The sequence below is a fragment of the Arthrobacter sp. PGP41 genome (assembly GCF_002953935.1).
In the GTDB taxonomy this organism is placed as follows: domain Bacteria; phylum Actinomycetota; class Actinomycetes; order Actinomycetales; family Micrococcaceae; genus Arthrobacter.
Genome location: NZ_CP026514.1, coordinates 3311750 through 3426651 on the forward strand (window position 1 = coordinate 3311750; position 114902 = coordinate 3426651).

Annotated in this window: 109 protein-coding genes and 1 pseudogene (2 of these 110 running past the window's edge); 44 read left to right on the forward strand and 66 right to left on the reverse strand. The window is 62.7% G+C overall.

The annotated features are described in order from the left end of the window. The 4 genes from C3B78_RS15180 to C3B78_RS15195 form a co-directional block, all read right to left on the reverse strand. Positions 1–461: the 5' portion of an MBL fold metallo-hydrolase gene (locus C3B78_RS15180; protein WP_104998792.1), read on the reverse strand. 355 nt of this gene lie to the left of the window's left edge; 461 of the gene's 816 nt are visible here — the first part of the coding sequence; its start codon is at positions 459–461; its stop codon lies off the left edge, out of view. A gap of 132 nt (positions 462–593) precedes the next feature. Next, complete coding sequence (locus C3B78_RS15185; RefSeq protein WP_234005412.1) at positions 594–1688, reverse strand: glycoside hydrolase family 16 protein; 1095 nt, start codon at positions 1686–1688, stop codon at positions 594–596. 150 nt (positions 1689–1838) lie between these two features. Beyond that, the gene (locus C3B78_RS15190; protein WP_104998793.1) at positions 1839–2759 is read right to left on the reverse strand and encodes a siderophore-interacting protein; all 921 of its coding nucleotides are present in this window, start codon (positions 2757–2759) and stop codon (positions 1839–1841) included. After that, positions 2759–3766, reverse strand: a complete 1008-nt coding sequence (locus C3B78_RS15195) for an ABC transporter substrate-binding protein (RefSeq protein WP_234005413.1) — start codon at positions 3764–3766, stop codon at positions 2759–2761. The genes C3B78_RS15190 and C3B78_RS15195 overlap by 1 nt, the downstream gene beginning before the upstream one ends. A gap of 125 nt (positions 3767–3891) precedes the next feature. Here C3B78_RS15195 and C3B78_RS15200 point away from each other — a divergent pair, with 125 nt between their 5' ends. From C3B78_RS15200 to C3B78_RS15210, 3 genes are read left to right on the forward strand one after another with little or no spacing between them, the layout of a single operon-like run. Then, entirely contained in the window at positions 3892–4977 is a 1086-nt protein-coding gene (locus tag C3B78_RS15200) for a FecCD family ABC transporter permease (RefSeq protein WP_234005414.1), read from the forward strand. Then, a complete protein-coding gene (locus C3B78_RS15205) occupies positions 4974–6077 on the forward strand; it encodes a FecCD family ABC transporter permease (RefSeq protein WP_234005415.1) in 1104 nt (367 codons plus the stop codon). Before C3B78_RS15200 ends, C3B78_RS15205 begins: the two co-directional genes overlap by 4 nt. Continuing rightward, positions 6074–6913 carry an ABC transporter ATP-binding protein gene (locus tag C3B78_RS15210; RefSeq protein WP_104998795.1) on the forward strand — a complete coding sequence of 280 codons (840 nt, stop codon included), beginning with the start codon at positions 6074–6076 and terminating at the stop codon, positions 6911–6913. Before C3B78_RS15205 ends, C3B78_RS15210 begins: the two co-directional genes overlap by 4 nt. Before the next feature lie 255 nt (positions 6914–7168). On the opposite strand, the gene C3B78_RS15215 is transcribed toward C3B78_RS15210, so the two are convergent. Then, positions 7169–7684: a hypothetical protein gene (locus C3B78_RS15215; RefSeq protein WP_158677258.1), complete on the reverse strand. Its 516-nt coding sequence runs from the start codon at positions 7682–7684 to the stop codon at positions 7169–7171. A 440-nt stretch (positions 7685–8124) separates the two neighbouring features. On the opposite strand from C3B78_RS15215, the gene C3B78_RS15220 reads away from it, so the two are divergent. Next, entirely contained in the window at positions 8125–9363 is a 1239-nt protein-coding gene (locus C3B78_RS15220; protein WP_104998797.1) for a S1C family serine protease, read from the forward strand. A gap of 169 nt (positions 9364–9532) precedes the next feature. Here the strand turns inward: C3B78_RS15220 and C3B78_RS15225 are convergent, their stop codons facing one another. The 3 genes from C3B78_RS15225 to C3B78_RS15235 are packed head-to-tail and all read right to left on the reverse strand — an operon-like array spanning position 9533 to position 13376. Continuing rightward, the gene (locus C3B78_RS15225) at positions 9533–11002 is read right to left on the reverse strand and encodes a dihydrolipoamide acetyltransferase family protein (protein WP_104998798.1); all 1470 of its coding nucleotides are present in this window, start codon (positions 11000–11002) and stop codon (positions 9533–9535) included. 2 nt (positions 11003–11004) lie between these two features. Beyond that, positions 11005–12117 (reverse strand): alpha-ketoacid dehydrogenase subunit beta, encoded by a 1113-nt coding sequence (locus tag C3B78_RS15230; RefSeq protein ID WP_104998799.1) that lies wholly within the window; start codon positions 12115–12117, stop codon positions 11005–11007. Then, on the reverse strand, positions 12114–13376 hold the full coding sequence (locus C3B78_RS15235; RefSeq protein WP_104998800.1) for a thiamine pyrophosphate-dependent dehydrogenase E1 component subunit alpha: 1263 nt from the start codon (positions 13374–13376) through the stop codon (positions 12114–12116). The genes C3B78_RS15230 and C3B78_RS15235 overlap by 4 nt, the downstream gene beginning before the upstream one ends. 386 nt (positions 13377–13762) lie before the next feature. Between C3B78_RS15235 and C3B78_RS15240 the strand changes: the two genes are divergently transcribed. Together C3B78_RS15240 and C3B78_RS15245 are read left to right on the forward strand one after the other, a co-directional pair. Next, positions 13763–13993, forward strand: a complete 231-nt coding sequence (locus C3B78_RS15240; protein ID WP_104998801.1) for a hypothetical protein — start codon at positions 13763–13765, stop codon at positions 13991–13993. Positions 13994–14117: 124 nt separating this feature from the next. Next, the gene (locus C3B78_RS15245) at positions 14118–14582 is read left to right on the forward strand and encodes an Lrp/AsnC family transcriptional regulator (protein ID WP_104999828.1); all 465 of its coding nucleotides are present in this window, start codon (positions 14118–14120) and stop codon (positions 14580–14582) included. Between the two features lie 18 nt (positions 14583–14600). On the opposite strand, the gene C3B78_RS15250 is transcribed toward C3B78_RS15245, so the two are convergent. From C3B78_RS15250 to C3B78_RS15280, 7 genes are all read right to left on the reverse strand, one after another. Beyond that, positions 14601–15056: an Hpt domain-containing protein gene (locus C3B78_RS15250; RefSeq protein ID WP_158677259.1), complete on the reverse strand. Its 456-nt coding sequence runs from the start codon at positions 15054–15056 to the stop codon at positions 14601–14603. A gap of 110 nt (positions 15057–15166) precedes the next feature. Beyond that, entirely contained in the window at positions 15167–15913 is a 747-nt protein-coding gene (locus C3B78_RS15255; RefSeq protein WP_234005416.1) for an EAL domain-containing protein, read from the reverse strand. 545 nt (positions 15914–16458) lie between these two features. Further along, complete coding sequence (locus C3B78_RS15260) at positions 16459–16665, reverse strand: hypothetical protein (RefSeq protein WP_158677260.1); 207 nt, start codon at positions 16663–16665, stop codon at positions 16459–16461. Between the two features lie 210 nt (positions 16666–16875). Beyond that, complete coding sequence (locus C3B78_RS15265) at positions 16876–18099, reverse strand: MinD/ParA family ATP-binding protein (RefSeq protein WP_234005417.1); 1224 nt, start codon at positions 18097–18099, stop codon at positions 16876–16878. 491 nt (positions 18100–18590) lie between these two features. Beyond that, entirely contained in the window at positions 18591–19967 is a 1377-nt protein-coding gene (locus C3B78_RS20110; protein ID WP_234005418.1) for a sensor domain-containing phosphodiesterase, read from the reverse strand. Between the two features lie 163 nt (positions 19968–20130). Then, positions 20131–21204 carry a M23 family metallopeptidase gene (locus C3B78_RS15275; RefSeq protein ID WP_158677261.1) on the reverse strand — a complete coding sequence of 358 codons (1074 nt, stop codon included), beginning with the start codon at positions 21202–21204 and terminating at the stop codon, positions 20131–20133. Between the two features lie 234 nt (positions 21205–21438). Beyond that, complete coding sequence (locus C3B78_RS15280; RefSeq protein WP_104998807.1) at positions 21439–21768, reverse strand: sensor histidine kinase; 330 nt, start codon at positions 21766–21768, stop codon at positions 21439–21441. 347 nt (positions 21769–22115) lie between these two features. Here C3B78_RS15280 and C3B78_RS20115 point away from each other — a divergent pair. The 7 genes and pseudogenes from C3B78_RS20115 to C3B78_RS20260 all read left to right on the forward strand — a co-directional run. Further along, positions 22116–22193: pseudogene (locus C3B78_RS20115) on the forward strand (transcriptional regulator); the annotation flags it as partial. Positions 22194–22331: 138 nt separating this feature from the next. Continuing rightward, positions 22332–22877: an alternate-type signal peptide domain-containing protein gene (locus tag C3B78_RS15290; RefSeq protein WP_104999830.1), complete on the forward strand. Its 546-nt coding sequence runs from the start codon at positions 22332–22334 to the stop codon at positions 22875–22877. A gap of 92 nt (positions 22878–22969) precedes the next feature. Next, positions 22970–23578 (forward strand): hypothetical protein, encoded by a 609-nt coding sequence (locus tag C3B78_RS15295; protein WP_104998808.1) that lies wholly within the window; start codon positions 22970–22972, stop codon positions 23576–23578. A 90-nt stretch (positions 23579–23668) separates the two neighbouring features. Next, the gene (locus C3B78_RS15300) at positions 23669–24205 is read left to right on the forward strand and encodes a signal peptidase I (RefSeq protein ID WP_234005419.1); all 537 of its coding nucleotides are present in this window, start codon (positions 23669–23671) and stop codon (positions 24203–24205) included. Next, entirely contained in the window at positions 24202–24933 is a 732-nt protein-coding gene (locus C3B78_RS15305; RefSeq protein ID WP_104998810.1) for a hypothetical protein, read from the forward strand. The genes C3B78_RS15300 and C3B78_RS15305 overlap by 4 nt, the downstream gene beginning before the upstream one ends. Further along, the gene (locus C3B78_RS15310; RefSeq protein ID WP_104998811.1) at positions 24926–25447 is read left to right on the forward strand and encodes a hypothetical protein; all 522 of its coding nucleotides are present in this window, start codon (positions 24926–24928) and stop codon (positions 25445–25447) included. Before C3B78_RS15305 ends, C3B78_RS15310 begins: the two co-directional genes overlap by 8 nt. 46 nt (positions 25448–25493) lie before the next feature. Further along, positions 25494–25619: a hypothetical protein gene (locus tag C3B78_RS20260; RefSeq protein WP_267895216.1), complete on the forward strand. Its 126-nt coding sequence runs from the start codon at positions 25494–25496 to the stop codon at positions 25617–25619. Positions 25620–25647: 28 nt separating this feature from the next. On the opposite strand, the gene C3B78_RS15315 is transcribed toward C3B78_RS20260, so the two are convergent. Further along, entirely contained in the window at positions 25648–26427 is a 780-nt protein-coding gene (locus C3B78_RS15315; RefSeq protein WP_104998812.1) for a response regulator transcription factor, read from the reverse strand. Between the two features lie 508 nt (positions 26428–26935). Here C3B78_RS15315 and C3B78_RS15320 point away from each other — a divergent pair. The 5 genes from C3B78_RS15320 to C3B78_RS15340 all read left to right on the forward strand — a co-directional run bounded on the left by C3B78_RS15320 (position 26936) and on the right by C3B78_RS15340 (position 31557). Beyond that, on the forward strand, positions 26936–27391 hold the full coding sequence (locus C3B78_RS15320) for a hypothetical protein (protein ID WP_104998813.1): 456 nt from the start codon (positions 26936–26938) through the stop codon (positions 27389–27391). A 123-nt stretch (positions 27392–27514) separates the two neighbouring features. Further along, positions 27515–28609, forward strand: coding sequence for a COG1470 family protein (locus tag C3B78_RS15325; protein WP_234005420.1), 1095 nt, complete (start codon positions 27515–27517; stop codon positions 28607–28609). A gap of 1 nt (position 28610) precedes the next feature. After that, positions 28611–29117: a hypothetical protein gene (locus C3B78_RS15330; protein WP_104998815.1), complete on the forward strand. Its 507-nt coding sequence runs from the start codon at positions 28611–28613 to the stop codon at positions 29115–29117. Beyond that, entirely contained in the window at positions 29114–31240 is a 2127-nt protein-coding gene (locus tag C3B78_RS15335; RefSeq protein WP_104998816.1) for a beta strand repeat-containing protein, read from the forward strand. Before C3B78_RS15330 ends, C3B78_RS15335 begins: the two co-directional genes overlap by 4 nt. A 74-nt stretch (positions 31241–31314) precedes the next feature. Next, the gene (locus C3B78_RS15340) at positions 31315–31557 is read left to right on the forward strand and encodes a hypothetical protein (protein ID WP_104998817.1); all 243 of its coding nucleotides are present in this window, start codon (positions 31315–31317) and stop codon (positions 31555–31557) included. On the opposite strand, the gene C3B78_RS19885 is transcribed toward C3B78_RS15340, so the two are convergent. Next, a complete protein-coding gene (locus tag C3B78_RS19885) occupies positions 31551–31694 on the reverse strand; it encodes a hypothetical protein (RefSeq protein WP_199775265.1) in 144 nt (47 codons plus the stop codon). The two genes, C3B78_RS15340 and C3B78_RS19885, sit on opposite strands and share 7 nt — an antisense overlap. Before the next feature lie 292 nt (positions 31695–31986). On the opposite strand from C3B78_RS19885, the gene C3B78_RS19890 reads away from it, so the two are divergent. Continuing rightward, positions 31987–32148 (forward strand): hypothetical protein, encoded by a 162-nt coding sequence (locus tag C3B78_RS19890; protein ID WP_199775266.1) that lies wholly within the window; start codon positions 31987–31989, stop codon positions 32146–32148. Positions 32149–32221: 73 nt separating this feature from the next. Here the strand turns inward: C3B78_RS19890 and C3B78_RS15345 are convergent, their stop codons facing one another. From C3B78_RS15345 to galE, 10 genes are all read right to left on the reverse strand, one after another. Beyond that, on the reverse strand, positions 32222–33913 hold the full coding sequence (locus C3B78_RS15345) for a choice-of-anchor G family protein (RefSeq protein ID WP_104998818.1): 1692 nt from the start codon (positions 33911–33913) through the stop codon (positions 32222–32224). Then, complete coding sequence (locus tag C3B78_RS15350; protein WP_104998819.1) at positions 33910–34614, reverse strand: LPXTG cell wall anchor domain-containing protein; 705 nt, start codon at positions 34612–34614, stop codon at positions 33910–33912. Before C3B78_RS15350 ends, C3B78_RS15345 begins: the two co-directional genes overlap by 4 nt. Next, positions 34611–35171 (reverse strand): S26 family signal peptidase, encoded by a 561-nt coding sequence (locus tag C3B78_RS15355; RefSeq protein ID WP_104998820.1) that lies wholly within the window; start codon positions 35169–35171, stop codon positions 34611–34613. Before C3B78_RS15355 ends, C3B78_RS15350 begins: the two co-directional genes overlap by 4 nt. After that, positions 35158–35850 (reverse strand): SipW-dependent-type signal peptide-containing protein, encoded by a 693-nt coding sequence (locus tag C3B78_RS15360; RefSeq protein WP_234005421.1) that lies wholly within the window; start codon positions 35848–35850, stop codon positions 35158–35160. Before C3B78_RS15360 ends, C3B78_RS15355 begins: the two co-directional genes overlap by 14 nt. A 167-nt stretch (positions 35851–36017) precedes the next feature. Next, positions 36018–36407, reverse strand: coding sequence for a response regulator transcription factor (locus tag C3B78_RS15365; protein ID WP_158677262.1), 390 nt, complete (start codon positions 36405–36407; stop codon positions 36018–36020). A 38-nt stretch (positions 36408–36445) separates the two neighbouring features. After that, the gene (locus tag C3B78_RS15370; RefSeq protein WP_158677263.1) at positions 36446–38020 is read right to left on the reverse strand and encodes a sensor histidine kinase; all 1575 of its coding nucleotides are present in this window, start codon (positions 38018–38020) and stop codon (positions 36446–36448) included. 697 nt (positions 38021–38717) lie between these two features. Then, complete coding sequence (locus tag C3B78_RS20125; RefSeq protein WP_324778179.1) at positions 38718–38807, reverse strand: M23 family metallopeptidase; 90 nt, start codon at positions 38805–38807, stop codon at positions 38718–38720. Positions 38808–38826: 19 nt separating this feature from the next. Then, positions 38827–39261, reverse strand: a complete 435-nt coding sequence (locus C3B78_RS15380; protein WP_234005422.1) for a M23 family metallopeptidase — start codon at positions 39259–39261, stop codon at positions 38827–38829. Positions 39262–39441: 180 nt separating this feature from the next. Then, positions 39442–40650 (reverse strand): acyltransferase family protein, encoded by a 1209-nt coding sequence (locus C3B78_RS15385; protein ID WP_104998824.1) that lies wholly within the window; start codon positions 40648–40650, stop codon positions 39442–39444. After that, the gene (galE, locus tag C3B78_RS15390) at positions 40608–41627 is read right to left on the reverse strand and encodes a UDP-glucose 4-epimerase GalE (protein WP_104998825.1); all 1020 of its coding nucleotides are present in this window, start codon (positions 41625–41627) and stop codon (positions 40608–40610) included. The genes C3B78_RS15385 and galE overlap by 43 nt, the downstream gene beginning before the upstream one ends. 149 nt (positions 41628–41776) lie before the next feature. Here galE and C3B78_RS15395 point away from each other — a divergent pair, with 149 nt between their 5' ends. The 4 genes from C3B78_RS15395 (at position 41777) to C3B78_RS15410 (ending at position 46214) form a co-directional block, all read left to right on the forward strand. Continuing rightward, positions 41777–42766, forward strand: a complete 990-nt coding sequence (locus C3B78_RS15395; protein ID WP_104998826.1) for a GDP-mannose 4,6-dehydratase — start codon at positions 41777–41779, stop codon at positions 42764–42766. A 25-nt stretch (positions 42767–42791) separates the two neighbouring features. Beyond that, entirely contained in the window at positions 42792–43907 is a 1116-nt protein-coding gene (locus C3B78_RS15400) for a glycosyltransferase (protein ID WP_104998827.1), read from the forward strand. Positions 43908–44069: 162 nt separating this feature from the next. Next, the gene (locus C3B78_RS15405) at positions 44070–44819 is read left to right on the forward strand and encodes a glycosyltransferase family 2 protein (protein WP_104999831.1); all 750 of its coding nucleotides are present in this window, start codon (positions 44070–44072) and stop codon (positions 44817–44819) included. A gap of 369 nt (positions 44820–45188) precedes the next feature. Beyond that, the gene (locus tag C3B78_RS15410) at positions 45189–46214 is read left to right on the forward strand and encodes a glycosyltransferase (RefSeq protein ID WP_104998828.1); all 1026 of its coding nucleotides are present in this window, start codon (positions 45189–45191) and stop codon (positions 46212–46214) included. A gap of 33 nt (positions 46215–46247) precedes the next feature. On the opposite strand, the gene C3B78_RS15415 is transcribed toward C3B78_RS15410, so the two are convergent. The 12 genes from C3B78_RS15415 to C3B78_RS20130 all read right to left on the reverse strand — a co-directional run bounded on the left by C3B78_RS15415 (position 46248) and on the right by C3B78_RS20130 (position 60253). Then, on the reverse strand, positions 46248–47051 hold the full coding sequence (locus tag C3B78_RS15415; RefSeq protein ID WP_104998829.1) for a hypothetical protein: 804 nt from the start codon (positions 47049–47051) through the stop codon (positions 46248–46250). Positions 47052–47152: 101 nt separating this feature from the next. Beyond that, positions 47153–48109: a glycosyltransferase family 2 protein gene (locus C3B78_RS15420; RefSeq protein WP_104998830.1), complete on the reverse strand. Its 957-nt coding sequence runs from the start codon at positions 48107–48109 to the stop codon at positions 47153–47155. Beyond that, positions 48109–49359, reverse strand: a complete 1251-nt coding sequence (locus C3B78_RS15425) for a glycosyltransferase (RefSeq protein WP_104998831.1) — start codon at positions 49357–49359, stop codon at positions 48109–48111. Before C3B78_RS15425 ends, C3B78_RS15420 begins: the two co-directional genes overlap by 1 nt. 2 nt (positions 49360–49361) lie before the next feature. Then, a complete protein-coding gene (locus C3B78_RS15430; RefSeq protein ID WP_104998832.1) occupies positions 49362–51203 on the reverse strand; it encodes an ABC transporter ATP-binding protein in 1842 nt (613 codons plus the stop codon). Further along, complete coding sequence (locus C3B78_RS15435) at positions 51200–52369, reverse strand: glycosyltransferase (protein WP_104998833.1); 1170 nt, start codon at positions 52367–52369, stop codon at positions 51200–51202. The genes C3B78_RS15430 and C3B78_RS15435 overlap by 4 nt, the downstream gene beginning before the upstream one ends. A 39-nt stretch (positions 52370–52408) precedes the next feature. After that, the gene (locus C3B78_RS15440; RefSeq protein WP_104998834.1) at positions 52409–53359 is read right to left on the reverse strand and encodes a glycosyltransferase family 2 protein; all 951 of its coding nucleotides are present in this window, start codon (positions 53357–53359) and stop codon (positions 52409–52411) included. Next, positions 53356–54411, reverse strand: a complete 1056-nt coding sequence (locus tag C3B78_RS15445; RefSeq protein ID WP_104998835.1) for a glycosyltransferase family 4 protein — start codon at positions 54409–54411, stop codon at positions 53356–53358. The genes C3B78_RS15440 and C3B78_RS15445 overlap by 4 nt, the downstream gene beginning before the upstream one ends. Continuing rightward, positions 54408–55598, reverse strand: a complete 1191-nt coding sequence (locus C3B78_RS15450; RefSeq protein WP_104998836.1) for an O-antigen ligase family protein — start codon at positions 55596–55598, stop codon at positions 54408–54410. Before C3B78_RS15450 ends, C3B78_RS15445 begins: the two co-directional genes overlap by 4 nt. Then, positions 55595–56680 (reverse strand): glycosyltransferase family 4 protein, encoded by a 1086-nt coding sequence (locus tag C3B78_RS15455; protein ID WP_158677264.1) that lies wholly within the window; start codon positions 56678–56680, stop codon positions 55595–55597. Before C3B78_RS15455 ends, C3B78_RS15450 begins: the two co-directional genes overlap by 4 nt. Before the next feature lie 17 nt (positions 56681–56697). After that, positions 56698–58941, reverse strand: coding sequence for an N-acetylneuraminate synthase family protein (locus tag C3B78_RS15460; protein WP_104998838.1), 2244 nt, complete (start codon positions 58939–58941; stop codon positions 56698–56700). Further along, complete coding sequence (locus tag C3B78_RS15465; protein WP_104998839.1) at positions 58938–59651, reverse strand: acylneuraminate cytidylyltransferase family protein; 714 nt, start codon at positions 59649–59651, stop codon at positions 58938–58940. Before C3B78_RS15465 ends, C3B78_RS15460 begins: the two co-directional genes overlap by 4 nt. Continuing rightward, positions 59648–60253, reverse strand: coding sequence for a hypothetical protein (locus C3B78_RS20130; protein WP_234005423.1), 606 nt, complete (start codon positions 60251–60253; stop codon positions 59648–59650). The genes C3B78_RS15465 and C3B78_RS20130 overlap by 4 nt, the downstream gene beginning before the upstream one ends. Positions 60254–60259: 6 nt before the next feature. Between C3B78_RS20130 and C3B78_RS20135 the strand changes: the two genes are divergently transcribed. Then, a complete protein-coding gene (locus C3B78_RS20135; protein ID WP_234005424.1) occupies positions 60260–60496 on the forward strand; it encodes a hypothetical protein in 237 nt (78 codons plus the stop codon). Positions 60497–60672: 176 nt separating this feature from the next. On the opposite strand, the gene C3B78_RS15475 is transcribed toward C3B78_RS20135, so the two are convergent. The 4 genes from C3B78_RS15475 to C3B78_RS15490 are packed head-to-tail and all read right to left on the reverse strand — an operon-like array spanning position 60673 to position 64215. Next, positions 60673–61614, reverse strand: a complete 942-nt coding sequence (locus C3B78_RS15475) for a CgeB family protein (RefSeq protein ID WP_234005425.1) — start codon at positions 61612–61614, stop codon at positions 60673–60675. A gap of 53 nt (positions 61615–61667) precedes the next feature. Beyond that, positions 61668–62732, reverse strand: a complete 1065-nt coding sequence (locus C3B78_RS15480) for an NAD-dependent epimerase/dehydratase family protein (protein ID WP_104998842.1) — start codon at positions 62730–62732, stop codon at positions 61668–61670. After that, positions 62729–63310 (reverse strand): acyltransferase, encoded by a 582-nt coding sequence (locus C3B78_RS20310; RefSeq protein WP_104998843.1) that lies wholly within the window; start codon positions 63308–63310, stop codon positions 62729–62731. The genes C3B78_RS15480 and C3B78_RS20310 overlap by 4 nt, the downstream gene beginning before the upstream one ends. Further along, entirely contained in the window at positions 63310–64215 is a 906-nt protein-coding gene (locus tag C3B78_RS15490) for a glycosyltransferase family 2 protein (protein WP_104998844.1), read from the reverse strand. The genes C3B78_RS20310 and C3B78_RS15490 overlap by 1 nt, the downstream gene beginning before the upstream one ends. Positions 64216–64523: 308 nt before the next feature. Between C3B78_RS15490 and C3B78_RS15495 the strand changes: the two genes are divergently transcribed. The 5 genes from C3B78_RS15495 to C3B78_RS15515 all read left to right on the forward strand — a co-directional run bounded on the left by C3B78_RS15495 (position 64524) and on the right by C3B78_RS15515 (position 72551). Continuing rightward, positions 64524–65978, forward strand: coding sequence for a polysaccharide biosynthesis tyrosine autokinase (locus C3B78_RS15495; protein ID WP_199775267.1), 1455 nt, complete (start codon positions 64524–64526; stop codon positions 65976–65978). 46 nt (positions 65979–66024) lie between these two features. Continuing rightward, positions 66025–67464, forward strand: a complete 1440-nt coding sequence (locus C3B78_RS15500) for a sugar transferase (RefSeq protein WP_104999832.1) — start codon at positions 66025–66027, stop codon at positions 67462–67464. Between the two features lie 36 nt (positions 67465–67500). Continuing rightward, a complete protein-coding gene (locus tag C3B78_RS20150; protein WP_234005426.1) occupies positions 67501–69399 on the forward strand; it encodes a DUF4012 domain-containing protein in 1899 nt (632 codons plus the stop codon). Between the two features lie 183 nt (positions 69400–69582). Continuing rightward, positions 69583–70185 (forward strand): LPXTG cell wall anchor domain-containing protein, encoded by a 603-nt coding sequence (locus C3B78_RS15510; protein WP_104998846.1) that lies wholly within the window; start codon positions 69583–69585, stop codon positions 70183–70185. Between the two features lie 638 nt (positions 70186–70823). After that, positions 70824–72551, forward strand: coding sequence for a right-handed parallel beta-helix repeat-containing protein (locus C3B78_RS15515; protein ID WP_158677265.1), 1728 nt, complete (start codon positions 70824–70826; stop codon positions 72549–72551). 120 nt (positions 72552–72671) lie between these two features. On the opposite strand, the gene C3B78_RS15520 is transcribed toward C3B78_RS15515, so the two are convergent. The 10 genes from C3B78_RS15520 to C3B78_RS15565 form a co-directional block, all read right to left on the reverse strand. Continuing rightward, on the reverse strand, positions 72672–73961 hold the full coding sequence (locus C3B78_RS15520; protein WP_104998848.1) for a lipopolysaccharide biosynthesis protein: 1290 nt from the start codon (positions 73959–73961) through the stop codon (positions 72672–72674). A 193-nt stretch (positions 73962–74154) separates the two neighbouring features. Next, positions 74155–74832, reverse strand: a complete 678-nt coding sequence (locus tag C3B78_RS15525) for an acetyltransferase (RefSeq protein WP_104998849.1) — start codon at positions 74830–74832, stop codon at positions 74155–74157. Between the two features lie 122 nt (positions 74833–74954). Then, positions 74955–76406 carry an O-antigen polysaccharide polymerase Wzy gene (gene wzy / locus C3B78_RS15530; protein ID WP_104998850.1) on the reverse strand — a complete coding sequence of 484 codons (1452 nt, stop codon included), beginning with the start codon at positions 76404–76406 and terminating at the stop codon, positions 74955–74957. After that, positions 76394–77473, reverse strand: a complete 1080-nt coding sequence (locus C3B78_RS15535; protein ID WP_234005428.1) for a glycosyltransferase — start codon at positions 77471–77473, stop codon at positions 76394–76396. The genes wzy and C3B78_RS15535 overlap by 13 nt, the downstream gene beginning before the upstream one ends. Before the next feature lie 61 nt (positions 77474–77534). Next, positions 77535–78632, reverse strand: coding sequence for a glycosyltransferase (locus C3B78_RS19735; RefSeq protein ID WP_324778441.1), 1098 nt, complete (start codon positions 78630–78632; stop codon positions 77535–77537). A 106-nt stretch (positions 78633–78738) separates the two neighbouring features. Beyond that, on the reverse strand, positions 78739–79677 hold the full coding sequence (locus tag C3B78_RS15545) for an NAD-dependent epimerase/dehydratase family protein (RefSeq protein WP_104998853.1): 939 nt from the start codon (positions 79675–79677) through the stop codon (positions 78739–78741). 37 nt (positions 79678–79714) lie between these two features. Beyond that, entirely contained in the window at positions 79715–80980 is a 1266-nt protein-coding gene (locus tag C3B78_RS15550; protein WP_104998854.1) for a nucleotide sugar dehydrogenase, read from the reverse strand. Positions 80981–81033: 53 nt separating this feature from the next. After that, on the reverse strand, positions 81034–82896 hold the full coding sequence (locus tag C3B78_RS15555; RefSeq protein ID WP_158677269.1) for a sugar transferase: 1863 nt from the start codon (positions 82894–82896) through the stop codon (positions 81034–81036). Between the two features lie 71 nt (positions 82897–82967). After that, on the reverse strand, positions 82968–84089 hold the full coding sequence (locus C3B78_RS15560; RefSeq protein ID WP_324778191.1) for a DegT/DnrJ/EryC1/StrS family aminotransferase: 1122 nt from the start codon (positions 84087–84089) through the stop codon (positions 82968–82970). A gap of 17 nt (positions 84090–84106) precedes the next feature. Next, a complete protein-coding gene (locus tag C3B78_RS15565) occupies positions 84107–85957 on the reverse strand; it encodes a nucleoside-diphosphate sugar epimerase/dehydratase (RefSeq protein WP_234005429.1) in 1851 nt (616 codons plus the stop codon). Between the two features lie 320 nt (positions 85958–86277). On the opposite strand from C3B78_RS15565, the gene C3B78_RS15570 reads away from it, so the two are divergent. From C3B78_RS15570 to C3B78_RS15585, 4 genes are all read left to right on the forward strand, one after another. After that, positions 86278–87768: a polysaccharide biosynthesis tyrosine autokinase gene (locus tag C3B78_RS15570; protein ID WP_104998858.1), complete on the forward strand. Its 1491-nt coding sequence runs from the start codon at positions 86278–86280 to the stop codon at positions 87766–87768. After that, positions 87758–89563, forward strand: coding sequence for a DUF4012 domain-containing protein (locus C3B78_RS15575; protein ID WP_234005430.1), 1806 nt, complete (start codon positions 87758–87760; stop codon positions 89561–89563). The genes C3B78_RS15570 and C3B78_RS15575 overlap by 11 nt, the downstream gene beginning before the upstream one ends. Positions 89564–89734: 171 nt before the next feature. Further along, entirely contained in the window at positions 89735–90316 is a 582-nt protein-coding gene (locus tag C3B78_RS15580; protein ID WP_104998859.1) for an LPXTG cell wall anchor domain-containing protein, read from the forward strand. Between the two features lie 323 nt (positions 90317–90639). Beyond that, positions 90640–91050, forward strand: coding sequence for a VanZ family protein (locus tag C3B78_RS15585; protein WP_104998860.1), 411 nt, complete (start codon positions 90640–90642; stop codon positions 91048–91050). 8 nt (positions 91051–91058) lie between these two features. Here C3B78_RS15585 and galU read toward each other — a convergent pair whose 3' ends face one another. The 8 genes from galU to paaA form a co-directional block, all read right to left on the reverse strand. Next, a complete protein-coding gene (galU, locus tag C3B78_RS15590) occupies positions 91059–91949 on the reverse strand; it encodes a UTP--glucose-1-phosphate uridylyltransferase GalU (RefSeq protein WP_104998861.1) in 891 nt (296 codons plus the stop codon). Positions 91950–92014: 65 nt separating this feature from the next. After that, entirely contained in the window at positions 92015–92179 is a 165-nt protein-coding gene (locus tag C3B78_RS19740) for a hypothetical protein (protein ID WP_158677270.1), read from the reverse strand. A 255-nt stretch (positions 92180–92434) separates the two neighbouring features. Further along, entirely contained in the window at positions 92435–93214 is a 780-nt protein-coding gene (locus C3B78_RS15595; protein WP_104998862.1) for an enoyl-CoA hydratase/isomerase family protein, read from the reverse strand. Between the two features lie 46 nt (positions 93215–93260). After that, complete coding sequence (gene paaE, locus C3B78_RS15600; RefSeq protein ID WP_104998863.1) at positions 93261–94502, reverse strand: 1,2-phenylacetyl-CoA epoxidase subunit PaaE; 1242 nt, start codon at positions 94500–94502, stop codon at positions 93261–93263. Positions 94503–94511: 9 nt separating this feature from the next. Then, complete coding sequence (gene paaD, locus C3B78_RS15605) at positions 94512–95045, reverse strand: 1,2-phenylacetyl-CoA epoxidase subunit PaaD (protein ID WP_104999835.1); 534 nt, start codon at positions 95043–95045, stop codon at positions 94512–94514. An 11-nt stretch (positions 95046–95056) separates the two neighbouring features. Beyond that, complete coding sequence (paaC, locus tag C3B78_RS15610; RefSeq protein WP_104998864.1) at positions 95057–95950, reverse strand: 1,2-phenylacetyl-CoA epoxidase subunit PaaC; 894 nt, start codon at positions 95948–95950, stop codon at positions 95057–95059. Beyond that, positions 95947–96327: a 1,2-phenylacetyl-CoA epoxidase subunit PaaB gene (paaB, locus tag C3B78_RS15615; RefSeq protein ID WP_104998865.1), complete on the reverse strand. Its 381-nt coding sequence runs from the start codon at positions 96325–96327 to the stop codon at positions 95947–95949. Before paaB ends, paaC begins: the two co-directional genes overlap by 4 nt. After that, on the reverse strand, positions 96324–97340 hold the full coding sequence (gene paaA / locus C3B78_RS15620) for a 1,2-phenylacetyl-CoA epoxidase subunit PaaA (RefSeq protein ID WP_104998866.1): 1017 nt from the start codon (positions 97338–97340) through the stop codon (positions 96324–96326). Before paaA ends, paaB begins: the two co-directional genes overlap by 4 nt. Positions 97341–97753: 413 nt before the next feature. Here paaA and C3B78_RS15625 point away from each other — a divergent pair, with 413 nt between their 5' ends. The 10 genes from C3B78_RS15625 (at position 97754) to C3B78_RS15670 (ending at position 108554) form a co-directional block, all read left to right on the forward strand. Then, complete coding sequence (locus tag C3B78_RS15625; RefSeq protein WP_158677271.1) at positions 97754–98773, forward strand: hypothetical protein; 1020 nt, start codon at positions 97754–97756, stop codon at positions 98771–98773. A gap of 230 nt (positions 98774–99003) precedes the next feature. Beyond that, positions 99004–99978: a type IV toxin-antitoxin system AbiEi family antitoxin domain-containing protein gene (locus C3B78_RS15630; RefSeq protein WP_104998868.1), complete on the forward strand. Its 975-nt coding sequence runs from the start codon at positions 99004–99006 to the stop codon at positions 99976–99978. Positions 99979–100157: 179 nt separating this feature from the next. Beyond that, the gene (locus C3B78_RS15635) at positions 100158–101435 is read left to right on the forward strand and encodes an RNA polymerase factor sigma-54 (RefSeq protein ID WP_104998869.1); all 1278 of its coding nucleotides are present in this window, start codon (positions 100158–100160) and stop codon (positions 101433–101435) included. A 201-nt stretch (positions 101436–101636) separates the two neighbouring features. Then, positions 101637–102356, forward strand: a complete 720-nt coding sequence (locus C3B78_RS15640; protein WP_104998870.1) for a hypothetical protein — start codon at positions 101637–101639, stop codon at positions 102354–102356. A 37-nt stretch (positions 102357–102393) separates the two neighbouring features. Then, positions 102394–103155 (forward strand): hypothetical protein, encoded by a 762-nt coding sequence (locus C3B78_RS15645; RefSeq protein WP_104998871.1) that lies wholly within the window; start codon positions 102394–102396, stop codon positions 103153–103155. Positions 103156–103190: 35 nt separating this feature from the next. Beyond that, positions 103191–104516, forward strand: a complete 1326-nt coding sequence (locus C3B78_RS15650; protein ID WP_199775268.1) for a hypothetical protein — start codon at positions 103191–103193, stop codon at positions 104514–104516. Between the two features lie 2 nt (positions 104517–104518). Further along, complete coding sequence (locus C3B78_RS15655) at positions 104519–106084, forward strand: hypothetical protein (RefSeq protein ID WP_104998872.1); 1566 nt, start codon at positions 104519–104521, stop codon at positions 106082–106084. Positions 106085–106093: 9 nt separating this feature from the next. Then, on the forward strand, positions 106094–107161 hold the full coding sequence (locus C3B78_RS15660; RefSeq protein WP_104998873.1) for a hypothetical protein: 1068 nt from the start codon (positions 106094–106096) through the stop codon (positions 107159–107161). Continuing rightward, positions 107161–107955 (forward strand): amidohydrolase family protein, encoded by a 795-nt coding sequence (locus C3B78_RS15665; RefSeq protein WP_104998874.1) that lies wholly within the window; start codon positions 107161–107163, stop codon positions 107953–107955. The genes C3B78_RS15660 and C3B78_RS15665 overlap by 1 nt, the downstream gene beginning before the upstream one ends. Next, positions 107946–108554, forward strand: a complete 609-nt coding sequence (locus C3B78_RS15670; RefSeq protein ID WP_158677273.1) for a hypothetical protein — start codon at positions 107946–107948, stop codon at positions 108552–108554. Before C3B78_RS15665 ends, C3B78_RS15670 begins: the two co-directional genes overlap by 10 nt. Here C3B78_RS15670 and C3B78_RS15675 read toward each other — a convergent pair. From C3B78_RS15675 to C3B78_RS15690, 4 genes are all read right to left on the reverse strand, one after another. Further along, complete coding sequence (locus tag C3B78_RS15675) at positions 108512–109906, reverse strand: sigma-54-dependent transcriptional regulator (RefSeq protein WP_158677274.1); 1395 nt, start codon at positions 109904–109906, stop codon at positions 108512–108514. The two genes, C3B78_RS15670 and C3B78_RS15675, sit on opposite strands and share 43 nt — an antisense overlap. 560 nt (positions 109907–110466) lie before the next feature. Next, on the reverse strand, positions 110467–111324 hold the full coding sequence (locus C3B78_RS15680; RefSeq protein WP_104998877.1) for an alpha/beta fold hydrolase: 858 nt from the start codon (positions 111322–111324) through the stop codon (positions 110467–110469). Beyond that, on the reverse strand, positions 111324–112223 hold the full coding sequence (locus C3B78_RS15685; RefSeq protein ID WP_104998878.1) for a diacylglycerol/lipid kinase family protein: 900 nt from the start codon (positions 112221–112223) through the stop codon (positions 111324–111326). The genes C3B78_RS15680 and C3B78_RS15685 overlap by 1 nt, the downstream gene beginning before the upstream one ends. A 272-nt stretch (positions 112224–112495) precedes the next feature. Continuing rightward, positions 112496–112771, reverse strand: coding sequence for a hypothetical protein (locus tag C3B78_RS15690; RefSeq protein WP_104998879.1), 276 nt, complete (start codon positions 112769–112771; stop codon positions 112496–112498). A gap of 342 nt (positions 112772–113113) precedes the next feature. Here C3B78_RS15690 and C3B78_RS19745 point away from each other — a divergent pair, with 342 nt between their 5' ends. Next, positions 113114–113266 (forward strand): hypothetical protein, encoded by a 153-nt coding sequence (locus tag C3B78_RS19745; RefSeq protein ID WP_158677275.1) that lies wholly within the window; start codon positions 113114–113116, stop codon positions 113264–113266. 143 nt (positions 113267–113409) lie between these two features. Here C3B78_RS19745 and C3B78_RS20155 read toward each other — a convergent pair whose 3' ends face one another. Then, positions 113410–114902: the final stretch of a CBM96 family carbohydrate-binding protein gene (locus C3B78_RS20155; protein ID WP_234005431.1), read on the reverse strand. The gene runs 2509 nt beyond the window's last position; only the last 1493 of its 4002 coding nucleotides appear in the window; its start codon lies off the right edge, out of view; its stop codon occupies positions 113410–113412.

Here is a 114902-nt window from a genome sequence, read left to right on the forward strand (position 1 = left end):
GTGTGGCCCCGGCCCAGGTAGAACAGGGTGGCCGCCAGCCCGCCCAGGTCCACCAGCACAGGTTGGTCCCGCACGATGGCGTTGGGGACCACCAGCTCCACGTTCTGTCCTTCGCCGGTGGACATCTCCGGCTCGATTGTCCCCACGAACCGGCGCTGGAGGTCCCCGCGTTCATCGATCTCGCTGGCGCAGTTCTGGTGCGCCCAGAACTCGGTGACGCCGGCTTCCGCGAACACCGCGTTGCCGAAGAAATGGTCGTAATGTGCGTGGGTGTTGACCACCACGAGAGGCAGCTGGGTCTTTTCCCGCACCGCGTCCAGGATTTCCCGCCCCTGCCGGGGGCCGCAGCCGGTATCGATCACCATGGCCCGCTCGGACCCCACCACCAGTCCGGTGTTCAGCAGCGATCCTTCGGTGACCAGCACGTAGTTGTCCGCGCCGACTTCGAGCCATTCCGACATTGTTTCTCCGTACCTCCGGCAAAGCAGTGTGCGTTCGTCTAGGCGTTGATTGTACCCAGCATGCCTTGAAGTTCCCGGGACGCGCACGCATGCCGGTGGCCGGGCATGCCGGAAAAGCCGGGCAGTCCGTGCCTAGTTCCTGGCCCAGATGGCTACCCAGTCGACGTACACATGGCCGCTGGCGTCGGGTGCCGGGCAGCCTGTCAGGCAGGACTCGGTCTGCAGGAGGTAGCGCATCGGCTTGTCCGGGACCATTGACGTGGCGACGCCGATGGAATTGCCGTCAAGAAAGAATTCGATGCGCCCGGGGCTCCACTCGGTGGTTGCCACATGCCAGGACGTAAACGGAACGTTGGGACGGAAGACGTCGGTATCGTGCCCGTCCGGGCCGATGCCGTGCAACGCAGCATAGATGACTTTGGACAGGTCCCCTTCCGGGAAATCGATCTCCCCGTCCTGCGGCCACTGCTTACTGACGGGCCAGAGCAGCCAGGCCACCTTGAAGCCCGGCAGGGAATCTGCCTTGAAACGCACGGAGTAGCGCCCGTAGAGCTGGCTGTTGTACGGCGGCTGGGTAGTGCCGGCGAATCTCGGGGACGGTGCAGCCCCCATGGAGACTCCGTTTTCCGAGTGCAGGTACATATCCAGGACGCCGTCATGGACGCTCAAAACCTTGGATGGAAAATAGCCGGACGTTCTGGCGCCCTTTTCCTGGCCCTTGGCATGGGTGTCTGGCGTGCCGTCCGTGTAGGTCACGCTCCATCTCGACCCGTAGATGCCGGGAAAACCGCCAAGGGGTACGTCCCCGTCCGTGAAATCCTCCACAAAGACCTGCCTCCAGCCGGGCAGGTCTCCCACCGGCACGGCCTCAAGGGAGGGTGGGGACTCGGTACTGGCAGCCGGCCCGGACCCGCCGTCCTTGGTGGGTTCCGGGGATGCGGTTTCCGCAATGGGTTCCGGAGAGCCGGCCTCGGCAATTGGCTGCGGCGGCCCAGGATCAGCAGTTGGCTGCGGGGAAGAAGCACCCGTAGGGGGCTGCGCCGAGGCAGTCGCCTGGGCCGCTGGCTCTCCGCCTTTCCCTTCTGCAGGCTGGGGCCCCGGGGAATTTGCTGCAACGCTGAGCGAGCCGATTATGAGCGCCAGGAATATTGTCGTCAGGACGGCTCCGACGGTCCGCACAGGCTCCTTGATCGACTCCCCGGGTGAATTGCGGGGGCTGTTTGCCATGTGTCCTCCCAGCGTGGTCCGCAGGGGGAACTCCGGGCAGGAACGGAGCGCCCGGTTCACCCCCTTCAGTTCAGCCTAGGAGCGACGCCGCAGCCCGTCACGAGTACCGAGTACTCATATTTAGGATTCAACTCTCGCCCGGGTACCTGTTTAGGTAGCTGCCAGCGGAATGCCGTTGGCCCCGGAACCGGCCTTGCCGTGGCTCCAGTAGCCGCGGAACTCGGACGTCCGTGCATCGAGCCCGGCGCCAGCAAGGCAGCGGCGGAGGTTCCTCACGGTTCCCGCCTCAGCGCCCACCCATGCGTAGGTGCCCCGCAGGATGCTGTTGCCAGCGACGGCGTGCCCGACCGTCTGCTCCAGGCGCCGGCCGTGGGGGACGGCGCCGCCGTCGCGGTTCAGCCAGATGATCCTGACGCGGCTTCGGGTAGTGATTGGCTGGACGTCTGTTGCATCAGGGACTTCCAGGTAGGCGTTTCCGGAGAGGTGCGCGGGAAGGGCCTCAAGGATCGAGCTGATGGCCGGGACGGCGGTTTCGTCGCCGGCGAGCAGGACGTGCCCGGCATCGCCCGGCTTCCAGTTGATGCCGGCCTCCGGGAGGGGCGTGGCGGCAGTGACCGCTGAGGCGTCGGGTCCAACGAACCATGCCGGCTGCCCGGGCACGGCGTTCCGCGCCCAGTCCGAACCTGGCCCGGCGTGGGCGCCGGGGCCGTCATGGAGCACAAAGTCGATGTCGATGCGCGGCCCGGCGGGAGCCTGGCGGAGGGCACGGACGGTGTAGCTGCGGATGAAACCCCGGCCCGGCTGCTCCTGCCGGAGCCAGGTTTGGTACCAGCCCGCCTGCAGGGTGCCGTCGGGGGCACCGGGGGTTGTGAGGGGGTGCCCGGGGTTGGGCAGGATCAATTTGACGCGGAGGTCCAGGGTGGGCCCCGGCACCCCGAAAGCCCGCAGCGACGGGCCGGCCAGTGTGATGCGGCGGAAGTGCGGGCCCAGGTCCCGCACCTCCGCCACCACTGCCTCGAATACCCGGACAGGGTGCCGGGAAACCGGTGTTGAAGCAGCCGTTCGCAGCATTATGGCAGCTGCGGGTCCACGCCGTAGTGCTTGGCCAGGTCGGTGATCACCGCGTGGGCGCCCTGGATGCTGACCGAGGCCAGGAACGTGGCGTCGTCCACGTCGATGACTTCGCCCTGGAGCCGCTGCCACAGCGGGTTGGACGTGAAGGCCTCCCGCTGGGCGCGGGCCTTGTCACCTTCGGCTCCAGCCGGCGTGAACGCGCTGACCATGACCAGGCCGGCGTCGCCCTGCAGGATCTGCTCCGCGGACAGCGGCACGAAGATTTCCTTCTCGCTGTCCGGCTGGTCCTTGGGCCGCGGGATGTTCATGTCGGCCATGATCTCGCCGATGAACGATTTGGAGGAGTACAGGCGGGCGGTGTCGCCGCCGGTAAACCGGACCAGGGAGTAGGTGGCGTCCGGTTTCTTGGCCAGGATCTCAGCGCCAACCTTTGCGGCACGGTCCTCATAGGCCTTGACCAGCTCTTCCGCCTTTGCCTTCTTGCCCAGGGCCTCGCCGAGGAAGACCACGTTTTCCTTCCACGTGGGTCCGGTGCTCACGGAGAAAATGGTGGGCGCGATCTTGGACAGCTGCGTGTACAGGGCCTCATGGCGGACCTTGGCGGAAACGATCAGGTCCGGCTGCAGTTCGAGGATCTTCTCCAGGTTGGGTTCGGCCAGGGTCCCCACGTTCACCGAGTCCTTGGTGGCCTCGGCGACGTCGCCGAGGTAAGGGGCGAAGGGAGCGGTGGGGTCCTGCCTGTACTGCACGTAGCCCACCAGGTCAGCCTCGAGCAGGAGGGCTGCGTCGATGTAGCTCGGGTCCAGCGCAACGACGCGCTTGGGGGCGGATTCGATGGTGGTGGAGCCCATGGTGTGGTCCATGGTCAGCGGGAAGCCGGCCGCTTCCGCGGCGGTGGAGGTGGTGCTGCTGGTGCTGGCTGCCGGGGAGGCGCAGGCGGCGGTGGCCAGGAGCATCATGCCTGCGGCGGCAGCGGTGAGCTGGCGGGTGATGCGAATTTTCACGGGGATGCCTTCGAAAGATTACGGGGGATGCGAGGCGTTAGGTAAGGCTTACCTGTGCCTGCCGTAGACTGTAGCAGGACTTCGGGGATTAGCTCACAAACCCGTGACGTAATAGAAAGCCGCATGTGAAGACGCTTAATGCTGGACCAGTGCCGGGTCCGTTCGTAGCCCGGACGGCGCATCCCTCCCCTGGTCCCGCAGGCGTCCCCGGCAGGAAGGCGCCCCGAAACCGGACGGCGTGGCTTTTGGCTTCGGCCCTCGCCTTGTTCGCGGCCTGTGTACTCAGCCTGTGCATCGGCGGCCAGCCCTCGTCGCTGCAGGAGGTGTGGCACGCGGTCTTCACCCCCGCCGGGGACGTGATGGACGTGACCATCCGTGAACTGCGGTGGCCCCGGACGGTGCTGGGCGTCTGCGCCGGGATCTGCCTGGGCCTGGCCGGGACCCTGGTGCAGGGACACACCCGTAATCCGGTAGCGGACCCCGGCCTGCTCGGCATCAACCAGGGCGCGGCATTGGCCATCGTTGCGGCGACGGCGGTGGCCGGCGACCTCCCCGCCCTCACCCAGGCGGTGCTGGCCTTCGCCGGAGCGCTGGCGGCGAGTGTCCTGGTGTTCATGATCGGTTCGGCGGCCCGCTACGGCGCCACCCCGGTCACCCTGGTCCTGGCCGGCGCTGCTGTCACGGCCCTGTGTTCCGGGCTGGTGGCGGGAATCGTCCTGCTCAACGACCAGGCCCTGGACACCCTGCGGTTCTGGCAGGTGGGATCCCTGGCGGGGCGATCAGGCGCCCTTGACCTGGTCTGGCCGTTTATCGTTGCCGGGGTGGCGCTTGCCCTGGCGAATATCCGCGCCCTGAACGCCCTCGCCCTGGGATCAGACACCGCCGTTTCCCTAGGCATCTCCGTGCTGCGCGCCCGTGCTGTGGGCATTGGCGCCGTCACCCTGCTGGCCGGAACTGCCGTCACGCTGGCCGGACCCATCGCCTTCGCGGGGCTGCTGGTCCCCCACCTCACCCGTGCCATCACGGGCCCGGACTACCGGTGGCTCGTTCCGTTGTCCCTCTTCACCGGGGCAACCATGGTGCTGCTCGCGGACACCGCCGGCAGGCTCATCGCCCGCCCCGGGGAACTGTCCGTTGCCGTGGTCCTGGCCGTGGTGGGCGCCCCGTTCTTCGTATGCCTGGCCCGGCGCCGGAGGCTGGCAACGCTATGACCGTCCTGCAGGAAACACAGCTCCGAAGGCCTGGCGCGGGCGCCACAAGCATCAGGGCGCTCCGCGCCGGGCCGGTATCGGTCCGCCTCAACGTCCGCGCCATGGTTGTTGCCGGGCTGCTCGTCCTTGGCACCGTGGCCGCCATGGCGCTGCATGTCGCCTTCGGCGGCACCCCCATCGCATACCCGGATGTCCTCCGGGCCCTGCTCGGCGATGACTCCAATCCCCGGATCCACCTCGCGGTGACGGAGTTCCGCGCACCCCGCATGGTTGCCGCCGTCGTCGTCGGTGCCTGCCTCGCCGCGGCAGGCGCCATCACCCAAACCGTGGCACGCAACCCGCTGGCCAGCCCGGACCTGCTGGGCGTGACGGCAGGGGCATCCCTGGGCGCCGTCAGCGTGCTGGTGATCGCCGGCGGCGGGCATGCCGGGCTCAGCGGTGCGGCGGCAACTGTAGGCATGCCGGCGGCGGCGTTCGGCGCCGGCATCCTCAGCGGCCTCGCCGTGTACGTGCTCTCCTACCGGCGGGGCCTGGACAGCTACCGCCTGGTGCTGGCCGGGCTTGGAATTTCCGGCCTGGCGGCAAGCCTCACCACCTGGATCCTGACGCTGGGCGACGTGACAAGTGCCGCCCAGGCCCTCACCTGGATGATGGGTTCCCTGAACGGGAAGGAATGGGAGACCGTGCAGCCCTTGGCGCTTAGCGCGGCCGTGCTGCTCGTGGCGGCCATGGCCAGCGGCAGGTGGCTGCTGCTGACCAGCCTGGGTGAGGACACCGCCGTCGGGCTCGGCGCCCGCATCGGCACCGTGCGGCTGGTTGTCCTCACCATCGCCGTCCTGCTCGCTTCGGTGGCCACGGTGGCAGCCGGGCCGGTGGCATTCGTTGCGCTGGCCAGCCCCCGCATTGCCCGCGCCCTGGCCTCCACAGTGGTTCCCCCTATTGGTGTCTCCGCCCTGGTGGGCGCCATCTTCGTGCTCGCGGCGGACACACTGTCAGCGAACGTCCTTGCTGCTCCCCTGCCCGTGGGCGTGGCTACGGCCGTCGTGGGCGCGCCCTTCCTGATCCACCTGATCCTCAAGTACCAGCGGAGGCTGAGTTGAACACGTCCACAGACCGGCAGGAGGGCCTCCGCGCCAGCGGACTCAGCCTCGGCTACGAGGGTGCCAACATCATCAGCAACCTCTCGCTCGAGATCCCCAACGCGCAGGTCACCTCGATCATCGGCCCCAACGGCTGCGGCAAGTCCACCCTGCTGAGGGGGCTGGGCAGGCTCCTGGCGCCGCGGGCCGGCGAGGTGTTCCTCGACGGCGCCCCGCTGAGGAAGCATTCCACCCGCCATATTGCCACCCGGATCAGCCTGCTGCCGCAGACGCCCACGGCGCCGTCGGGACTCACGGTGGCGGACCTCGTGTCCCGGGGCAGGCACCCCCGGCAGAAGTGGTACCAGCAGTTTTCCGTGTCCGATGAGTCAGTGGTGGAGGCGGCCCTGGCTGCCACCGACATCCTGGAACTGGCCGATACACCGCTGGACGACCTCTCCGGCGGCCAGCGGCAGCGCGCCTGGATCTCCATGACGCTGGCGCAGGAAACGGGGATCCTGCTCCTGGATGAACCCACCACCTACCTGGACCTGGCGCACCAGGTGGACGTGCTGGAACTTGTCCGCAGGCTGAACCGGCAGCACCGGCGCACAGTGGTGATGGTCCTGCACGACATCTCGCTCGCGGCCCGGTACTCGGACCACATCATTGCCATGAAGGACGGTGCCATCATGGCGCAAGGCACCCCCGCGGAGGTCGTCACGCCCGCCCGCTTGCTGGAGGTGTTCGGCCTGGACGCGCACGTGGTGCATGAACCCACGGAAGGCCGCCCGCATGTCATCCCCCTCGGGACCACCGGGGCCGCTGGGACCGTTTCAGTCTTGAGGAATTCTTGACGCAATGCCTGCCTGTTCTTGAGCTGCCGGGTCCAAAGTGTTGAAAACAGACTGGGGCCGATGGCGGAGGCGGCGGATCAGCGTCGATTCGCAAGGAAGCCGTCGGCCCCGGCGCCGCCTTGGTGGCCGTCCCGGGCGGACTGGCGTGCCGGGCGGGCCGCTGTGGCCAGGGTGTTGTGTTGTGCAGACGTAAAGACACCTACAACGGCAGCGGACACCGCCGTTATAGGTATCTCTCACATCTAAGACTCTTTTCTACTTGATGGCCTCGCAAACATCCACGGCGGTACCCGAGGTAGCGTCAACAGACAACACCTTGAAGGTGTCGAACGACTCCAGGGTGAGAACTAGCGTTCCCGTGTATTGGGTTATCCCGGCACCAGGGGCATCGTTCCCGAAGTAAACAAATCCGTTGTGGCCGGTGTAGGTCGCCGTGACCGTTCCGTCCGGGTTCACCTCGTACTTAGCCACTGATCCGGAGGTGTTGACTGAATAGGTGTTGCCGTTTGTGTCGTTGGTATACGTCAACAGCACACCCTTCCCCGCGAAGAAAATGCGCCCGTCGCGAAGTACTATCTGCGTGATTTTCCCGCCGGTGCCCGTGACTGTGACGTCGAAGGAACACCCTTGTTTTTTCTTCGCGTCCAAGTTGAATGAGAAATTCTGCACCTCGGGAGGACGGCTGACTGCTGCGCCCGCGGAGGGGGCTATGAAAAGCACCGCAAGAATCCCGGCAAGCGGCACAAGCCAACGATGGGATTTTCCAAACATAAGAGCCTCCAAATTAAACTGCGAGGGGCATAACTCTCCCGCAGTGGGGCAAAAAATTGCAGATAATATCGGGCAAGCCCTGACAGCGATGTCGCGACCGCGCAGCGTAGGCCGTTGTCATATTCTTGGCCGGAAAAGCGTCGACCCTTCCAAGTTGAGCGTCCGAAGGGGTTGCTATGAGCATGTCGACAACGCGTAAATGAGTCAATGAACTAGCCTCCCCATATTTGGAATGCGGATAGCCGGCTCTCCGTTTTCGCACGCGATCCCCAGAGCAGTTTTGGACTGCATCGCAGATCCAGGAACTCAACATGCAACGGCCACTTGGGGTAGTCCCCGCCGCGTGTCGCGCTTTGTGACACACCTGGGCGTTAGCTAGCGTGGCCCTACTGCATTGGGGCTGGGGCCTGGGCACGACGAACCGTAGATAAGGATGCCCCATGAAGTGCAAAGCTGCCCAGACCAATATCCGCCTCGCCCCCTCTCTCCTGGTTCTGATGCTGGCGACGGCGTGCGTGCCCTCGCCGGCACCTCCACAGGGCGCGCCCCCTTCCACGCCGCCTGCCGCGACTCCCTCGGTAACAGCAACGGCGACCATGACGCCAACGCCAACCGGAACGCCAGCGCCGAAGACCTGGGCCGAGACTTTCCAACTGGTCAACTCCGGAGTGGCCGAACTCGCCGTCACCCTGTGCGACGGCGGCGGCGCGGGTACCGGATTCCTTGTGGCGGACGACCTGATCATGACGGCGGCCCACGTGGCCAAGAACGAAGTGGCCATCAACGTCTCCGTCAACGGCCAGTACACGTCCGCCCGGGTCCTGGGGATCAATGACACGCAGGACCTGGCCCTGTTGAAAACCGCAAAAGCACTCTCCGGCCATCAGTTCGGCTTCGCCCCGGCCGTTCCGGCCCAAGGAGTTGAAGTCGCTGCCCTGGGGTTCCCCCTGGACAGCGGCCTGACCTTTACGTCGGGAAGGGTGAGCGCGCTGAACCAGGAGGTGAACAGCGATGCAGGGACACTGCGCGGGCTGATACAAACGGACACCGCCATCAACCCCGGCAACAGCGGCGGCCCGCTGGTTCTAATGGACGGCAAGGTGGTGGGAGTGGTGAGCGCGAAACGCGCGTGGGTGCTGGGCACTAGAAGCGCGGACGACTTCGGCGCGGAGGGTGTGGGGTACGCCGTGCAGGCGCCGATGGCCGCGGCCTCGGCAGCGGACTGGGGCCAGCGGAGCACTCCGCTTCCGCCGACCAGCTGCAGCAACGAGGCGGAAACGACCAGCAGCAACATCATCACAACAAACAATTCGGACCACGAGCAGGCGTCCGGGGTCATTCAGAGCCTGCTCAGGCATGGCCAGGGAATCAACCGCGCCGCGTACGAAGCCGCTTTCGCTGTCTTGACGCCGGAGCTGCAAGCGGAGGTTCAAGGGTTCGAGACGTGGAAGGCGGGCCTGAGGACCTCATTCTGGCGCGCGCTGACCATCAACTCAATTACAGGGTCCGGGGCCCAGCTCACGGTGGACGCCGTCCTGCGCACCGAGCAGGCATCGGCGGACGGACGGGACGGCCAAACCTGCTCAGACTGGACTATTCAGTACCGGATGTCCTGGGACGGGGCCATCTGGCGCATCGCCGGCGCTGACGATCCCAGCGGACCGCCCCGGGCCTGCTGACCAGACGCCGGGGTAAGGCGAACGACGGCGGCGCGCGGCCGCCGTCGTACGTCCCCTATCCAAAGGGTCAGTTCCGGCATCCAGTGAGAGACGGTTTGGTAAAACCCACATCAAGTGAGAGATGGTTGGGATTAAACCGACATTAAGTGAGAGAGCGTCGGGGGGTGGGTTAGATGTCGGCGAGGAGGGTGGTCGGGTTTTCGATCGCGTCGGCCACGAAGCGGAGGAAGCCGGCTGCCGTGCCGCCGTCGCAGACGCGGTGGTCGAAGGTGAGCGTCAGCTCGGTGACCTTGCGGACCGCGAGCTCGCCGTCCACCACCCACGGCTTGTCGATGATCCGGCCCACGCCCAGGATGGCCACCTCGGGGTGGTTGATGATCGCCGCGGAGCCGTCCACGCCGAACACGCCGTAGTTGTTGAGCGTGAAGGTGCCGCTGCCGAGCTCCGTGGGGGTCGCCTTGCCCTGTCGTGCGACGTCGGTGAGCCGGCGGATCTCGGCGTCCAGTTCGCGTGCGGTCAGCTTCTCGGCTGCCCGGACGGACGGGACCACCAGGCCGCGGTCGGTCTGGGCGGCGATGCCGAGGTTGACGCCGTCGAACGAGACGATCTCCTGGGACCCATCGGACGCGGTCTCGATCCGGGTGTTGAGCTCCGGATACTTTTTTAGCCCAGCTGTGACAAATCGTGCGATGAAGGCGAGCAGGCCCGGCACCTGGGACCCGCCGGCCTTGAGCCCTTCGCGAAGCTCCAGCAGGCCAGTGGCGTCCACGTCCACCCAGACTGTCGCCTCGGGGATCTCCGAACGGCTGCGCGCCATGTTCGCGGCGACGGCCTTGCGAACCCCTTTGACCGGCGTGCGGGAAGCGATGGGCAGCCCGGTCCGGGCGTCGACGCCCTCCGGAGCGCCCGCGGTTTCGACAGGCTGAGTCGCGGCAGGCCTGGTTTCAACGGGCCTGGTTTGGGCAGGCTCAGCCACCGGGGCATGGATGGCCTTTTCCACATCGCGGCGCATGATCAGCCCGCCCTCGCCGGAGCCGGGGAGCTCGCCGAGGTCCACGCCGTGCTCCCGGGCCATGCGCCGGACCAGCGGCGAAATCACGGCACCGAGCCTGCCGGGGACCCGCGTGCGCAGCAGGGAGAGATCGTCCTCGGCAGGCTTGGCATCGGCAGGCTCAGCCACCGCGACGGATGACTTGGGCGCGCGGGTCCGCCGGGCTACGCCGTGGCCGCCCGGAGTGCCATAACCGATCAAGACGTTTCCCGAACCGGCCCGCTCCTCCTCACGGTAAGTTTCAGCAGCAGTCGACGCGGATGATGCCGCCCCGGGAGTGGCATCGGGCCTGTCGGAGCCGGATGACATGCTGCTTGCAGCAATGTCGTCCGGCGAAGGGGCGGAGACGGGCATCACCGAGATCAGCGGCTTCCCCACGTCCAGGGTCTCGCCCGGCTGCCCGTGCAGTTCGGCCACAATCCCGGCGTACGGGGAGGGCACTTCAACGGTGGACTTCGCGGTCTCCACCTCGGCAATGGGCTGGTCAACAGAGATCTCGTCGCCAACGGCAACGTGCCAGGACACCAGCTCGGCCTCGGTGAGGCCCTCGCCCAGGTCCGGCAACAAAAACACACGCGTTTCACTCATGGTCAGTTCTCCCACTGAAGGTCGTCGACGGCGTCGAGGATGCGGTCCACGCCGGGCAGGTAGTACTTCTCAAGCTTGGGCGCCGGGTACGGGATGTCGAACCCGGTCACGCGGCGGATGGGGGCGGCCAGGTGGTGGAAGCAGCGCTCCTGCACCCGGGCCACGATCTCCGAGGACACGGACGCGAATCCGTGGGCTTCGGCAATCACCACGGCCCGGCCGGTCTTCCGCACCGACGCGCTGACCGTCTCGTCGTCGAACGGCACAATGGTCCGCACGTCGATGACTTCCAGCGAACGCCCTTCCAGCGCTGCCGCTTCGGCGGCGGCGAGCGCGGTGGGGACGGACGGCCCGTAGGCGATCAGCGTTGCGTCCGTGCCGGGACGGGCGACGGCGGCGCGGCCCTCGGTGGTGCGTCCCGCCGTCGTGCCTTCCGAGTGAAGGCGACGCAACTCGTCCAGGTCCACCAGGTCCTTGGACCAGTAGAGCTTCTTGGGCTCCATGAACATCACGGGATCGTCCGAGTCGATGGCCTCGCGGAGCATCCGGTACCCGTCCGCCACGGTGGCCGGGGTGAACACCTTCAGGCCGGCGGTGTGGGCGTAGTAGGACTCGGAGGAGTCGCAGTGGTGCTCCACTCCCCCGATGCCGCCGCCGTAGGGAACCCGGATTACCATGGGCAGCTTCACGGCACCCTTGGTGCGGTTGTGCATTTTGGCCACGTGGCTGACGATCTGCTCGAACGCCGGGTAGGCGAACGCGTCGAACTGCATCTCGATCACCGGGCGCATCCCGTTGATGGCCATGCCCACGGCCATGCCCACGATGCCGGACTCGGCCAGCGGGGTGTCGAAGCAGCGCTGCTCCCCGAACGTGGCGGTGAGGCCGTCGGTGATGCGGAAGACCCCGCCGAGCATGCCCACGTCCTCGCCGAAAACCAGGACGGACGGGTCTGCGTGCATGGCGTCGGCCAAAGCAGTGTTCAACGCCTTGGCCATGGTGACCGGCTGCGGGCCGGCGGCTTCCGCGCTGGCTGCGGCGGAGGCGGCTGCCCGTGCGGTGGCAGCAGAAACGTTGCCGTTGGCCTCGGACGAGGTGGTGATGGTGGGGCTCACTTGCCGGCCTCCTGTGCTGCTGAATCCTGAGATGCGGGGTTCTGGGATGATGCTGCGTCGCGGGCGAGCTCGTCGGCGAGCAGGGCGGACTGTTCCTTCAGCTGGGGCGTGGTCGTTTCGAAGACGTGGCGGAAAAGCTCCTGCGGATCCACGGGGACGTCCTCGCTGAGGCCTTCACGCAACTGCGTGGCCACGGCTTCGGCGTGCCCGGAGATCCGCGCCTCCACGGAGGAGTCCAGCAGGCCGCGGTCCGTCAGGTAGGTGCGCATCCGGTTCACGGGATCCTTGGCCCGCCACTCCGCAACCTCGCTGCTTTCGCGGTAGCGGGTGTCGTCGTCGGCGTTGGTGTGGGCCTGCATGCGGTAGGTGTTGGCTTCCACCAGCAGTGGGCCGGAGCCTTCGCGGGCGAGTTTCACGGCGCGGTCCAGGACGGCGAGCAGCGCGACGACGTCGTTCCCGTCCACGCGTTCGCCGGCCATGCCGTAGCCCACGGCCTTGTGCGCGAGCGACGGCGCCACGGACTGGTGCGCCAGCGGCACCGAGATCGCGTACTTGTTGTTCTGGATGAAGAAGACGACGGGCAGGTGGAAGACGGCGGCGAAGTTCAGGGCCTCGTGGAAGTCGCCTTCGCTGGTGGCGCCGTCGCCGCACATAGCCAGCACCACGGTGTCCTCGCCGCGGAGCTTGGCGGCGTGGGCCACGCCCACGGCGTGCAGCAGCTGGGTGGTCAGCGGGGTGCACTGGATGCCCACCTTGTGCTGGAGGGGGTTGAACCCGCTGTGCCAGTCGCCGCGGAAGATGGTCATCACCTGCACGGGGTCCACGCCGCGGGTCATCACGGCCACGGCGTCGCGGTAGGTGGGGAACATCCAGTCGCCGTCGGAGAGGCAGAGGGCTGCCGCCACCTGGCAGGCTTCCTGTCCGTGGCTGGACGGGTACACGGCCATGCGGCCCTGCCGGACCAGTGCGGAGTTCTGGTCATTGACGCGGCGGCCGACGACGAGCTGCTCGTACGCTGCCAGCAGTTCGTCATCGCCGGGCAGGGGGTATTCGTGGCCGGGTTCGGTGCCCTGCTCACTGTCCGGCAGGAGCCGGCCGTCCGGGTCCACCATCTGGATCTGGTGCCGGGCCGGAAGCATGTAGTCCTCGGCACTGATGCCGAACTTCTTGGCCGTTTCCGAGAGGTCATTCCCGGCGGGGGCCTTGCTGTGGTCCGCGGTGGTTTGGTCCGCCGCGGTGTGGTCTGCGGAGATCGTCATTGTTCCGTCCTTCTGTTGCCACTATTCCTTCCCAGTATCCGCCCGGGACAGGTTTCGTATCCAGTACCTCGCAGAATCGTGGAGAAGCTGCGCGATTCCGCCTGTGGCGGGAGACGAATTGCAAGTGTGAGCTGGATTACTGACTGGGTGCGTGGACGAATTGGCGGCCAAGCATGCCAGGGTTCGATGAGCACGCCCCATCCCGGGAGCTCCGCGGGTGCCGGCACCCCCTGCCGAAAGTCCCTTGACCTCTCCTTCATGCAGGACCACACTCGGAAGGTGCACAGGGCGCGGAGGGGACAGCGCAGCCCCTTCCGCCCCGGAACCGCTGTGGGCAAAGCGGCATTTCACACACAGGGGAATTACAAAGAGTGGGGGCAGCTGTAATGGACATTGAGAAGTTGTGGGACCGGCTTGAGCCGGAAACGCGGCAGTGGCTGCTGGATAATCCCGGGTGCAGGATCCTTCCCCGGGCCGTGGTGGCCGCAATCACCAAAGCCACGGGAGCTCAGCTGGAACAGGACAGGCACGGTGAAACTGTCCTCTCCCCCAGCGACTGCGATTTCATCCGCACCGCAGCGCACCTGCAGGATGCTCATAGCCACAAGTCTCCGTAGCCGGGCCCTTGGCTGGGTTTTCGCATCCGGCATCCCACTAACTGCAACGATCCTGCCCGATTCTGCCTACACTGGAAGACGAATTGCAGTGTGAGCCGGATTACTGACGGGGGCCGTGGGCAAAGTGGCAGCCAAGGATGCCGGGACGGAACCCGTCCCGCTGGATGAGATCGACCGCAGGATCATCGCCGAGTTGACCCGGGACGGCCGGATGTCCGTCACGCAGGTGGCGGAGAACGTCCATATCTCCCGCGCGCACGCCTACACGCGGATCGGCCGGCTCACCAGCGAGGGGGTGCTGTCCAGGTTCACGGCGCTCGTGGACCCCATCAAGGCGGGGCTCCGCTCATCCGCCTACGTGACCCTGAAGCTGAAGCAGGACGCCTGGCGCGAGCTGCGCGACCAGCTCGCCGTGATCCCCGAGGTGCACCACGTGGCCCTGGTGGGCGGCGACTTCGACGTGATCCTCCTGGTCCGCGCGGTGGACAACATCGACCTGCGGCGGGTCATCTTCGACCAGCTGCAGTCCATGCCCGGGGTGCTGGATACCCAGACATTTTTGGTGTTTGAGGATCTGGACACGCGGTAGCCACAGATGCTGACGTATCTATGCCCTCTGGCGGAGATAGTCGATTTCGAGTTCAGTGACCGTGGCCCTGCCATGGAGTGAAATCTGGCCCAAGACCGAACATCCGCGGCTCAGGTCGCCTTTGCGCACGGCCCGCTCCAATGCCTGGGCCAGGCCTGCCAGACGACGGGCGCCCACCATCGCGGAAGACACCCTCAGGCTGATGACAGCATCAAGGGCCGCGTCACAATCCTCATCAGCAAGTGATACAGCCAGCCGGCGCTCCCGCTGATCCCACAACGCCGCATAGTCCTTCACAAAATTCGTTGCCAGATCGGCTCGCCCCAGCTGGTCTTCCAGATCCTGCAGGACTCCCGTGTCCACTAAGGGCAGGTTCTGACCGTCGCCCGTCCCGTCGGGCCCCGGCGCGGGAACGCCACGCCCGTCCGGTTCGTCGCCGCCGGACGGCACTGCTGGTTGAGCTGAAATGACCATGCCTTAAGGCTAAGTCCCGTGGAGCCCCAAAGACCCGTTCTTCGGAGTATCCTGCGCAAACCTTAGTGCTGCCTTGAGCGCACAGACGCAATAGTCGGCGCACCGGAACCCTACGGATCCACCGAGGCCGCTGCCACTGGCTGTATGACCCAGGAGGACCAGTTCAGCGGGTGCACCGACGGCCGGCCAAGCAAATAGCCCTGGCCGGACGTCAGGCCAGCGTCAATGACCGCTGCCAGCTCGGCCTCAGTTTCAATTCCTTCACCAGCCAGGACCGCCCCGACCTCGCGGGCAAGCCCTATCACGGCGGGCTCATCGTGGTCGCGGCCCGCCACGATTCCGTCAATAAACGTACGGTCTAGCTTGATGATGTCCGGCCGAAGGCTAAGAATCCGATCGGCAGGCATGAAGCCCGGACCGGAGCCATCCACCGCTACCCGCAGGCCCTGTTGACGTAGCGGTTCCATCGACTGGATGACGCTGTCCCACCGCGCGTCGTCTGCCCGGCCCCGTAGTTCAATGACGATCTTGTCCATCGCCAAGCCGGAGTCCTGGAGCACGTCTCGAACCCGGGCTTCCGTGCAGGCTGCGGGGCTAAGGTTGAATGCGACAAAAAGATGGGAAGGGACCGTTCGCGCCGCGGACACGGCGCACAAGAGCGCCGCCAACTCCAATTCGGTGCCGAGGCCTACGGCTTCGGCTTCCCTGAACCAGGTTTCGGCGTCGGCTCCGTCACTGGTGACGAAGCGCGTGAGCGCTTCAAACCCCGCGGTTCTTCCTTCCGGCAGCTCGTGTATCGGCTGGAACGCCGTGAGCAATAGCCTGCTACCCAGGACCGATTTGATCCTCTTGGTCATTCCGGCACTGCGTGATCGCGGCGCGTCCAGGAGACCCGCAGGCGTAGCCCGCGAGTCGGGCCCACTGGGTGCGGGAAGAGTATGCTGCCCGGCGTCCGGCTTGCGCGTCCCGATCAGATGTTCCAGAAACGCTCGTTCAGGATTGTCCGGATGGGCAGCCAGTCGGTCCTGGAGCTGCTGCCTGGCCCATGTCCCGCCGGGAGCGGGATCAGACAACACGTCATTGATCAGCTCCAGCACCTGCCCGCGCAGAGTGGTGTCTTCCGCCGTCGAAGGCGGCACTGCGGGTCCCCCCGGACCCGGCATGTCCTCTGCACCGATGCCTGCTGGAAACGAAGGCTCGTCCCTTGACATTGGCTATTCCTTTTTGTCCCCAGGCACCGGCTGAGCCCGGCACCGGGTCTTGGCCGCATCACTGACTCATCACAGCGTGCAACCTCCACCTGAACAAAGAGTACAACCGACCCGACCGTAAATGCGCTGTCATTGGGGCAAGAAGTTCAGTCAGTGCTAAACGCGGGCTCGGAACTGCGGCAAAGTTCTTTCTAGATCGCCGATTCCGGGATCCCATCCACGGCGATCTCATTGAGCTTGATCCACATGGCCCTCATGAAGCCTTCGCTGTTCCTGCGGACCACTGCGCACCGCACCCCTCGTCCATCCCATCGCTCCACCAGCACGTCGCCACGAAGGTCGCGGGTGACGAACACATCGTCCGCCACCCACGCCGCGCCCTCCTTGAAGCCAAACATTGCCACCGGCATAGAAACCCACGGACGGCGATCTGCCCGCCTGTCGTCCTCGTATCCACCCATGGGCCGAAATTAGCCCTGCATCCTGGCCGGGGCACCAGTAGCCGGTACCTGAGTTTCACCCGCCGAGTACCTGTAGCACCTATCTCCCTACTTGCCTGCGCGTCCTGCCAAAGCCGGTCAATGCGGAGGGCACTGAGAGGAATCGTTCTACCGGTACCCGTCCACGATTGCAGCGGCGATCTCCTTGTAGGCGCGCCTGGTCTCGGGTTTGAGGACATCGAGGGTGACGAGGTCGCCGTCAGCCACGCCACGGTCGTGCGGAACCGCGATGAGCTCGCGGCAGATCCCGGCCAGGTGTTCTTCGATGGCGTCCTTGTCCACCCGGGAGGAGACCTCGTCCTTGTCCGTAATAACGACGACGGCGTTCCGGGCCAGCTCCTCGTAGCCGTGGCTGGCCAGCCAGTGCAGGGTGCTGCGGGCACGTTTGGCACCGCTCACTGCATAGCCTGCGGCAATCACCAGATTGTCCGCAGACTGCAGGATCCCGCTCATGGCGTTGTGCGTCACACCCGTGCCGCAGTCGGTCAGCGCCACGGAGTAATAGCTGGAAATGAGTTTGCGGATCCGCAGGTACTCAGCCGCCGTGAGTGAATCCGAGACCTCCGGGTCCTGCTCCCCCGCGATCAGGTGCAGCCGGCCGGCGTGGTGCATGTACCGGGCCAGGGCTGTCAGCGAGTCGATGGAGTCGATGTTCTTCAGGAGGTCTGTAATGGTCCGCGGGCTGGACTGCTGGTAAATGCCCTCGCCAAGTGCCCGTTCCACCAGGTCACCGGAGTCGGGGTTCGCATCGATGGCGCAGGGGGCGTCCCCGCGGAATTCAGCCAGCGTCAGGCCCACGCCCACGGTAGTGGAGGTCTTGCCGATGCCGCCCTTGAGGCTGAGCACAGCGGTGTTGTAGCTGCCCTGCAGCTGTCGCGAGATCCGGCGCGCCAGCTCATCCTCCTGGCGCTGCCTGGCGCTCGGGCCCAGGTTCCAGGCACCGCCGGTCACGCTGTAGATGGCTCCGCGGAGGCCGCCCACGGGCCGCGGCTTCTGCTCCTTCACGAACAGCCCGGGCGAGCTGATGAAATCAGGCATGGGGCTCTCAGCAATGCTGTCCGCAACGGTAGGCCGGACGCGGCGGAAGGCGGGAGCTTCAGCAGGGGCGGCCGACGGCGGCGGTGCGCCTTCCCCGGCAGCTGCACCAGGGTCGGAGGTGAGGGTGTCCTGCACGGCCGTCGGGGCGGCTGCAGGTGGCCGGGTGGGAGGCGGGACGGCAGAGGCTGGCTGCGCGGCATCGGCGGCCGCGGCAGCTTCTGCCCACGAGGTCCGGCGTGTCAGCGGCCCTCCGGCTTCAGGCGGGCTGGAAGGGGCGGGCGGTACGGCTGGCATGGTTCCTGTCCGGACATCCGCCGGCTCGCCGTCGACGCGACGGAGGTCGCGGCGTCGGCGCAGTGGCGGCTGCCCTGCATCGTCTGCATTGGCGCGCGCATTCTGATCCGCCGGATCGGACATGTTTATCCCCCAGGACGTTCGGCAAGAAGTTCAGCAGCACTCTGGTTCAAACTGTAAGTCTACGATGCTTTCGAGTGTCAGCCCGGACTCAGCGGTGGGCCAGTGCGGCGGCAACTACGGCTGCGGTCAGTATTAAGAGAACGGCCAGGACAGCGTAACCGTGCCACTTGGGACGACCTTTATGGGGATTGATGTCAATGTACGGCATGGCTGACGGCGGCTACCTCGGGGATTGGCCTGTGACGCGGATGACACGGCGCTTGACAGGACGCTACATGCAAGTATCGGAATTGACAAAATTGGGTCACGCCGCGGATCGCAGGGCATGTGCGGGCTTGGGTGCAGCACTTATGCAAGCGAAACCTTGGCTAAAGCACGCCGCCGATGCGTGCTTCCTTCCACGCTTCCCAGTCGGCAGGATGGAGACTGGGGCGGCCTAGGAAGTATCCTTGACCGGACGTCATGCCAAGCTGGGTAACAGCCGCAAGTTCAGCCAGGGTCTCGATACCTTCGGCCACGATCTGGGCTCCTGTCTCCTGGGCGAAGTCAACCATGGCCGCACCGAGGGCCCACTGGGCACGGTTGCTGTCAAGCCCGGCAACGAGGCTGCGGTCAAGTTTGATGATGTCGGGCCGGAGCCTAAGGATGTGGCGCATTGAGGAGAAGCCGGATCCGGCGTCGTCCACTGCAATTCTCAGGCCGCGCTGCCGCAATGGGTCCAGTGCGGACAGCAGCGGCGCATAGTCCTCTACCGGGAGCCTTTCGGTCAGCTCCAGGACCATTCGGTCAGCGGCGAGGCCGGGCTGCTTCAACAGCGCCGGCAGCTTCGGGTCCAGGCAGGTGTCCGGTGAGAGGTTAAGCGCGACGTAAAGATGCTCCGGCAACTTGGCTGTCCTCCGCAGGGCAGCTTCCAGAGCCGCAAATTCAAGTTGTCCGCCGAGCCCCACGCTTGCGGCTTCGCTGAACCAGTGGTCCGGACTTCGGCCGTCGTCACTGGGGAACCGGGTGAGTGCTTCCACGCCGGTTATTGTTCCGGTGCTGAGTTCGTAGATGGGCTGGAAGGCTGTGAGGATCATTCCGTCTTGGACGGTGCTGTGGATACGCTCCCGGATGCGCCGCTTGAGAAGCTGCGCTGATTCGGCGGACAGGGGCCTGCTGGATCCTTCGTAGCAAGGGCGTACTCCGATCCGCGATGGGCGTGACCTCCCGGACACCTCCATCCAAACGGGTGCGCCGGTGCGGTGGCGGTACAGGATCGGGACGCCGGTCCAGTCCGAGCCGGTGTCCCCAAGAATATCTGCCACTGCCTGGCGCGCGACGGCGAGTTCATCCTCGTCGATCACCATGCTAACCGGCCTGCCGATCAGTTCCGCAGGCTCATAGCCCAGCAGTGCGCTGCTGGCCCTGCTTGAGAAGCTGAAATTTTCGTGGGCGTCCACGGCCCAAAGCCATTCACCGCTTGTGTCCGAGACGGTTTCCATGAGGTTGGAGACGGACCGGTTCCGGTCGCGCTCCTTGTAATGGGTACGGATTCCCCTTATCGAGCTCCACACCGCAACGACGATCAGCCCGCCGGCAACGGAGCAGAGCAGGCTGGAACCCGCAGGCGGCTGGAGGGTGCTGCCGCTCAAGGAGTGCAGACCCGCGACCACTGCCAGGGCGAATGCCACCTGCACGCTTAGGACGCAGAGCAGCACGTTACTGCCGATGAAGGACCTGATGGTCGTTCTTCCGTACTTGGTCATGTTGTACTCCCCCACTGCATACAATGCCCAAAACCGGCCCGTGAAAATGGGGGCCGAAAGTAGGCTAACAGGACCATCGTCCGCTAAATCCGTTCCTTGGATTAACCTGCGGAAACCCTTGAGGAGCTGCGGGAGATCAGGAGCTAAACCCAAGAGGTGGCCTTCACCTGACAGCCGGCGAAGGGGTGGCCGCCGTCGCGGTGGCAGAAGGCGCCGGGGACACCGTAGCTGTTGGGGTAGGCGCCACGGTAGGGGCTGGCACCATCGTCGGGGAGGGTGAAGGACCGGCGGTGGCGGCAGCTGAAGGAGACGACGCCACCGTCGGCCCGTTTTCCGGCATCGCGTGGCTGTGGCCAGCCGATTCATGGCTACGGATCTGTTCAACGGAGACTACCCATGCCGGCGCAGGTTTCGTTCTGTCGGCGCTCCGGTAGTCGGCCATCGTGATATCGGCCTTGGGATCGGGAGAATGCAGCGGCACCAGTGTCCATTTAGCAGGGTCGGTGTGGCTGCCGTTCAAGACCGTTTCGAAATGGAGATGGCAGCCCGTTGACGCACCGGTGGTTCCGACCTTGGCGATAACGTCGCCGGCCTGGACGGACTGTCCCGTCCGGACACCTATGCCTTCGAGGTGGTTGTAGGTGGTGATCAGCCCGTTGCCATGATCCACTTCAACCCGGTTGCCGCCGCCCCACTGATGCCAGCCCACGGCCCGCACCACGCCGGCATCCGCCGAGTGGACGCGCGTGCCGCAGGATGCGGCGAAATCGAGGCCCCAGTGGAATTCCCCCGCTCTTCCGGTGATGGGACTCGTCCGGAGTCCGAAAGGCGAACTGGGGAGAAGTGCCTCCAGCGGTGCCATCAGCGTTCCGGCCGCTGGGCGCTGCGAGGCGGTTGAGGCGGCGCTGAGTTTCCCGGTCTCCTTCTTCGCCTCGGTAAGGACGATGGAGCGGCTGTAGGTCAGCGAAGCATCGGCCGGGGCCGAGACAGCGTCCAGGGTTGAGCCGGCTGCCTGCGCAACCCCCGTCCCCGCTGCGAAGCCCTGGCCGGCTGTAGCTGCAAAACCGCCGGAGGTGTGCCCAGGCGCATGTTCAGCAGCAGGAACCGAGCCGTTTGCCTGCAGCCCCATAACGAGCACGGCCAGCACGCCTGTACCCCCGCTGATGGCTAGCCGGGCGGCATGCCGCCGGTGCTGCCGGCCGCGGCGGGCAGCAGCCCGCGCCAGATGTTTTGCCAAAATGGATTCCCCCGTGAAGAGCCGCCTGTTGATGTGATTGGCGGGCGTAGTAACTATGGGAACACGGAGGACAAGGCGATTCGAGGCATAAAGCCGCATCTGTGAATAACCTATGCAAACCCTCAGGCAGGCCTTGCCAAACTGGGCCGGTCTTCACAGAAAACTCAGTAATAGGCGCCCGCCCCGCAGCGGCCAGGACCGCTGCCTATCGTGTCCAAGGCCGGGGACTGAAATCTAATCCAGGGGAATGGTGACGGAGACCTTGGTTCCCCTGCCCGGAGCAGAGTCAACGCTCACGAAGCCGTGCGCTTCGTTGACGGCCATCGTCATCAGGCACACCCCGTATCGGTGATTCCGGGAAGCCTCGGCCTGGCTTTCCGGGCTGAAGCCAATGCCGTCGTCAGTGATGGTCAGGCGGATGCCGTGGTAGACGGCCTCGAGCCGGACGGTCACTGCGGTTGCATTGGAGTGCCTGAACGCATTGGTGAGGATTTCCTGCCCGGCGCGGTAGAGCAGGATAGCGCAGGCCGCCGGAATCTCGAGGCCGTGGTGGGGAGTTTCCATCCGTACGCAAACGCCTTGCCGGCGGAGCGGCACGGTTAACCTGTCAATGCTGCCGGCCAGCCCCCACGTGCGGAACGCAGCGATGAGTTCATCGGCGGTTGCGTCTTGGGTTCTGTCTCCATCCAGTGCTGTTGCTTGGCTCACGACTTTCCCTGCTTCCCTGCATGCTTGCTGTCTCTTGTGTGGATGCCATACCCGGCCGGTAAGCCCCTGGAACAAGAGTGGCCCGCCATCCTCAAGGAGTCCGGCAATTATCCGCAGCCTGAGTAAAGATTTGCAGCAGGTTTAGGCAAGCTGGGCCGCGGCCACCTCATAGGGCGGCGGCGAGGCCTGTGACATGAAAGAGCGCCGTGGACAACATCGACCTGCGGCGGGTCATCTTCGACCAGCTGCAGTCCATGCCTGGGGTGCTGGATACCCAATCCCAAGGATTCCAGCGGGTCTCCTTGGATTTTCCTATGGTTTTCCTTCGCGAATACCGTCGGGAACCTGTGAAAAGTGCCCCAGCATTGTGTGTATCCGGAAATTCCGCAACTTTTGAGGGGATAAGTACTTTGAACAGAATGACTAAAGGCGCCATTGTTACTGCCGCAGGCGTGATGTTGCTGGTCGGCGGGGGCGGCACTTTGGCCGTATGGAACGTGCAGCAGAACGCTGAGGCCGGGACCGTGGCAGCCGGTGATCTCAACCTGGTTGCCGAAGCAGGTGTATGGACGGTTGCGGGCGCGAATGGTCCGATCACGATCCCCAATATCAACACTTACCAGATCGTCCCCGGGGACACTCTCACCTACACCCAGACCGTGGACATCACCCTGGACGGTGACAACATCGCGGCCAACCTGACAGTGGTGAACCCTGCCGGCGTCAACGACGGTTTCGCTGCGGACACCTACACCACGTCCGCAGTCACACTGGAAAAAGACGGCGTGCCAATCCAGAACCCGTTGGACAAGGACGACGACGTCACGGACGCCGTCGCTTCGGTGACCTTCGACTTCCTGGAATCCACCACTGGCCGTACCAGCACTGACGCGACCTACAGCTTCAGCAACGTCGCGTTCAAGCTGGAGCAGATCGCCCCGGCAGATCCCATCGTGGAACCGTAAGCATTCACTGATAGTGCAGCGGTAAGGCGTGTGCCCGCGGAGCCTTTAGGCTCCGCGGGCACACGCGCGGACATGACATGGCGGGAGGAATTGTGGCGATACAACCGGGACGCACAGCAAGGATTGCTGCCATAGTTGCTGCCGGGGTTGCCCTGGGCCTCACCACCGTCGGAGGTTCCTACGCGCTGTGGAACGCGCTGGTCCCGGCAGGTGCAGGAACGGTGCGCTCCACAGACTTCCTCGTCATGCTGACCGGTTCGAACAACACCGGCACGTACAACATGGTGCTTCCCGACGGGACTCCGGCGACCGTTGCACTGAGTAGCACCGCAGCGCCGCTGGACGAACTCTTTCCGGGCGCCCCCGTGTACGCAGGAGCTTCGGTAAGCAACGCCACCACGGCGGGATCCGCGTTCACGGTGAACGCATCCCTCCCGGAACCCGCAATCATCACAGACACAGGCCCTGGAACGGGCATATCCCAGTACCTGTCGGTCGAGTCAGCCACGGCAGGGAACCTCACCGAGTGCCAAGCCCTTCCGGCCGCTAATTACCAGTCGGGATTCCAGGGTGTGCAGATTCCCAAGGGCGGTTCCACCGTGATCTGCTTCAGGATCCAGCTCACCGCGGGAGCGCCCTCCACGTTGCAGGGGCAGTCCGCATCCATATCAGTTCCATTGTTCGTTGAACAGATTTCGTAGGAGCCAAGAATGGCCAGGCACCGGCATATGGAGCAGCGCCGCGGCGGCCGTAGACCCGCCCTTTTGTTCCAGACGTTAAGTATGGGAGCCATGGCCCTGGCTGTGCTGGCTGCCCTGGTCCTGATTGTCGTTCCCCGCCTAAGTGGTTCCTACACCTACACGGTGCTGACCAGCTCCATGGCTCCGGCCTATTCGCCGGGCACGTTCCTGGTGGTCAGGCCGGTTCCGTTCGGAGAGCTGCGCGTCGGTGATGTCATCACCTACCAGATCGAATCGGGCCGGCCCGACGTCATAACGCACCGCATCGTGGCGGTCAGCTCAAACCAGCAAGGCGAACGGACCTTCATCACGAAGGGCGACAATAACTCGGTCGAGGACAGGAAACCTGTGCTCGAGGTCCAAGTCCGGGGCAAGCTGTTCTACGCAGTGCCGCACGCTGGCTTCCTTGCCACCGCCGCCGCCTCCAGCGGACGGAATGACATGTTGCCTTTCATCGGCCTCGGCCTCGTCGGATACGGGGTGTTCACCACAGTCCGCGGTATCCATACCAGGACTAAGCGTCACGCGGTTATCCCGCACTCCGTGCCAGAAGAGGGCTCCGTTCCGCTTCAGGCGCCCAACCCATGAACGGGCGGACGTTTACGTACTGCGTCCGGGTGTGGACCGCCTTTACAGGCGCGACGGCGGCGGCAGCGGTGCTGGGGATGTCACCAAGCCCGGCACAGGCAGCTGAGCCGGAACTCCTGCTCAGCGCCGATGGCGTGACCTATTCCCGGTCACTGGCGCGCCCAATATTCGGCGAGATCACCGGCTTCGTGCCCGGGTCATCGTCGTCGGCAGACGTCTGGGTCTACAACGGCACCAACCGCACCGCTTTCCTGTCCATCGCCGCACTCGGACATGAGCCGGGTGCGGCGCTTACAGCGGACCTGGGACTTGCTATCCGCTCAAACTTGGGCTCCACAGCCAGGATGGCGCTGGGCGGGTCAGGTTCCTGCTCGGATCTTGCTGCGGGCTGGGCTCTGGAACCCGCTGAAAGCGTCCGTCTCACCTTCAAACTGGACCTGGCCCGTGACTCATCAAACGCAACACGGCGGCAGAGCAGCGGCTTCGATGTGCGGTTCATGCTTGAGGACCAGGACGGCGCCACCCGCGGCGGTGCCTGCAGTTCAGGCGGGGGAACCATCGCACCTGGGCTGGCCGCGCCCGCTCCTTTGCCCGCGTCCAGCGCTCCGTTGGCCGTGACGGGGGCTCCCCAGCCCTGGGGGTGGTTCCTGGCCGCCGCCGGCCTCGTGACGGCCGGCAGTGGCATCCTTGTCTACATGCGGAGGAACAAGGCATCAGCTGATGACTAGGAAGAATGATCTGCCACGTCGGGCGTATCTGCGCCCGACGCTTACGCGGCTGGCCGGAATGAAGCCAAAATCCTTCCGTGTGCTCGTCCTCGGCTTCTGCTTCACTCTCCTCATAGCAGGCGGCAGCGGCCCTGCCCTCGCACTCTGGAGCCAGAACGCCTCGATGACAATGCAGGTGAAGGCAGGAATTTTGCCATCCCCGGACCTTGAGTGCGCTGATGTTCCGAACGAGACGGCGGTCCTGGTCACCTGGACCCCCCAACGGGCAGGAGTCACCGGTTACGACGTCACCGTGACCAGGAACGGACTAACAATCAAAAGTTCCAGCTATTCCTCCAGTGTGACGTCGGAAAGGGTCACGCCCCCGCCATTGGGGGCGGGTGATTACGCCTATTCGGTCACGGTGACGGCCAAGTATGGTTCCTGGCAGGCCCAGCCCACCGCTTGGGACACCATCCGGGCCAGAGTTGCGATCATAGCGCTGGGATCGATGGCCACTATCTCCTGCTCATGACGACCATCCCTACCGCACCTGCCAGCACTCGACACAGCGACCCTTGATGAACTCGAAGAGGAGCTCGTCGGCTATGGGGCTCCTGCGCCAGTTCACGGCAGACTTTGCCGTACTCTGGGCGGCGCGCACGGTGAAGGAAATCGAACTGCGCTACTCATTGGTAAGCGGGTAGCCCGCGCCCTGCATGGTGCTCCGTTCAGTCAGGTGTTGCCTGGGCGCTTCCTGGCCAGGCAGTATCCCACCCCTCGGACCGTCTGCAGCCAGCGGGGAGACTGGGGATCGTCCCCGAGCTTGCGCCGGAGATTGCCGATATGGACCTCCACTGCGCGTTCATCGGACTCACTGATATAGCTGCCGTCCAGGGTAGGCCCTCCACGAAGGGTCTCGACAAGCTGCCTTCGTGACCGGACACCTCCGGAGCTGCGAAGCAGTTCGTAAAGGAGATCGAATTCACTCCGAGTCAGCTCCAGCCCAACTCCCCCCACGTCCACGGTCCGCATCCTGGGGTCAAGAACCAACCCGTTGTGCTGGAGCACCGGTGCGGGACGCTCTGAGGCAGTAGCCGGAAGTTGCGGTCCGGCTGTAGCCGATGCCCCGGCGGAACGCTGAAACCGGGGCCTGCGCAACATCGCCGCGATCCGTGCCCTTACTTCGCGGGGACGAAAAGGCTTGGTGATGTAGTCATCGGCTCCGGCCTGGAGCGCTGTCAGGACATCCGACTCTGCAGTTCGTCCGGTCAGCATGAGGATGTACGCGTCACTGAACCGCCGGATCCGCCGCAGTACCTCAAAGCCATCAATATCCGGCATGCCCACGTCCAACGTGACCAGGCACGGCTGCCTGTCCCGCACCACCTCAACACCCGCGCGCCCGTCCGCAGCCGCGTGGACTTCGAAGCCCGCTTGAACAAGCACCCCTTCCAGCAGATTGCGCATGTCCGCGTCATCTTCTACAACTACTGCCACACCAACGTCACTCATGTTCCCCCTGAGCTGCCAGGCCTTCGTAGCTGGCCCAGCGCCGCCCAGGAAACCTGACGTAGTGCCAATTACCCAAACGTCGGAGGAACAAACATACACGTCAGGCCTCCGGACCATAGCTGGAAAGTTACGGCAAGCACGCCTGCCGTAACGTTCCGGGCTTTCGAGATGTGGACACCCTCGCCACATCCCTAAATTTTGTGCGCGCCGGGCCACCGCGTCCGCCGGGATAGCCGCCGACGCGGGACTACCTGTTGTGCAACTGGCCACTGCGCATTTCCGGGGAAATCGGCAGGAATCCCGCGGCTTTTGCAGCGCCGGGTTCCTGAGTAGTAGCCAACAAAACCAAGTAGTGCGTCGCTCAGGTGCGTGGATTTTCGGGTACCCGTACGTGTTGTTGCGCCCGGCAGCAGGCGAAAACATGGGGTCATCGATCCACCGAAAGGCACCGGCATGGGGCCGCTCATGGGGGAACGGCTTTCCAACCGCACGCACAAGGAGTCTTTCAATGCGCCCAACGACCAAGAAGAACAAGATCGCCGCTGTTGCAGCGTCAGCAGTGCTGCTGGCAGCCGGCGGCGGCGCCGCCTACGCCTACTGGAGCACCACAGGGTCCGGCAGCGGCTCTGCCGCTGCCTCGGACGGAACTCAGGCGGTCACCATCAACGTGACCGTGGCCCCGGACGTCGCCCCCGGCGCCCCCGTGGACATTACCTATACGGCCACCAACCCGAACACCAGCAGCACCCCTGTGACTCTGGTGGACCCCGTAGTCACCACCGACGTCGCCGGCTGCCTGCCGGCCTGGTTCGACGCCACAGTTCCGGCCGGCACCACCACCGTTGCCGGCCGCGCCACCGGCACGGCCCTCGGTACCGGAACCCTCACCCTCAACGACGACCCGGCCGTCAACCAGGACGCCTGCAAGGGCGCCACCATCACCGTGACCGTCGACAGCCAGTAGCAAATCTGCGGGCCGGGGACGGGTGGAAACCCCGTCCCCGGTTCGCCGTCATTTGCACCACATGGGAAGGGGCACGGGGTGCACAACCAAGAGGGACAGCCGCGGCAGCGCTTGCGTAAAGCAATGAAGGCGGCACTGATCGGGATCGCGCTGCTCCTGGCCGGCGCGGGAACACTTTCCGCTGCGCCGCAGAATCCGAAGCCGGGCATCACCGCGCAGGTCTCCCCTGCCAGCCAGTCTGTCCAGCAAGGCCAGGGCGCCGTTTACACTGTGTCCCTCACCTCAACGGGCGGCTTCAGCGGCGCCGTCAGCCTCTCCGTCGCGGGCCTCCCCTCCGGCGCCGCCGGCACGTTCTCGCCCGCTTCGGTGACCCTGGCCTCCGGGACCACGGCAACGGCCACCCTCAACGTCACCACCGCGCCGAACACCCCGGCCGGCACCAGCTCCTTGACCATCAAGGGCACCAGCGGCAAGGTTTCCGGCAGCGTCAGCGCCGGCCTCACCGTTAACTACAGGGTCTCCACGTCCTTCTCAGTGGCCGCCACCCCGGATTCCGTCGCCGTTCCGCCGGGCGCAACCGCGGTGTACACCCTGCAGCTGACGCGGAACGACTTCTCCAGCCCTATCAGCTTCAGCGTCCCCGGCGGACTTCCCGCCGGGGCCACCGCCTCATTCTCGCCCAACCCCGCCACCGGCAACTCCACCACCCTGCAGGTTGCAACCACAGCCGCTTCCCCGAAAGGAAGCTACAGCCTGCACCTGGTGGGCACGGGGAAGGATTCCGCCGGCAGGTCCCAGAACGCCTATGCCAACGTCCAGCTCGTCCTGGACGCCACCATCAAGCAGTTCGTCCTCTCCGGAAATGTCCCAGGATCCCTGTCACCCGGTTCTTCGGCAGGCCTGGACCTGCAGATCAACAACCCCAACAACAAAATGTTGTCCCTGACCAATATCTCGGTCGCCGTCGCCGGAGTCACCCGGAGCGAGGACGCTGCGGCCAGGAACCTGCCCTGCACCGCGGCGGACTTCGCCGTCACGCAGTACAGCGGCCCGTACCCGCTCGCCGTTCCCGCAGGCAGCAGCAGTAGCCTTTCAGGGCTCCGCATACCACCCACGGCATGGCCACAGGTGGCGATGCTTGACACCGCTGCCAACCAGGACGGCTGCAAAGGCGCCGCCCTGCAGCTCACGTACTCAGGATCAGGACAGGGGAACTGAGATGACCACCACCGCAAGGACGGCACCTGCCGGGCGGGGCCTCAAAGCGGCGGCCCTCACCGGAATCATGTTTGCCGCATGCGCCGGAACCGCCTACGCCTTCTGGACCGGCGCCGCCGGCACCGGGTCCGGCTCGGCCGCCGCCGCTACGATGCAGGCCGTGACGGTGGACGCACTCGTGGCCGGGGACGGCCCGCAGGCGACACTTGTCCCGGGCGGTACTGCCGACGTCGTCCTCCGGATCACCAACCCCAATCCGTACGCGGTCCAGGTCTACAGCGTCACCGCCGGCGGCCAGGCCACCGCGGACGCCGCCCACCCCGGGTGCACCACCACCGGGGTCACCTTCACCGGAACCGCCGCGCCGCTGTCCCCGGCAACCTACGTTGCGGCGAACTCTTCCACACTGCTCACCCTTCCCGGAACGGCTGCCATGGACACCACCTCACTCGCGGCCTGCCAGGGCGCCACCTTCCACCTCCCCGTCACGGCGGAGGTGCGCAAATGACCGCCGCCATCCGGAAGAGGCTGCCCGGCCTTCACCGCGCCCCCTCAAAGCGGCCGGCGTGGGTTGCCGCGGCGCTGCTGCTCCTGCTCGGCACGGGCACCGCGGCCTTCGCCTTCTGGGCCTCCTCCACCACCAGCAGCAACGCGACCGCGGCCGCGGACACGTTATCGCCCGGGGCCCAACCCGCCGTGGCGGCCAACGGCGCGTCCTTGTCCGTCACCTGGGCGGCCGGAACCACGGTCAACGGGCAGGCAGCCACCGGGTACGCCGTCACCAGGTATTCGGCTGCCACCGGCGGAACGGGAACACCGGCCACCGGCGGCTGCGCCGGCACAGTCGCCACGCTCACCTGCACCGAGCAGGATGTCCCCGCCGGCATCTGGTACTACACAGTCACCCCAACCATCGCCCTCTGGACCGGCGCGGAGAGCCCGCGCAGCGACGGCGTCAGCAGCGATGCCATCGCCCCTGCGGCGACCGTTTCGGCGGTATCGCCCGCGCCCAACGCCGCAGGATGGAACAGCACCAGCCCCGTCACCGTGACCATCACGGCCGACGACGGCGCTGCCGGCTCCGGCGTCGCCTCCATTACGTACGCGGTCGACGGCGGCGCGGAGCAGACAGAGAGCGCCGCCACCGCCACCGTTCCGGTCAGCGGCGACGGCACCCACACAATCACTTACTTCGCCACCGACGCGTTGGGCAACTCGGGAGCGGCGCAGAGCTACACGGTGCGGATCGACACCACCGCGCCGGCTGCGCCGGGACTGACCGTCCCAGCCTATGTAAGCTCCGCCAACGCCGCCGCCGTGCCGGTGACAGGCACATCCGAGGCGGGAGCCGAAATCACCCTGACTGCCGGCGATGGTGCGCAATCAGTGACGGTTGCTGCCACCGCCTCCGGCACCGGGTCCTGGTCCGCCAGCCCCGACCTGTCCGGCCTGGCCCAGGGAACAGTCACCTTCACAGCCGCCGCAACGGACGCCGCCGGCAACACGGGCACCATCACGGCCGCCACAAGCACCAAGGACACCGTGGCCCCGGCGCCGGCGCAGGCCCTTGTTGTTCCGGCCTACGTCAACATCGCCAACGCCGCTGCTATCCCTGTCTCCGGCACCGCTGAAGCAGGCGGGACTGTGACCGTAGCCGCCAGGGACAGCAGCGGCCAGACCGTCACCAACACGGCCACCGCCTCAGGCCCCGGCGGCGGATGGTCCCTGGACCTGGACCTGAGGCCCTTGAACCAGGGAACCGTGACCTACACGGTCACCGTTACTGATCCTGCGGGGAACACAGGCGCTCCCGCCTTTGCGTCAGACGTAAAGGACACCGTGGCGCCGGCCCTGACCATCACAGCCCCGATGTACGTCAACAGCAGCACTGCAACCGGTGCCACCGTCAACGGCACCACCGAGGCTGGCACGGTGGTCACCGTGACCGTCAGGGATTCCATGCTCAACAGCGTGCCGCCCACACAGGCCACACCCTCCGGCACCTCCTGGTCCGCAACGCTGGACCTGTCCTCACTCAGGGACGGCACCCTGACGTACACGGCATCCACCAGCGACGCGGCCGGCAACAGCACAACGGCCGCCGCTTCCGGCACCACCGGCAAGGACACGGTGGCGCCCGCCGTGACAGGCGTGGCCCTGGCACACGGCGGCGGTAACCAGGGCCAAGGAAAGGCCGACAAGGGCGACACTGTGACCATCACGTACTCCGAGCCGATGGATCCGGCAAAGTTCTGCCCGGGCTGGAACGGGGCCAGTATTAACGGCACCGCCACGGTGGCCAACGGCTCCAACGCCGCGAACGACACCATCAGCTTCACGGGCAGCACCTGCACCGCCCCGAACATCGGAGCCATTCTCCTGGGCGGGAACTATGTGGGCACCAATGCCGCCGTCTTCGGAGCCAACGGCACCGCATCCACCCTTACGTGGGACTCCACTGCCAGGACCTTGACCATCAAACTGGGCAACGCGCCCAACGGCCAGGGAGCAGTGAACACGTCGGTGGTGGCAGGCACGCCCACGTACTCTCCGGCGCCGAACCTCACGGACCTGGCAGGCAACCCGCTCGGAACCGGCAGCTTCACTGCCGCTGCCGCCAGCGGCTTCTAGACGGCGTGCGGCAGCTGGGGTCGCCGGGTGCAGTGGATCCGGCAGGGGAAGTGGCTAAGAGAGGGGTTTTGTAAATGGATATTGCCAAGTTATGGGACCAGCTGGAGCCAGGAACGCGGCAGTGGCTGGTCGACAATCCCGGGTTCAGGATCCTTCCCCGGTCCGTCGCGGCAGCTATGGCGACGGCCACCGGAGTCCGGTTCGAGCAGGACCGGCACGGTGAAACAGCCCTCTCTCCCAGCGACTGTGACTTCATCCGTAAGGCGGCAGAACAGCACGAGGCGCGCGCAGATAAGCTGTCGCGGCCGCGTCACTGAGCGCGAGTGGCTACGCCGCTTTCGCGGGAGTACGTTTTGCGGGCTTTTGCCTTGATCAGTCCTGCGGCCAGGAGCCCCATTCCCGCGAGTTGTGCCAGCATGCCGCCCAGTGCCACGGCGTATTCGGTGATAGTCATTCCCGCCACCCCTTCTGATGTCCTGCCCTGATGCGCCCAAGCTACGCCCGGAGGCTCAGCATTAGCCGCAGGTGCGGCGAGGGTTTGGTCAAGATTTGGCCTCGGCGGAAAGGAACTGGCCCGGCCCTGGGCCAGCGGTAAACCGCGGCCGTTCTTACCTGTAGCGTTTCATGCGCGAACTTTGCCCCAGTCCTTTGAGAACTGTGCAGGAAATCATCGGGAACCTTGATCGACACCACTCATCATTTAGTCAGAAGGCAACGAATGCCCCCGTACAACGAAAATGAAGGTAATGAAAGTGGCAACCAGGGCAGAAAAATCAAACTACCGCTACAGCGATTTCTATTGCTTCATGTCACTGGCGGACTTCACGGCTTACATTTCCGCGGATGACGACGCCGATGGCCCCATCTCGATCAGCTACGCTTCCCGGGGAGCCGGGCAGCGCGCCTGACACTTACTGCCTGGCACAGGGACGGCCGCAACCGCTTGGGTCCGCTCCGACGTTGGCCTTCCGTTCAGGAAATTCAAGACCGGGTTCCGTGCCCCACCGAAGAGGTTGCCAGGGACAGATTCAAGGCGCCCGAGGCATCGACCAACGATAGCCGCAGTGCCGACACACTGAAGGGGCCGGAACTTGACGGTTCCGGATGGCCAGGCTGGTCAGGCTGAACGTTCACCATGATCGAGAGCAGGCTGCTGAGCCGGCTGAGGGTGTAGGCCAGCGCAGGCGCAACAGGATCGGTCAAGTCTGTGAGCGACGTTTCCAGCTGGCCCACGACCCCCACGACGAGTTCGTTGTAAAGCGCCTTGCCGGCGATGCCCGGGAGATCGGACGCCAGATCCGACGCCAGGGCTTTGAGTTCGTCGGTCGGCAGTTCCAACCCGAGCATGTTTATGGAGGACGTAACTGGAACCACTGGCGTGCCCGGGACCCCATTGTGCACGTCTATCAGCTGGCCGGCCGTTACCGGCCCCAGGGCAAGATCTATGACGGCAAGGGGAACACCCATCGATTGGACATGAACCGCCGCGGTGACGCTCACCGGTGTTGTACGGATGGCGGTAACCAGCGCCGACGTGACGTCGTCCCGCCAGTCCGCCAGCACCTGTGTGAGCGCCGCGGCGAGCTCTTGGGTTATGGCCTGGTTCGCGATCACCTCAGTGTTCGGTGCCATGCCGTTGAGCCCGTTGGCGCCGCCGGCTGTCTTGGCCAGGTCCATGCTCACTATCCCGGTTCCAAAATCGACGGTCAGCAACCCTCCGTCATCGGTCCTCGTTCCCTGAAGGAGCGTCCGGACAGGACCGAGGTCCGGAGTGCCCATGTTCACCGCTGCATCAACACTTCCCAGGGTCACCGCCTCGATGAGGGGAGCATCCACGGGGCCGAAGCCCGCAGCTATGGCCAGCTCCAGGCCGGCCTCAGCGTCATCCAGTTTTGCCGGAATCCCGTCCAGCAACTGCTCCGTACCGGTTACGGCGGAATCCAGCTCCTGCATTTCAGCGTCCAGGTCAAGCAGGGAGACACCGTAGGTCCGCTCCACCTGCGGCTGCTCGAGCGGACCCAGCCAGCCGTTGCCAAGATCTCCGCATTGTTCCAGATAGGCGAGGGAGGACGCTGCCCCGATGTCCAGGGTCATGCCGGCCAGCTCCGGAGGTACCAGTGAGCCGAGGTCGAGGGTGGCCATGACGGGAGGATCAGCGGGGTTGGCCGGTTCCCCGAGGGCGATAGCGCCGCCGCTGTTGGTGACCAGCCCGGTGGCCGCCGTCGCATTGCCGTTGTTGAGGGTCTGGCTCCATTGGCTGTAGGCATCCGCCGAGCCCACCGGCAGGCCGAGCGGCAGCGACAGCCGGACCAGATCGGCGCCCAGCAGATCCACGTCGAGCGGAGCCATAAAGGTGTTGTCATCGATGCGGATTGCCCCGGCACTGGGAGTGGTGCTACCGGCCCCGTCGTTGAAGACCTGCACCCCTTGGGCAGCTGCCACATTTGCCATGGAGGTGCCCATCAGGTCGCCGGCCAGCTGTTGTGCTGACGCCGTCGTGGCCGTTCCGCTGTCCTCCTCGCAGCGGCCGTCCGTGCCCACCCCGCGTCCTTGGACGTATTCGTTGTCAACCCACGCCGCGTTTGTCAGCGTGGCACCGCCCAGCACAGTAGAGGCAGCCAGGATGCCAGCCACGATTATGCGGCGGCGAAGCAGTGCCGGTACCGGCTTCACGGGTTGCCTGCTTTCCTTCGGACGAGCCTAGTAAGCACTCCGGCTCCCACCAGGACCGCTCCGGCTGTCAGTGCAAGGGGTCCTGAAAACCCGGTATCAGGAAGGCTGCTATCCCTCGCTGCTTCATCGCCCATGACGGTGAACCCCAGGGCGAAGGTGAAAGGGCCGGACACCGCGCTTTCGTCCGGCCGGGTGAGGGTGAAGAGTATGTACGGGCTTGCTGAGGCGGCAACATCCCCCAAGGGAATCCGTGCCGTGGGACCGGCTTCCAGGAGGGCGTCGGCCAGCAGGGTCCTGGCTTCGGCAGCGCATTCCAGTTCGGCATCGGTGCCGCTTTGTCCCGTCCATTGGCTTTCACAGCGCTTCGCTGTGAGCCGGTAGCCCGTATTCGGCTGCAAAAGCCCGCCAATCGGGATAAATTCCAGGTTTCCGTCAGCCACCGGCTGGTCGGACAAGTGGAGCCCGATTTGCCAGCTGAAAGTGTCGCCGGGCTCCAGCCAGGGGATCTGCATGGGATGAACAGAGGAAGTAAGGCTCAGGAGCCCCTGTTGTCCCGTCTCCTGGACGTCCCGCATAGGTTCGTAACTGTCTGCAGGAGCCGCATAGGCAGCCGGCGTCACGCCCAGTCCGAGACCGAGCGCGACGGCGGCCAGCAGCCTGCCGAGTTGTCCCGCACGGCGGCGCGGAGGGACGGGGCTCATTCCCTGCCTGCCTCGGCGGAGAGCACCTGTGCTGACCCGGTTCTCGGCCAGAAGGTCCAGGACACGAGGGACGCTATCGCGATGGTGCAGAAAGCCATGAACCATGGGTTTTGGAGCCGCATCACCCAAAATCCAACGCCGGGCGCCGAGAACAAGAGCTTCTTGGCGGTCTGAACGGTATAGCGCACGGGGTCCTCCGAGGCGTTCGCATCACCCTTCATGGTCAAGTGGAACGTTTGGGGGTCGGTTGGGTCGGCTTCGGAAGCAACGATGCGGTGAGTGACCGGAAGGGATGACCCCTCACGCTGGACGGTGGCGACGTCGCCTTGCCGGAGGGACGACGCCGGAACCTTCTGCACGATCGCAATGGCTCCGGGCTCGATTCCCGGTGACATCGAGCCGGTCCGGAAGACCACCAGGCTGACATTCAGCAAGGCCCCGGCGGTCACAGCCAGCAGGCACAGGCAGCCGGTCAACGCCAGGACCGTCAGGGCAGTTTCCTTGCCCGCCCTTTTCAGCCGGCGCGAAAGGATTCCTTTCCCCTTACTGCCCAACACTGCTGGTGAACCGCCATACAGGCACCGTGTTCAGCCCCTGGAGGGTAGCGCTGGCGCCAGACGGAAGGGTCAGCGCGAAGCACAGGTTCACCGGCGCACCTGCGGTGTTCGCGTCATCTCCGGCGGACAAGGGGAACGTTGTTGAGGAACCGGCGGTCAAGGCAGACTCCTCGGGAACCACGACGGCGGCCCCGGCCACCGTTCCTGCCTCGCATGTGGCCTTATCCACACCCCTGTAGACGCCGTACGTGAGCGCGTCGTAGAGGTCTGTGCTGTTGTCCGGCCCCCGGTTCAGTTGTGACTGGATGCCTTGGGCAAGGGAAACGTCCAGGGCTTCCGAGCCGGCCACGGCGCGCAATTGCATCGGGGAGTACACGGTTTTTCCCGGCACCATCAGTTCCGGCGCAATGGTGTAGGTCAGCGCGCCGCCGTTGGCGTCCGGCTCGTCAGTCCAGTTGGCTGCCCCGGCCGTTCCTGCCCACGTGTTTTGCTGCATTCTGTATATCCCGGTTCCGGGCGTGTTCGGCTCAGTGCCGTCGCCATTGCCGGACCCGCCAAAAACCCATTCATTGTCTGTCCAGGCGGCCAAGGTAGCAGCCGCGCCCACCCCCAGGACCAGGCCACCGGCAAGGAGTGCCCTGGCCTTGTCCCAGCGGTTTGTTTTTGATGTTGTATGCACAGAAATCCCCCAGAGATTAAGTGATGAAACGCGGCGCCAAGCCCGTTTGAGAAAATTCTGCCCTAAAAACATCCGCTAGCTCCGCCAAATCCCGTAGGAAAAGCACAGGATTTGCCAAGGTCTTGCGCTACTGGGCGTCCGCCTGCCGGCAAAGACCCTGCGAGCACTCAGTCCGTTTGTGTGCTTTCGACAATGGATTGTTCGTCGCTGGAGAGCAGCTTTTCCACCCGCAGACGCAGTTCCCGAGGGCTGAATGGTTTGGCCACCAGGTCTTGGATGCCGGCACCGAATGGGGTGTCGGCGAGGTCCTCGTGACCGGTAAGCATGAGGATTGGCGCGCTGCTGAAGCCCCGGATACGCCGGGCGGCTTCCACCCCGTTGAAGTCCGGCAAGCCGAAGTCGAGGACGATGATGTCCGGCCCATGCCGCCGGACGGCCTCCACGCCCGTCGCACCCGACTCGGCAGCATACACTCTCATGCCGGTGCTGACGAGGATTCCCTCGATGAGAGCCCGGACGTCGTCGTCGTCATCAATGACAACGGCTGTCTTCCCCATGGACACCAACCCCCTTTGTCCAACCGTAGCCCCTGGAATCAGCGGATGGCAGGCAGAGTCAGCGTGAATGTTGATCCGTTGCCGGGTTTGCTGGTGCATGTGATGCTGCCGCCGTGGTTTTCCACGATGGTTTTCGTGATTGCCAGCCCCAAGCCTATTCCCGGGATCCCGGATTTCCGTGCGGTCTCGGACCGGAAAAACTTGGTGAAGAGCTCCCTCAGGTCCTCCTGCTTCATTCCGATCCCGGTATCGGTGACCGAACAGAACACACCCTCTTTGGTGGCGCCGGCACGCACCGTCACATTCCCGCCGTCCGGCGAGTACTTGATGGCGTTGGAGAGCAGGTTGTCCAGAACCTGGCCCATTCGTGTCGTATCTATCAGGGCCGGCACCTGGGGGGCTGATTCGTTGACCAGGTTCACGCCCGCTGCGCCGGCCAGCGGCACCGCCGTGGCCAGGCTGAACCCGATGATTTCGGCCAGGTCCGCCGGCTCCGGACGCACATCCACCGAGCCCGATGCTGCTGTGAGCAAATCCGTAACCAGTCTCTGCAGCCGTTGACCGTTCCGCTGGATGACCTGCAGCATGGCGCCGGCGTCCCCCGGCAGGTCTTCCCTGGCAGTCAGCACCTCGGTGTACCCCAGAATCGACGTCAACGGGGCGCGCAGTTCGTGGGTGACGTTGGAAAGGAACGCGTCCTTGGCGGTCATGGCCTCTATCAGGGCGGTGACGTCGGTGAAGGTCACCACCGACCCATCGAACCTGCCATCGTCGCGGATTGCCCTGGCGGACGTCGAAAATACCCGCTGCTTGCCGTTTTCGCCGATCCAGACCAGATAGTCGGAAAAGTCCTCTCCCCTGGCTGCCCGGCGCTCCGGCCGCATCTCGGGAACGAGCAGTTCCTTTCCCCCGCGGCCATAGATGTGCACCTCCGGCTCCCGGCCGGGAGCCGGAGAAGGATATGCAAGTGCGTAGTTGCGCTTCTGCTGCTGGTTTCTGAGGGTGCTGCTGCCTCCGGCGTCCAGGGCCAGGACGCCGACGCCAACTGCGTCAACGACGGTGTTGATCAGCCGTTCTTTGCGTGCCGAGCTATCCAGCGCCGCCTGCAGCTGGCCCCGCGCCTCCTCCAGGGTGCGCTGCTGGTGGTCCCTGCTGGCGCTCAGGGTATGGACGGCGAAGCCCGTGGCGAACATCAGAACCGGCAACAGCACCACCACGCTGTACTCTTCTCCGGCGGCAGAGCCACGGAGAAGCAGCGGGACCCAGACCGCCAGCAGCGGGCCGAGGAAACTCATTGCCAGGCCAAACCGCGGGTACAGCTGCGAACTCGTCAACCAGACCACCGGAAGGACAGCCATGGCCCCGAGGGCGGGAACGGTTTCCACGCCTGACTCGCGGATCATTCCGATCGGGACAAAGTCCAGGACAGGGACGGCAAGGGAAGCTGCCGGCGGGAGTCGCTGCCACGGGACGGCCAAGGCCAGGATGAACATCACCGCATGGAGCATTAGCCCGGCCTTGAACACCGGATCCAGCAGCAGTGCGGGATGGAAGACCAGCACTATGCCCGTCACCAGGACCATCGTCACCGTGAGCGGCAACTGGCTCAGCACCACCCGCGCCCGGGGGGAAAGCTCATGAAAAAACCTGTGCGCCGGTAACCAGGCAAGGCCATCGCTCACAGGTGCTCGCGAGACGTTCATGACCACACGGCCCGCTCAGATCCACTAATACGGCCAGTGTTCAGCAACGAACCCTCCATGACCAGCAGACAGCTGTCCGCGCCGACTTCGAGCCATTCCGACAATGTTTCTCCATACCTCTGGCAAGCAGTTGCGTCTGCCTGGCCTAGTCTACCCACGGTGCTTGGAGTTACCGGGAGGCTGAACAGCCTCAGAGTACGGACGGTGCTGTTGTCTGACCCGCTAACGGAACAGCGGATGGTTCGGCGTCCTGTTCCTTGACGGGCACCTGCGTCATTTTCTGGGTGGGAGCGGGTGCTGGCGCAGGGGCTGACGCCGAAGTCTTCTCAGGGGAAGGGGAAGGCGCAGGGGTGACAGCAGGGGCGACAGCAGGGGGCCGAGGAGGGGTGGAAGACGAAACCTCAGCCTTGCTTTCCCCCTGTGCGTGCCCGTCGTCGTCCGCGGCATGGCTGTGGCTCCGGATCTGCGCAGCGGAGACCGCCCAGGCCGGAGGCGTCGCCGCCGAATCGCGGAAATCAGTCATGGTGGTATCAGCCGGGCGCTCCGCGAGGGTCAGAGGCTGGAGTGCCCAACGCGCAGGATCGGCGTGGCTGCCGTTCAAGACCGTTTAGAAGTGGAGGTGGCAGCCAGTGGACGCACCTGTGGTTCCGACCTTGGCAATGAGTTCGCCCGCCTGCACCGACTGACCTTGTTTCACGCCGACGCCTTCAAGGTGGTTATAGGTGGTGATGAGCCTTGCCGTGATCAAGCTCCACCCGGTTGCCGCCGCCCCACTGGTGGCAGCCTACGGCCCGCACTACGCCGGCATCAGCTGAGAAGACGTGCGTTCCGCAGGGAGCGGAGAAGTCCAGGCCCCAGTGGAACTCTCCCGCTGCTCCGGTGATCGGGCTGGTCCGCAGCCCGTAGGGTGAGCTCGGTGTCAGATCTTCGAGCGCTGCCGTCAGGGTGTCGGGCGCGGGCCGCCGCAGCCCCGCTGAGGCCGCGTGAAGTGACCCGGTTGGTTTCGTCGTTCCGGTGAGGACCACCGAGCGGCTGTAGGACAGAAGGGTATCTGCCGGGGCCGAGACGACGACGGCGATTGGGACGGGCCAGCGGCTCGCCGAGGTGGCAGCTACCTTTGTAAGGCCTTGACCGGGGCCGTCGGCAGCCATCTGGCCTCTGACAGGAACCGATCCCACAGCTTGGAATCCGACAGCACACACAGCAAGGGCGGCGGTGCCCGCGCTCACAGCCAGGCGGATAGCCACACGCTGTCTCCGGGAGATGCGCCGGACAGCGGACCGTGCCAGATGTTTTGCCAATTGGTTCTCCCCGTAGAAACCGCCTGACTGCTACTTCCTTCGCATGCTTTCGGGGAGGGCCGTCCAGCCCCGGCTTATCAGGCCGGTTGCGCCCATTCCAACGCGGTTAGCCAGGCGGCGGCTGGGATCCTCAAGGAAGCGGAAGAAGACCTCCGTGAGGAGCAGAAGGAGTGGCCAGGCGACGATCAGCCCAAACCACGGATTCCCAGGGAATATCAGTGCTGTTGACACGACGATCGGCTCGTGAACCAAGTAAAGGCTGAATGATCTGGTACCAAGCCAGGAAATGACCCTTCCGCGTGACAGCTGAAGGGCCGGGCTCCAGACCATGAACGCCACGACTAGTGCCGTGCAAGCCACAAGCAGAAAAAGTCTCGGAAGAGGGAGCCATGCTGTAGACCAGAGCATGGAGAGAATCACTGCTGCGCCCATCATTGACGCATCTCCTATCGGGCGCCGCTCTGCAAGGATCAAGATCTGGTCCTTGCCTGCCGCGAGAAAAGCGCCAATTCCAAACATGGGCAAATATTCAAGATAGGCATTGTCGAGGGAAAATCCCGCAGCACTGAGCAAGATCATCGCGCCGGTTCCCGCCAGCCAAAAGCGCCCGAACAACCTCACAGCCAGGACATAGGCAGGAAGCATCAGTGAGAAAAGAATCTCCCACTTGAGGCTCCACAGCACCGAGTTGTATCTGCCTGTTCCGAGCAAAACAAGTGCCTCGCGGACGAGACCGAAGGGGCTTAGGCCACCGTCATGGGAGTTCACCCACCAAGTTTGCTGAGTAGAAGCGACCCGGGGGACCAAAATCATGGTCAGTGCTACCAGCAGAACCGATCCCACGATCGGTAGATAAATCCGAAGCAGCCTCTTTGGAAAGTAGCCCACCCAAGCGGGGCGGTGCCCGCGAAGAAAGGGGAGTACCAAGACGAAGCCCGAAAGGATAAAGAAGACGAAGACCGCTTCGCCGCCGGCATGAGTTACATGCAAAGGCGAATGTTGAATCGCCTTCGCCCATGGCTCCACCTGGTTCATGTCCGAGGGACGAGGCCCTCCTGCCCAAGCCTGGAAGATTAGTCCACAGTGCGTGAAGACCACGATCAGTGCAGCGATGCCACGCAGGCCGTCAAGGCCAAGAAATCTCCCGCCTAAGTGTCGGGAGCTGCGGTCGGGCTCTCCGCGGCTTGCCGAACTGCTCAACTCGGTTCCCCGTAGCCGAAGGGATTCGTCCTCTGCCATCTCCAGTGGTCCTCACACATGCTGGCGAGGTCCCTTCGGGCCGACCATCCCAGATCCGCAAGGGCGGAGGAAGGGTCCGCATAGCTGACAGCCGTATCCCCAGGGCGGCGGGCAACAAACTCATAGGGTATTTCACGTCCGGCCGCGTCGGCGAAGGCGCGGATAACCTCAAGCACGGAGGATCCCCGGCCGGTGCCCAGGTTCCATTGAAACGTCCCTGTCCTCGACTTCAGGAAGTCCAAAGCGGCTACGTGGCCGGCTGCCAAATCCATGACGTGGATGTAGTCGCGCACTCCCGTGCCATCCGGCGTCGGATAGTCATTGCCGTAGACGAGCACCTTATCGCGCCGGCCTACTGCAACCTGCGCGACAAAAGGTAGCAGGTTGTTGGGAACGCCCCGAGGGTCTTCGCCGATCAGGCCTGATTGGTGAGCCCCTACCGGGTTGAAGTAGCGCAGGAGGGCGATGCTCCAACGGGGGTCGGCTGAGCTGAGGTCCGACAGGATGTCTTCAATCTGCTCTTTCGTCCTGCCATAGGGATTAGTGGCATCCAGGGGCGTTTTTTCCGTCAGGGGGACTTCCTCGGAGGCTCCGTACACAGTGGCGGAGGAGCTGAAGACGAGTGTCCGCACGCCTTCGTTGTCCATCGCATGCAACAGATTCAGGGTTCCAACGATGTTGTTCTGGTAGTACATCAGCGGTTTTGCCACTGACTCGCCGACAGCTTTCAGTCCGGCGAAGTGTATGACGGCGTCAGCTCCGGAGCGCGCAACAACGGCTTCCACTGCTCGTTCGTCCAGCAAATCAACTTCGCGAAAGTCGATATTGCGTCCCGCAAACTGTTGCACGCGCCGAAGGGATATGACTTGCGAATTTGACAGATTGTCAATAACAACAACTTCGTGTCCTGCTTCAAGCAAACAAAGCGAGGTGTGCGATCCGATGTAGCCGGCACCCCCAGTGACCAGTACCTTCATACGTTTCACTCTATGCGCAGATCGCGGATTTGAAACGCCAACTGCTTTAGTTTTTGATTCTCCGCCGCCAACAGCGCGTAGAGTGAACGAGGGACAGAGACCATGAATTCCAAGTTGGGCTGGGGAGCAAATCAATGGATCTGCAAGGAATGGATTCCCCGAGACGGGCACTCATTACTGGCATAACGGGTCAGGACGGGCTCTACCTTGCCGAACTTCTGCTCAGCAAAGGCTATATTGTCTTTGGCCTGGTCCGCGGGCAGAGCAACCCAAAACGTGAGCTTCTTCACCGGATCATCCCGGAGGTCAAGGTATTGACCGGAGACTTGACTGACGTCTCCAGCCTCATCCGTGTCCTGAGCATTGCCGGGCCGCACGAAGTGTACAACTTGGGCGCCATTTCCTTCGTCGGGTACTCGTGGGAGAACGCCGCCTTAACCAGTGACGTGACTGCCTTGGGTGTCTTGAACATGCTCGAAGCAACCAGGCTTTACGCCGGGAGCGACATTGGAAAAGTCCGCTTCTATCAGGCGTCTTCGTCCGAGATGTACGGCAAGGCCCAGGAGGTGCCGCAGACCGAGCGGACGCTGCTTTGGCCCCGCTCCCCCTATGGCGTGGCCAAGGCCTACGGCCACCATATGACCATCAATTACCGCGAATCGTATGGAATGCATGCTTCCAGCGGCATTCTGTTCAACCACGAATCTCCCCGGCGTGGACCGGAGTTCGTCACCCGCAAGGTCACCTTGGCAGTTGTACGGATCAAACTCGGCCTGCAGGAAACATTGGCCTTGGGAAACCTGGACGCCCGAAGGGACTGGGGGTTTGCCGGCGACTATGTGGAGGCCATGTGGCGGATGCTCCAGCAGCCCGAACCGGATGACTACGTCATTGCGACGGGCGAGTCCCGCTCCATCCGTGACCTGCTAGATGTGGCTTTTGCCGCCGTCGGAATTTCCGACTGGTCAGGCTACGTAACGCAAGATTCGGCGTTGATCCGTCCGGCCGAAGTGGAATCGCTAGTCGGCGACGCCAGTAAAGCCCATGCCGCATTGGGCTGGAAGCCGCAGGTGGATTTCAGGAGCCTGGTCTCGATGATGGTGGAACACGACCTGGCCAACCAGAAACACCTGGTCTAAGCCGGGAAACGGAGAGGACAGCGGATTGCCCGGGTTGATTGTTCATGAATGGATAGAGCAATACGGCGGTGCCGAGAAAGTCGCCGAAGAGTTCGCGATGATTTTCCCGGACGCAACCATTGCATGCCTGTGGGATGACTATCCGAAACGGTTTGCGCAGCGGAGTGTCATCGAATCTTGGTTGTCCAAAACTCCCCTCCGCCGGCGCAAGGCCCTCGCTCTTCCCTTCACCCTGCCCACATGGCGGTCTCTCAAGATTCCAGAGCGCCCCGACTGGATGCTCTGCAGCTCGCATCTATTCGCGCATCACGCGAAACTTTCCGGTGCCGGAAAGCAAGTTCCAAAATATGTTTACGCCTACACTCCGGCGAGATATGTATGGAATCCGGAACTGGATGATCGGGGCAATTCACGTGCAGCCCGGGCTATCTCCAAGCCTCTGCAGACTATCGACCGTGCACGTGCCCAGGAAGCCACCTCGATTGCGGCTGTGAGTCATTACGTGCGCGAGAGGATACAGAACGCCTGGCTGCGGGACTGTGAGGTCATCCATCCGCCAGTTGACGTCGAGTATTACAGCAGCAGCAAAATTGCGCTCCTTACCCCCGTTGAAGGCGATCTACTGGAATCCTTGCCAGAGACATTCGTCCTCGGGGCTTCACGTTTCGTTCCGTACAAGAGACTGGACGGTGCCATCGCGTTCGGGGAGGCCAATCAAATTCCTGTGGTACTCGCCGGTTCCGGACCGCAGGAGTCCGCACTCCGGGAGTTGGCAGAATCAGCAACAGTGCCGGTGCGGTTCGTGGTCCGGCCGTCGCAGCCGCTGCTCCGCGAGTTGTACGCGAGAGCCTGGGCTTTCATTTTTCCTGCAGTCGAAGATTTCGGCATCATGCCCCTCGAAGCAAACGCTACCGGGACACCGGTTATAGCTAGCACGGTAGGAGGCACGGCTGAATCGGTCAGGCATGGCGTCTCTGGACTTCTCCTGGAAAGCTTTTCAAGGTCGGAAATGAGGGCGGCGGCAAGCGCCTTGGAGGCAATTACCTTTGAGAACTGCCGCAAACAAACTGAAAGATTTGACCGACACGTTTTTCATTCTGAGATCAAGTCATGGGTCACATCTCACGGGACGACATTATGAGTAGCTTACAATCCTCGAATGCGGGGCGAATATCATCATTGATGATCCACGGGATCCGAAGCTCCCAGCGGGCCGATCTGATACTGATCCATATTCCGCCGCGTCCGCGGCGCGAATCATTTGTCGACGGAGGCGGGCTACGGCGTGAGTACGAATGAGGACATGAATGATTCGACCCCCGGTCGATTCTCTGTCGTGATCCCGACATTACAGAAGTCGAACCGGCTCGGTGAGATTGTCTCCATCTGTGCCGCGCACCCATTGGTACTCGAGGTGCTCGTTATCAACAACTCGCCGCAGCCACTGATCTGGAAGACGCCCAACGTACGCGTCCTTCAACAGGAGCAGAACATCTTCGTGAACCCCGCGTGGAATCTGGGGGCGCGTGAAGCCCGTGGGGAGTATCTTGCCATTATCAACGACGATGTCGTGTTCGACCCTGTGGCTTTCACCCATACCGCAAAGATCCTCCAGCGTGGCCGGTTCGGGATCGTCGGGCCGGACCGGTCGACCTTCACCGAGTCAACGTCTGCACGCCCAGGCCACAGGCTGGCACGCGGGTCCGGCACAATTTTCGGATTCGGCACGTTCATGTGCATGCGCCGTGCCGACTACGTCCCTATCCCGGAGGAGATGAGAATCTGGGGTGGCGACGACTGGTTGATCTTGAACCAGCGCCGCCCGCCCGCTGCGCTCATAGGTATCCGGTTTAGAACGGAAATGGGAACCAGCTCAGCGTCGCCGGCGATCCAGGCCCTCCGAGCATCTGAGCAGGAACGCGCTGACCGAATCCTCGAGCCCCTGCACGGAACACGCTGGTGGCATCGACTGGTACGGTGGGCAGATGTCACCCGGGTCGCCCGCCACAAACTCCGTGGAAGGCTCGTCAGCCTAGGCGGCCGCGGACGCTGACAGTGGCAGGTGGTTCAGGCAAATCAGGGACTGGGTGCTGTCTGTCCCAGGCTCTGATCGTTGCTGTGCCTGCCGCAGAGCCCTTCTCGCCGATTTCATTTGCCTCTATCATCTTGGCCATCATGCTCACAGCTCATTAGGCGAATACGAGCACCGGTTCTCTCGGAATAGGCTGAGGAACCAGCTCTGCACCAATGGGGCTTCTGTCTGGCGGGGTCACCGAATTGGGCGTCATGGTCGAGCAAGGGTGGAGCGCCAGTTAACAATCTGGAATGCTTGCCATTAGTCTATGAGGAAAAAGAGACTAAACGGCCGGCCAACGTTATTTGTTGGCAGCCAACTCCGCGGAGGCTGGAAGAGGAAAGTTCGATGGGACGTAGCATAGACGACGCCGCGAATGGGATCGAATGTTCGTTAGTTGTTCCTACTCACCGGGGAGCTCACCGTCTTCCTGTTTTGCTGGATGCACTCACCGCGCAGGACTACGACAAGCCCTGGGAACTCGTTATCGTCATCGACGGAAATCTTGACGCGACGGCTGAATTACTCGACTCGTATCGTGATCGCCTTCCTATCGTCCCATTGGTCCATGAAGAAGCAAAAGGCGTCGTTGCCGCTATGAACAACGGTATTCGCGCAGCACACGGGCGAATAGTGATCCGTTGCGACGACGATCTGTCCCCCGGTCCCTCATTCCTTCGCCTTCATATGCGGCATCACAAAGAGGGGCGACCTGTCGGCGTGATCGGCCCCACACGGGACGTCTTCGCCGATTCACCCTATGCGAGGGCATACGGAATTCCAGCCAACGAGCGCGCCCTGGCCGCCGCCTATCGCAGGGACGGTTCCTACCGCTGGGTCGGCTGGGCTGCCAACAACTCGGTTCCGAGGGAAGTTCTCCTGTCCGTCGGCGGTTTCGATCCTCGCTTCGTTTATGGCCAGGACTCGGAGTTGGGATATCGAATCGCTTCGCAAGTGATTTCTATCATCGTTGATCCTGACCTCGAGACCCTGCACAGGGGACCCTCGACCAGCGTGGGATCACGGGCGGGACGCGCCTTTGTCTCTGGCGCCTCACGCCGCCTCTTCGACAGCATTCACACGGGCGCCCATCCTCCTCCCCCACGGCCGAGAGGTGTCAAGGGCAGGATTTGGGATGCCGGCGTGGGGAGCCTGACGTTTCTGCTGCGGACGCGGGAAGCTTATGCACTTGCCGGCAAGGCGGTAGATCGCTTTCTGGCCGTGCTGCCGCTTCCAGTGGCAAGCCGGATCATTTCTCTACTGGTCGAAGCTGCCGGAAGATCCGGACGGAAGCACGGAAGCATTGACCTTGGCTCATATAAAGATCAGAAGTCGGTGGAGCTTTCCCGGGAGCTGTCTGGGCAGAACCGATAGGTTTGGCTCCAGGTTGGAAGCTGAGGGAACGAGTTACTTGTAGTCTAAGAAGCTTGGCCGGACGGTATCGTCCTGAATAAGACGATGATGGTATTTCAGGGCGATCGGCGGAAGAATGTTCCCGAGGATATCAATCCAAGGAATAGGATATCCAGGATTATCTCCCCTTTCATTGCCAGGATGGCGCTTGAGCGCTTCAGCATAAAAATCCATCCGGTCAAGCAGGCGCCTATACCATTCTCGGGTCAAAGGCGTCTGGGGTTTCATGATGAAGGCACCGTTTCCAATAAGTCTGCCGTAACGGTGCCGGACATCCCGGCCCAGCCTGCCCGGGAGCCTGGCCGTCATGTCCGAAGCCACCTCGTGGTATCCGAGGGCCCATTTGCCGGTATCCGCGTCGAGTTTGTCAAAAGCAGGCGACCAAGAGTGATGCAACGTCTTGATGTCGCAATACCCGCCGCCCCAAAAATTCATGAAGTAGCAGCGCAGGTAATCTGACCGGTGCACTAAAGAAAGATCGTGGAAGGCAGGATGGAGGGGCTCTCCAGGTAGAAGATAGCCGTCAAGCTTGTCTGGGGTGATGAGCCGCACGTCTATGCCTGGATTTTGGGCGATCATGCTCTCAAGCCCAACAAGGCGATTAGGCGTTATCGCATTACTGCCGGTCCAGAAGCAATAAATGACACGGTCGAGGGGACGGGGATAACCCGGCAGCATATCGCGGGTTAACCACTGGCCTGAATAGTTCTGAGGGTCGTACACATAAGGGGAGGCCCTGTCCGCGAATCGGAGAATCGCATCTTTCGACTGTTGGCGAAAGGGGTAGGTCCTTCGCATTGTCCACTTCTTGGCCAGAAATGCCTGATGCTTTCCGGATTTTGCTCCGTTAACTGCTGCCCCAAGAACATCCTTATATAAGCCCATACTTCTCTCAACCCTTAGTTAACGCGCGCTTCGAAGTCCATGATGTGTGCCCGAGGCGACCGCCCTAGGAACCGGTAACTCACATGACCCGCGACCACCCCCATGGCCCAGCCAAGTGCCCGCGCCTGGTCACGGCGGGTACTTGTACGGATCAACCTGTAGGACGTCAGCATGCGGCTGAGCAGAGTGCTGAGGCTTCCACGGAAAGAAATTGGGCCGAGTGGATGGCCGGTGGCATATCTGCACCATAAGAGCACGGAAGATTTGGCGTAATAGAAGTTCTGCCGGGCGGCTCCATAGCTGTCCGGCCGCTGGCGGTAGTCAACAATGGCTTCCGGGCACCAGCCTAAAGAGTAACCAGCAAGCTGGAGTCGCCATGCGAAGTCGGCCTCCTCGTGACCACGATCAAAGGAGGAGTCAAAACCTCCCAAGGCCAAAAGCACTTCCTGTCTGACTCCAATGCATCCACCTAGGGCGTACGGTAGGAAGCCGAAGATCCTGCCTAGCCCCAACGTGACCGGGGGCTGGGTTCCCACGACTTCAGGGGGGTTCAGCCGGTCGAGCCGCGCGGCACCCCCCACGGCGTCATACCGGCCCAGCCCGTCCGCAAGTGCCTCAACCCATTTAGGGCAAACAACATCGTCCGCGTCGCAAATTAGTATCTTGTGCCCCCGAGCAGCGCGGGCACCCTCATTCCGGGCGTGTGAAACCCCTTGGACTTGCCCGGAATCGACAATGGTGAAGGCTGCAAACTGATCCGCTGCTCTAATCGCCACCTCGACGGTGTCGTCCGTTGAGCCATTATCCGAAATGACTACTTCAAACGGCAGGCGCGTTTGCTGCCCGGCTAATGCAATGAGCTCTTCAGCCAAGGTAGAAGCGCCATTGTAGACGGGGATGACGACGCTCACATCGATAGCTTCCCCCGGGCTGCGCGTTCGATTGAAGACGATCTTGGGGCCCTCAGCCATTACAGGCTACCTTTCTGCTTCGATATTCCTTCTAGGAGCAAGGGGCCGTAAACATGGCACAATGCATCGGTGAATTGTTCCCACCCGTAGACCCGAAGAGCCTTCTCCCGGACTTCCGCGCTTCGGTGATCGGCCTTGCCCTGTTCCTGAAGTATGTGAAGAACAGCATCCGCAAACGCCTGTGCGTCATCGTGCATTCCCGTGAACCAGGACGGATCGCCAATGCCTTCCGCCCCCACCGTCGTGGTCACGAGTGGGACCCCAGCCATCAGGGCGTCCACCACTTTAAACTTGACGCCGGCTCCAAGCCGGACAGGAACCACTACGACGGATGCCCGCTCATAAAAAGGCTCCAGGTCATCAACAAAGCCCAACAACTCAACATCGGACAGCCTCGCAGCTTCCACGGTTGTTGAACGGACACCCAGGCCGGCAATACGGAAACGGGCCTCCGGCGCCGCAGCCTTTATTCGCGGCCATACATCGGCAAGGAACCAGAGAAGTCCTTCCTCGTTCTCCCACCGGGCAAGGAACCCCACAAAAAGTATTTCGCCTAGAACCGGGGTTGAACGGTCAACGTGTTCCATTCCGGCGGCAAGAGGTGGGGTAACCACACGGACTTCTGCTGTTCCCGCCGGTAGCAGATCTGCATCCTTCTGGCTCAGCAGAACGACCTTGTCCGCCGCTCGAACAATGCTACGTTCAAGACGGCGCGCAGTTGATGCTGCCCACGCCCACCTCATTCGCGCTACGTGGGAAGTGGCTCCCTGGGAGGCCCGGCCGTAGCGCTGAGACAGTACGTCGTGGAATGTACATACAACCAGTGCTTCAGGGTTGAATCGACGCAACATCGGGATGAGGGCTCCATATTCCTCCCACTGCAGGTCGATGACATCCGCGTGTCTGATTGCCTCCAGAACCTGCCGGTCCCGGAGCAAACTAATCACAAACCGCCAAGGCGGCAAGGAAGGGGCAACCATTGACAGCAGCCGGGTTAGCGCGCGGTCCCAAGAGCTTGCCATTCGGCCAGCAGACCTGCCTAACAATTGATAGCGAGGAACACCGCCAGATTTCAGAGCCCTCTGAGCCGCTGGCCCGTCCGGAGCAATGATAAACACATCATCGGATTTCGATGCCGCCTCGCTGACCCATTTAACGTAACGGCCGCCAGCATTATCCGGCTTAGCACAAGGCAAAGCAGCAGTGATCATGATGAAGCGTTTTCGTCGCTGTTCTTGGAATGATTCCATCCTTATCCAAGCTTTCCGAGTGCCACAAGGTGGGCGAATTCCGCATTCTGGCGCTCTACTTCAGCGAAACTTCCTTCAGCTTGGATGCGACCATCAGACATAAAGACGACCTTGTCAGCATTCTTTACCGTAGAAAGCCTGTGGGCCACGAGCACAATAGTCATAGCACCGCTAAGGGAATCAATCGTGTCCGAGATTTTTCGCTCCGTGGCATTATCCAATGCTGCTGTCGCCTCATCGAGCACAAGTATTGACGGCTTGCGGTACAGAGCCCTTGCTATTCCAACGCGCTGTCGCTGCCCACCCGACAACCTCACTCCGCGCTCGCCCACGCGAGTGGAAAGGCCGGCGGGCATTTCCTCGACAAGGGGTGCCAACTGCGCGAGCTGGACCGCCTCCAGGAGACGGTCCCGGTCGATGGCTCGAGGGTCCACGCCAAAGGCAATATTGCCCGCGAGCGTGTCGTCAAGGAGAAAAACGTCCTGAGGTACTACTCCCAGCCCTGAATACCAGCTAGGAAGGTCGTCGAAAATATTTTCTCCCCCCGAGCTGACTGTGCCTGATGTTGGTTCAAGGAGCCCGAGGATGACGTCCAATAGCGTACTTTTCCCCGCGCCGCTGGAGCCGACAAACGCCGTTGTCTGTCCACGAATAATTTTGGTGGAAACTTCCTGTACCACGAATACGTCAGAGTCCCGGTATCTATAACTTACGTGGTCCAACACAACGTCCCCCGAGAATATCTTCGATGACGGAGAGGACTCTGAGTGGTAGCCGTCAGCGTCAAGACGCTCGACCTCTTCGGCCAGTATTCGCATCCCCACCTGGCCCGTTCGTATCCCGCCAATGGTGGCAACAACTCTATTCATGGTCGGTAGGAGACGTACGGCAGCAGCAGCGTAAACACCAAGAACGGCCAAAGCCAGCTCCTTCGTGCCCGTGCTGAACAGCACTAAGGCAATGCCCGCGATTCCAAGGACGAAGCCCATTTCAAGGATGTACTTGGGTATTTCGGAAACCAGCGAGGCAAGTCGGCTGGCATGTGCCCGATCGGCTTTAGCTTGCCCGAACCTATTGACGAACAGGTCCGCACTGGACGAAAGGCGTGCCTCTCTGAATCCGTTCAAGCCAGGCATCAGAGCAGTCCACGCCTCAAGATCCGACTTTGCCATGGCCAGCCCGATCTGCAGATGACGTTTTTTCAGGGCCCTTTGGATGGCCCAGCCGAGCAGTCCAAAGACCGCAATGGCGAAGATTGTCACCAGAGGTGAAACGATCAGCAGGACAACGAGAATGGCGGCGAGCGTTAGCGCGTCTGCAAGAAGGCCTATGAGACCGAGGAAGACCTGGCCAAAGGTCTGGCTAACGGATGAAGCGAGGTTACGGTGAATAACCGAAATTTCACGTTCACGGTGCGCCCAATAGGGGGCTAATAAATACCGACGCAGCAGTTCCGTTGCGGCCTCAGCCTCGAGCTTGGTTGTATGGCCGAGTAACCACCAACGGAATGCGACGGTAGCCAGACTCTTGAGCGCGAATGCAAGCCCGACCGCCAAGGCTACTGCCAAGATCAGTGTTTGCTCGTCCTTTGTACCCAGAAGATTCGAGACGTGCACTAGAACTCCCTGCGACGGGTCGGCGCCTGTCACAAGCTGCATAAGCGGGAGTGTGGCAGCAACACCAATCATGTCCAGTGCTGCAATGACGCAGGACCCCAAGACGGCGAGCAGCACCCAAACACGTACTGGTCGGCGGATCAGCCGGCAAACAACTCTTAGATCGGCAAACATGGCATCCCTGCATTCAGTTTCCTCATCTGCGTCCTTCTTGCCATGTGAAGTCACCCTTCCAATTCTCTTCCAAAATCAAGAATTTCGCGCCGGAGACGCTCCCGGAACCGCTCCTCGGAAAACGTGTTTGCGTGCGCTCTGATCGCCTCTGGGTCCCATCTGGCTGGATCGAATGATTCAACAGCATCCCGGATGAACTGTGCGCTGGGGCGTTCGATGAAACGCCCTGTTATCCCTTCGACGATCGTGTCCAGGTAACCCCCACCGCGTAAAGCAATCGTGGGTTTACCCCAGGCACCAGCCTCCAGGGGGGTGATGCCGAAATCCTCATGGGAGGGAGCTATAACAGCCCGGCACAGCGAATAGGCCCACCGCATCTGCGCGTCGGTCAGATGTTCAATAATCTTGACGTTTGCCGGACAGGATTCCCTCAAGTCTGCGGCCAAAGGTCCGGCCCCGATTACCAGGAGACGCTCATCGAGATAACGGAACGCCTCTATCGCCTCGCCCACGTTCTTATAGGGCAGCAGGCGGGAAACGATGAGGAAGTGACCCCCCTGCTGAACAAAATCCTCAATTCCACGCACGGGGGTACGCTCGCCGCTGATATCCACGCTGTGCGGCGGATGGAACACCTCAGCCTCGATACCGTAAACGTCTTTGAGCCGTTGCCGGACCACTGTGGAGTTAGCCACATACTTATCCGCCCTCTTCGCTGCCCGGCCGTCCCACCAGCGCAGGAACGGCTTTAGGAGCGTGAGCCCCCACCCCACCGGCGACTGCCATGCCGGACGTCCCAGGTACTGTTCTGTAAGGTACAGCCAGCGGGCGGGCGAATGGCAGTATACGAACACCTTGCCTGGCATGTGGAAGCCGTGTGCCCAGCCCGTGCTGGATACGATGACAATGTCGGCAGGGATCTTAAGCATGGATGAAGCGTGCGGAAGCAAAGCCAGCGCCAGCCTGTGATCACGCCGGAACAGCGGAATGCGGTTGAGAGGAGAAGTGACAATTTTGGCGGACCTAAACTCCGCATAGGTGTCATCCGGGTGATAAAGCGTCGTATAAATCGTCGCCTCGGGAAAAGCCCGGAGCATGGCTAGCACAACTCGTTCGGCTCCACCCCGCTGTGTGAGGTAGTCGTGGGCTATCGCAATTTCGGGTCTCGGCTTCGCGGACGCCACATTTACAGGCGATGCCCGGTCAATTTCGGTATCCATTCCTCACCCCTCTCAGTGCAAGTTCGGTGTAGCGGTTGTTCAGAAATGTGTTCTGGCTCGATGGGGATGGACTATCCCCGCCCGCCCCGCTGACTCCACGGCCAGCGCCACCAGCTTTTCTGCAAGCCGCCTCGGAAGTACTGGCAATGCCGCGTCAATAGCCAATCCACCTACTTTGATGGTCCGCTCGTTTGCGAAGGTGCTGGCCAGAGCCACCAACGTTGACCAGAGGCTTGGGCTTTGTGGGATCGCTGCCAAGGGCTCGGGACCGTGTTTGGCTATGAAGATCTCCCTCGCTGCCCCGGAATGGAGGGCACGTATAGCCCTGACGCCTGTCGTCGTTGCCGCCACGTGGTGTGCGGTGGTCAGTGAGGGCTGGATGCGGACGGGAATACCCATCTTCTTGAGGCGATAGCCGAAATCAACATCCTCCCAACCGTAAGCGCGGTACCGCTCGTCGTAGCCGCCCAGCCGCTCGTGAACTTCCCTCAGCACGGAAACGTTGCCGGCCCAGTACCGCCACTGGTCGTCGCTACTGGTTGCCAGGGCATGCGCGCGAAAACGCTCGTCAACTGCCCGGCCGTAGACACGTGCATACGCAGTTTCCGTGAAAATGTTCCTGCACAGACCTACGATGCCGACAGGATCTCCCCGGTGCTCTGCCAGGTGCTTGCGGACGTAGTCCGGGGCGGGCTCCAGGTCATCATCGCACCTGATCAGCACGCGACCCTTGGCTGCTTTGGCCGCTGCATTCAAGGCTGCCGCCCTCCCCTTGTTCTCGGGAAAGACGATTATCCGCAGGGCCATGTCCGGATGTTCTGCAGCCCACCGCCCCAGGACCTCGGCGCTATTATCCATGTCCCCATCGACTACGATAATCACTTCGAAGTCTGCGCAGTCCTGCCGAGACAGTGCTGAGAGCAGAATGGGCAGGCGGAGTGCGCCGCCCCGGGAAGGCACAACGATGGATGCTTCCAGTTGGGAATTCATGCGTTTCCTCCTGAAAAGGAGGGGCTTGGTATTACGCCCCATTGTTTTAGCAGTGCTTCAAGACGCGACCCTCCGGCCATCGGCGAAAAACATGAAAGCCAGCGTTCATACGCCTTCGTCACATAGACCAATCCGCCGTCGTCCACTGCCTTCCTGATGGCCTTGGCCAGTTCCTCCGCGTCGCCTGCCGGAACCACCCATGGGCATTCGGGACCTGCTATTTCCGGCAGCGCACCGGCGTCGCTGATGACAAACGGGACACGGGCGGACATGGCCTCTGCGACAACGAGACCAAAGCTTTCGGGCACCAGCGACGGGCACACCATGACGTCAACCGCACCAAAGAATTTGGCTGGCTCCATCCAGCCCGGGCGGTCCATCAGATGATTTACGGGTGCCAACGCCTGTTCCAGTTCACGCTGTGCGGCGTCCGTGGTAAAGCGTGGTTCTCCCGCCAGCACGAGTCGGTATCTTCCAGGAGTCTGCGCGTCGAGCTGCTGCAGCGCTGCGGCAAGCACACCCACGCCCTTTTCAAGCGAGGGCCGGCCGAGGAAACCGAGACGAACGGCTCCTTCATGGGGCTGCCGGGCGGGGCGGACCTCCTCCACCCAGTTTTCCAGGACGATTGAACCCGGCAGGCGTGCAGCCAACGAACGGGAGGGGACAAGTGTGGCCGCTGCGCGTTTTCTGGCAACCCCCGCGAGGATGGACTGTGCGCCCCGAGGCAGCTGGTGGAGGTGGACCACGCGACGGCCCATCAGGGCCGTGGCGGCGGACGGCACCAGCCCGTTGCACCACAGCAGCCCATCAGGATGAGTCAGTCTCCAGTGCCGCAGCGCAACCATGTACCCGGCCCGGCTTGACGCCGGAAGGACCACCGTGGGATGACCAGCGGCGCGGGATGCTTCCACGAGCGTTGACGGCGCCGCGGGACCCACTACCGAAACGGAGACTCCAAGCTCCCTGGCCTGCATGGCCAGCGCCAGAAGCATCACCTCGCCGCCGCCGACGTCGCCGTTGTTGGTTGCGAGTATCATCTTGGTCGCCCTCATGCGGCTATCCTCCACTTCCGGCGTGACGGCGGCGCCAGTGATCCCCGGTTCCTGAGACCGCGCCGGGGTGGTGCTGCCGGAGGCAGCTTCTGGGCCGCCTCATACTGCATTGCCAGTCCCAGTGCGATAGCTGTGGGCAGCGTCAGCAGCACCTCGCCCAGGTTCAACGCGCAGACGGCAACTCCGAGCAGCGCCGCCTCATACCAGACATTGCGTTGCCCGCGCGGCAGTCGGATCAGGGCGAGGAACGCAATCCCCAACAGGGCGGCCATAATTATGAAGCCCACCCAGCCGGTCTCCGCACGGAGCGCGAGGTATGAACTGTGATAGAAAAATGTCAGTCCGTCCACGTTGATTCGGGCAGTGCCCGCGCCGTTGCCAATCAGCGGGTTCCGGTCCACGTCCACGATTTCCAAGGCAAAGATGCGGGCTCGCAGTGCGTCGCTTCCTGCCCTGTCCGCAAAGGCACCCGTGGCGAAGGAGTCCTGCGGGATAGTGCTCACCCACCACATCAACAGGCCCACGGTTGCCATACCCAACCACCGGGACCCGAATCGGCCAAGGACCACCCAGACCGCCATGATCGCCACCGCAAGCATGGTGGTCCTGGATTCGGTCAAGTACACACCGCCGAGGCAAACGGCGATCAGCCCCACGCGCTGCCAGTTTTTAGTGAGGGCCGGGATGGCCAACGCTGCGCAGACAGCAATCAGGAATCCGCCAGCATTCGGGTCGCCAAAAGGACCTGTCATCCGTCCGATGTAGGAACTCTGCGGCAGCGTGATGGCACCCCAAACGATGCCCGCCACCAGTCCTATCGCCAGCCCCCGCCCGATCGCGACGCGGTTCAATCGGCCAGAGGCGACTGCGAGAATTACGGCTGCGAAGAGAGAGATGTTGAGGATTCTCCGCATATCGACATCACCGTTGAGCAGTGAGGTGAGGAAAAGCCACACTGGCACGGCAACAACCAGAGGCGCGAGGGCAAGGGCCAACTTCGGGCCCCGATACGGCGCAAAAGCCGCGAACAGCATTACAAGTCCCATTGCAATCGAGTTCGCCGGCACGCCAAGGCCGGGCACGTTTACGGCATCCAGGAACATCGCGGAAAACATCAGCACCACAAACGGTGCTATTGGTGCGCCTGCGGCGGTCCGGGGTTCAGCGAGCGCGGATGCCTGTTTCATGTCCGGCCTACCTCCACATACTTCCGGGCGATGGAGGCGGCCATGGCGGTAATGTCCGGCCACCGTGGATCTAGCTTGGGCCGCTGATCCACGTCGGTTGCCTGCCGCTTGACCGCCTCCACGATGCGGTCCACGTCGCCGGCGTCAACCAGGCACTCCGGCGGCAGGATTTCCGGGTTACCGCCCACGGGGGTCGCCACCACGCCCAGCCCGGCGTTGACAGCGTCCAGCAGGGTGTAGGAGCAGTTTTCCCAGACCGAGAGCTGTACCAGGACGTCGGCCGCGGCCATTGCTTCGCCCGCGTCGAGGAATCCGGGGAAGGTGACGGCCTGCTCAATGCCAAGCTGCCCGGCAAGCTCTTGGAGTTCGCCGCGCATAGGCCCTTCGCCGGCCACGGTCAAGGTGGCGCCGGGGAGGTCCGCGTGCAGTTTCGCGAAGGCATTCAGCAGGTCCGGGAGGCGTTTCTCCGGGGACAGGCGGGAGAGGGACAGCACGCGCGGCCCCTCCGTCGCCGGCATCCGGGAGGCGCCAGCGGATCCTCCACCCGAGGAGCGGTCCACGCCGTTCGGTATGACCTTAATGAACTTGCCGGGGTTCCATTTTGCCTCCATGGCCCGGCGCGTGGCCTCCGATACCGCGATAATCCCATCGGCACGGCGCAGGCGCAGGGTGTGCAGCGCTGCTTTGATGCGGGACTTGGCAACCGACCCGTGGTACACGAGGTCGTCGGCAGCGATCCCGTGTTCGGTGGTGACCAGCCGGGTACGCCTGTCCCCCGCCAAAGCACACGCAGCCACCACGTCCGCATAGGAGAGATGGCTGTGCACAACGGCCGGCCGCAGGGTTCGCACAGTCCGCCCCATGGTCTGCAGTGATGCGCGGAAGCCGGCCGCCGGCCCGAACGGCCCGGTGACGACGGCGGTGCCGCCTTCCCTCAGCAGCGCGGCGAGCGGACCTTCCGGGCAGAGGACCACCAGGCGCCACCCCGGCAGCCCGGCCCTGGCGACGTCAAGGACGTGCCGTGCCACGCCCCCGAGGTCCGCCACGGGAACCACCCACAAGGCTGTGGGGACCGCCGTCATTGTCATTTCCCGCCCGCTCAGTACCATGCCTCGAGCCGTTCCAGAGCGGTCCAGAATGCGGCACCGTCATTCACGTGCCCCTGCCAGATCTCGGGGATGAAACCGGCTTCAGGGCTCAGCCTGTCCAGTTGTTTGGCCAGCGCAGCGAAGTCCACCTCGCCTTCGCCTACCTGCACGCCCTCGCCGTCAACGCCCGTGGCGTCAACCATGTGCAGGTGGATGGTGTGCGGGGCGAGTGCTTCAACGGCCTCGGAAAAGGGCATGCCCAGGAAGTTCGCGGCCAGCTTGGTGTGCGAGACGTCCAGGCACAGTCTGGTCCCCGTTTGTGCCGCGAACTCGGCGGTGTCGTGCGGGTCAAGGAATAGGTTGTGGAATTGCTGTCCGCCCATAAGCCAGGGATAGGGCGGCAGGGTCTGGGCCGCAATCCGGACGCCGTCGGTGTCCAGCCGTTGCAGGGCCTGCGCCACGCGCGCGTACTTCCGTGCCCGTTCCTGCGCCGGAATGTGCCTGTCCTTGGTGAACCCGCCCATGGTCACCACCATGATGGGTTCGTCCTCCTGCTTGAACCAGCGGGTCAGCGAGCGGGTGATATCAACGGTCCGCTGGACTTCGGCAATGGACCGCTCCCAGTGCGCGCCGTCCTCCGAGGCCAGGTCAACCAGGAAGTCGCCCGCGAAAAGGTCCGGCAAGTGGGTGGTGAAGCCCATATCCAGCGGCGCCGTGAACACGGAGTCGGCGTCGATCTCCAGGTCCTTGTAGGAAAAGTGGAACTCCAGGAAGTCGGGCGAGCAGTCCTTGATCAGCGCCTCGTGGTCGTGATACCTGACCGGCAGCCCCCACGGGCGGCGGAAGTCAAAGTCTCTCCCCTTCGGTGCGTGGTCCCGGAGGTCGCCCTCGTAGAAAAAGTCCCCTTCGGCCACATCCCTTGGCGCGGTCCTGCCCAGCAGCAGCGGCAGGGCATTAGGCTGCAGGCCGCGCCCGGGGCTCTTGACGTCGACGTCGGCGCTGCCGATCACCTGCCCCTTCGCGATGGGACGGGCCGCCACCAGCGATTTGGCCAGGTTAATGCGGTTCATCATCTCGCCCGGGGAGACGGTCCGCGGCGATTTCCCGCCGATGGACTCCTCCACCTCCCGGATCCGGGTGACCATCCGGGCGAACTCTTCGGGAAGGAGGGAGACCGTGTGGTCGTTGCCTTCCATGGTGGTGTCAACCGTGAAGTGCTTCTCGATGATCCTTGCCCCGCGGGCGACGGCGGCAATGGGCACGTGGTAGCCGCGCTCGTGGCCCGAGTACCCAACGATGCACTGGCCGATCTCGGCCAGGCGGTCCAGGTACGCCAGGTTCACGTCCTTGAAGGGCGCGGGGTACGTCGATTGTGTGTGCAGCAGGGCGAACGCGGCGCCTGCCGAGCGCAGCAGCGCAGCGCTCTCCCGGATCTCGTCTTCCCGGGACATCCCCGTGCTGGCGATCAGCGGGACGCCGCGGTCAGCCACGTTCCGCAGGAGCTCGTGATTGGTGAGGTCCGCCGATGCGATCTTGAGCGCCGGTAGCCCGTAATCAACCAGCGACTGGGCGCTGGCAATGTCCCACGGCGTGCAGAGCACATCAATGCCCTGGTCCCGGCAGTGGTCAAAGACCGTGAACAGGTCCTCAGCGTCCAGTGAGAACCGGGAGAGGAGATCCAGCGTGTATTGCGTGCCCAGGTCCTCGCCGGCGGAGCTGCCGCTGGACTGGCGGTAGAGCGACTTCATGTCCCGGAGCTGGAACTTCACGGCGTCGGCTCCGGCCTCCTGCGCGAGGTCCACCAGCCGCTTGGCCAGGTCCACCGAACCGTTGTGGTTGTTCCCGATTTCGGCGATGAGGAAGGCGGGGTGGCCTGGTCCGATGTGGTGCCGGCCGATGCGCATTTCGTCAGCCCGGTCAACGGCGATGGCACGCAGGTGCCCGCGTGCGTCCACCAGCGGAAGGTGGCTGACGTTGCGGGGCATCAGCACGGCCAGGTCTGCCGGGCTGGTGGTGTGGCTTGCGCTGCGGACGGCGCGGTTTGCGACGGCCAGGCAGCTGACGTTCAGTCCTTCAGCAGGGTTTTCGACGATCCACCGGCGGAAGTCGCCGTCGGACAGCGAGCCTTGGAGCACGCCGTGCTCGTCCACGCAGAAGACGATGCGTTCCTGGTTGGCCGTGATTTTCTGGAGACCGGTGAGCACAGGATCTTCGGAAAAGACGATGTAGGGCAGGGTATTGCGTTCGATGATCATCTGCGGGCTTCCTTTTCTGTCCCCTGCATCTGCCTGGATGCGAGCATCTGCTGCTCCACGGTGCTGAAATCCAGTTCGGTGTCTATGTCCACGCCTTCGGCCTCCTCCATCACGAAGAGACCAATGCGTCCGCCGAGCCGGTTGGAGAACTTGCGGTAGATCTCCGTGCGGGTCAAGTAGAGGGAACCTGTTTCCCGGTAGCGGTAGTCCCCCTCGGCCAGGTCCTGGCGGCGGGGCCGGCGGTCGACGGCGTATTGGGCCATGGGCGGGTCCCCTGCCGTCCAGAGGAACGGGGTTTGGGGCACGACGCCGACCAGCGAGTCCACGCGCGAGTCAAGGAACTGCGCAACGGCGCGGTCAAGGGTGCCGGGATGGCGGATGGGCGAGGTTGCCTGCAGCAGCATGACGGCGTCGGGTTCCCTGCCTTGCGCTGTGCGGTATTCGATGGCGTGCTGCACCACGGGTTCCGTTGCTGTTTCATCCCGGGCGAGTTCCTCCGGCCGCAGGAACGGCACGTCGGCGCCGGCTTGCAGGGCCACTTCCGCGATCTCATGGTCATCGGTGGACACCAGGACGTCCAGCCCGCAGTCCGCAGCCAGCGCCTGCTCAATGGTCCAGCTGACCAGCGGCTTGCCTGCCAAGTCGCGGATATTCTTACGAGGAATCCCCTTGGATCCGCCGCGGACCGGTATCACGCACAGGATATTCACGAAACTTCCCTCACTTGCTGGACAACGATTTCTGCAATAGCGCGGGCCGGTTCCAGATCCGGACGGGCGGGAGCGGGTGTCGGTTCAGTTCCCCAACGGGACATGCCGTACCGTTCCCAGAACTCCTCCAGCCAAGCGGGAGGTGAGGGATAAGTGACCCAGGCGGGGATGCCTCGGGCTGCGGCTTCAAGTACACCTGTGGAGAAGACCGACGCGATCGGAGCATTAAGTTCCGCGAGCGGAATTCCGGACCGGTCCAGCGTCACACCCCGCCGTTCCCAGAGTGCGTGCTGCAAACGCGATAGACGGTCCGTCTCGGAGGGATGTGGCCGGTACATGGCACCGGTTGTGGTACAGAACAGCGTTGCCGCCCGCGCAAAACCGGACCGTGGGAGTTCCGCGCCGTGCAGCTGGCCCAGAAACACCGGACGCGCGTCCTCACTCACCCGCCCGGAGCCTTGCGCCCCCGCCGTCCACAGCAGCTGCGAACCGACCACATCCCAGGTAACGTCGCAGCGGCCGGAGCGCCAGAATTCGGCGTCGGCGTCACTGAACGCGAGCAGGTGCGCGTCCTCGGGCAGCGGGGGCGCGTGGGGTGTCATCAGTCCGTGCTGGACGACGTAAAACCGCGCGCCCAGGTGCCGCGACCATTGGTATGCCACGGCACCGACGGGCAGATAGTGTCCGCTGCCGGCAACGAGTCTGATATCGGCGAGCTGTTCGGGGGCAGCGTCAGCATGGACCGGGACGAGTTGCCATGGCCCACCAGGAAGATTTTTCCGGATATCCTCCGGGGCCAAGACGGCAACGGACTCCGACTGAAGGAACTCAAGAGGACGGACTAGGGAAGCCAGTGATGTTGGTTTAGTCGAGTCAAGAGTAAACAAGGCTCGCGGCGAGGTCCCTCTAACGGCAAGGACCGGCTTGGTGGCAGAGTGCCTCGTGATGAGGGACTTTGCTCTGCGGAGCGGGCTGGTGGCCCTTTGCCAGCGGAACCAGGCCTCGAGGTCGTGCGGGTGGTTTAGCCCCATAATTCCTCCAGCGTTGCGATCCGGTGGCCGAAGGTATGTTGCTCCAACGTGCGTCGCTGGCCTGCCATTCGAATCCTTTGGGCCCAGTGGCCGTCAAGGAGCGCCCTCCGGCAGAGCTCCACCAGTTCTTCCGCCGATTCGAAGACCAGGACTTCGTCTCCGACGTCGTACATTGAATCCACGTCCGCCCGATCAAGAATCTGAAGCGCACCAACCCCGGCTGCTTCGAAAGTACGCATAGTGAAACCATCCTGGTCTCCATGAAGATTCAGCGTTGCCGGCGACCCCTGCATGACGCCGTAAGCTTCTGCGCGTGCCATGTCCCTGCCGACCGGAATCCCGGCACTTGAGAACTGGCGTGTACGCAAGACATCAAATGGATGCCTGGACCAGGTGCGGCCGTAGGCCTTGACGGGAACAGCGGAAGCTGCCAGCTCCCGCAGCAGGTTTTCCCGCGAGTCATATCTGGCGCCGATAAAGGAAATATGATCCTCGCGGATTCGGGGAACGGGAACTGAGTCATCGAACGCGAGCGGCACGTGCCGAGCCTCGATGCCCTGTTCCGTCAGGCTTTCCGTATCTTGGCGGCTGTAACTTGCTATCGGTCCGGCATTTCTTAGCTGCTCGGGTGTATACCGCATGCGCCGTAGCTCGTCGTAGAGCCAGGTCACGCGGGGAATTCGGCGCTCGTCCAGCGCCTGCCACCAGTCGGGACCGAGCTGGTCCCCCTTCACCAGCACAACGACGTCTGGACCGGCTGCGTTGAGGGCGGCGAGCGCACGATCGGTCAGCTTTTGTTCCATCTTGGCAGGACGCCATTTTTCCGGCAGCTCGTGCAGCAGTTTGTTGCCCAGCCTCTGGTTGAAAGGACCGGCGGCGTCATAGCAGTGGACGGTGACCTGGTGCCCACGGCGTTCCAAGGCTGTGCTCATCGCGTTCCAATACCCATGGAACACGGGACTGACCAAAAGAATCCGCACAGGCTTCATTCGGTCAGACCCCGGGCCTTAAGCTCATCCAGGGCTTCGTCCCACGCTTCTGGGGCAGCGCCCCGTTCATGCCAGGAGGAGCGGATGAAATCGGCGATGGCCTCCTTTGTCTGCCATCGCGGCAATGGTGCTCCCAGCGCCCTCAACCGTCTCAGGTCCGCGCAGGCGTGATCGATGTCTCCCGCCCGGCGTACAGCGAGGTACTCAATCGGCACATTGACGTTGGGCGCTGCCTCCATGGCATAGAGCGCCAGTTCCTTGAGGGTGGTACGCACTCCCGTACCGCTATTCAATACGCGAGGTGTTTCCAAGGCTCCCTCCGTATTCTCGAGGCTCCATTCGATGAGAGCCACGACGTCCTCTACATGGACGAAATCCCTAGTCTGTGTGCCATCGCCGTAGAGGGTTAGCGGCAAACCGTCCTTGAGGCGGGCGAGGAACGCTGCCAGGACGCCGGTATAGGGGTTATGAAGCGCTTGGCCTCGGCCGATGACATTCTGGGGCCTGATGATGGTCGCGGGAACTTTTGCTGCCACTGTCTCCATGAGGACGTGCTCGGCCCGGGACTTGGTTTCCCCATAGACAGAAACGGGTCGGTGCCGGTCCTCTTCGGAGGAAGGGACCAGTGTGCCGTCTGCACCACCGTCGACTCCAGCAGGCAGTGACTCCCCTGGGGAAAGGACGCGCCCTTCCCCGTAAACGGCACGGGAGCTCAATAAGACGATCTTCGCGCCCCACCGGACAGCAGCTTCCGCAGCCATCCGTGTACCCTCCACATTCACCCGCCGGTAATGCTCGGTCTCATACATGGACTGGGCGGTGCCGGTTTCCGCCGCAAGGTGAACCACCGCGTCGTGCGGCGGCAGCGACATCCACGCACCAACGTCAGCAACATCGCCGAGGAACACCTCGCCAGGGAAGCGTTCGGCAGAATCCTGTGGATCCTGGTGAACCTGTGAGTCAAGGATGTCTAGGGCTGTCACGTCATGCCCGGCGCCGACGAGTGATTGGGCCAGATGCTGTCCAATGAATCCGGCCCCGCCGGTAATGAGCACTTTCATCGTCCGGTACTTCCTGATCTGTCCAGTTGATTCAGTAGTCGTCCAGCGAGGACGCGTGCGGGGGCTCCACCGACGGTGGCACCCGCGGGGACGTCACGTGTGACAACCGATCCAGCGCCGACGACGGCACCGTCTCCTATGCTGACGCCGCCAAGAATGATGGCTCGCTGCCCAATAAAGCATCTGTCTCCGATGCGGATCGGACCGGTGCCATGCACGGTGGAAAGGTCGCCCTGCAGGTGCGTACTGGAACCGATGTATGCCCCGTCAGCGATCACGCATCCTGAACCCACCGTGACATCGTCCAAGGCGTGAAGGTGCACATCATGGCCCAGATAGACGTCATCGCCGACAGCCAGGTTCCCTCCTTCTTCGGTGGCAAGCCAGGCCCCTTCGTAGATTGCACATCGCTTGCCGAGGCTGATTCGCTCCACGCCGCGCAGGACCAGCGGCTTAACAACCACGGTGCCTCCACCTAGCGCGCGGAATGCCCTCCGATAGACAATGGTGGTGACCGCTTTCGCGAGCCTCCAGCGAATGGAAGGCGGGGCCTCGGCAAGGAATTTCATGATCCCCATCAGTGATTTCTCCTTAAATAGCCCCACTCACGCCGAAAAATTTCCACGGCGTGGAGGTCGCGCCCAGCAGCCTGCCGAACCAGATTGACCCAGAAGTTGATGGCCGATGCGAGCCCAAGTGCTATCCGCAAGATTCGCGGATTGCCCCACTTCTCTGCGTAGAGCTTCCGCGAGTCCACCAGCCACTGGCGGCGCCTGGTGGAATCCGAGGATCCTCCGCCTTCATGGGTGACGGCGACCGTTCCAATAAAGACGGACGGAACGCCGCGGTCACGGAGCCGGCGTTGCAGGTCCACTTCCTCCGAGTTCATGAAGAATTCTTCGTCAAAGCCGCCAACGGCCCGGAATTCGCCTGTGGGCACCAGCATGGCGGCCCCCATCACCCAGTCAACGGGAACCACCGCGCCGTCCACGCAGCGGGTATCGTGCCCCACCATTTCGTGCAGGAGGGGTAGATGGCGCCAGCGCGCGAGCGGCGTGAGCCACTCAGTAACCTGGTGCCGCACTGCGGGGAAATGCCTGCCCACCCACTGCGGCACGCCGTTGTGCCCCAGGACCTGGGGACTCACCACGGCAGGCTGCCAGGGAGCGGCGGCGCGCAGGAGATCCGCAACGAAAGTGGGACTGATTTCAAGGTCGCTGTTCAGGATCAGCAGCAGGGGGTGCTCAGCCAGGGCGGCACCCGAGTTAACTGCGGAGCCGAATCCCCCGTTCACTGGTCTGCGCACAACTGCCACGCCTGCAGTGTCAGGAAAGGGAACCGGGGAGCAGTCATCGACGACGACCAGCTGCAAAGCCCCGGTGCCTTCCTGCACTTGGAGTGCTTTGATGAGGGCAAAAGCAGGCCGTGGGTCTCCATAGTGGGGAACGACTACGGTGACAGGCGTCATCGGTTCTTCACTCATGGCCCCTGCCACTTTCGGTGGAACCGCAAAGAACAACCATCATTTCCCCCCTGCTGTTTGCCAGCGTTGCTAGGGCCGCCGGATGAGACGTTCCGACGTGGGATTTACCGCGCCCCACAACACCTGCACTTCCAACATACTATGAACAGAATTTTAATGACCATGCAGGTCGAATTTCTGCTTTAAAAGTTGACAAGTTTGCTTATTATCCTCTCCATGAACCTCGACCTGAAGGAGTGCGTGTATAGAATCAAAGAACTTGCCCCGTAATGGGGGAGGTCTCTTTCGAGGTCAGAAAGGTTTCACCCGTGGAGCTCAGCACCTATCTGCGAATCCTTCGCCGCAATTGGATTATGGTGGTGGCCTTCACGCTTCTTGGGCTGGTTGCCGCCACGGCCTATACGCTCAGTATCAAACCCACCTATACGGCCCAGACAAAGCTTTTCCTGGCAACCCAAAGCTCCGGATCGGTGGGTGACCTGCAGCAGGGAAATACCTTTATCCAGGCGCGCGTCCAGTCCTACGTCGAAGCCGCCATGACACCTGCGGTTTTGGAGCCTGCGGCTGAAAGCTTGGGAAAGCCAGTGGGTGAACTGGTGGGCAAAGTGACAGCCAGCGCCGGCCCGAACACCGTGATCATTTCGATAGTGGCCACCGACAGTTCGGCGGTGCAGGCGGCGGCGATTGCCCAAGCGGTCGGTGAGAGCCTCATCGAAGTGATCGATGAACTCGAAAAACCGACCAATGGCACAGGGTCCTCGCCTGTCCGGCTTTCGGTGGTCACCCCCGCGGCGCCGCCGGCTGAGCCGTCCGCCCCGAACAACCGGCTTAACATTGCCCTCGGGGGGGCCATCGGACTGGCCCTTGGCACGGGCCTGGCCCTCCTTCGGAACATGCTTGACACCAAGGTGCGCGGCGAGACTGACCTGCAAAGGGTCACCGATGCGCCCGTCCTGGGAGGAATCGCGTTCGACGCCGACGCCACCAAAAAGCCCCTTCTCACCCAGGCTCCGTCCCAGGGCACACGGGCAGAGTCGTTCCGCCAGATAAGGACCAACCTGCAGTTCGCCCACGTTAGCCACGGATCCAAGGCCGTCCTGGTGACGTCGTCGCTTCCTGGAGAAGGCAAAAGCACAACCGCCATCAACCTTGCCATCGCCGTGGCGCAAGGCGGGCAGTCCGTAGCGTTGGTGGACGCCGACTTGAGGCGGTCCCGGGTGGGAGAGTACCTGGGACTTGAAAAGAACGCGGGCCTGACCACCGCCCTCCTCGGAAAGGCCGATCTAAGCGAGCTTCTGCAGCACTGGGGCCAGGACGAACTTTATGTGCTGACGGCAGGGCAGACGCCGCACAACCCCAGCGAACTGCTGGGGACGGGAGCCATGAAGAACTTAATTCTTCGGCTTGAGCAGGATTTTGATGCGGTCATCATTGATGCACCTCCCCTGCTGCCGGTCACCGACGCAGCAGTACTGGCACAGCACGTGGGCGGCGTCGTCCTGATGGTCGGGTCCTCCCGAGTGAAGCTCCCCGATCTCGAAAAGTCCCTGAATGCCTTGGACATGGTCGAGGCCGACGTGCTGGGCGTGGTGCTTAATTTCCTGCCTGTTAAAGGCCCGGACGCATACGCCTACAGCTACTACAGCTACGAAACCGACCAGCCCAAGGCAAAGAAGAGAAACAAAAAAACGGCGGATAGGAAAAATTCGCGTCCGCCTGCCCTTGATTCTGTTGAGCCGCCCCGTGACCATGCCGCCCGCTGACCGCTAGGAACCGGTTCACCATTCCTGCCGAAAGGTGCTTATGGCCATGCGTGAAGACCCTAATTGGCAGTCGCGTTATGCACGGCGCCTGGCCGTGACGGATGCCGCCGCGGTACTTTGGGCTACGCTGGGCGCTCTTGTCTTTCGGTTCGGCAGCCCGGACAGCGGCAGCATCATCAGCAAAGAAGGAATGCCCTATATTTCAATTTCCCTCGTCCTGGCCTGCAGCTGGTGGCTCATGCTTTCTGCCTGGGGCACCAGGGATTCACGCATTCTGGGACACGGGACCGAGGAATACAAAAGGGTAGTCAGTTCCTCGCTATGGCTGTTCGGAATAATCGCCATTGTCTCCTACACCTTCCAGTTCGACACAGCACGCGGTTATGTCGGCATCGCGCTCCCTGCCGGGCTGGGTATCCTGCTGCTGTCCCGGTTCCTGATCCGCCAGTTCCTGCAGCTTGATCGCCATGCCGGAAAGAGCATGTCCAGGGTGCTCATCATTGGTGGCCCCGGCAGCGCCGAGCACCTTGCCCGGTCCCTGTCCCTTCACCCCATGGCCGGTTATGTTCCTGCCGCCACGTACCTGCCGGGCAGTCCGGAGGGAACAACTGTTGCCGCGGATTTGAACCTTCCCACACTCGGCCATGCGACGGACCCGGAAAGCATTGCCAGCACCATCAAGGAGTTCAAGCCCGACGCGGTGGCCCTGTCCGGCGGTGTCAACCTTCAGCCCCGGGCTATCCGTGCCCTGGGCTGGGCGCTGGCCGACATGGATGTCCGCATGATCATGGCTCCTGCCTTGACGGATGTTGCAGGTCCGCGGATCCACACGCAGCCGGTTGCGGGCCTGCCGCTCATTCACGTTTCCACCCCTAACCTGGCGCCCGCCCAGCGGTTTGTGAAGCGCGCTTTCGATGTGGCGGGAGCAGGATCACTCATACTGGCCTTCTCCCCTTTGCTCCTGGCGCTTGCCCTCGTGATCCGCCTTGACAGTCCCGGGCCCGTACTTTTCCGGCAGGAGCGGGTGGGAACCCAGGGGACGAGGTTCCACATGCTCAAGTTCCGTTCCATGGTGGTGGACGCCGAGAAGCAGCTGCGCGAACTCCGGCTCATGAACCAAGGCAGCGGGGTATTGTTCAAGATCAAGGATGATCCGCGGGTCACCAGGGTGGGCCGGTTCATCCGCCGCTACAGCCTGGATGAACTTCCCCAGCTGTTCAACGTCCTCAGCGGCTCCATGAGCCTTGTGGGACCACGCCCCCCGCTGCCGTCGGAGGTTGAGCAGTACGAGAACCATGTGCACAGGCGCCTGCTGGTGCGGCCCGGACTTACCGGGCTGTGGCAGGTGAGCGGGCGCTCCCTGCTGTCATGGGAGGACACGGTGCGCCTGGACCTTTACTACGTGGAAAACTGGTCCGTGTCCGGCGATATCTCCATCCTGCTGCGAACCTTCCGCGCCGTGGTAAGCCGACATGGCGCCTATTAGCCGCGGCGCCCGCCCGCAACACGAAAGGGTTGCTGCGTGACAGGAATCGAAACCGCCGAGGCACAGCAGCACCCGGGCCAGCCCGTCAAGGTCCGGAAGAAAAGTCGGAGCCACGCCCGGCGAAGGCTCCGCAGACGGCTGGTCCGGCTGGCAGTCGCAATTGGCATCCTTGCTTTGACGGGCGGGGCCTGCGCGGCCTGGCTCGCCCACCGCGCGGACCAGGTCAAAACCCATCTTGAGGCGACCGCTGTCCTGCTTCCCGCCGTCGAACAAAAACTCCTGGCCGGTGACGTGGAAGGCGGAAAAGCCGTCCTCGAAGAACTGCAGGATCACTCAACAGCAGCCCGCGAAGCCGGAACCGACCCGCTCTGGAAGGCAGCGTCGTCGGTCCCCCAGCTTGGTGCCAATTTCTCAGCGGTGACCGCTGTTGCCCAGTCCGCGGACGACGTCGTCCAGGGAGCTGTTGCGCCTCTGGTCGGCACGTTCGGTTCGATCGCGTGGGAGGACCTGGCGCCGAAAGGTGGGAAGATCGACGCTGCAGCCCTTCGTGACGCCTCCCCCACACTCGGGACAGCCGCGAGGACAGTCCAGCTCTCCTACGAACGGCTGGCGGCCATCGACCAATCGGCACTCCTGCCCCAGATCGCCGGTCCCCTCGGCGAAGCAATAACGCCCCTTAATGAAGCCCGCGGCGCACTCAACGCCGCCGCTGCTACCGCCAAAGTCCTGCCGCCCATGCTGGGCATGGACGGGCCGCGGAATTACCTCATCCTCATTCAGAACAGTGCCGAGGTGCGGGCCACCGGCGGTATCCCCGGCGCCGTGGCCGTCATCAGTGCTGACAGGGGCACCATTAAGCTCGCCGGCCAGGCAAGCGCGGGCGACGTCGGTATCTTTGATCCGCCCCTGGACGTCCCTGAGGACCAGGAGCGGATCTTCACAACCCGGATGGGAACCCAGTTGCAGAACGTTAACCTGACCCCGGATTTTCCCACCGCAGCGTCCACTGCAAGCAGCATGTGGGAAAAGAGAAACCCGGGCACCAAAATTGACGGAGTCATTGCCCTGGATCCCTTGGTGCTGGCAAATGTACTGCGCGCCACGGGCCCTGTTGCCTTGAAGGACCCCGCGATGCTGGCGGTGGTGAAGCCCACAGGGCTTCCCGCCACTTTGACGGCAGACAACGCGGTGAAAACGCTCCTGTCCGATTCCTATGCCGCCTTGCCGGACCCCGGATTGCAGGACGACTACTTCGCCCGCATGGCCAGCGAGGTGTTCACCGCCGTTGCCGATGGTCAGGGCGACGGCAAGAGGCTGGTCGAGGAACTGGTCCGGAGCTCGGAACAGAACCGGCTGTACGTCTGGTCCGCGCGGCCTGACGAACAGCGGGCCATTAGCACAACCGCGGTGTCCGGCATGATTGCCGGGTCCGCGCAGGAACGGGCCTCCTTTGGCCTGTATTTCAACGACAGCACCGGCGCAAAGATGGACTACTACGTGCGGCGGACGGCGCAGCTGGTACAGGCATGCACGCCCGACGGCGGATCGGCCGTTACGCTGCGCGTCACCTTAACGAACACTGCCCCCGCCGACGCCGCCGGGTCGCTGCCGAAATATGTCACCGGCCAGGGGGTCTTCGGGGTAGAGGCCGGGCGCGTACGGACCAACGTCATCGCGTATGGTCCTGGCAGATCCCTCCTGGAGAAAGCCAGGGCTGGCGGCGGCGCTGCGCAGCTGTCCTCGTTCCGCCAGGACCAGAGGCCGGTTGCTGTTCTTACGGCTGAAATGGGGCCGGGCGAGACTGAGACCGTGGAGATCGATTTTTCCCGGGTAACCGCGCAAAGTGATCTTGATCTCAATGTCACGCCGACCATCCAGCCCCTGGAGGATGTGGTCCGGCCTCCGGTAAGGGCGGAATCATGCCCGGCCCATTAGCGGTCCTGCTTCCCGGTGAATCCTTTGGGTAGCCTGCCGGAAAACTGGGTTGTTCCTGCGGTTTCCCTCGGACTGCCCTGTTAAGATTGGTACTAATCCCAACGGCGCTTCACGGTTATCTGCGCGTGAAAATCACGTGGGGGCCTGCTAATTCAATGCTCACATGATTTTGGGGAATCAGACATGAAGAAGACCGTTTCCGCCCTGGCCCTCGCCGGCTCACTCGCATTCCTTGGCGCAGGAGGGGCACAGGCAAACCATGACACGGACTACCCGTCCGCGCCGGTAACGGGAACCGTCAGCGACGGTACTGTAGCTCCCGGCGAATCCTTCATCTTCAGCGGAACCGGCTTCAACCCAGGCGAACCCATCGCAATGGAAGTTTCCCGTGAAGATGCGGAGCCTTCCGCCGCCGGAGCTGCCGGGACGGCGGGCGGCCCTTCCGCCGCTTCCCCTGCAGGCATGATCGTGCCCCTGGAAAAGATTGCCAGCGCGACCACCACGGCGGACGCCGCCGGGAACTTCTCCCACCCCTTCGACCTGAATGAGAACGGCCTTTACACCCTGGAAGCCACCGGCCTCCAGTCCGGCCACGTAGTCACTGCACAGGTTGTTGTTCACGCGGTTACCAATGAAGTAGCTCTTGCCAAGACCGGCGGTGTCCCCTTGGCCAACACCGGGCTAAGCTCCGGCATGCTGATCTGGGGAGCAGCCGGCCTGGGTGCCCTTGTTTTCGGTGCGGGCAGTGTGGTTGCGGCGAAGCGCCGTGCGGCGGTGGCTGCTTGACACGTGCCCAGTGCACGTAGATGGCGCACTTTTCTAAGGGTGAAAACATCCCCTAGATCGAATGGCCACGCGGACCACCGAAACGGGTCCGGAATTCTTGCCACTAGGCTTGCCGGCGTCCTAAACGGATAGTCGATGATCTTCCGTCTGGCCAGTGGATGCGCCAAATGCAAAGCGCCTGGCCCATCCTGTTTCAGACGCCCACATTTCAACCTAGGTAACACCAGCCCCATCACCGTACTCGCAGTACGTTAATTCGAGTAGTCCCCACGGTGGATTGCCCAACCTAGCGTAAATACCGTCAGAGCATGACGAGTAACGCTGAATACCCGAAGCGACCGGTGCCCGGAGGCGATGCCGTCGTCAAGCGTCGAGGCCTTCTCCGTATCGGAACACTGCTGACCGCCTTTACGGGGACCTCCGCAATGCATGTCGCGGCAGGCGACACCGCCCAAGCAGGATCCGGCGACAAAGCGCCTACCAACTCGTACGTCCCCCTAGCGGAAAAGGGTTCCCCACTAGGTGTCGCTACGTTGGACGGAAACGCGAAGATCGTATCCGCTCAGCTTCCCGACCTCTCGGCCATATATGCGAAGCGAGAAGCTGTACAACTTAGGGACTTTTTGGACCCTACAAGAATGGAGGGAACCACCAACGACGCTCCGGCACTTTCCGCGGCGTTGGCGGCACTGCCGCCGGACGGTGGACGGCTCGTCTGGGCGGGCACCGATCTGCGCATCAGCACAGCCGTTGACTTCAACAAGCCGGTTACTGTAGTGGGCACCCACAGGGAACGGTCCAAGCTAACCGTAACGGGCTCGAAGCTTGTTTCTATATCCGCATCCAGCGTCATGTTCACCGACATTGGATTTTATGGATCCGGACTGGCGGACGGCTCTGTTCTGTTCAACAGCGAGAAAACCGTCACAAAAAGCCACCGGAACTGGAGGTTCGAGAACTGCCTTTTCCAGTCATGTGGAATCGTCCGATTCAGCAAAATTGGCTGTGTGCAGACGGACGGTACCGTTCTTGTCAAAGGCACCGATATCAGTGGAGACCTGGCACTCATAGGCTGCGAAGTAACAGGCATCCGCAGCGCCTACGGCATCGAGATAAACGGGGTTGACGGGGTGATCGTTGAGGGGTGCCACATCCATAGCAACGGCATCGATGCTACGAACGGCGAGGGCCTAAAAATCCTCGGCAGTTCTTCAAATGTACGGGTTGCACTAAATCAAATCGACAACAATACTCGTGACGGACTCGACATGTACGATTGCGCGGTCGCCACGGTCATTGGGAACGACATTCACAATAATGGTGTCTACGGAATCGAAGCCAAATGGGCGGTCAGTACTGTCCATACGGTCGATAAATTCATCGTGTCCAATAATAGGATCTACGCCAATGCAACAGGCGGCTTGAATGTCGATGTTCCATTATCCGTCGTTTCAGGAAACCAGGTTTACGGCAATAAAGGAACGGGCCTGCGGATTGGTGCGGCCTTCGACGACGCTAGCGCCGCGACTAAGTATTCAATCATCAACGCTAATGTCGTCTCCGCAAACACCGGCAACGGCATCCTGATCAGCAACGCCGGTGACAGCATCACTGTGACAAGTAATCAAGTTCATTCAAATGGGGCGTCCGGTATTGCATTCGGAGCCGCCACGGTGGGCGCAATCATCAGCCAGAACCAATGCTTCGGCAACGCTGGCCGCGGAATCAGCATCGGCGGGACGGGGCACATCATTGGTTCCAACCGCAGTCAGGACGTCGGCAACTTTTACCTCGTTTCCGGTTCCACCGCGCACACGTTTATGCAGGCTGCCGGATCGGCCCAGACGGGGCTTTTCGCTTCGGGTTACTATTACGGGCCTGGTGGGGGTAGGTCAACCACAACCATGACGGCAGGTCTCCTGACGTTCGTGCCATTTTGGGTCGGCATGGCAACCAACTTCTCCATGATCGGCGCAGAAGTAACTACAGCCGGTGCGGCAGGAACTGCGCTAAGGCTGGGCATATATAGGGACTCCGGCAAGGGTCTGCCCGATGCGTTAATCCTTGATGCCGGCAAAGTAGACGCCGCTACAACGGGCCCCAAAGAATTGAGTATCGCGCAAGCTCTCAGCCCCGGCTTGTACTGGCTGGCTGCCCTTGCCGAAATTGGAGCGCCCGTTGTTCGCACGGTAAGCGCGGTGGGCCTGACTCCTGTTGGTGCGGGCTCCTTGGCTACGGCGACCGGCGCGTCAAGCCAGTCCGGTCATTACCGAAGCGGGGTGGCTCCTGGTGCGTTGCCGGTGCCGGCAGGGACCTTCAACGGAACTACAGCGGGGCCCGCCCTCGTGGTGCTGAAGGCCAGCTAGCCCTCACACGCATAGGTACTCGCAATCATGGAGACGGACATTGGTGCCGATCGCAGCGTTTCATCCTTTACTGGTGCCTGAAAATTTCAGGCCGTTGGCCCGGCAACCCGTAGGAGGAAACTAACGGCCATCGAGGGTGGGCTGAACGGGCGCCACGTTCAGTGCTCGCCGTCTGGCGCGCCGCGACGTGGCTGGAAGGATCACAACGAATAACAAGCAAACGTACAAGACCAGCGCAACGACTTCTCCTGCGGCCACGGCTATGGCACCACCCATGATGCCCCAGGCCGGAACGGCCGCCCACGAGACTGCAGCTGTTGTGACCAAGATTGCAAGGTTTATGGGCAATTGAACGGCGAACTTCCGCATCGCGTTGACTGCAGTACCCAAGAACATTGTCGTGTAGAGGACCGCTGAACCGGCCATCATCACGATCAAGACGTCGCTTCGCTCGGCATACTCAACTCCAAATACGAAAGCGAGGACTGGGCGGCCCACGAGGGCTACCCCTAGCACGCCAATTAGGCCAATACTGGCACCGAAGAAGACCAGTTTTTTTAGGCTTGATCGAAATTGTGCATACGCCCCGGAAGCGTATAGGTTTGCCAGACGTGGGCTGGCCGCTTCCCCTACCGAATTAATGACTATGCTCGTGACCATGAGCATATAGGCCAGTGCAGCGAATATTCCGAGACTGGTTGTGCCCTCACTCGCTTCTATAAAGTAGCGCGGGACATTTGTTGATAAGGAAGAGACGGACAGCCCAACCCCCAAGGGCAACGCGAGCCACGTCAACCGCCAAAAGGGCTTGCGCGAGAAGCTTGGAACAACTCGAATGCCCAGACGGCGTACCCGAATAAACGTGCCAAAGACCTGCAGGAACGTGAAGAGCGCCAGGGCAGCAACTGCGACTTCCACCTGCCGGGTCAACGCGATCGCGCCGGCGAAGGCGGCAAACCCCCCAGCCCCCCGCCAAGCTTGCGACCGTGCCACGATGTGTAGCATCTCTCGACGCTGCATGGCTCCGTAGAAGATATCGATAATTGACTCGAGGGCTTTAAAAGCAGTCACAGCAGCGACGGTCGCCGCCGTGCGCGATTCAACGTCGAGGGCAAGGACCACTCCTATCACCGCTGCACTGGCCAAAGTTGAAGTAAATAGACGTTGCCCCAGATATTCGCCGAAAGAATACTCGCCCCGCGCGTCTGTCACTTGAACTTGTCGAAGTTTTAGGCTTGAGAAGAGAAAAACAGGCGCGGTGATCGCCAATGCCAAAGCATAGCGTCCCACCTCAGCAGGGCTAGTGAGCTGAGCCAGGACGGAGAGCATACCGAACTGGCCCAGTGCATAGACTGAGTTACCACTGATTGCGCTTCGTACATTAGTGAGCATCGACCTCTGTCGCGTCATTGCCAAAGGCCTCCGTCGAAATGGGATGCGGTACCGGGCCAAACAATAAATTGAGTCGCGTGTGCAAGCCGAAGCGCGCTCATCAACATAGCAGAGTGAATTCTTGTACAGCCACCGGAGCCTCCTCGCTCACGCTAATCCCATCGACCCGACCTTACCTGTCAGCGATTGCCAGCTCCGCTTGGCGGCTGGACTATCCTTCAGACCATCTTGCAGGGACGCCAACCGCGACCTTCTCCGGCGGCACGTCACGCGTCACGCACGCCATGGCGCCAACCGTGGCGGCTGCACCTATAGTAAGTCCCTGCAGAACGGTCGCCCCTGCACCAATAAGGACTCGGGTGCAGCAGTGCACCATCCCTGACAGGACCGCCCCAGGATTCACGGACACGAACTCCTCAAGTACCGCGTCATGACCAATCGTGCTGTGGGGGTTGACGTGAGAGTGCAGGCCGAGGGTGACAAAGCTTGAAACTTGAGCTCCAGCACAGACTACGGTCCCGGGGTCTATCCGGCAGTTACTTCCTATTCCGGCACTGGGATGGATTACGATTCCCGGTCGCAGCCCTGCCGCCGTTAATCTTCCGTGTGCCTGGGCCCGTATGGCCGGGTCCCCAATCCCAACCACAAACTCTTCCGTGGGCCTCGTGGCCAACCAAGCTTCCTCAGTCCCCAAAAATGGAACGTCAAGGGACTTCAGACGTTGAAGTTTGAACTCTGTTGGCCGCGAGTCCACCACGCCGACGAGTCGCGTCGGACGCCCCGTCGCCTCTGATTCAGCCTTGAGAGCTTCTATTGTCTCTCGGCCAAATCCACCAGCTCCGATAAGCACGATAGGCGCAATGGTCGGGAGACTGAAACCGCGGCACATACTTTCCTCACGTTTCTTTTCAAGACGTTCGACTGCCTAGGAATTGAAGTTTTCGGTTACTTGATGGCCAGTCGCCGACATAGTCAGTTGGTTCATCTCTCCACAACGCTGATGGCATCGCATCATGGAACCAGCATCCGGGCTTCCAGCAATTGCTTGGCCCTGGCCCAGACAATGCTTACAGCAAGGAGGAACAGGCCGAACACACCCCACAGGGGTAATGGCGCAAAAGAATTTCGCACATGCATGAGAATCAGGACGGCGAAGATACCCAACATTGCCACCCGCACAGGCGTGACACGCCCCCGGGCGATAAGGCCTCCGGTAAGCCCTGTCAGCCCCATCACGACGACGATCCCTGCGTTGCCAAAGTTGTGATGAGCCTCAGCCACTATCGAGCCGCCAATCTGCCCTATTCTCTGTGCGATCTCTACGTTCATGAGACGATAATCATCTTCCGCCGGAATCGTAGGTACCAGCAGCAGCGAGGAGAGTCCCCTCTCAAAGGGTGCCCAATAAGTAGTTCCGAGTTCGAAGTCCTCGCCAGCATCCACATGCCATTCAATGCTTGCCACGAGTGGGCGCACCGAATATCCCATTTCCTCGATTCCTTCGAGCGGCCCCGCAGAAACGTTTGTTCCTTCCATTCCCCGCAGCCCAACAGTCCTTACTTGGGCCACGGCTGCGATAGCAAAGAGCAAAATAATCGACGCTACAACGAAAATCTTGCCCGACGGCATGCGGTTACGTTTCGCATAGACCGCCAATGCCGATACGAAGGGTATCAGCGTTTCACCCCGTAGGCCGATAACAAAGCCTGCGAGCACGAAGAGCGCGAATGCAATGAGAGCAACTTTCCCGAAGGGTCTGAAAGGATCTTGGGCTAGGAAAACTGCACCGATTGCTATAACCAAGTACAGCAACCCCATTGGGAAGACCTTTGTCGCCGATAAGAAGTGCTCGTATGTTCCCGTCACAAACATCGGCCCTGCAGTGGCAGCTCCCACGCCGAACCATAGGGACACACCGGAAAAAACCAGTAAACTGCCCGTATCGGCCACCGTACAGCGTTCTATTGCATGAACAGTCGGAACATTTTGAAACCGAGTGGTCTCGTTTTTCGCCTTTTTAGATCCGGAGAGCCAACTACCTAGGCCTGCGAAAACAGCAAAGCTCAGGAAAGCAAGCATCAAGGGCCAAGCTACCGTTCGCATGTTTTCTTCATTAATCCAAGAAGTCCAGATACCATTCGGCTTAACGGAGGACCTTCCGGTGAAAGCGGGTCCCACATATAATCCAACGTGAAAAAGACTGATTACTAGGAACAGAAGAAAAGGCAGCGACCATACTCGTTCTGGAAACATGCGCGTTATTGAGAAGCCCACAAAGATGGTGATGCAAAGGACAAGTATCGAGAACTCCTGCAAACCGAAACCGGTCAGTAGTTCTTGTCCGTATATGACCGCTACCAGTAACAGGAGCGCATTGGGAGTCGCCCATGCTAGCGGCGAGCAGCGCGAAGTCACATTGACAATGCTTCCGAATGGCGACGTCGATCCACTCATGATGACCATAGCCTCATATAACGCTGGACCACGGTGTCCATATCGAAGTCAGAGCCACGCAATGAGTCCAGCGCCTGTATCCGTTCCTGCCGGTCAGTCGGTGACAGCAGTTCCTGTTCCAAAGCCTCCGACCAGAGATCCAGAGGCGCATCGCAGCTCAACAAGGCGACTCTCGAGAGCTTTTGGGCGAGAAATCTGCAACCCGGCAGGTCAGTGGCGACGACAGGGACTCCAGCGCATCGAGCCTCAACAAGAACGCCGGGAAGGCCCTCTAATAGGGAAGTAAACAAGAGGACGTCTGCGTGGTGCAGGATGTCTACGACTTCACTTCGCTCCCCTAGGAACACGACCCTGTCGGTTATACCGCTTTCTCGCAACTTACGGAGCCAACGCTGCTTGTTGGCGAGGGCATCCCCTGCGTCTCTTCCATCCCTGCCAACGAAGACCAAAGTACCGGGATTGTTTCGCTGACAGTAGCGGCTGAAGATGTCCAATGCGCCGTCGCGGTTTTTCGTTGGAGAATCCGCGCGCCCCAGGTGAAGAAGCAAAGGACGCGGAATACCTTCAAGGAACTTGGGGGGAGGGTTATTATCCGGTCTTGAAAAGTTTGCAAGGTCGAATCCGTTGACTATCACGCTGCAACGGGAATCCGTCTCCCAATTCGTATCCCAGGCGAGCGACATGGTGGCCGGCGATACCGCGACGATATGTGTGGCAGAAAGTCTAATGAGCTGTTTGAGGGTGAAGGTTTTGGCCTTTGAGAAACCGTTGAGTGACGACGAGGGTTGTCCGTCTGAGCGGTAATGAACAATTCTCGTCCCAACCCCAGCCAACAGTGCCAACATAGTGATAAACCCGGACGTGTGATGCACGTGTGAGTGAACAACATCTACGTGGTTGCGGCGAAGAAATCGAAGAAACCTGAAGGGGAAGGACCAGGAGTAAACTCGGATGGGAACAACGTGGGCTCCCGCCGCTTTGTATTCCGCGGAGAGCGAGCCCTCTCTTCCGCTGAGCGTAAGCATATAAGTCGATATATTTGAGTCAACGCTTCTGATCAGATCCAACGTACGCATTTCAACGCCGCCCCGGTCGAGTGATCCAAGGATGTGGGCGACTTTCAGGTTTCTCCGCGGGCTATGCACTGCTACTGCGAACAGTTGATCGGGCAGTAAATGTCGAGAGGAAGCTATCCAGCGCTTCAGCCGACGATTCTTCAATGATCGAATGGGCGGACTGCATGTTACGCTCGGATTGCCGGGGCCAGTCGTGATTTTCATTAACTGAATTGCAGACTGCCCTCTCAAGAGCATCCACACTGTTAGCTTCAAAAAGGAAACTGGGCTCCAGAATCTCTGGAATTCCCCCGACATTACTTGCAATACAGGGGAGTCCTAGTGCCATCGCCTCAATTAGCGCCCTTGGAACTCCTTCCGTCCGGGAGGGCATCACGAAAAGATCCGACTTCTTGAGAATCTCGCGAACGTCCTCGGGAGAATCAATATGGCCGTGGAACCGCACGTGGCCGGCTAAATCAAATTCATCAGCCATCGCCTTGAGCCGGTCATGGTAGTTACCGGAGCCGACAATATCCAAGGACAATTCCCACCCGTTCGCTCGCAATCGCGCCAAGGCCGAAATAAGGAGGTCATGACCCTTGTACATCTGGTCATGACTGCCAACAGCAACCAGCCTCCAGTTATTTTTTTTGGAAGGCCGCGGTCTAGGTTCTTTTGCAAACGAGCCCGGCGTCAGAGCCACGTCTGAACGCGCAATCGTGGGAGTGCCTGGGCTGGTAGGGTACAGGTCTTGCAACTGGCGTCGGGTTACATAAATAGCGGCGTCCACTTTTCTCAGCTGATTCCGCATGCTCCATCCGGCCAACCGGGCCGACAGCCGGCCCACCCAACCGGCAACGCCCGTTCCCAACACCGCCCTAGGATCCCCTACCACCTGCGCGAGCACTGGGGCCTTCGCCCGCTGCGCACCCCGTACCACTAGGCCAGCCAGGACGCCGGGGAACCGTCCACCATAAAAGGCTTGGCCGTCAGCGCAGTACTCTAACACCTGCCGCCGTACACCCAAGTAGTGCGCCGCCAACTGTCGCGCCCCTTTGTAGTCAGTGACGCTGGCAACCCTGACATTTGGCCCCTCCACCGGACGTCCCGCATCGCTGGGTGCACCCGCCACTCTGGCAATCAGTACAAGCTGGTCAAAGGTCCGTAACCAAGGCATAAGATTCTCATGCCAGTCGTTGGGGTTGACCGACCACACACGACCGTCAGGTCCCCTATGACATCGGGATTCCGTGGCAAAGAACAATACGCGCGACTTGGCGGGACTAATTCCTGTCAAAAGAAGAACTCCGCATCCAGTTGATAGTTTCGTTTAATCCTAGTTCCAACGGTTTCGCCACCACGTCCGGGAAAAGGCTCTTGAATAGAGAGTCATCCGCCATAGAATCGCGGACGTCCCCAGGGCGAGGGTCACTGTGAGTCACCTCCAACCGCCGGTCGAGACACTTCTCGAGTAATTTGATGACCTCAAGGAGTGAAACCCGGGAACCAAAAGCCAGATTGACTGCCGAAGCGGATGCAATGCGCTTGATGGCAGAAATAGCCAAGGCCTCGGTAACAGTGTCAACGAACGTAAAATCACGTGTTTGACAACCGTCGCCGTGCACGGTCAAAGGCTGACCACGCAAAGCCTGAGATATGAAACTTGGCACCACGGCAGCGTAGGCGTGCCCAGGGGCCTGCAGCGGGCCATACACGTTAAAGAACCTGAACGGCAAAACAGACATATCGTAAACGGCCTGATAAGCCAGAGCATACGATTCGGTGGCCAACTTGCTGACAGCGTAAGGGCTGATTGGGGCCGTTCGCAATGTCTCCGACTTAGGCAGCACCGGGTTACTCCCGTATACGGACGAAGAAGACGCCAAGACAACATGGGATCCATGTCTTCTCGCCGCTTCCAAAACGTACAAGGTCCCCGTCGCGTTGACTTCGTGACTCAGTACAGGATCAACAATGGATCTAGGAACCGATGGCCTAGCGGCCAAATGTATGACTGAGTCCGCGCCTTGTACTACTTGACCCAACAAAGCTCTATCGAGGATGCTTCCTTCATGAAATTCCACATCGAATCCCTCGATGTTGGCCCGATATCCAGACGACAGATCGTCCAGAACGACCACCTTTTCGACACCCCGGTCGATCAACTTTTCAACCACGTTGGCCCCGATGAAGCCCGCACCGCCGGTCACTACAACTTTCATTAGGTATCCAATCCTGTCTGCAAGGAAAATGGCAACATCACAAAACGTCTACGTTGGGTTGTGCACCAATTACGTTACGGGTGTCCAGAACAAACTTCGCCAGACGCTTAATCATCCCGTAATCCACAGAGCTGTGGTCCGTGACAATAAGCACCGCATCCGCTTGCCGAACTTCAGATTCTGTTAGTTCGACAATCGGGGCATCAAGCGGAATAGAGCCGATGGCGAGATGGGGCTCCACGATTCTGAGATTCGCACCACGCAACTGAAGCATTCTAGCGAGCGGCTCGGCCGGCGACTCGCGCAGGTCTCCGCTATCTCTCTTATATGCGAAACCAATCATTAGGATTCTCGATCCCATAATTGGAAGAGCGCGCTTGTTCAACGCAAGACTAAGACGCTGAACCACGTACTCAGGCATATGGTCGTTGATGTCGTTGGCGAGTTCAACGAAACGGAAACTCCTGCCGAGTGTTCTCCGAACTTCCCAAGACAAGTAGGAAGGATCTACCGGAAGGCAATGGCCGCCGACACCTGGACCAGGAACAAACTTCATATAGCCAAAAGGCTTAGAAGAGGCCGCCTCAATGGACTCCCAAATATTAATGCCCAACTCGTTTGCATAGACCGCAAGCTCGTTGACCAAGGCTATATTGACATGCCGAAAGGTATTCTCCAGCAGTTTGGTGAGCTCAGCCTCCTTAGGCGAACTGACAGGGACGGTGCACCGAACAAAACGATTGTAGAAATCTTGGACTTTCCGAAGCGAATCAGTGCATATCCCCGACACGACCTTGGGGGTATTGGCAAGATTCCAGTGCGCATTACCGGGGTCAATTCGTTCAGGACTGTATCCGACAAAGAAATCGATTCCCGCCTTGAGTCCACTTCCCTGCTCCAAGATCGGAACCAGGAGTTGCTCCGTGGTGCCGGGATAAGTGGTTGACTCAAGAATTACGGTGCAGGACTTTGTTACATGCGGAGATAGCTCACGGGCGGCATCTTCGATGTAAGAAAGATCCGGCCTGCTTTCAGTCAACGGCGTGGGAACGGTTATCACGGCAACGGAAAATCCGCATGCATCAGAGTAATCGCTCCGGGCGCGGTAGGAGTTGCTGTTCAGTGCCTCTAGCAACTGCTCATCGGAGATATCCTCGACGTAGGACCTGCCTGAATTCAGCCAGTCGACCTTACGCTTGTCAGTATCAATGCCTACAACGTCAAACCCAGCGCCGGCAGCCAGCATGGCGACGGGAAGGCCAACATAACCCTGTCCTACAACGATCACTTTAGTTTCAGGCACAGCTATTCCATTCTATGGGCTCAACGACAAACAAATCCTTCAACACCGCCGCATCATGATTCCTTGGCTAAGTTCTCCCCTGGAAATTCGCGCTTCGTGGCATACCCTACCTCCGCAACTTCGCTACTGCGAAAGAGCGCGGGGAAGGTACGAAGGAGAATTGCAAGGTCGAGGCCGAGGGATATATTACGGGCATAGAACGTGTCGAGCTGCAACTTTTCTTCCCATTCAAGGAGGTTGCGCCCGCTCACCTGTGCGAGCCCGGTGATACCGGGCTTCACCTCATGTCGCCGGGCTTGTTCAGGGGTATAGCGCTCTAAGTACTTCATTAGCAAGGGCCTAGGACCCACCAGGCTCATCTCACCTCTAAGCACATTCACCAGGCTGGGAAGTTCATCCAGGCTTGTACTTCGCAGCCATCTTCCGAATGGCGTCATCCGGTCTTCATCAGAGACAAGTCCCTTTGCAGCATCTGGATTTTTCATTGTCCGAAATTTGAGCAACTCGAAGGGCACCCCAGCCAAGCCAGGCCTTTGCTGACGGAAGAGAACCGGACGCCCAAGGGCCTTCCGGACGGCCACATACAATGATGCCTGAATCGGAAGTGTCATCACCAAAAGTAGGCCAGCGACTACCACATCGACGACTCTTTTTACTCTGGTGTAACCCATGTGCGGTTTCCCGGGGGAATCCTCAGGTAAGAGGCTAGAGCGATGGCGGTGAATAGCTGCCCCCGAAGTTCCTCTTGCAGGAATCCGCCCTGATGCTAGTCTCTCGATCGAGTCCACAAGCGCTGCAGCGGTTTCTTTATCATTGAAACCAGCGAGGATCTGCGCGCGGCTGGCTCTTCCCTTGGCGGCAAGGGAAGCTGACTCGAAGTCTGCGTAGGCTTCCGACAAAGCCCAGCTAAGCCGACTGACGTCATTCACCGGCACCACCCAACCGCTTGTCGAGTCAGTCGTTTCAGGAAGGCCGCCAGCCTCACTTACGATTCTTGCCACGCCGCAGGCTCCCGCTTCAAGTGCAGCCCCGTGATTTTCGGATAGGGAAGGGCTTACGCTGACATTTGAAGCCCAGTAATACGGGCGGACATCGTCGACACTATCGATCCATGTAATGTTCAGTGCTGGATCAGAATAGCGGCTCATCAATTCATCGCGGTGTAATCTTCCAGCGACGTCGAATCCAGCGCCCACGAGTAGGAGCTGAGAATTGGGGTGAGTAGCTATAAATTCCTTCCACGCCGCAAGTAGTACGTCGTGCCCCTTAATGCCAACGCCTGGGTAGACGAGATTTTTCGGACCGTATACGTAGGCGATCATTACCGCAACAAATACGTCAGCGCCGAGCCCTAGCCCATGACGCGCACTTGCCTGCTCTTCGGGGAGGGGCGGACGGAATTTGTCTGTGTCCACCCCATAAGGAAGTGCTGTCAATCCGTTAGCCGCACGCCCTAATGCCCGATATCTAGCGGCGGTATGGGCACTCCCAGCTACCACAAGAGTGTCCAAGCCCATCAGCTTCCTCTCAACGGCGCTTATCACTGGGGAGTCGAGATAGAGGGGGCCTGCCACCATGTGGACCCTTGGTATACGCAGCCCGAGTGAAGCGATTCGGACTGCCAAGGCCGATGCGTAAAGGTGGTAATGCAAAACGTCAGCCTGTGAGCGCACCAATTGGCGCCGAAGTCTCAACAAGCCAATCAGCGTCTTCAGTGATGGACGGTACTTAAAATCAAAAGAGGCATCTTCCACCTTGACGTCCAAGTCATGCAAGATAGTTTTCAGCTTCCCGGGACCGCGAGGGATAATAACCGTAACACTGTGTCCCCTCCGGATCATCTCCAAGAGGTGCGGAATTATCCACCGGCCACCCTCGTTTGTTTTCAAAACGACCGTAATTCTAAGCTGTTTCACTTGGTACCTTTGCATGGGTAGAAGCAGCTGCATGGATACCCGTGGAATGGAAAGTGTTCACGCAGCGGTGATCAATTCATACGAGCGGTCAGAAAACGCTCGATCGCTTGGACTACTCTTGACATTTCTTGCTCTTTCATGGCGCTCCCGCTTGGAAGGGTCAAGCCACTTTCGAAAAGCCGATCCGAGCTCCCATTGACGCGCCTTCGGTGCTGCTGAAACACAGGCTGTAGATGCATGGGCTTCCAAAGGGGCCTGGTCTCCACATTGACATCCCCCAGTGCTTCGCTCAGCTGTTTGGCGGACCAGCCAGCTTCAGACTCGTTGACAACTACAGATGTCAACCAGCAATTGTCTTCTGCGTCGTTAGCTCCGCCAAATATTTCAACACCCGGCACGGCGGCAAATAACTCGCGATAGTGCTCACGAATTTGGCGGCGCCTCTCGATCATGTCGTCGAGCCTGGACAACTGCGCGCGTCCGAGGGCCGCCAGCAGGTTGCTTAGCCGGTAGTTGAAGCCAATCTCTGTGTGTTCATAATGAAGAGTAGGCTGGCGTGCCTGTGTGGCCAGATACCGGACTTTAGACGCAACCGCCTCGTCGTCCGTCATGAGCATCCCGCCTCCGGACGTCGTCATGACCTTGTTCCCGTTGAACGAGAATACGGCGTCGTCTCCCCATGATCCTGTGGGACGCCCCATATATGAGGCACCTAGAGATTCTGCCGCGTCGGCTATCACTGGAATCCCCGCCTCGCCTGCCAGAACTTGGATAGTGCGGTAGTCAACTGCTTTGCCTAAGAGATCAACCGGCATTATCGCGGCAACCCGTGCACCGGTTTGCTCAAGTTCCTGGAGAGATTCCGACAAGAGCGCTGGATCCATGTTGCCTGTTTCTGGAAGGCAGTCTATGAAGTACGGCTCAGCCCCTGAGTAGACAATCGCATTAGCTGTCGCCGCGAAGGTCATCGTCGAAGTGAGGACCAGGTCGCCAGGTCCAACGCCGCGCGCCAACAGGGCAAGGTGAAGGGCAGCGGTTCCAGAACTCAAAGCAACGGCGTGCTTGCGGCCGATCCGCTCAGCCATATCAGTTTCAAAGCCGTCTACGTCAGGGCCGAGCGGTGCTATCCAGCCGGAGCGAAGCGCCTCCAGAATATATCTTTCCTCCAGTGCCCCGACATCAGGAGAAGACATATAGATTCTATGCATTTTCACACCCCGAACGACGACGCTAGATAGGGTTTATGCGTCGGAGACGTGCGGGCGTTCGATTTTGCCCATGATTCATAGTCCAGCTCTTCCGGTGCTATTGGCGGAACCGACGTGTGCGTAATCTGAGGGTGAAATGGGCGCTCGTCTTGTTCCGACGCGTCGATCAGGTCCTCATGCAGCTTTTCCCCCTCGCGAAGTCCGGTAAAAACGATCTCGATCGGCTTACCGGACTTCGAGATCATGCGCTTGGCAACATCGAGAATCTTTACTGGTTTTCCCATGTCAAGAATGAGGACCTCCCCAGCCCTGCCTATAGCTCCTGCTTGTATGACGAGCTGGCAAGCCTCGGGTATCGTCATGAAATATCTTGTTACTTCCGGGTCAGTGACGGTCACTGGGCCGCCCGATTCAATTTGCTCGATGAATGTTGGCAACATTGAACCGCGACTTCCAAGAACATTTCCAAAGCGAACGGAAAGGTAATTTCTGTCCGTGGCTGCGGCTGCCCAGGCGGTGAGCATTTCAGCTGTACGTTTTGAGTAGCCCAGAACGCTGGTTGGATTCGCAGCCTTGTCGGTGGAGATATTGATGAATGTCTTCACACCAGCCTTCCGAGAGGCCTCGAGAACATTCAGCGTGCCAAGCACATTGGTCTTCCAAGCTTCATCTGGATACTGTTCCAGCATGGGGAGATGTTTCAGGGCAGCAGCATGAAACACGACCTCGGGCCGGGCGCGTTCAAACGCGATGTGCAATGCATCCTGATCGCGGATGTCTGCCAAAACCACGTCATCGCTGTCCAGCAGGCCATGACCGGCAATCGACATTTGCACGCCGTGCAGTCCGGACTCGTCACGGTCCAGCATGACCAACTCCATCGGCGAGAATCTAGAAAGCTGCCGACACAGCTCCGAACCAATGGACCCCCCGGCACCGGTCACGAGCACTCTCTTATTGGTGACGTAGCCGGCTATGGCTTCCACAGCCGTGTCGACCGGGTGTCGTCCAATAAGGTCTTCAATTGCGACCTCACGGAGATCCGCGAGCTTCATCTTGTTGTCCAGAATTTCCGACAAGGGGGGCAGGACGCGAAGACGGATCGACGCACTGTCCGCAAAGTCAGAAACTCGTCTCATAAACTCGGCATCGGCCCGTGCAACGCAGAGCACTACGTCGCTCGCGCCAGTCATACTTGCAACCGATGCTAGATCCTCACCCCTCCCCATGACTTGGATATTCGACAGCCGAAGGTGCCGCTTCAGCGGATCATCATCGATCAAACCCACGGGGATGTAGCGGGATTTAGGATCACTCCGCATTTGTCTCACCAAGTAGGCTCCGGTCTGACCGGCACCGTAGATAAGCACTCGCCGTGAGGAATCGGTTGGTTTAATACGCCGTTCTATGAGTGCCCGCCGAACGTATCGGCTTCCTCCCATCAGAATGAAGGCGATCGGCATCGCCAAAAGTGCGGCGCTTCGGGGAACGTCACCCGGCTTCATGACAAGGACACTGATCAGGAATAGCACGGCTGCTACCGAAAGAACCGTCGAAAGCAGCGTCTGTGCTTCATGGAACGCCCCGGATTGATGACGGCCCCGATATAACGCGAACATCCATCCCATGCCGGCCTGCAGGAAGACGGCAACGAGGGCGAGCGAACCCACGGCATACCAGGCAACGTTTCCAGCAACAAAATCAAATCTGAACAACACAGCTAGCGTCAGTGCAACGACCCAACACTCTGCGTCGACAGCATATTGGACCACGCGCGAAGCCAGCAGAGCAGCCCGATCGCCAGAGCCTTGTGTTGGCGCACTTGCACCGTCCATCCGCTCAGCTGCACCCACTGTTCCATCCCCCATCGTTGTCCTACAAGATGAGTCAACCAGAAATGACCGCATCGCACTGACATTAAACCATCCAGTTTCAAACCTTTGGACTGCGTGTGTCATAAGCCGGAGGAGCGCTCGCGGGGACGGGCGTCCGGCACGTTTCCCTCGCTCTGTCGACGCCCGGTATTAACCCGACGGCCGAGCGCCGCGTGGATGGCCTCTCCCCGTCCCTCAAGACGCCGGCATGAGCCAGCAGTTACGCGAGCAGTAGCTGGCCTCTTCGACAGGTAGGATGTTGCAACGTACAGCCAAAAGCAATTTCGGAAGGGGCTCTTGTGGAGCTTAAAGACTACTTGCGCATTTTCCGCCGAAACTGGATTTTGGTTACCGCGTCCCTGCTTCTTGGCCTACTGGGTGCGGGGGCCGCAACGTTGCTGGTCAAGCCTAATTACGTTGCAGAGACTACGCTATTCGCAGCCCTGCAAAATACGGGTTCGGTTACCGAGCTACAACAGGGAAACGTGTTTACACAGGCACGCGTTCAGTCGTATGTCAAGACTGTAACGACTCCAACGGTCCTGCAACCCGTTATTGACAATTTAGGTTTGGACATAACTCCGCGCGCTCTCGGTTCGAGAATTACGGCTACCTCGGATATGAATACTGTTCTAATCAACATATCCGTTGCCGATGAATCACCCGTCATGGCGGCCGCTATCGCACAAGCCGTCGGCAATAGCCTGGTGGAAGCTGTCGAGGAACTGGAAAGGCCATCGTCCGGCTCCCCGTCCCCAGTACGACTCTCGATCGTCGCCCCAGCGGTGGCCCCGACATCACCTTCATCGCCAAACGTCCGACTCAATCTAGCCTTGGGTGTCCTGCTCGGGCTCGGTGCTGGACTCGTATTTGCAATACTCCGCTCAGTACTCGACACCCGCCTTCGCGGCGAAGTCGATTTTCGAAGGATTAGCGATGCTCCAATTCTCGGGGGCATCAACTTTGACACTGACGCAGCCAAGAAACCGCTGCTGACGCAGACAGGTGCTCAAAGCCCCCGCGCGGAGTCCTTTCGTCAGCTGCGTACGAACCTGCAGTTCGCCCATGTAAGCCACGAATCGAAGGCAGTGCTCGTCACTTCGTCCCTTCCTGGTGAAGGAAAAAGCACAACCGCGATCAACCTCGCAATTGCTTTGGCTGAATCCGGGCAGACAGTGGCGCTCGTCGACGCCGACCTCAGAAGACCAATGGTTGCCGAGTACTTGGGGCTGCCCCGTGGTGCCGGACTCACTACAGCTCTGATCGGCAAGGCAGAACTCAATGATCTGCTGATGCCATGGGGCGAGAATGCACTCTACATACTGGCAGCGGGCCAAGCTCCCCCAAATCCGAGTGAGCTGCTAGGATCCGACAAGATGAGGGAACTCATCTCAAGCCTGGAGGCCACCTTCGACGCGGTCATCATAGATGCACCGCCGCTACTCCCAGTTACCGATGCCGCGGTGCTCGCTCAGCAAGTTGGCGGCGTTGTACTAGTCGTAGGCGTCCAGAAGGTACGAACCACCGACGTCGAGAAGTCGCTGGGAGCTTTACGAATGGTCAAGGCGGATTTGCTTGGGGCCATCCTTAACAAACTTCCGGCCAAAGGACCGGACGCTTATACGTACAGCCAGTACTCATACGAGAGCACCACGCCTGTTTCAACCCTTAGGGCTAAAACCAACGAAACAAATTCCGGCAGTGGTCCTGACCGTCCGGCTCGTAGTGGCGAAACCCGCGAAGCGCGCAGGCTAAGTAATGCGGTCAACAGGGAGCGCAGTGAACTCTAAACCCGGCGACTTCGGTAAAAGACGCGGGAAAACCGTTTTTTTAGTATCGATCATAATTCTAATTGGCGGACTTCTAAGTGGATGGCTTGCATTTCGTGCCTTGCAGATAGAAGCAGAAATGTCAGCTGCGCGGCCTCTCCTCTCTCAATTCGAGGATGAGCTTACAAAAGGGGATCTTCCCGCCGCCTCTTCAACTCTCGCAAAGCTTCGTGGCCACGGGGCCGCTTCGCAGTCCGCAGCTACCGATCCCATCTGGACAGCTGCCCGCGCGCTGCCCCTCATCGGAACGAACTTCTCCGCCGTCACCGAACTGGCTTTGTCTTCTGTCGAGTTGGCAGATGGGGCAGCGACACCGGTGCTCAAGACGCTCGAAGACATCAGTATCGAAAAACTCATGTCCGGAAACGGCGGCATCGATCTTGCCGCCATTTCTGGCGCCAGTCCTGCCCTATCTTCGGCGGCGGACACCGTCTCCTTGACGCATGGGCGCTTGTCAGACATCGAAACTTCCGCCCTTGTTCCGCAGATCGCCGCTCCCCTAGACCAGGCGATCGAGGCGCTCGCACCTGTGAAAGACAAGCTGACAGATGCAGCGAACGCTTCAAAGATACTTCCGAGCTTATTAGGCGCAGAGGGCGCCAGAAACTACTTAGTCCTCGTACAGAACAACGCCGAGATTCGTGCCACCGGCGGCCTTGCAGGAGCACTCGCTGTTCTTCGTGCCCACGATGGAAGAATTGAATTAGTTACGCAGTCCAGCGGATCTGCCCTCGGAATGTTTTCCCCCGCGATCTCCGTGGACCCGAATCAGACGACCATTTACAGCAACCGGTTGGGAAAGTTCATCGGCGATGTGAACCTAACACCAGACTTTCCGACTGTTGCTGCGTCGGCCAAAGCCATGTGGGAAAGCCGGCATAGTGAACGCATTGAGGGCGTTATTGCAATAGATCCTGTTGTTTTAGCTCATCTGCTGGACGCATCAGGGCCGCTGGAAGTTGCAAAAGATCCGGCAACTACGTCTGGGTTGCCTGCAACACTGACGGCAGGCAACGTGGTGAAAACGCTTCTATCCGATGTCTATACACACCTTGAGGGCGACAGCTCACAAGACGCATACTTCGCCGACGTCTCGCGGAAAATCTTCGAATCAGTTTCCTCGGGGAGTATTCCTGGCCCCAAGCTGCTCGACGCACTCTCTAAAAGCGTAAGCGAGGGACGCGTTCTCGTTTGGAGTGCCCACAAACCGGAACAAGAGATTTTGACTCAGAATCCGTTGGGAGGATCGATTTCCGGACCAGCCGCCAGCGGCGCCGCATTTGGGGTGTATTTCAACGACGGGACGGGTGCGAAGATGGATTTCTACGTCAGGCGTTCTGTGCAGCTGGCAAAGTTCTGCGAAAATGACGGATACTCGCTTTACAAAGTAAGGGTAAAGCAAACCAACACGGCGCCGCCAAATGCTGCTACGTCACTGCCGGATACCGTGACGGGCGCTGGCCTTCACGGCGTCCCCGCAGGTTTTGTCCAAACAAATGTTGTCATTTACGGTCCCGCTTTTTCTCAGGTGGATATAACTAGAAAGGACGGTACCCAAGTCCCATTCGCATCCCACCTCCATGAGAACCGTCCGGTCGGTACCATGGCCACCAGGCTGGCGCCCGGCCAGTCTACTGAACTGGAAATGACGTTCATCACAGTCGTTCAGGACTCTCCGCCAAACATACGTGTCACGCCCACGGTGCAGCCTGTCCATGACGTCTGGCGGGTACCGGAATATGTTGGATGTGGATAGCAGTCAAATCCTGTCATGACGCTCAACAAACTGGACGTGGACATTGCTCCCGACGTCCTCCGGATGGTACGTTTTCCAAGGGTTCTAAACTCGAAGTTTCTGCAATTGTCTCTTGCAGGAAGGTCGTCTCAATTCGAGTACATGTAAACAAACGTCTCCGGGGGGACATCAATGAAGAAAATATTCGCAGCACTCGCGCTGGCCGGTTCAATCGCACTCGTGGGCACAGCGCCGGCAATTGCCGCCAACTATCCGCCCTTGCCGCCGGCGGCCACCGTATCCGACGCCACTGTTGCGCCGGGTGAAACCTTTATTTTCACGGCTCAGGGTTTCCTTCCCGGCGAATCCGTGACCGTCACCATCACGCTCACAACAACCGGCGCCGCAAACACTGGCGGCACCGCGGTCTCTGCAAGGATCCCGATCTTCCAGGCACCGATAACTGTCAACGCTACCGCTGATGCTCAGGGAAAGATTTCGGTTCCGCTCGCGTTGAACGAACCAGGTACCTACTCCATCACGGCGACGGGCAACACCTCCCGTGTAACTGCCGGTCCGGTCTTCGTTACGGTTGTGGCTTCGTTGGCTAACACCGGCGGTGCTCCCCTCGCCAACACCGGCGGAGCTCCCCTGGCGAACACGGGTGCTGACGCCAGCCTGCTCCTTTGGGGTGCAGCAGGCGTGGGCGCACTGGGCCTCGGTGCAGCAGGCGTCATCATCGTCCGCCGCAACAAGAACCAGGCTGCCGCCTAGCAGCAACGCGTCAAGAGCAAGAACAGGTGGGTGGTTTTCCGGGCAGCCGGGACACCACCCACCTTTTGCATGCCGCTGCATTGGACTGGCCCAACGACGGGTTGTGCAAGCTATGACTGGTATGGGAAGACACTGGCGCAGGACACCACGAGAGTTCGACTTCTCCGTGCCGCTCCCCCGCCCCCAGGTGCTCCGCTATGTCCTTTTGGGACTTCTGGGGATTGCAGCCGTGGGCACCGCAGCACTGGCCCTGCTCCGGACTACGTGAGTACGTCTTGAGGCATCTCCGTAGCCCCAGGGCTTGGCGGGTACTTCTCGTCGCGATGCTGGTCCCCCTGGCTTTCGTCGCCTTCTGGCCTGCCCCGGTGGACCAGCCTGTGGCTGGCACCCTCACCGGCATCCTGGACTTCCTTCACCGCCACGGAACTCCAGCTTGGTTCAGTTACAAGTTCGTGGAGGCCGCAGCGAATGTGGTCCTGTTTATCCCCCTCGGTTTTGCAGCGTCGCTTGCATTTGCCCAAAAGCGCTGGTGGCAAACTGGTTTTCTCGGACTAATAATTTCCGGGTGCATGGAACTGGGCCAGCTCATGTTTCTCCACAACCGCTTCTCCAGCCTGCAGGATCTCGTGACAAATACGTCAGGAGCTGCCATCGGCGCCCTGCTGGCCACTGTGGCCCTTAACAGGCTGGAGGTCCGCCGCCTCCCGGCAGCGGACCTCCAAAATGATCTGTAACGCTTTTCTTAGTTCACGAAGCCCTTCATCCAGGTCTTCAGGTCCTCCCCGAACTCGACGCGCTCGGACGCAAGCGTGATGACTGCCTTGAGGTAGCTCAGCTTGTCGCCCGTGTCGAAGCGGCGGCCCTTGAACACCACCCCGTAGACGCCGGAGCCCTCCCCCTCGCCGGTGGCAAGCGTCTGCAGCGCGTCGGTCAGCTGGATTTCGCCGCCCCGGCCGGGCTCCGTCTCCTCGAGGACGCCGAACACTGACGGGTGCAGCACGTACCGGCCAATAACCGCCAGATTGGACGGTGCCTCGCCCACTGCGGGCTTCTCCACCAGGCTGTTCACGCGGACGTAATCCTCACCGTCCACTGCGGTGATGTCCGCGCAACCGTAGGCACTGATCTGGGAGGGATCAACCTCGATCAGGGCGATCACCGAACCGCCGGTCTTCTGCTGCACCGCCATCATGGTGCTCAGCAGATCCTCGGCTTCGTCAATGAGGTCGTCACCCAGCAGGACAGCAAACGGCTCGTTGCCCACGTGCTGCGCTGCGCACAGCACCGCATGACCCAGGCCTTTGGCCTCGCCCTGGCGGACATAGTGGATGGGGCCCAGCTCGGACGCGTGCTCCACAGAAGCGAGGCGGTCCGTGTCGCCCTTCTTCTCCAGCGCACGCTCCAGGCCTGGCTCGCGGTCGAAGTGGTCCTCCAGGGAGCGCTTGTTGCGTCCCGTGATCATCAGCAGGTCGGTGAGGCCCGACTTCACGGCTTCCTCGACGACATACTGGATGGCTGGCCGGTCAACCACCGGCAACATTTCCTTCGGCATAGCCTTGGTGGCGGGCAGGAAGCGAGTCCCCAATCCGGCAGCAGGAATGACGGCTTTGGTGATAGCTTTCCCCGTAGTCATAGCTGAACCTTACAAACCAGCTATGACTGATAGCAATTTCCCTGCCGGACCACCTATGCGGGCGGCTAGGGCCCGGACTCGGCCGAGAACGTGGTTCCGCCTTCATCCGTCACCATCTGGTCCGATTCCCTGAGCACAGCCGATGCGGAACAGTCATCGCAGCGGCCAACAAACTGGTGGGGGCAGGCCGCGAGGTTGGTCCCGTCCCCGGTGGACATTCTGATTCGCATGGTTCCCGCCGTTCCTGAATCGTCCCGGCTCACCAGGAGACTCATTCGTCCAACCGCCGCGCCGGTGGTGCCGGCGAATGCTGCGGTGGGAGCGTGGCCACTAAGCCCTCGCCTCGCCGGCACTTCCATTGAACAACCAGGCCAGGCGGGAAACACGAGTAGGCGATACGTGTTTACAACGGGCCAACCGTACTTACCCAAGTCCAGGGAACCGGGCCCTACCTAAGCCCCCATCGGGCCTGGCTCCACAGGCGCCTAACCCCCAAATACCGGCTCCCGCTTCTCCTGGAACGCCCGGAACCCTTCGGCATAGTCGTCTGTTTTGCAGAGCCGCGCCTGCTCGGTGTTCTCCTCCGCCATGGCCTCCCACAGGCCCAGGCGCTGGTCCCGGATGTGCGCCACCAGCTCCTTGCTGGCCACGAACGCGCCGGTGGCGCCGGTGGCCACCTTCGCCACAATCTCCCGGGTGCTGTCCAACAACGACTCCGCCGGCATGGCCCGGCTGAACAGGCCCTGGGCCACGGCCTCGGCGCCGGAAATCAGCTCCGCGGTGTAGATCAGGTCCAGCGTCCGGTGCATGCCCAGCCGCTCCGTGAAGTACCAGTGCCCGCCCGAGTCCAGCGTGGCCCCCAGCTTGGCGAACGGCGAGCCGAACTTCGCGTTCTCCGCCACGTACACCACGTCCGTGGCCAGCAGCAGCCCCAGCCCCACGCCCAGGCACGCCCCGTGGGCGGCCGCGAACGTCGGAGCGGGGAAGGACGCCATCTTCTTCAGCAACGGCTCCACCAGCCCGCCCAGGTACGCGGCAGCGTCGTCGCTCTCCGGCTTCACCGCAGAGATGTCGCGGCCCGCGCAGAAGGCCCGGCCCTCTCCCCTCAGCAGCAGCGCCCGCACCTCACCGCGCGAGGCGGCGGCAGCAGCGTCGTCGTACGCCTGGGACAGCTCCGCCAGCGCCTGCTCATCCAGCGAATTCAGCTTGTGCGGGGCGTCCAGCACAACCTCGGCAACGCCGTTGGTGATGGAGAGGGAAATCATTGGGGCTCCTATTGTTCAGACGGGCAACGTTGGGACGGGTCAAGACTCAGACGTCGAAGTCGACCGTGACTTCCTTGCTGGTGGGGTGGCTCTGGCAGGTCAGCACATAGCCCTTGTCCAGCTCATCCTGCTCCAGCGCATAGTTTTCGTCCATGGTCACGCTGCCGGTGACCACCTTGGCCCGGCACGTGCCGCACACTCCCCCGGCACACGCGAACGGCACATCCGGGCGGACCCGCAGCGCCGCGTTGAGGATGGACTCGCGGGCATGGGTGGGACTGGCCACCTCGCCCTGCAGGCCGTCCAGCTTGAACGTGATCTTGTACGTCTCCTTGGACTCGTCCACCAGCACGGGACGGCCGGCGTTGCCCTCCGGCTTGTCCGGCTTGCCGGACGTGAACAGCTCGAACCGGACGTTCTCCGGCTTCACGCCGCGCTCGGCCAGGGTGTCCCGGCACAGCTGCACCAGCTCGAACGGCCCGCACAGGAACCACTCGTCCACATCGTCCGCGTGGATGGCGGTGCCCAGCAGCTGCCGGAGCTTCTCGGAATCGATACGGCCGGACAGGAGCGGGGCGATCCGCTGCTCGCGGGACAGCACGTGGTGGATGGCCAGCCGCTGCGGATACTTGTCCTTCAGGTCCGCGAGCTCTTCCAGGAACATCACGTCCATGGCCGCCTTGTTGGCGTAGATGAGGTCGAACCGGCACTCCGGGTTGGCGGCCAGCAGCGTCCGGGCGATGGCGATCACCGGGGTGATGCCGGATCCGGCGGCGATGGCCACGAAGTTGGCTTCCCCCTGGGAGGCGACGTCCCCCGCCAGCTCCTCCGGGTTGTTCATGGAGTTCATCCGGTTCTGCTCCACGGCCTGGCCGTCGCGGCCGTGCCGGGATACGAACGCGCCCATGGGGCTCATGACGTCCAGGGTGTCCCCGGCCTTCAGCTCGGCGTTGGCCCAGGTGGAGAACAGTCCGCCCAGGTCCTTCTTGATGGCCACGCGGATCTCGCTGGTGCCGTCCCCGAAGCTGCGCGGCTCGGCGCAGATGGAGTAGCTGCGGCGGATTTCCTTGGGCTCGCCGGCCTCGTCCGGCAGCGTGGTGCGCAGGGCCACGTACTGGCCGGGCAGGTAGTCGAACTGGCCGGCGAGCTCCGCGGGCACATGGAAGGCGACCTCGATGGCGTCCTCGGTGAGCCGGCGCACCTCCTTCACGGCGAGGGTGTGGAAGGACGGACGACGGCGGCCGGTGGCCTGCGCCTCTTCGGCGGCGGTCTGGCGGACAACAGGCATGGGGCTTCCTTACAGCACTTTGAAGTAGTCGAACGGTTCCCTGCAGTCCTGGCACACATAGAGCGCCTTGCAGGAGGTGGAGCCGAAGCGGGTGAGCTCTTTGGTGTTCAGGCTGGCGCACTGCGGGCACTTGACGGCCATCTTCAGCCGGATGGGGCCGGCGTGCCGTGCTGTTTTTCCACCTGCGGCCGCGTTGCCCGCCGGCGGGGCGATGCCGTATTCCTGCAGCTTCTGCTTTCCGGCGTCCGTCATCCAGTCCGTGGTCCAGGCCGGGGCGAGCACCTGGTCCACCTCCACGTCCGGGTATCCTTCTTTGGCAAACGCCGTCTTGAGGTCATCGCGGATGGCGTCCATGGCCGGGCAGCCCGAGTAGGTGGGCGTGATGGTGACCCTTACCTTTTCGCCCGTCACGTCCACATTCCGCAGGATTCCCAGGTCCTCGATGCTCAGCACCGGGATCTCCGGGTCCACCACGGTGGCGGCGATGTCCCAGGCCTTCTGCCGGGGCGTGCGGGTCCGGGTTTCGAAATCGGAGATGTACATGTCCATGACGGTCACCAGCTTGCCCCGGGATGCTCGCGGGCCAGCACCTGCATTTCGGCCAGGATGTAGCCGAGGTACTCGGAATGCCTGCCCTGCCGGCCGCCGCCGGGTGCGGCTGGAACGTCCGGGACCTCCAGCCCGGCCTCGGCCAGGACTTCGCCGGTCAGCCGGTCGAAGTCCTCTTTGAGCGAGGAAGGCTCGACGGCGATGCCAGCCTCCGCGAGGCGGCGCGTCAGGTGGTCATCGCGGAAGAGTTCCTCCACGTACGGCCACATGATGCGCAGGCCGTGGATCATTCGGGTGCGGGATTCCTCCGTGCCGCCGGCCAGGCGCAGGATCCACTGGGCGCTGTGGTCCCGGTGGTAATCCACTTCCTTCACGGCCTTCGCGGCGATGGCGGCCAGTGTGGCGTCTGTTGACTCCGTGAGGCGGCGGTAGAGCTCGTACTGGTAGTAGCTCACCACGAACTGGCGGGCGATGGTGGCGGCGAAGTCGCCGTTGGGCTGTTCGAACAGGTGCGCGGAGCGGAACTCGTGCTCGCGGCGGAAGTAGGCGAGGTCATCCTCGGACTTGGGCGTTCCGTCCTCGTTTTCGAGGGCTCCCCCGGCGTAGCTGAGGAACGAGCGGGCGTGGCCCAGCTGGTCCAGGGCGATGTTGCCCAGGGCCACGTCCTCCTCCAGCTCGGGCGCGCGGGAGATCCAGTGGCCCAGTCGCTGGGCGAGGATCAGGGCGTCGTCGCCCAGGCGTAGCGCGTATTCGGCCACATCCTCGGTGGGCTTGGCCAGGCCGGTGCGGACCTCGAGCGCGATGTCCTCCGGGCGGAGGGCGTTGCCGGGGGTGATGCGGGTGGCGGAGGCGTTGCTGTCTCCCGCCACGCCGGTGGAAATGTCGCCGTGGCCGCTCACAGGTGCTTCACCCCTTCGCTCTTGGTGTAGTACGTGGCGTGGCGGTAATCCTTGCCCTGGGGCGACTCGAAGAACGAACCCTTTGCGTCCGGATCGCTGGCGGCGATGGCGTCCGCGGGGACAACCCAGATGGACACGCCCTCGTTGCGGCGGGTGTAGAGGTCCCGGGCATTTCGCAGGGCCATGGCGGCATCGGGTGCGTGCAGGGACCCGGCGTGGACGTGGCTCAGGCCGCGGCTGGACCGGACGAAGACCTCCCAGAGGCCCCAGGCGCTCTTGTCATGGTGCTCCTGCGGAGCTGGGGATGCCTTCGGGGCGTCGCGGTTGATTTCCGTTGCCGAGCTGGCGGGGGCTTCGGGGTTGCCGTGGGGGCTCATGCTGCGTATTCCTTCGTCGTCTTTGACTGCTTTGCTGCCTGTTTCGCGGCATATGCCGCGGCTGCCTCGCGGACCCACGCGCCGTCGTCGTGCGCCTGCCTGCGGCGCTCAAGGCGCTGGGAGTTGCAGGGGCCGCGGCCGGCGAGCACTTCCTGGAACTCGTGCCAGTCCAGCGGGCCGTGCTCCCACCGCTTGGTGTCCTCGTTGAAGCGGATCTGGTCATCCGGGAGGGTGAGGCCCAGGACCCTGACCTGCTCCACCATCATGCCCACGAAGCGGCTCCGCAGCTCGTCGTTGCTGAAGCGCTTGATGTTCCAGGCCATGGACTGCTTGGAGTTGGGCGAATCGTCATCCGGCGGGCCGAACATCATCAGGGCCGGGGCGTACCAGCGGTTCACCGCGTCCTGGGCCATCTGCTTCTGCGCGGGAGTGCCGTTGGAGAGTTCCAGCAGGATCTCGAAGCCCTGGCGCTGGTGGAAGGACTCTTCCTTGCAGATGCGCACCATGGCGCGGCCGTACGGGCCGTAGGAGGCGCGGCACAGCGGGACCTGGTTGCAGATGGCGGCGCCGTCCACCAGCCAGCCGATAGCACCCATGTCCGCCCAGGTCAGCGCCGGGTAGTTGAAGATGCTGGAGTAGCGGGCCTTGCCGGCGATCAGCGCGTCCGTCATCTCGTCCCGGTTCTGGCCCAGGGTCTCGGCGGCGGAGTAGAGGTACAGCCCGTGGCCGGCCTCGTCCTGGACCTTGGCCATGAGGATGGCCTTGCGCTTCAGGCTGGGGGCCCGGGAGATCCAGTTGGCCTCCGGCTGCATGCCGATGATCTCGGAGTGGGCGTGCTGGGAGATCTGGCGCAGGAGGGTCTTGCGGTAGGCCGCCGGCATCCAGTCCCGGGGCTCGATGCGCGAGTCCTCGGCAATAACGCGGTCGAAGTTGGCCTGGCCCGCCGCGTCTGCCGTTTCGCTGGTTCCAGCCGTTCGCTCAGCTGGCACTGACTGCAAGTTCTGCGCTGCCATGGTTGCTCCTATGCAAAGACCTTCGGGGACGGCCGGAATTATTTACCGACCGTTCGTTCAGGATATGCGGGAGCGCCGGACCCCGTCAAGCGCCTCCGCCACCCCCGCGATGAGGGACACTCCGGCGCCGGTGGCTGCACGGCGACTGACGGGGACCGCCTTAAGCTCCTGCTAAAGGTGCGCGGCCACGGTCCGTAATGTCTGCGAAATGTCCCGCCCGGCCTACACCGCGGACATATACTGGCCACGCCCTACCGGGCCTAATGACAGCCACAGGTCTCCTCACGTCGGCGTTTGGGCGCCGCCGACAGCACCCAGCCCGCACACAGTTTTCCTGCATCGCCTGACGCCGGGCCTCCATGAAACCGGTGTTTGCACGGACGTCGGATGCCGACTTCTAAGAATGGATGGTCATGAGACGGTTCCTGGTATTGATGACTGCTGTTGCACTGGCTTGCCTCGGCATGCCCGTGCTGGTTCCGGGTACTGCCCAGGCTGCACCGGGGCCCTGCATAGGCGCACCGGCAGCCGACGGGACGAACTACGCCGAAACGCGGCAGTTCGTGGACACCCAGGCGTGGTGGGTGCCGGACGTGGATCAGGCGAACAATTCCACCACCAACACCGGCCATGTGCACCTGGGGGCGTGCATACCTGAGCGCGAAACGATCAGCTCGGGCAACCTCACCGTCAAAGTGAGGGTGACTCTCCACGACAACCCTGGCAAGGCGAACTACGTCTCCATGGTGTTCAAAACCTCAGACAGAGAAACAACCGTCCAAAAGTGCTACCTGCGGGCCACTGCATCAAACTTCAGCTGCCCCGGACCTGCAAGCAACGGCAAAGGGGATTTTGTGTGCTCCGGCACCTGCGAGCGTTGGCTGACGTTCTCGCAGCCCATCTCTTCATTCAATCATTCCGGCCTGCAGGAAGTCCGCTTCCGCGCTTTCGTCCCGGAGCCGGACGGCAAGGAAATGGTCGCCAGCTTCAACTGGCAGGTGGGCATCCAAAACGGAAAATCCCCGTCGAACGTCTCCAGGTACCCGTTCCTGCGCGGCAAGGGCTGGTACACGCACGCCCTGTACTGCGAGGCCTCGGTCCGCAGCCTCCCCCTTCCCGACGGTCCGGTTTCAGGCATCTGGACGCCAGTAGTGGGGCTGACCACCCATCCTGACGGCTCACTCCCGGCCACCCACTCATTCATCGCGATCGACCCGGACTTCCACGGTTCCCCGCCAAACCGCGGAACCGTGCTGTGGGACGCCGCCGGCCCCTACGGCCCCGAACCTTTTGGGGCTGCTCCCCTTTCCATCGACACCCGGACACTGGCCAACGGCGTGCACAAGCTGCACCTGAGGACCTCGTGCCGCGACAACACCCTGGGTTCAACCAACGCCGGCGTGACCGTGATTCCCTTCACGGTGGCCAACTGACGGCCCCGGCGGCGGCACCGGCGTCGTGCTTCGCGTTTGGAATCAGTACGCCCTGCTGAGGTGCTCGACTGGCAAATTCAGTTTCGACACGGATGCTCCACTGCGCAGCCCATATATCGGCTGCGTCAGGTCAGAGGAGCGTCGAGACGGAACAAGGGCGTCGCCCACCGTTGTCCACATAGCAGCAGACACCCCTCCCGCGCCCGCCCGGCAGCTGGGATCGTCAATCCATGCCAGATATGCCTCCGCTCTTCTTGTCCCGCGAGCGCATCCTGCTTGGGATCACCCCGAATGAGCTCGCCAAGCGCGTGAAGGCCGGCGATTTGGCCCGTATCCGGCACGGCGTCTACACGGACGGTGCAGCCTGGCGCAATCTGAAGCCATGGGAGCAGTACCGGCTCCGCGTGCAGGCAGCGGCCGAAACGTTCGAAAAGCCCACGGTCTTCGCACGCCACTCCGCAGCCAGCGTCTGGGGAGTGCCCACCGTCGGCTTGCACCACCCGGTGGAGGCCCTCACCATGAAGAACGACGGCGGCCGGTCGCGGGCCGGGGTCAGCCGTCACTACGCGGCGCCGGCGGGGCTTCAGATAGTCAGGCGGGAGGGGCTTCTGGTCACAGACCGCATCCGCACCGTCCTGGACCTGGCAGCGTATACTCCCTTCGCCGAGGCTGTTGTACCTATGGACCATGTGCTTCGCCCGGACAGAATACGAAGGCTGGCTGCCCTGACCAAGGCCGAACTCGAAGGCGCCATCGAACCGAACTACTCCGCTGCCGCCGGGCGGAGGATCCGTGCGGTTATTGAGTTTGCTGATCCTGCCTCTGGGTCGGCCGGAGAATCGTTGAGCCGGGCACTGATCCATCTGGCTGGCTTCGAGCCTCCGGTTCTCCAACAAGAGTTTGTGGACGCAGCCGGCCGTGTGGGCTACGCGGATTTCCATTGGAAGCAGTGCAAAGTTGTTGGCGAATTCGACGGCGACGAAAAGTATGTCAAGCCGGAATATGTCAAGGGCAGGACCGCGTCGCAGGCCGTGATAGCGGAAAAGAGGCGCGAGGACCGGATCCGGGCCTTGGGGCTGAAGGTTGTGCGCTGGCATTGGGCTGACCTCATGGAAGCCGGGACCCTGCAACGGAAGCTGGCGGCGGCCGGCGTGCCCCGCCGTCGTACGCGCTCTGCCGTAATCGACGCGCAAACGCGTCCGTGACGCGCATGTTCCCCGGCGCCCCCGTTATCCCCGCGTCGACAAGGAATATGCGCGTCGAGAAGGAGTTTGCGCACGAGGAACGGGATGCGGGCGCAACCAGCAGGGAAACCGTCGGGGGAGGCTGTGCAGACGCAGGTTCGGGGCTTCCCGAGACGCAGCGGCCGGGGCTAGCCTGAGCCATGGTCACTCTGGGACCGGCAGGCCAGGGCATGGAGCTACAGGCGGGGCTCAGCACTGAGCTGCGCGCCTTGCCCGGCCTGCTGAAGGCGCTGGGCATGCTGGCCATGACACACCTGGAGGTGCAGCAGGCCACCGAGAACTGCCTGGCCGAGAACCCCATGCTGGAGCGGACGGACGGCCATCCGTGCCCCGGCTGCGGCCGCCATGTCCAGTCCGGCTCCTGTTACCGCTGCCGGGACCAGGGAGCCGCCCTGCACTACCAGGACGGGCCCGAGCCAGGCACTGACCCGTTCAGCACCCTTGAAGCAGATGCCGGGCTGGAAGTACGGCCGGACTCCCGCACTGCCCTCGAATACGTGATGGCGCACCTGACGCAGCGGGGAACCCTGGACGCGGAGCCGGACGAGATCGCGCAGTTGCACGGGCTGAAGACCGGCCAGGTGCAGGAAGCCCTCCGGGCCCTGCGCGCCGTAGGGCCGCCCGGCATCGGGGCACCAAGCGTCACGGCCCTGCTCACCGCCCAGGCCGAGGCGCTGGTGGAGGCGGGCGAGGCGCCGGCCTGGCTCCCCCGCCTGGTCAGCGACCACCTGGGCGATCTTGCCGCGGGAAGCACTGCCGACGTCGGACGCGCCCTGCAGATCCCGGAAGTGCAGGTCCTGGAGGGACTCGCCGTCATCAAGGAACGGCTGAGGCCCTTCGCCGCCGCGGAGACCGGCCGGACGGACGCCGCCCCCACCGCCGACGTGTTCCTCTACCGCAGGCCCGACGGGTCCCTTGAGGTGGAGGTGCCCGGGAGCGCCTGGTTCGGCCTCAAGCTGGTGGAGCTGTGCGACGGCGTGAAAAGGGCTCCCGAGGCGAGGCAGTGGCTCGCCGAGCACGAACTGGCTGCCCAGCGGCACATCTACCAGATTGACCGCCGGGCCAGCGTCCTGCTGCGCATCACCGAATGCGCCGTGGCCCGGCAAAAAGATTTCCTGGACCACGGCGACGGGCACCACCGGCCGCTCACCCGCACCGCAGTAGCGGAGGAAATCGGCGTGCACCCTTCCACCGTCAGCCGGGCTGTCCGCGGGAAGCGGCTGCGGCTGCCCTCCGGTGCGGTTGCCGACCTTTCCTGCCTGTTCGGCAAGGGCCTGGCCCCCAGGGCGGCACTCCAGGGGCTCCTCGCCGGCGGCCCGGAGCGCCTGTCCGATGAAATGCTCCGCGCAGAACTGAGCCGGCAGGGCTTCAGCATCGCCCGCCGGACCGTCACCAAGTACCGCCACTCCCTCCAGTAGGCCCGGGCCGCCGCGAACCCGCTTTCGCGCAAGCGAACCCGGCTTCGGCTCCGCGCTGCCGCGAATGAACCACCTGCCAGCGAACCGGCCCTCCCCGAAGCACCCATCCGCGTTGGCACGAATTGTGCAGTAGGAGGGGTATGCGGTGTTCCGCGAGGGTGTCCCCCAAGGCACCCGCAAGACTCCGGGAAGGAAATACTCATGCACGACATCGACAGGGCCCTGTTCGAAGGCCAGGACGAAGGCACCTGGGGCGAGGTGATGGATGAAGAATCCGGCCTCTCCTATGAAGGCGAACAATCCCCGTTCCAGGCGGAAGAGTCCAATGAGGACAGCGCCGGCGAATTCTGGGGCGAGACCGACAGCCAGGAGATGGATGAACTGTCCCTGGCCGCTGAACTGCTGGCCGTCAGCGACGAAGGCGAGCTGGACCAGTTCCTTGGCAGCCTGGCCAGGCGGGCCGTTTCAGCAGCACGCGACTTCGCCGGATCCGACGCCGGACGGGCCGTGGGCAACATCCTGAAGTCCGCGGCGCGGAAAGCACTTCCGCAGCTGGGCCAGGCCGTGGGCAACTACATTGTCCCCGGCGCCGGCGGACAGGCCGGACGCCAGGTGGGCAAGTGGCTTGGCAGCAGGTTCGAGACAGGGCTCCAGCTTGAAGGCCTCTCGCCGGAAGACCGCGACCTCGAGACCGCCCGGGCGTTTGTCCGCTTTGCCACCTCCACGGCCCAGCGCGCCGCGGCCATGCCCAAGAGCGTCCCTGGCCCCCTTGCAGCGCAAAAGGCCGCAACCGCCGCGGCCCGCCAGCACCTTCCGGGGCTGCTGAAGCGCCCCGGCCAGGCCGGCTCCCCTGCGAAACCTGCGAACAGCGGCCGCTGGGTCCGCCGGGGCAACAACATCGTGATCATCGGCGCCCGATAACCCCACCCACAGAACAACCGACCCAAAGGATATTGACATGAGCACCAACTACTACGCAGGCGAGACTGAATCGGCTTTCCCCTGGGCGCAGGAGGAAGAGGACGAAGGCAGCTTCAGCGGTTACGAAGGCGAACAGGACAACGAGGAAAACCTGGAGTCCGAGCTGGCCATGGAGCTGCTCAGCATCACTTCGGAGGAGGAACTGGACCAGTTCCTCGGAAAGCTCGCCCGGAGCGTGGTGCGGAACGCCTCCAAGTTCATCAAATCACCCATCGGCAAGGCCCTGGGCGGTGCCCTGAAATCGGTGGCCAAGAAGGCGCTGCCCATCGTGGGAGGCGCAATCGGCTCCTTCGTTGCTCCCGGCGTCGGCACTGCCATTGGAAGCAAGCTCGGCTCCCTGGCCGGCGGGCTGCTCGAGGCCGAGGAGGCGGAGTCGATGGACGAAGCCGAGGCCGAGGAGGAGGCGGCCCGCCGCTACGTCCGGTTTGCCCGGGCCTCCTACCGCAACGCCGCACGGACCCCGGTGTCCGTGCCGCCGGCCGCGGCTGCCCGCGCCGCTGCCACCAGTGCGGCCCGGCGGTACGCCCCGTCCCTGCTGCGTTCCCGCCGCGCTGCCCGCCGCGGTTACCGCGGGGGAACCCGGATCTACGGCGACCAGTACGCCGGTGCAGTGTGGGGCGCCCCCGACGAAGGCTGGGACAGCCAGCCAGACGGCGGCTCGAACGGCAACTCCAACGGCGGCGCCGACGAAGGCCGGTGGATCCGGCGTGACGGACGCGTCATCCTGCTCGGCGTGTGACGGCCCAGGCGACGAGCAGAAGGGAGGCGAGCCGGATGGACACAAAGACCCTTGGCACCAGCCTGATCGAGAGCGAAGCAACCGGCCTGCTGACCCGCCTTGACCAGGTTAAGCCGTTCGTCATGCACGAAACGATGGTCCTCGCCGCCGCCCTGCCCCGGGACGCCCAGCTGCTGATCGAACGGTTCCTCCACTCCGGACGCAACGACCTCCGCCGGCAGCTGGCATCCTTTCTGGACTGGCTGCACGATGAGGGCCGGTTCGCCACGGCCGCCGAGCAGCAGCACCGGTTCGTCCTCATCCGCCTGCAGTTCAACGTGGTCCTGGCCCAGTTCGATCTCTTCACCGAAGTGGTGACCCAGCGCAGCGAACACTCCACCGGCGTGTGGCTTTCGGGCCTGGACATCCTCGCGCAGGATGCGCTGCGGGTTGAAACGTCCGACGACGGCGACGCCAGGCTGGTGGTCTACCTCGCCAGGGGTGCGGGTGCTGCGATCCGCCGGGCCAAAACCCGGCTCCCCGGGGGCAAGCCAAATCCCGTGGGGATCATCAGGCTTCCCCGGGAGCGGATGATCGGCAGCGGGATCGCCTCGTCACTGGTCCATGAAGTGGGGCACCAAGGTGCCGCGCAGCTGGAACTGGTCCCCTCCCTGCGCGCCGAAATCGAGCGGCGCACCACCGGGAACCCGGGCGGGGTGTGGGAGGCATTCTCCCAGTGGGTCAGCGAGGTGGTGGCAGACCTGTGGTCCGTGGCCACGGTGGGCATCACATCCACAATCGGGCTGCTGGCCGTGGTCAGCCTCCCGCGCTATTTCGTTTTCCGCCCCAGCGGCACCGACCCGCACCCGATGCCGTACCTGCGGGTGCTGATCTCCGCCGCCATGGGAAACGCCCTCTACCCGCACCCCCAGTGGCTGGAACTCACCCGGGTCTGGAAGGCGATGTATCCGCTTGCCGGCCTTCCGGCCGAACACGCTGCCTGGATCCGAAACTGCGAAGCCCGGATCGGGGACTTCGTTGAGCTTCTGCTGGCCCACCCCGTGCCGCTGGCGGACGGCCGCGACCTCGGTTCCATCTTCCCCCTCGGCGAGCGCCAGCCCGAACAATTGCTCCGCCTCCACCAGGCGTGGGGCGGCGACTTCGGCGTCATGGCCCGCCAGCGGCCGGCCCTGGTCTTTGCCGTCCTGGGCCAGGCCAAGGCAGCCGGACGCATCACGGCAGAGGAGGAAAGCTCCCGGCTGTCCTCGCTGCTGACCGCCTGGGCGGTCCGGGGCAGCCTGGACGTCCTGGGCTCCCCCGCGCCTGTCAGGGGACACGCAACGCCCAACTTCACCACAACAGCACCAACAACAAGGAGATAGCCATGGATTTCACCCGACGGCCATCCGCTCCGGTCTATGCCGGACAGGAAGTGGCCTTCCGTTTCGAGCTCGAGGGCTGGGAAAAGCCGGGCGACTACGACTTCCAGATCATAGACGAACGGGGCCGGACTGTCCCGATGGGAGGGAGCAAGGGCGGCGTTGTCACCAAGCTCATGGGACCCGGCAAGGACTTCGAACCAACGGTCATGCTTTCTGATTCGGGCGAATACAGGGTGCGCGTCCGCTCCCATGTCCTCCGCGGCAAGCCGGCACGCTGGTCCGTTCTGGACACGATAAACGTCGAACCGCCGGAGTCGGCTCCCGTGCTCAAGGTCGCACTCCAAACGGACGCGGCGCCCAACAGCGGCCACAAAGACCTGTGGGGGTTTATAGGGGGCGTCGCCTCGAACCTCAAGTTCGGAAACTTCGCCCGCTTTGCAAAAGCCAAGGGTGCCAGCCTGGGGACCAAGCCGCCGTTCGGGTCCATGACGTACGACATCCTGCATGCGCTGTCCAAAGAGTTTGTTACCGAGGGTGCCCTGGGCAACATGTACCCGTCGTCGGGCAAGAAATCGGCCTGGGGTCCAGGAAAGCTTAGCGGCACGGCGATCCCTTTGTCGTACGTCACCGACCAAAGGAACGTGCCGTACAAGCCCTTCCCGACAGGCATCCCGCGCGGCCAGTACCCATTGGAGCTGGTGCCGTTCGTGGAGCTGATCTACGTGTACTGGCTGGAGGAAGCCATGCTGTTCCAGTCATTGAACCGCATCATTGCGCGCTTCCAGAACCGCCGTGCACCCGGGGGAAGGGATCCGCTCTCGCGGCTCGCCGTCAACCCGCTCATGCCGCTGCGGGGACTCTTGTGGGGCCTCGCCGAGGCCGAGGACGAACGCCTCTCGCTGCGGCGCCGGGCCGCCGAGTATGAGTACCAGTACGGACTGCAGCTGATCGGCCGCGCGGTTCCGCCGGCTGAGCTGCTGGTGGAACGGCGGACGCAATTCCTGGAGGCCTTCCACAGCCTGCTCAACGCCTGCCACCACTATTACAAGGAGCTCAACGACAAGACCGTGGACGCGGACGCGTTTCCGCTGCTCAGCCACCTGCAGGAGCTGCACCTGGTGCTGGCCAAGGGCGCAAACAACCAGTTTGCCGACATGGCCCTCATAGCCCGCATTGAAACCATGGATGTGCAGTGGATGCTGGCCCAGCCGGAAATGCATCAGTTCCTGGGCGGGCCCACCATGGTCCCGTATGAAGAAGAGTGGATGGACCGGGTGGACACCATGAAATCCATGCAGGGGTGGTCCGACGTCAGCGTGACACACTTCTACGATCTGGCTGTCCACGGCGAGCAGCTCCTTTTGTCCGTCCGCCACGGACGCTGGAACGAATCCACCATGAAGAGCGATGACGCGAAGAACTGGGCCATCGCCTGGAAGTCGTCAGTCCAGCGCTACATCCACGCCTACCGGGCCGTCACCGGGGTGGACCTCAGCGAGCGGGTGGATACCACCATGCCGTCCACGCTGCTGCAGCGCCGGCTGGCCCAGAAGCTCGTCCGATACTGAGGGGCGGAGATGTCCGCAGCATTCGGGAAGGCCGACGGCGGGGCGGACTTCACGTCCGCGCTCTTCCTGGGCCAGCACCATCCCAGCGCCGGGTTCCGTCCGTGGGCTGAATTCACCACGGGCGTTCCCGCGGCGCTGCGGGAACTGCCGGACGCGGAAAGGCTTGCGCGTGTAATCGCCGGTCAGCAGCAGGCCGGGTCCGGCCTGGTTGCCCGCTCGGCCCTGCACGGGATGATGGATGTGCTGCAGGCACTTCCCTGCCCCGGGGACCTGCTGCTGGTGGACGGGGGCGCCTACCCTCTGTCCCAGTGGGCCTGCCGGGCAGCGCAGTCCCGGGGCGTACGGGTGGTGACGTTTCCGCACTTCCGGCCGCCCGCCGTCGTGCCTGGAACCAGGACGTGGCTGGTGACCGACGGCTGGTGCCAGGGGTGCGGCCGTCCGGCGCCGCTCGCCGCGCTGCAGGCGCTGGCCGGGAAGACCGGCGGCCAGGTGATCGTGGACGATTCCCTGGGCTTCGGTGTCCTGGGGCGGCGGTCCGTGGAGGGCAGCTTCGGGGACGGAACGGGGACGCTGCGGTGGGCAGGGTTGAAGCACGACGGCGTGGTGTGGCTTGCGTCGCTGGCGAAGGCGTACGGGACCCCCGTCACGGTCATCACCGGGGAGGGCGGGGCCATTAGCAGGCTGTCCCGGCTCGGCGGCAACCGCCTGCACAGCAGCCCGCCGTCGGCAGCAGACCTCGGCGCCGGCCTCAGTGCCCTCCGCGACAGCCGCATGCCCCGCCTGCGTGCCCGCCTGTTCCGGCTCACGCGGTGGCTGCGGCAGGCGTTGAACGATCTGGGACTGGCCCCGTTGGGGCTGCCGTTCCCCATTGTGGGAACCCGCGTGGACTCGCTCCTGCTGGCACGGCGGTGGCGGAACGGCCTCGCGGCCCGGGGCGTGCAGGCCCTGGTGCAGCTGCCCCGCTGCCAGCCCGGCGCGCTGCTGTCCGCGGTGGTACGGGCGGACCACTCGCAGGCGGACCTTGACCGCCTGGTCCGGGGCCTCGCCCAGGTCACCCGGGACCGGCGGGCGGCGTGATGAAGCACCTGGTCATCGACTCGCACGTGCACGTAGGCACGGCCGGCGTACCCCTTGGGCCGGCCGATCCGGAAACGTCCTTTGCCCTGTGGCAGGCCCGGGCCGCCGCCGCCGGGATATTCGGGGCGGTGCTGATGGCGGCGCCGGTGCGGACGTATGCGGCGGCCAACCGCACAGTCGCGGAACTTGCCGGGCGCGATCCCGCCAGGTGGCTCTGGTACGCCTTTGTGAACCCGGCCACGGACCGCGGGAGGGTGGGCGCCGTGGTGGCTGCCGCCGTCGTCCGTCATGCCTGCGGGATCAAGGTGCACTGGTCCGACGCCATGGCCACGGACGAGGTGGCCGACGCCGCGGAGCGCCACGGCATGCCCGTCCTGTTCGATTCCGGCGGGGATGTGCAGCGGGTGGCCTACCTGGCGGCACGCCACCCCGATGTGCCGTGGATTGTGCCGCACCTCTCCTCCTTCGCCGACGACTGGCGTGCCCAGAAGCGGCTGATCGATCTCCTGGTGCGTGCGCCCAACGTTTTCACCGATACATCCGGGGTGCGGTATTTCGACCTGCTGGAGGAAGCCGTTGCGCGGGCCGGCGCCCACAAGGTGCTGTTCGGCAGCGACGGGCCGTATCTCCATCCGGCCCCTGAGCTCGCCAAGATCTTCGCGCTTGGCCTGATGCCCGAAGACCGGGACCTTGTCCTGGGCGGCAACATCCTGCGGCTTACCGGTCCAGCCCGAAAGGCCGCCGGCGCCCGAAACCCCACCACGCACTCCAGGAGGAATGAAGCATGGCTATGACCACGTTGGGCAAGGGACCCGAAACCATCACCGATGCGGGCCTCGCCGAGATCAAGCCGGACAACACTGCGGCCATCCGGAAGGGACTGAACCAGCTGCGCGACTATGTAAAGCAGAGCAAAGCGGCGCGCAGCGGAACCGGTGCACCCCGGCAGGCCTGGATGCAGGGAAGCGAGCCGGAACGGAATTCAATATGGCTGGTCACGTACTCACCCTGGTCGGCGAAATCCGGCCCTCCCACCCATGTTCGCGTGTTCGCCCACCAGGTGGACCGCAGCGAACTGGTGAAGGGAAGTTCCCTGCCCGGCGTTGACCGCCTACTCCTGTCCCGCCGTGAGCTCCCGAAAGTGGAGCTGCCCAAGATGATCCCGTTTCCCCACCCCAAGAAAGCCGACCTGTTCGGCCTCACCGTGGAATCGTATGTGCGGGACGCCTTCGCGCAGGCCTACAAGCGCCCCCGGCAAAAGCCGCAGCGGCTGGGCCGCAAAGGCCCGGACGTCCTGTGGCGCGAGCTCGAAGAACTGTTCCGCGAACTGGCGGAGGAGACGGGCGACAGTTACTGGCGCGAGGTGGCGGACGAGCTGTCGGCGGGTGTCTGACACGCGCCGTCGGGGCCCGTTTTCCTGGCCTGCCGCTGCTGGATGGCCCGGTCAGTGAGGCCCAGCATGGCGGCGGCGGAGTGCACGTTTCCGCCGCTGCGTTCCACTGCCACGTCCACCGCCGCCTCCGCCGCACGTTCCTTGATGTCGCGCAGGCCCAGCCCGCGGTCCACGGCCCAGGCCACCGCTGCCCTGAAAGGATCGCCGCCTGCACGTGCTCCGGCGGCCGGCGCGGAATGCATGGAGACGGGCCGGTCCTCCCGGGGCAGGTCACCCGGAGTGATGGCGCCCGGACCCACGTGGCGTGCGGCAATCCGGAAGGCCAGCTGGCGCAAGTCGCGGAGGTTGCCCGGGTAGGCCCTGCGCAGCAGCACGTCCTGGACCGAGGCGTCCACGTCCGGGTCCGCAGCTAAACCGCTGACCTCCCGGCAGAACCGGGCAAAGAGGGAGAGGATGTCTTCCACCCGTTCCCGCAGCGGCGGCATGGTGACCATCGAGGCGGCGATCCGGTGGTACAGGTCGGCGCGGAAGCTGCCGGCCGCCACTTCATCCTTGAGGTCCCGGTTGGTGGCACAGATGAGCCGGAACTTGCTGTTCAGCCACTTGTCGCCGCCGACGCGTTTATAGGTGCCCTCCTGGACCACGCGGAGCAGTGCGGGCTGCAGGTCAAGCGGCAGCTCCCCCACCTCGTCAAGGAAAAGGGACCCCTGGTCCGCTCCCGAGCACGCTCCGGTCCGGACACTCACGGCGCCTGTGAAGGCTCCGCGCTCGTGACCGAAAAGCTCGCTCCCCATCAGGGTTGGCACAATGGTGGTGCAGTCCACGGTCACCAGGTTGCCGCGCTGGTGGCTGACCGCGTGGGCCACCCGGGCCGCCAGCTCCTTGCCAGTCCCCGTTTCGCCCTGGATCAGGATGGGGCCCTGCCCGAACCGGGCCGCCACCACGAGGTCCCGGAGCGCGGACCGGAAGGCGGGGCTGTTGCCGGTCAGTTTTTCCCGGACCGCAACCGAATCGAGGACCGCTTCAACATCCTGGATCCGCTGCATCCACGCCGATACAGCTGGCACCTGCCCCTGCCACGCAATGCACTCCGCTGCGCCCGCATCCAGCACAGGCCAGGGCTTCAGCTTCCCGTTTGGAGGCCCGATGACCATCACCCGGCTCCGGCCATACTCGGCCGCCCCGAGGGCAGCCCTCAGGTCCTGGGAATCCGATACGGACAAGATGATGCCGGCCGTTGAGCCGCCGGACGGGGCATCGGATTCCGCCAGGGCCACCCCTCCTGCGCTGAGCGCGGCGATCGCCTCCCGGGCCCATAATTGCCGCCCTGTGAGATCGATCAGCCATGGCATAACACTGATCCCCTTCACATGAGGCACCCCAGGAACGAATGCAAAGACGCGAGACATATGATCATCCGTCGCGTTACGGGAGCGTTACAGTCCACGCTGCAGGCCGGGGAACGAGTCAGCTGACGGCGGTATCCATCCCGGGCATGGAAGCGCCCCGATGTTATTGGGGGATACATCGGGGCGCCTGCAAAACAGAATAGGTCCGGGTTTTATTCAAATCAAATGCCAAACCCGTACGGCAAGGCGAAGGATATGGCCCAACCCCCAATAGGATTCCTAGGCCATATCCCCGCCGGTCAATGGGTTCCCGCAGGGACGCGAAAACGCTGTTTTCTGCACAGTGGATCCCATAGCGCCGGCGTACCTGCGCACGGGGGCGAGGCGCCGACTGGCGACGGTCGGAGGGTGACTGGCCCCGGCCCTGCGGACGGCGGGCCTGGCGGCCACAGACAGGGACCTCCGGGAAACACTGAGAGGCCGCTGCATGACCTCTCAGAGAATACCAAGATCAGCACCCCGGCGTTAATGTCACCGCTCCGTCCCAGGCGGATGCCGCGGAACTAGGTGCCGGCGTGGGCGAGGATTTCCGCGGCAGTTGCACCGGGCGCCCCGTGCTGGACGATATGTGGCTTGCCCGGTATTTCCACGAACCGGCCGTCCGGCGCGGTGGCGGCCAATTTTTCGCACCAGGGCCCCGGTGCCACCGGATCGCGCGAGCCGCGGAGGACCAGGACCGGCTGGGACGCGACCGCCACGTTGGCCTCCAGCGCGTAGGACATCATGACCGGAAGTTCGGTGAGGTACCAGCGCAGGCCGGAGCGGACGTAATCCCCGAGGACGATCGCATTTCCCGCCGGGCTTTCCCTCAGCGCGTCCAGGCCCAGGGCCAGGGATTGCTGGCGGACGGTCCGGCGTGCCGGGTCCACCACTGGCCCCAGGAGCACAAGGTGGGAGACGCTGGCGGGGTGCCGGACTGCGAGCTCGGCGGCGAACTGGGCACCCATGGAGTGTCCCACCACCACGGCCGGACCGGCGCCCATCTTTTCCAGCGTTGCGGCGGTGTGATCAGCGTAGTCGGGGATGCTGAGCTGCCGGTCCGGCGTGGGCGTTGACCCGAAACCGGGCAGGTCGATGGCGTGCGTGTCCCCGTGCCGGGCAAGGATGGCCTGGAGCCTGCGGAAGTACCGGTGCGACATCCCGATGCCGTGCAGCAGGACGAAGACCGGTCCGGATGAGCCCGGAGGACCTGCCAGGGTGTGGACGTGTGAGGTCAGGGATCGGGTGGTGACGATCCTCGGAACCAGCGGCCGGCGCATCCAGGGCAGGGACCCGCGGAATGACGGTGGTTCGACGCCGGGCGGCTGGCTGGGTTGGGTGTGCACGGGTTTCCTTTCAACGCGCTCGTTCTGCTGGTTCATTACCCTAAAGTGGCCAGGGCAGCCGGGACGCTTTCAATGGTGATCCGCGTGTTGGCATCAACGGATTTCACTTCTCCGTCCACCTGGTACGGAATGGGTTTGAGCGTGGTGAACCAGTAACTGCTGGCGCTGGGCTGGTGGCCGAGGCCTTTGGTGGCTGCCCGGAGCGCTGTCAGGAGCACCTGCAGTTTGGAGCGGTGGGGGAACATGACTACTTCGAATTTGCCGTCCGAGGGCAGGTTGTCGGCTTCGCTGAGGGTGGCGTATTTGGCCATCCGCGGGATGTTGGCGAACACAAGGCTGTCGAACTTGCGGCGCCCTCCTCCGCTTTGGCGGATTTCGAACGGCTTGAACTTCGAAAAAGTCCTCATCACGGAAAACAGTTCCTTCAAGGCGCCCTTGCTGCCCTTTTCCAGGTCGATCGCCATGACCGGCGTCAGGCCGAAGCCGATGTAGGAATGTGCATACTCGGCAGCAGCGTCCGGCCCGTCGCCCTTCCTGATGCGCAGGAGGTCGATATGGCGGACGGCACCGCCGGTGATGGCAGCCCCCAGGGGCCCGGTGCCGGTGGTGCGGCGGTGATCGTTGGCGTTCCCCGCCGCCATGACCGCGCATACCGCGCGGGGGTTGCCGGCCTGCATCACACCGTTGACAACTTCGTTGTAGCCGCCGTCTCCGCTGACGGAGACGATCAGCACGTCCCGGCCGCCCGAAGCAGCATCGCGGGCCAGCTCAACGGCATGCCCGGCGTGGTCCGTGGGTTGCAGGGTGACATCCGAGGCATAGGGAAGAAGCTCTCCGAGCTCCTCCCGCAGTTGCTCGGCAAGCCGTGGGGCGTCGCCGCTGCTGTTGGGATTAAAGATGATGACGATTGACTCAAAGGCCTGTTCAGTTTTCATAATGGCTTTCGTGGTGTTTACGCATCCTCAGGCCGGCGGTCCCTGCGCTCTAGCGGCCGCATTCTTGGCTCGGGCTCAGGCGTGGGGGCAGCGGCCTCAAACTCAATGCCTTGCGCGGGACATCGGGGGGATCTGAGGGATTTCCAGGCGTCCGCGGCTGGAATCCCGCAGGCTGGACAAATCGTACGTGGACTGATGCAGGGCGCGGCACCGTTGTGGTGCCGCGCCCTGCATCAGGTCAGCTCCCGGCCTTGCGGGCCGGATAAGCGGTGTTAGGAGTGCGTGCCGTGGGCACGGTTACCGGCCTTCGCCAAGCCGCGGGCGATCATCAGGCCAACTGTGAGGAAGGTGATGTACTGCATGGCCTGGCTGGCGTTGAAGACGTCGACGCCGTTCTCGCTGGCATCATCCCCGACAACCGCGGCCGTGATGATGGTGGCCAGGACCGCTGCAACGTAGACGGCGAACTCGAGGGTGCGCGTCGAGATCTTGATGTCATTGGCGTTGCGGACAGCGCTGGAATGGTCATTGTGGGTGTTTACAGACATGTAATGCTCCTGAGGGTTTGGTGAGCGGCCCAGATTGGCCGTGCAAACTCTGATCCCTCTACTCGAAACCATGTCAACAACTTCTCTACACCGTAGACTTTACTTGTAGACCGCTTAATAAGCAAACTTACGTTCATGCCCGCGTTGCCGTTATCCGGGGCTGCAGCCGCTTCGAACGGGCGCTGGTACGTGTTAGGTAGAACTGCCGCGAGATTGGGTAGGCGCCGGTGAAGATTGGGTAGATTCAGCCCCGCGATCCAGCGCGGACTGCGGCGTTACGGTTGACGCAAATTCCTAAGTTCCGCAGCTGTATCCGGGTTCCTGTTCACGACTCTCGTCGTCGTGGCATCGGCGGCTTCGGCCGCTCCCATCGCCTGTCCAGGCGGGCAGACCGTCACCAAGGTCGATGGGGGCTGGCAGTGCATCAATAACGGCAGGAACGGCAGCAATAAGGAGAACCCGAAGAACCCCAACGCGGGTAAGGACAAGTTCTAGGGTTGCGCTCAATCGGGCCGCCTCCAGCGTGGAGGCGGCCCCCTTCATGCACCCGGTCTGCCGGTCATGCCCGGTTCGCAGGTGCGGTTGCCCGAGGCATGGGATGTTCGGTGGCGAAAGCGCCAGCGGGAACGAGTAACGACCTACTTGAGGGTGAGGACGAGTTTGGGTGCGGCCGTGCTGCCGGCCTCCCTGGAGTTCAGGTCCAGGCCGTCGCTGCTGCTGGTGTCCATACCCAGGGAAAGCAGCTGGCCGAGCTCACCGTTCACTGCGGCGGCGTTCAGCGAAACGCTGTAGTTGGTGTTGGTCGTTGTCGGCCCGACGAGCGTGCCGATGGTGGTGCCGAGCGGCGGTTTGTTGCTGTATGTGATCCCGGTCTCACTCCAGTCGTCATTGCCGACCAGCTTGACGTTCTGCGTACCTTTTGACCCGCTCCGGGCACTGCGCAGTTGCAGTGTCGCACTCTCCAGCGTCCTGCCCGCATACGCCGACAGGTCAAACTTCAGGTACGTGACCTCCACCGGGCTGCTGTCCACACCCAACGTGGTACTTGTGCCAAAGTTCGTCGTCGCTGTTCGGCTGGACACGTAGCTGTCAGCGATGGCCGTCAGCGTGACCGTCTCCGACGCGCCCCCGCCGGAGACGACGCTCCAGGAATGCGTCGCTGCTGTCCCGTCGGTGTTGCCGGCTGCATCGGTGGCCCAGACATCGAAAGTATGGGATCCGATCGACAACCCGGCATAGGTCTGCGGCGAGGTGCACGCCACGCGCGGTCCACCATCCAGGCTGCACTGGAACGTCGAATTCGCCTCACTCGAAGTAAAGGCAAAGGAGGCACTGGTCGACGTCGAAGACGCAGGCGGCCCCGACGTAATCGTCGTCTCCGGAGCCGTCGTATCACCACCACCCCCACCGCCGCCGCCGAGGGTGAGGACGAGTTTGGGTGCGGCCGTGCTGCCGGCGTCCCTGGAGTTCAGGTCCAGGCCGTCATTGCTGCTGGTGTCCATACCCAGGGAAAGCAGCTGGCCCAGCTCACCGTTCACTGCGGCGGCGTTCAGCGAAACGCTGTAGTTGGTGTTGGTCGTTGTCGGCCCGACGAGCGTGCCGACGCTGGCCCCGAGCGGCGGTTTGTTGCTGTACGTGATCCCGGTCTCACTCCAGTCGTCATTGCCGACCAGCTTGACGTTCTGCGAACCCGTTGACCCGTTCCCGGCACTGCGCAGCTGCAGCGTCGCACTCTCCAGCGTCCTGCCCGCATACGCCGACAGGTCAAACTTCAGGTACGTGACCTCCGCCGGGCTGTTGTCCACACCCAATATCGTGCTCGTGCCAAAGTTCGTATCCAGCAACCCCGTCCCGTTGGTGACGTAACTGTCAGCGGCCGCCGTCAGCGTGACCGTCTCCGACGCGCCCCCGCCGGAGACGACGCTCCAGGAATGCGTCGCTGCTGTCCCGTCGGTGTTGCCGGCTGCATCGGTGGCCCAGACATCGAAAGTATGGGATCCGATCGACAACCCGGCATAGGTCTGCGGCGAGGTGCACGCCACGCGCGGTCCACCATCCAGGCTGCACTGGAACGTCGAATTCGCCTCACTCGAAGTAAAGGCAAAGGAGGCACTGGTCGACGTCGAAGACG

What these genes read in the sequence shown, in the direction of transcription:
- C3B78_RS15185 (WP_234005412.1), bottom strand. Translation starts at nt 1,688, where the DNA reads ATGGCAAACAGCCCCCGCAATTCACCCGGGGAGTCGATCAAGGAGCCT.
- C3B78_RS15190 (WP_104998793.1), bottom strand. Translation starts at nt 2,759, where the DNA reads ATGCTGCGAACGGCTGCTTCAACACCGGTTTCCCGGCACCCTGTCCGG.
- C3B78_RS15205 (WP_234005415.1), top strand. Translation starts at nt 4,974, where the DNA reads ATGACCGTCCTGCAGGAAACACAGCTCCGAAGGCCTGGCGCGGGCGCC.
- C3B78_RS15215 (WP_158677258.1), bottom strand. Translation starts at nt 7,684, where the DNA reads ATGTTTGGAAAATCCCATCGTTGGCTTGTGCCGCTTGCCGGGATTCTT.
- C3B78_RS15220 (WP_104998797.1), top strand. Translation starts at nt 8,125, where the DNA reads ATGAAGTGCAAAGCTGCCCAGACCAATATCCGCCTCGCCCCCTCTCTC.
- C3B78_RS15225 (WP_104998798.1), bottom strand. Translation starts at nt 11,002, where the DNA reads ATGAGTGAAACGCGTGTGTTTTTGTTGCCGGACCTGGGCGAGGGCCTC.
- C3B78_RS15235 (WP_104998800.1), bottom strand. Translation starts at nt 13,376, where the DNA reads ATGACGATCTCCGCAGACCACACCGCGGCGGACCAAACCACCGCGGAC.
- C3B78_RS15240 (WP_104998801.1), top strand. Translation starts at nt 13,763, where the DNA reads ATGGACATTGAGAAGTTGTGGGACCGGCTTGAGCCGGAAACGCGGCAG.
- C3B78_RS15250 (WP_158677259.1), bottom strand. Translation starts at nt 15,056, where the DNA reads ATGGTCATTTCAGCTCAACCAGCAGTGCCGTCCGGCGGCGACGAACCG.
- C3B78_RS15255 (WP_234005416.1), bottom strand. Translation starts at nt 15,913, where the DNA reads ATGACCAAGAGGATCAAATCGGTCCTGGGTAGCAGGCTATTGCTCACG.
- C3B78_RS15260 (WP_158677260.1), bottom strand. Translation starts at nt 16,665, where the DNA reads ATGTTTGGCTTCAAGGAGGGCGCGGCGTGGGTGGCGGACGATGTGTTC.
- C3B78_RS15265 (WP_234005417.1), bottom strand. Translation starts at nt 18,099, where the DNA reads ATGCCAGCCGTACCGCCCGCCCCTTCCAGCCCGCCTGAAGCCGGAGGG.
- C3B78_RS20110 (WP_234005418.1), bottom strand. Translation starts at nt 19,967, where the DNA reads ATGACCAAGTACGGAAGAACGACCATCAGGTCCTTCATCGGCAGTAAC.
- C3B78_RS15280 (WP_104998807.1), bottom strand. Translation starts at nt 21,768, where the DNA reads ATGGAAACTCCCCACCACGGCCTCGAGATTCCGGCGGCCTGCGCTATC.
- C3B78_RS15290 (WP_104999830.1), top strand. Translation starts at nt 22,332, where the DNA reads ATGACTAAAGGCGCCATTGTTACTGCCGCAGGCGTGATGTTGCTGGTC.
- C3B78_RS15300 (WP_234005419.1), top strand. Translation starts at nt 23,669, where the DNA reads ATGGCCCTGGCTGTGCTGGCTGCCCTGGTCCTGATTGTCGTTCCCCGC.
- C3B78_RS15305 (WP_104998810.1), top strand. Translation starts at nt 24,202, where the DNA reads ATGAACGGGCGGACGTTTACGTACTGCGTCCGGGTGTGGACCGCCTTT.
- C3B78_RS15310 (WP_104998811.1), top strand. Translation starts at nt 24,926, where the DNA reads ATGACTAGGAAGAATGATCTGCCACGTCGGGCGTATCTGCGCCCGACG.
- C3B78_RS20260 (WP_267895216.1), top strand. Translation starts at nt 25,494, where the DNA reads ATGAACTCGAAGAGGAGCTCGTCGGCTATGGGGCTCCTGCGCCAGTTC.
- C3B78_RS15315 (WP_104998812.1), bottom strand. Translation starts at nt 26,427, where the DNA reads ATGAGTGACGTTGGTGTGGCAGTAGTTGTAGAAGATGACGCGGACATG.
- C3B78_RS15320 (WP_104998813.1), top strand. Translation starts at nt 26,936, where the DNA reads ATGCGCCCAACGACCAAGAAGAACAAGATCGCCGCTGTTGCAGCGTCA.
- C3B78_RS15325 (WP_234005420.1), top strand. Translation starts at nt 27,515, where the DNA reads ATGAAGGCGGCACTGATCGGGATCGCGCTGCTCCTGGCCGGCGCGGGA.
- C3B78_RS15330 (WP_104998815.1), top strand. Translation starts at nt 28,611, where the DNA reads ATGACCACCACCGCAAGGACGGCACCTGCCGGGCGGGGCCTCAAAGCG.
- C3B78_RS15335 (WP_104998816.1), top strand. Translation starts at nt 29,114, where the DNA reads ATGACCGCCGCCATCCGGAAGAGGCTGCCCGGCCTTCACCGCGCCCCC.
- C3B78_RS15340 (WP_104998817.1), top strand. Translation starts at nt 31,315, where the DNA reads ATGGATATTGCCAAGTTATGGGACCAGCTGGAGCCAGGAACGCGGCAG.
- C3B78_RS19885 (WP_199775265.1), bottom strand. Translation starts at nt 31,694, where the DNA reads ATGACTATCACCGAATACGCCGTGGCACTGGGCGGCATGCTGGCACAA.
- C3B78_RS19890 (WP_199775266.1), top strand. Translation starts at nt 31,987, where the DNA reads ATGAAAGTGGCAACCAGGGCAGAAAAATCAAACTACCGCTACAGCGAT.
- C3B78_RS15350 (WP_104998819.1), bottom strand. Translation starts at nt 34,614, where the DNA reads ATGAGCCCCGTCCCTCCGCGCCGCCGTGCGGGACAACTCGGCAGGCTG.
- C3B78_RS15365 (WP_158677262.1), bottom strand. Translation starts at nt 36,407, where the DNA reads ATGGGGAAGACAGCCGTTGTCATTGATGACGACGACGACGTCCGGGCT.
- C3B78_RS15380 (WP_234005422.1), bottom strand. Translation starts at nt 39,261, where the DNA reads ATGGCTGCCGACGGCCCCGGTCAAGGCCTTACAAAGGTAGCTGCCACC.
- C3B78_RS15385 (WP_104998824.1), bottom strand. Translation starts at nt 40,650, where the DNA reads ATGGCAGAGGACGAATCCCTTCGGCTACGGGGAACCGAGTTGAGCAGT.
- galE (WP_104998825.1), bottom strand. Translation starts at nt 41,627, where the DNA reads ATGAAGGTACTGGTCACTGGGGGTGCCGGCTACATCGGATCGCACACC.
- C3B78_RS15395 (WP_104998826.1), top strand. Translation starts at nt 41,777, where the DNA reads ATGGATTCCCCGAGACGGGCACTCATTACTGGCATAACGGGTCAGGAC.
- C3B78_RS15405 (WP_104999831.1), top strand. Translation starts at nt 44,070, where the DNA reads ATGAATGATTCGACCCCCGGTCGATTCTCTGTCGTGATCCCGACATTA.
- C3B78_RS15410 (WP_104998828.1), top strand. Translation starts at nt 45,189, where the DNA reads ATGGGACGTAGCATAGACGACGCCGCGAATGGGATCGAATGTTCGTTA.
- C3B78_RS15415 (WP_104998829.1), bottom strand. Translation starts at nt 47,051, where the DNA reads ATGCGAAGGACCTACCCCTTTCGCCAACAGTCGAAAGATGCGATTCTC.
- C3B78_RS15420 (WP_104998830.1), bottom strand. Translation starts at nt 48,109, where the DNA reads ATGGCTGAGGGCCCCAAGATCGTCTTCAATCGAACGCGCAGCCCGGGG.
- C3B78_RS15425 (WP_104998831.1), bottom strand. Translation starts at nt 49,359, where the DNA reads ATGGAATCATTCCAAGAACAGCGACGAAAACGCTTCATCATGATCACT.
- C3B78_RS15435 (WP_104998833.1), bottom strand. Translation starts at nt 52,369, where the DNA reads ATGGATACCGAAATTGACCGGGCATCGCCTGTAAATGTGGCGTCCGCG.
- C3B78_RS15440 (WP_104998834.1), bottom strand. Translation starts at nt 53,359, where the DNA reads ATGAATTCCCAACTGGAAGCATCCATCGTTGTGCCTTCCCGGGGCGGC.
- C3B78_RS15445 (WP_104998835.1), bottom strand. Translation starts at nt 54,411, where the DNA reads ATGAGGGCGACCAAGATGATACTCGCAACCAACAACGGCGACGTCGGC.
- C3B78_RS15450 (WP_104998836.1), bottom strand. Translation starts at nt 55,598, where the DNA reads ATGAAACAGGCATCCGCGCTCGCTGAACCCCGGACCGCCGCAGGCGCA.
- C3B78_RS15455 (WP_158677264.1), bottom strand. Translation starts at nt 56,680, where the DNA reads ATGACGGCGGTCCCCACAGCCTTGTGGGTGGTTCCCGTGGCGGACCTC.
- C3B78_RS15460 (WP_104998838.1), bottom strand. Translation starts at nt 58,941, where the DNA reads ATGATCATCGAACGCAATACCCTGCCCTACATCGTCTTTTCCGAAGAT.
- C3B78_RS20130 (WP_234005423.1), bottom strand. Translation starts at nt 60,253, where the DNA reads ATGACACCCCACGCGCCCCCGCTGCCCGAGGACGCGCACCTGCTCGCG.
- C3B78_RS15475 (WP_234005425.1), bottom strand. Translation starts at nt 61,614, where the DNA reads ATGAGCACAGCCTTGGAACGCCGTGGGCACCAGGTCACCGTCCACTGC.
- C3B78_RS15480 (WP_104998842.1), bottom strand. Translation starts at nt 62,732, where the DNA reads ATGAAAGTGCTCATTACCGGCGGGGCCGGATTCATTGGACAGCATCTG.
- C3B78_RS20310 (WP_104998843.1), bottom strand. Translation starts at nt 63,310, where the DNA reads ATGGGGATCATGAAATTCCTTGCCGAGGCCCCGCCTTCCATTCGCTGG.
- C3B78_RS15490 (WP_104998844.1), bottom strand. Translation starts at nt 64,215, where the DNA reads ATGAGTGAAGAACCGATGACGCCTGTCACCGTAGTCGTTCCCCACTAT.
- C3B78_RS15500 (WP_104999832.1), top strand. Translation starts at nt 66,025, where the DNA reads ATGCGTGAAGACCCTAATTGGCAGTCGCGTTATGCACGGCGCCTGGCC.
- C3B78_RS15510 (WP_104998846.1), top strand. Translation starts at nt 69,583, where the DNA reads ATGAAGAAGACCGTTTCCGCCCTGGCCCTCGCCGGCTCACTCGCATTC.
- C3B78_RS15515 (WP_158677265.1), top strand. Translation starts at nt 70,824, where the DNA reads ATGGAGGGAACCACCAACGACGCTCCGGCACTTTCCGCGGCGTTGGCG.
- C3B78_RS15520 (WP_104998848.1), bottom strand. Translation starts at nt 73,961, where the DNA reads ATGACGCGACAGAGGTCGATGCTCACTAATGTACGAAGCGCAATCAGT.
- C3B78_RS15525 (WP_104998849.1), bottom strand. Translation starts at nt 74,832, where the DNA reads ATGTGCCGCGGTTTCAGTCTCCCGACCATTGCGCCTATCGTGCTTATC.
- wzy (WP_104998850.1), bottom strand. Translation starts at nt 76,406, where the DNA reads ATGGTCATCATGAGTGGATCGACGTCGCCATTCGGAAGCATTGTCAAT.
- C3B78_RS15535 (WP_234005428.1), bottom strand. Translation starts at nt 77,473, where the DNA reads ATGCGTACGTTGGATCTGATCAGAAGCGTTGACTCAAATATATCGACT.
- C3B78_RS19735 (WP_324778441.1), bottom strand. Translation starts at nt 78,632, where the DNA reads ATGCCTTGGTTACGGACCTTTGACCAGCTTGTACTGATTGCCAGAGTG.
- C3B78_RS15545 (WP_104998853.1), bottom strand. Translation starts at nt 79,677, where the DNA reads ATGAAAGTTGTAGTGACCGGCGGTGCGGGCTTCATCGGGGCCAACGTG.
- C3B78_RS15560 (WP_324778191.1), bottom strand. Translation starts at nt 84,089, where the DNA reads ATGTCTTCTCCTGATGTCGGGGCACTGGAGGAAAGATATATTCTGGAG.
- C3B78_RS15580 (WP_104998859.1), top strand. Translation starts at nt 89,735, where the DNA reads ATGAAGAAAATATTCGCAGCACTCGCGCTGGCCGGTTCAATCGCACTC.
- C3B78_RS15585 (WP_104998860.1), top strand. Translation starts at nt 90,640, where the DNA reads ATGCTGGTCCCCCTGGCTTTCGTCGCCTTCTGGCCTGCCCCGGTGGAC.
- galU (WP_104998861.1), bottom strand. Translation starts at nt 91,949, where the DNA reads ATGACTACGGGGAAAGCTATCACCAAAGCCGTCATTCCTGCTGCCGGA.
- C3B78_RS19740 (WP_158677270.1), bottom strand. Translation starts at nt 92,179, where the DNA reads ATGCGAATCAGAATGTCCACCGGGGACGGGACCAACCTCGCGGCCTGC.
- C3B78_RS15595 (WP_104998862.1), bottom strand. Translation starts at nt 93,214, where the DNA reads ATGATTTCCCTCTCCATCACCAACGGCGTTGCCGAGGTTGTGCTGGAC.
- paaE (WP_104998863.1), bottom strand. Translation starts at nt 94,502, where the DNA reads ATGCCTGTTGTCCGCCAGACCGCCGCCGAAGAGGCGCAGGCCACCGGC.
- paaD (WP_104999835.1), bottom strand. Translation starts at nt 95,045, where the DNA reads ATGTACATCTCCGATTTCGAAACCCGGACCCGCACGCCCCGGCAGAAG.
- paaB (WP_104998865.1), bottom strand. Translation starts at nt 96,327, where the DNA reads ATGAGCCCCCACGGCAACCCCGAAGCCCCCGCCAGCTCGGCAACGGAA.
- paaA (WP_104998866.1), bottom strand. Translation starts at nt 97,340, where the DNA reads ATGGCAGCGCAGAACTTGCAGTCAGTGCCAGCTGAGCGAACGGCTGGA.
- C3B78_RS15625 (WP_158677271.1), top strand. Translation starts at nt 97,754, where the DNA reads ATGAGACGGTTCCTGGTATTGATGACTGCTGTTGCACTGGCTTGCCTC.
- C3B78_RS15630 (WP_104998868.1), top strand. Translation starts at nt 99,004, where the DNA reads ATGCCAGATATGCCTCCGCTCTTCTTGTCCCGCGAGCGCATCCTGCTT.
- C3B78_RS15635 (WP_104998869.1), top strand. Translation starts at nt 100,158, where the DNA reads ATGGTCACTCTGGGACCGGCAGGCCAGGGCATGGAGCTACAGGCGGGG.
- C3B78_RS15640 (WP_104998870.1), top strand. Translation starts at nt 101,637, where the DNA reads ATGCACGACATCGACAGGGCCCTGTTCGAAGGCCAGGACGAAGGCACC.
- C3B78_RS15645 (WP_104998871.1), top strand. Translation starts at nt 102,394, where the DNA reads ATGAGCACCAACTACTACGCAGGCGAGACTGAATCGGCTTTCCCCTGG.
- C3B78_RS15650 (WP_199775268.1), top strand. Translation starts at nt 103,191, where the DNA reads ATGGACACAAAGACCCTTGGCACCAGCCTGATCGAGAGCGAAGCAACC.
- C3B78_RS15655 (WP_104998872.1), top strand. Translation starts at nt 104,519, where the DNA reads ATGGATTTCACCCGACGGCCATCCGCTCCGGTCTATGCCGGACAGGAA.
- C3B78_RS15660 (WP_104998873.1), top strand. Translation starts at nt 106,094, where the DNA reads ATGTCCGCAGCATTCGGGAAGGCCGACGGCGGGGCGGACTTCACGTCC.
- C3B78_RS15665 (WP_104998874.1), top strand. Translation starts at nt 107,161, where the DNA reads ATGAAGCACCTGGTCATCGACTCGCACGTGCACGTAGGCACGGCCGGC.
- C3B78_RS15670 (WP_158677273.1), top strand. Translation starts at nt 107,946, where the DNA reads ATGGCTATGACCACGTTGGGCAAGGGACCCGAAACCATCACCGATGCG.
- C3B78_RS15675 (WP_158677274.1), bottom strand. Translation starts at nt 109,906, where the DNA reads ATGCCATGGCTGATCGATCTCACAGGGCGGCAATTATGGGCCCGGGAG.
- C3B78_RS15680 (WP_104998877.1), bottom strand. Translation starts at nt 111,324, where the DNA reads ATGAACCAGCAGAACGAGCGCGTTGAAAGGAAACCCGTGCACACCCAA.
- C3B78_RS15685 (WP_104998878.1), bottom strand. Translation starts at nt 112,223, where the DNA reads ATGAAAACTGAACAGGCCTTTGAGTCAATCGTCATCATCTTTAATCCC.
- C3B78_RS15690 (WP_104998879.1), bottom strand. Translation starts at nt 112,771, where the DNA reads ATGTCTGTAAACACCCACAATGACCATTCCAGCGCTGTCCGCAACGCC.